The organism is Micromonospora sp. WMMA1923 (genome assembly GCF_049179195.1).
Classification (GTDB): domain Bacteria; phylum Actinomycetota; class Actinomycetes; order Mycobacteriales; family Micromonosporaceae; genus Micromonospora; species Micromonospora yangpuensis.
Window position 1 is genome coordinate 4174126 of sequence record NZ_JBMHLZ010000001.1, and the last position, 115343, is coordinate 4289468.

Sequence of the window (115343 nt, forward strand, 5' to 3'; positions counted from 1 at the left end):
GTCGGTGAAGAGCTGGCTCTGGCCGAGCGCGGTCGCGCCGAGCTGGGTGAGTCCGATGGCGAGCAGGGCCAGCACCACGGTGGTGACCAGCCAGACCGGCCGGGCGCTGCGGGCCACGAAGCCGGCGACGCGCTGCCAGAACGGGTGTTCGGCCTGCGGTTCGGCCCGGTCGACGCGGGGGCGGCGGGGCCAGAACACCCAGCGTCCGCCGAGCACCAGCAGGGCGGGCAGGAAGGTGAGCATCACCAGCAGGGTGGCGGCGATGCCGATGGCGGCGACCGGGCCGAGCGACCGGTTGGAGTTGAGGCTGGACAGCAGCAGGCAGAGCAGGCTGGCGATGGTGGTGCCGCCGGAGGCGACGATCGCGGGGGCGGCGCCCCGCCAGGCGGTACGCATCGCGTCGGCGGGGCGCGCGTGCCGGTGCAGCTCCTCCCGGTACCGGGCGATGATCAGCAGCGCGTAGTCGGTGCCCGCGCCGAAGACCAGCACGGTGAGGATGCCCTGGGCCTGCCCGTTGAGTTTGACCACGTCGGCGTCGGCGAGCAGGTAGACGAAGACGGCGGCGAGGGCGAAGGACATCCCGGCGGCCAGCAGCGGGGCGATCCAGAGCACCGGGCTGCGGTAGACCACCAGCAGGATGACCAGGACCACGCAGAGGGTGACCACCAGCAGGGTGCCGTCGATGGCGGAGAAGACCTCGATCAGGTCGGCCAGCAGACCGGCCGGGCCGGCCACGTGCACGGCGAGCCCGTCGGTGCCGGTGCCGGTGATGGTGCGCAGCTCGTCGACGACGGTGCCGATCCGCTCCCCCTCGGCCTCGTCGATCGGCACGACCACCTGCAACGCCTGGCCGTCCTGGCTGGGGATCGGTGGCGGCAGCGGGGTGACCACCCCGGGTACCCGGGCGAACCGGGCGGCGTCGGCGGCGGCCCGTTGCCGGTCGGCCTCGGTGATCCCGGCGGCGCGTTCGTAGACCACCAGGGCGGGGGTGGTCCGCCGGTCGACGAACTGCGCGCTGAGGTCCTCGGCCCGGGTGGCCTCGGCGGCGGCGGGCAGGAAGGAGGCGTTGTCGTTGGTCGCCACGTCGCCGAGGCGGCCCGCGTACGGCCCGGCGACAGCGCCGACGATCAGCCAGCCGAGCACGACGACCACCGCGATCAGGGTGGTCGGGCTGCGGCCCCGGGCACCGGCCATGCCATCTGCTCCCACGGGTCCGACGCGGTGGGCGTCCCAGTAGACGCCGCTCATCCTGCCGGGCGACCGGGCGCTACGGGGGCGAAACCAGGCAGAGCGGGCCCGATCGGGGACGGGAAACGACGATGCCCGTCGGCATGGCCGACGGGCATCGGGTGCGGTGGCTCCCCCGTTTGGACTCGAACCAAAAACCTGCCGGTTAACAGCCGGCTGCTCTGCCAATTGAGCTACGGGGGACCGTAGTGCGTCCGGCCCCGGATGTCTCCGGCACCGTGCGACGGCACAAGAGTACAGGACTTCGCCCGGTCGTGGTGGTGGGGGTTGGCGCGCGGCGGGCACCGCCGGAGCACCCGGGAAAGCAGACAAATCACCGTCCCCGCCTCCGGATGCTTGAGTCCGGTGGAGGATGGGTAGTTAGCTGCCAACAGAGGACGTAGGCGCGAAAGGGTCGCCACCGGGGCGGGGTCGTAGCACCGGGGTGACGGCGTCAGGTACGAAAGGAGCCGCCATGCGCGGAAAGATCATGTTCCTTGGCGGGCTGGCTGCGGGATTCGTCCTGGGCGCCCGTGCAGGCCGGGAGAAGTACGAGGAGCTGGTCGTGCAGGGCCGCAAGGTGCTCGACCACCCGACCGTGCAGGAGGCGGCGGGCGTCGCGCAGGCCCAGGCGAACCGGCTCTACGCTGAGGGCAAGGACAAGCTCGGCCACTCGAAGCTGGGTGAGAAGCTCTCCACCAACGGCAGCAAGCAGGAGCTGACCGCCGCGGACGACGCGTTCGCCGGGAAGCCGGCCACGCCGGCCACCGTCGGCGCCAAGACCGGCACCGGGGCGTCGTCGGCCTCGACCAGCAGCACCACCACCGCCCGGAGCAAGACCCCGGGTACGCCTACCAACGGCAGCACCATCTGACGTACGCGTGACAACGGGCCGGTCGCCGCGAGGCGACCGGCCCGTCTCGTCGTACCCGGCTAGGTTCTAGCTGTTCAGTCCTTGCTGCTGAACGCGGCGTCGAAGGCCGCCGACGGGGCGTCGAAGGCCAGCCGACGGACGAACTGCAGCGCCTCGGGGGCACCGACCAGGCGGTCCATCCCGGCGTCCTCCCACTCCACCGAGATCGGGCCGGTGTAGCCGATCGCGTTCAGCGCCCGGAAGCAGTCCTCCCACGGCACGTCACCGTGTCCGGTGGAGACGAAGTCCCAACCGCGCCGCAGGTCCGCCCAGGGCAGGTGGGAGGCGAGCCGGCCGCGCCGCCCGTCGCCGGTGCGCACCTTGGCGTCCTTGCAGTCGACGTGGTAGATCCGGTCGGCGAAGTCGAAGATGAAGTTCACCGGGTCCAGCTCCTGCCACACGAAGTGCGACGGGTCCCAGTTCAGCCCGAACGCCGGCCGGTGGTCGATCGCCTCCAGGGTGCGCTTGGTGGTGTAGTAGTCGTACGCGATCTCGCTCGGGTGCACCTCGTGGGCGAAGCGGACGCCCACGGAGTCGAAGACGTCGAGGATCGGGTTCCACCGGTCGGCGAAGTCCTGGTAGCCGCGCTCGATCATGGCCGGCGGCACCGGCGGGAACATCGCCAGGGTGTGCCAGATCGACGAGCCGGTGAAGCCGACGACGGTCTGCACACCCAGCTTCGCCGCCGCCCGCGCGGTGTCCTTGATCTCCTCGGCGGCCCGCTGCCGGACCCCCTCGGCCTCGCCGTCGCCCCAGATCCGCGCCGGCAGGATGTCCTGGTGGCGCTCGTCGATCGGGTGGTCGCAGACGGCCTGCCCGACCAGGTGGTTGGAGATCGTGAAGACCTGGAGGTTGTACTTGGCCAGGGTCTCCTTCTTGCGCTCGACGTACGAGTCGTCGGCGAGGGCCTTGTCGACCTCGAAGTGGTCGCCCCAGCAGGCGATCTCCAGGCCGTCGTAGCCCCACTCGGAGGCGAGCCGGCAGACCTCCTCGAAGGGCAGGTCGGCCCACTGGCCGGTGAAGAGCGTGATGGGTCGCGCCATGTGTCCTTCTCCCCTGTCTGGTGATGGGGGATTCCCTGGGCGGACCGGGGCGAGGGTGGAACGGGCCGGGCCGTACCGCCGGCGACCCGCACGGAGCCGCCGGTGGGTGCCACACGCACCTGGGCCCGACGGGTTGCGCCTCCCGCCGGGTCACCGGCCACCTGCACGGTCGCCGCCCTCACTCTAGGGCCCCGCGCGCGGGTTACGGAAGGCCGCTTCGCGTTCCCCGACACCGCCGGCCGGGTCCGGGTGGCTCAGCGACACCGCCGGCGCGGACGGCTCAGTGCTGGCGGTCCACCGCGTGCTCGGCCAGGGCGGCCAGCGCCGCGCGGGCCTCCGGCCGGACCGGGGCGGCGGCCAGGGCGGTCAGCGCCGCGTCGGTGCGTACCCGGATCATCTGTTCGATCTTCTCGCGGGCGCCGGTGGCCTCGATGATCTCGCGCAGCTCGGTGGCGCCCGCGGTGTCCAGGTCCGGGTTGCCGAAGAGTTCCCGCAGCCGGGCGCTCTGCGCCCGGTCGGCGACGCTGCGGGCCAACGCCATCATCACGGTGGGCTTGCCCTCGCGCAGGTCGTCCAGGATCGACTTGCCGGTCACCGACGGGTCACCGAACACCCCGAGCACGTCGTCGCGCAGCTGGAACGCGTCACCCAACGGGTCGCCGAAGTCGGCGAGCGCGGCCACCAGGTCCGGCCCGGCGGCAGCCAGGGTCGCACCGATCTGCAACGGCCGGGTCACCGTGTACCGGGCGGCCTTCATCCGGATCACCGTCAGGGCGCTGGCCACCGAACCGTCGCCGACCCCGGAGACCAGGTCGAGGTACTCCCCCGCGATCACCTCGGTCCGCATCAGGGCGAACATCGTGTACCCCCGGTGCACCTGCTCGACGCCCAGCCCGCACTCGTGGAACATCTGGTCCGACCAGGCCGCGCAGAGGTCACCGCAGAGCAGGGCGGTGTTGCGGCCGTACGCCTCCGGGTCGCCGCGCCACGACGACCGGGCGTGTAGGTCGGCGAAGAGCCGGTGCACCGACGGCTCACCGCGCCGCCGGTCGCTGCCGTCCAGGATGTCGTCGTGGATCAGGGCGAAGGCGTGGAACAGCTCCAGCGCCGCCGCCGCCACCACGATCTCGTCGCCGTCGTCACCGCCGGCCGCCCGCCAACCCCAGTAGCAGAACAGCGGCCGGACCCGTTTGCCGCCGGCCAGCACGAACCGCTGCAACGCGGTGAACACGCCCCGGGGCGCGCCGTCGGGCCACTCGGGGCCCTGGCGTTCCAGGAAGGCGGCCAGCTCGGCGTCGACCCGGGCCCGTAACTGCCCCGCGTCGGTGGCCGGCACGGTCACCGTCACGACGCCCCGCCGCCCTCCGTCAGCCCGGCCAGCTCCAGCAGCAGCCCCTTGACCTCGGTGGCGGCCAGCGACTCCCGGGCCGCGGCGGCGTCGGAGCAGAGCAGCACCGGACCGTCGGCCGGGTCGGCGGGCAGCCGCCCGTGCGAGCCGCGTACCGCCTGCGCGCCCGCGTCCAGGCCGACCACGCTCATCAGGTACCGCATGCCCGCCTTCTTGCGGGCCAGGGCGATGCCGGCGCGACGCTTCGCGGCCCCCGGCGCGGCCGGATCGAAGAGCAGCTCCGCCGGGTCGTACCCCGGCTTACGGTGGATCTCCACCAGCCGGGCGTAGTCCGGGGCGCGGGCGTCGTCCAGCCAGTAGTAGTAGGTGAACCAGGCCTGCTCCTCGGCGACCAGCACCAGCTCACCGGCGCGCTCGTGGTCCAGCCCGTACGCGGCCTTGCCCTCGGCGTCCAGCACCTCGGCCACCCCGGGCAGCCCGGCGCAGAGCTTCGCCACCGCCGGCAGGTCCGCCGGATCCTTGACGTAGACGTGCGCGATCTGGTGGTCGGCCACCGCGAAGGCCCGCGACGTCCACGGGTCGAGGTGCTCCATGCCGTCCTGGGTGTAGACCCGCAGCAGCCCCTCGGCGCGCAGCAGCCGGTTGATGTCGACCGGCTGGGAGACGTCGGTGATGCCGTACTCCGACAGGGCCACCACCGTCGCGTCCCGTTGCCGGGCCGCCGCCAGCAGCGGGGCGAGCACCTCGTCCAGTTCCTTGGCCGCGACGGCGGCCTGCAACGACGAGGCCCCGAACCGCTGCAGGTCGTAGTCGAGGTGCGGGACGTAGACCAGGGTCAGGTCCGGCGAGTGGTCGGCGAGGATCTGCTCGGCGGCCTGGCAGATCCACCGGGACGACGGAATGCCGGCGCCCGGCCCCCAGTAGGTGAACAGCGGGAAGGTGCCCAGCTTGTCGGTGAGCGCGTCGTGCAGCTCCGGCGGGTCGGTGTAGCAGTCCGGCTCCTTGCGCCCGTCGGCCCGGTACACCGGCCGCGGGGTGACCGTCCAGTTGACGTCCGCGCCCATCGCGTACCACCAGCAGACGTTGGCCACCGTGTAGTCGGGGCGCAGCCTACGCGCGGTGTGCCAGAGCTTCTCGCCCTGCACCAGCGCGTTGTGCTGCCGCCACAGGAACACCTCACCCAGGTCACGGAAGTACCAGCCGTTGCCGACGACGCCGTGCGAACGGGGCAGCTCGCCGGTGAGGAAGGTCGACTGCACCGAACAGGTCACCGCCGGCAGCACCGTGCCGAGCTGCGCGGTGAACCCGCCGTCGGCGACCGCGCGCAGCTTCGGCATGTGCGCCAGCAGCCGGGGGGTCAGCCCGACCACGTCCAGAACCACCAGTTTCTTGGTCACGCGCGTACTCCAGCCGGGGTCTCGAGGCCGATCGCGGCCAGTTCGTCACGGGCGAAGGCCAGCTCGGCGGCGATCCCGGCAGCCAGCTCCGCATCGGTGCCGGGCCGCCGCGCCGCCGGCAGCACCCCCCAGGTGTACGTCTCCACGTCCAGGTGGTCGCAGCCGGCCGTCTCGCCGGCGAAGAGGCCGGTCAGCGCGGCACGCAGCACCGGCAGGGTGGCGGTCAGCGGCGGCTCCGGTGGGGCGTGCAGCGGCACGTGGTAGTGCACCCGCCACGGGCCGGGCAGTCGGGCGTCCAACGCGGCGTCCAGGTCGTCGGCGGCGTACGCCGGGTCGGCCGGGTCGTCGCCGTGCGCGCAGCCGGGCCCCCGGGTCTGGTGCAGGAAACGCGGCTCCACCCACCGCCGCAACGCCTCGCCGTCACCGCCGGACTGCCCGGCGCTGCCGGGGTCAGCGGACTCCAGGGCGGCTGTCGGGTCGGCCGCTTCCAGGGCGGCTGTCGGATCGGCCGCCTCCAGGGCGGCGGAAACCTGGACCTTGACCACCGGCAGGTCGGCGGCGCGCAGCCGGGCCAGCGCCTCGGCCGGCTCCTCCCAGGCGCAGGCCAGGTGCGCCAGGTCCAGGCAGACACCCAACCGTGTCGTGTCCATTCCGGACAGTAACATGGCGGCCTGCCGGGTCGTCTCCACCACGCACCCCGGCTCCGGCTCGAAGCCGACCCGCACCGGACGACCGGTCTCCCGCTCCACCGCGGCCAGGCCGGCGGCCAGCTCGTCCAGCCGCCGCCGGGCGGCGTCGGCCCGGTCGGTGTCCCACGGGGTACGCCAGGCCAGCGGCAGGGTGGAGACCGAGCCCCGCGCCGCGTCCTCGGGCAGCAGGTCCGCCAGCACCCGGGCCAGGTTCAGGGTGTACGTCACCCGCTGGGCGGTGGTCCAGTCCGGCTGGTACACCGCGCCCTTGACCACCGGTGCCTGGAAGGCGGCGTACGGGAACCCGTTGAGGGTGACCACCTCCAAGCCCCGGACGGTCAGCTCGGTGCGCAACCGGCGACGCGCGGTCTCGTCGGCGGCCAGCTCGGCGGCGACCGGGGCGGCCAACCACAGCCCCAGCCCCAGCAGGTCGCCACCGAGGCGCTCGCGCACCGGCACCGCGTAGCTGTCCAGCTGCCGCAGGATGCCGGCCAGGTCCTCGGCCGGGTGCACGTTCGTGCAGTAGCCGAGGTGGACCGTGCTGCCGTCGCGGTGTCGCAGCCGCATCAGCTGCCGCCGCGCAGGATCGAGTTGCCCTCGAAGGTGGCCTCGGAGTCCGCCAGGTCGCTGAGGTCCAGCCGCCCGGACTGGCCGTAGAACTCCACCGGGTTGCGCCACAGCACCCGGTCGACGTCGTCGTCGGTGAAGCCGGCCTGCAGCATCGCCTCCCCGGTGGTCCGGGTCAGCAGCGGGTCGGAACGTCCCCAGTCGGCCGCCGAGTTGACCAGCATCCGCTCGGTGCCGTACGTCTTCAGCAGCTCCACCATCCGCGGCGGCGACATCTTGGTGTCCGGGTAGATGGAGAAGCCCAGCCAGCAGCCGGTGTCCCGGACCAGCTTGACGGTCACCTCGTTGAGGTGGTCGACCACCACCCGCCCGGGGGCGATGCCGGACTCGGCGACCACCGCCAGGGTCCGTTCGACGCCCTTGACCTTGTCCCGGTGCGGGGTGTGCACCAGCGCCGGCAGGTCGTACGCCACGGCCAGGGCGAGCTGCCCGGCGAACGCGGCGTCCTCCTCCGGGGTCATCGAGTCGTACCCGATCTCGCCGACCGCGACCACGCCGTCCTTGTCCAGGTACCGGGGCAGCAGGTCGAGCACCGGTCGGCAACGCGGGTCGTTCGCCTCCTTCGGGTTCAGCGCGATGGTGGCGTGGTGGCGTACCCCGAACTGGGCGGCCCGGAACGGCTCCCAGCCGATCAGCGAGTCGAAGTAGTCGGTGAAGGAGGCCGGGCTGGTACGGGGCTGGCCCAGCCAGAAGGCCGGTTCGACGATCGCGCGGATCCCGGCGGCGGCCATCCGCTCGTAGTCGTCGGTGGTCCGTGAGGTCATGTGGATGTGCGGGTCGAAGATGCGCATCACGCCTCCCGGGCGGTGAGTTGGTCGAGCAGACCGGTGGCGTCGACGGGCATGCTCCGGCCGGCGGCCTGCCGTTCGGCGGCCAGTCCGGCGAGCATCGCGGCGAGTTCGCCGTCGGCGCGCTGGTCGAGGTCGGCGACCACGGCCAGCGGTACGTCCATGAAGACGCACTTGAGCACGGCCTGCCGCCACGAGGCCGGATCGAGGTGCCCGGCGTACGGGCCGAGGGCGGCGGCGACCAGCCGGGTGTCGTTGGTGCGGATCGCGTCGTGCAGCAGCGGTACGCCGGCCGCGCCGATCGGCAGCAGCGGCAGGGCCCGCAGCACGGCCCGCTTCTCGGCGGCGTCACCCTGCCGGTAGAGCGCCTCGGCGTGGGCGGCCTGCCCGCTGGGCAGCGCGGTCAGCAGCAGCACCCGGGCCGCGTCGTCGGCGGTCCAACCGGGCAGCTCGGGCAGTGGTCCCCGGCCGCACCGCCGGCCGACGCCCGGGAAGAGCCGTTCGATCGCCGTCGGGTCGACCGCCACCTGCCGCAGCGCCGCCTCCAGCCACTCCGGATCGGGTACCTCGCGCAACGCGGCCCGCAGCTGGTCCGGTGTCATCCGGTCTCCCCCCTCGTGCTGGTGGGCGCCGCCGCAGCGGCGCGAGTGCTGGTGGGCGCCGCCACGGCGGCGCGGGTGCTGGTGGGTGCCGGCGCGGCGGCGGCGCGGAGGAACTCGATCGACGCGGCGGCGACGTTCGGGGCGGCGTGCGAGTGCCGGGGCAGCTCCACCGCGACCAGCCCCCGGTAGCCGACGTCGGAGAGCGCCTGGAGCACCGGCGGGAAGTCGATCTCACCGGTGCCGAACTCCAGGTGCTCGTGCACACCGCGCCGCATGTCGTCGATCTGCACGTTCACCAGGTGCTCGCCCACGTCGTAGACGCAGTCCGGCACGGTCATCGACTCCAGGCAGCGGCAGTGTCCGATGTCGAGGGTGAGCCCGAAGCCGGGTGGCTCACCGAGGGCGGCCCGCAGCCGCCGCCAGCCGGCGATGTCCTCGACCAGCATCCCCGGCTCGGGTTCGAAGCCCAGCGGTACGCCGGCGGCCCCGGCGGCCTCCACCACGACCGCGCAGCCGGCGACCAGCCGGTCCCAGGCGGTCTGGGGGCTGACCTGCGGTGGGCGTACCCCGGCCCAGTAGGAGACCGCTTCGGCACCCAGGTCGGCACCGATGCGTACGGCCCGACGCAGGAACTCGATCCGGCGGGCCGGGTCGTCGTGCAGCAGGGTCGGGGCGTGCTTGTGCCAGGGGTCCAGCAGGTACCGGGCCCCGGTCTCGATCACCACCGAGAGGCCCAGTCCGGCCAGTCGCCTACCGACGGCGTCGACCCGGGCGGCCAGCCCGGGGGCGAACGGGTCGAGGTGGTCGTGGTCCAGGGTCAGGGCGACGCCCTGGTACCCCAGGTCGGCCAGGACGGCGAGCGCGTCGTCGAGCCGGTGGTTGGCGAAACCGTTGGTGCCGTACCCGAACCGCAGCCGGGCCGGGTCCGCCTCGGCGGTGCCGTCGGGCCCGGTCATGTCGGCGAGACCTTGCGGGCCAGACGGCGGGCCAGCGGGGCGGCGGCGGCCACCGCGGTCCCGAGCAGACCCGCGCCGGCGCGGGCGGTCAACGCGCCCTGCAGGGCGGGCAGGCCGGTGATGCCGGCGCCGACCGCCGCGCGGACCCGACCGGCGGTGGGTTCGGCCACCACCCGGGCCTGCGCGGTGCCGTACCGGGCGGTGTAGAGGGTGGCCAGGGCCGCCGGCAGCGCCGCGCGCACCCCCGCCACCAGGTCCGTGCGACCGTGGTCGCCGCCGGCCGTCCCGCAGCGGGTACCGGCCGCCGTCGTGGTCCGGCTCCGGGGCGGCACCGCGGCGGTGGCGGCGATCAGGGCGGTACCGGCCAGGGTGCCCAGCGGCAGCCGGGCGTCGGTGCCGCTGACCTCGCGGCGGGAGAGCGCGGTGACCGTCCAGGTGTGCGCGGCGACGGTGAGCGCCGCCGGCACCGCCCGGACGGTGGGCCCGCCGGCCGCGCCGAGCAGCACGTCCAGCCCCCGGCAGAGCGCCATGGTCGGCGGGCCGGCGGCGCTGTTCTTCGCCGCCACGTCGTAGGCCCAGACTGCGGCGGCCAGCGGCACCGCCACGGCCGCCGCGCGCCGGCCGCCGGCGGCAGCGGCCAGCCCGAGGCCGGCGGCGGTCAGCCCGGCGGCCAGGCCGAACGCGGTGTGGGGGCTGATCCGGCCGCTGGGGATCGGGCGCTCGGGGCGTTCCACCGCGTCCAGGTCCCGGTCGGCCCAGTCGTTGGCGGCCATCCCCGCCCAGTAGAGCAGGACCGACGCGCCGGCCAGGGCGGGGGTACGCCGGTCGAGCGTGCCGGCCGCCGCCGCACCGGCGATCACGTCACCGGGTACCGAGAGTGCGGCCGGGGCCCGGACCAGCTCGGCCAGGTCACTCAGCCGGGACATCGCTGCCCTCGGCGGCGGCGTGCAGACGGGTGACGTGCTGGCGCAGCAGGGCCCACTGTTCGGCCAGCGAGTGGGTGGGCGCGCCGATCGGGTCCTTGAAGAAGAAGGCCAGCTCGGGCAGGGGTCCGCTGCGTCCGGCGGCGTGCGTGGCGGCGGTGATCCGGGCCAGGTCCAGCACCAGCGGGGCGGCCAGCGCGGAGTCGCAGCCGTGCCAGGTGAACTCCAGCCGCATCCCGGTGCCCAGGAAGCCGGCGAAGGTGATCAGGTCCCAGGCGGTCTTGAAGTCACCGAGTTCCTCGACGTAGTCGATGCGGGTGTCACCCTGCGGCTGGTAGCCGAGGGTCTCACCGAGGACCCGCTGTTTGCTCTCCACCTTGGCCGCGTTGGCGGCCGGGTCGGCCAGGGTCGCCCCGTCGCCGCCGCCGAGCAGGTTGATGCCGGACCACGAGCGCACCGCCAGGTTACGCATCGCGAACATCGGCGCGAGCACCGACTTGACAAGCGTCTCGCCGGTCTTGCCGTCGTGCCCGGCGTACGGCAGGCCGCGTTCGGCGGCGAGAGCGGCCAGGGCCGGCAGTCGGGCCCCGGTCGACGGGGTGAAGTCCACGTAGGAGCAGCCGGCGGTGAAGGCCGCGTACGCGTAGAGCGAGCTGGGCGGCAGCACCTCGTCCGGGCCGGCGAGCGCCTCGGCCAGGGCGGCCGGGTCGGCGTGCGCCGGGTGCGGGGTGACGGCGGCCTCGGTGGCGGAGACGTTGACCACCACGATCCGGGCCAGCTCGTGCCGACGGCGGAACTCGGTCAGATCGGCCACCACGACCGCGATCCGGTCGGCCTGGGTCCCGCCGACCGGCGCCGGCCGCAGGTCGGACTCCACGGCGGCCAGGTCGTCGGCGAGCGCGGCGACCAGCCGGCCGGGGACCACCCCGGCGGCGGCCAGCGTCTCGGCCCGCTTGGCCAGCGGGGTGAGCACCGGATCGTGGCCGCCGAAGACCAGCTCGGCGAAGCTCGGCAGGGCCGGCCCCCGCAGCTCGGGCAGTTCGGTGACGCAGCCGGTCGGACCGGCGAGCCCGGCCCGCAGGGCGAGCGCCCCGACGATGCTGGTGGTCGCGACCGAACCTCGCGCGCCTACCAGCCAGACACCCGTACGCATGGTGCTCCTTCCCGTTCAGGTGCGGATGGGCCCCGTCCGTTCACCGCGTCCGAGGTCCCGACGACAGCGCCGGAGTCGGCGGCAACGACGCTAGCCGGAATTCCCAGGCATGGGAACGGACGGGGCTGGCAGGCAGGGATGGTTCGGCGTTCCGTCCCTGCCTCCCCCGCATCCCTCCGGTCGTCGGCGACGACCGGACGTCTCGCGCGTTCGCGGTCCTCCGGTGCGGTCGGGGAATCCCGTGTCGACCGCACCGGACGACCGTCCTGTGGGCGTACCCCGGGCCGTGCTGGCCCGGAGCCCGCCCGCCGGTCCGACCCGTACCCGCCGCGGGGCGCAACCGCGGCCGGTCCCTCGCCGGTCGGACCGGACTCTCCGATCCGGTTCCGGTGGCGGCAGGTGCCCGCCGCCACCGGAACCGGGGATCAGCCGGCCACGGCGGCCAGGCTCGGCTCCACCTCGGTCCATGAGGAACCGAGCTCCGCCGACCGGGTCACCGCGTCCAGCACCAGCTGGACCTGCAACGCGTCGGCGAAGGAGGGCGCCGGGTCGACGCCGGTGGCGACCGCCTCGACGAGGTCCCGCATCTGGTGCGTGAACGAGTGCTCGTACCCGATGATGTGTCCCGGCGGCCACCAGGCCGACATGTACGGGTGGTCGCCCTCGGTGACCAGGATCCGGGTGAAGCCCTGCTCGGCGGCGGGTAGCGTCGCGTCGTAGAACTCCAGCTCGTTGAGGCGTTCCAGATCGAACACCACGGTGCCCAGCGAGCCGTTGACCTCGACCCGCAGTCCGTTCTTGCGCCCGGTGGCGAACCGGCTCGCCTCGTAGGTGGCCAGTGCGCCACCGTCGAGTCGGGCCACGAAGACCGCCGCGTCGTCCACGGTGACCTCACCGGTGGCCGCGGTGGCCCCGTCGGCCGGACCGGTGGCCGCCAGGCCACTGGACCCGCCCGGCAACGGCCGCTGCTTGACGAAGGTCTCGGTCAACGCGCTGACGCCGGCGATCCGCTGGCCGGTGACGAACTGGGTGAGATCGATGATGTGGGCACCGATGTCACCCAGCGCGCCGGAGCCCGCCTTGTCCTTCTGCAGTCGCCAGACCAGCGGGAACTGCGGATCCACGATCCAGTCCTGCAGGTACACCGCGCGGACGTGCCGGATCTTTCCGAGCCGGCCGGCGGCGATCAGCTGCTGCATCATGGTCACCGCGGGTACCCGACGGTAGTTGAAGCCGCACATCGAGCGGATCCCGGCGGCCTGCGCGGTGGCCGCCGCAGCGGTCATCTCGCGGGCCTCGGCGACTGTGTTGGCCAGCGGCTTCTCACAGAGCACGTGCTTGCCGGCAGCCAACGCGGCGAGGGTGATCTCCGCGTGGCTGTCCCCCGGTGTGCAGACGTCGACGATGTCGATGTCGTCGCGAGCGATCAACTCCCGCCAGTCTGTGGTGTGCGACTCCCAGCCGAGCCGGTCGGCGGCGTCGGCCACCTTCTCCGGATCCCGGCCGCAGATCGCTGCCATCCGGACCCGCGCCGGCAGGTCGTAGACGCGGTTCACGGTGCGCCACGCCTGCGAGTGCGCGGCGCCCATGAACGCGTAGCCGACCATGCCGACCCGCAGTTCTCTGTCTGTCGTGGACAAGGTGGGTCTCCCCCCGGTGTGTCAGAACCCGAGCTTGAGGTAGTTGCTCGCGTTCTCCTTGGTGATCGTCTCGGAGGCGAGCACGATCGTCTTCGGCACCTGGAGCTCCACCAGGTCCGACATGCCCTTGTTCTGGCCGATCAACCGGGCCAGCGAGATGGCCGAGGAGGCCATCGACGGGCTGTAGGTCACGGTCGCCTTCAGCGGCGTGTTGTCGGCCTGGATGTCCTCCATGGCCTTCTTGGAGCCGGCACCACCGACCATGATGAACTCGGTACGGCTGGCCTGGTTGATCGCGGCCATCACGCCGATGCCCTGGTCGTCGTCGTGGTTCCAGATCGCGTCGATCTTCGGCAGGGCCTGGAACAGGCCGGTGGCGGCCTGCTGGCCGGAGTCGGCGGTGAACTCCGCCGGGCGGCGGTTGGCCACCTTGAAACCGGCCTGGGCGAGGGTCTCGCTGAAGCCCCGCGACCGCTCCTGGGTCAGCTCCAGGGCGTCGATGCCGGGGATCTCACCGATGATCGGGGCGCTGACGCCCTTGGCCTTCATCTGCTCGATGATGTAGTTGGCGGCGGAGACGCCCATGCCGTAGTTGTCGCCCAGGATCTGGGTCCGGTACGCCTTGGCGTCCGGGAAGGCCCGGTCCAGGTTGACCACCGGGATGCCGGCCTGCATGGCCTCCAGGCCGGCGGCGTTGAGCTCCTTGCCGTCGTGCGGCAGCATCACGATCACGTTGGGCTTCTGCGCGATCAGCGTGGAGAGCGCCGCCCGCTGGGCCGCCGCGTCCGCGCCGGCCTCCACCGTGTTGAAGGTGACGTCCGAGTACGCGTCGGCCTGCGCCTTGGCATTGTTGGTGATGGCGGCCAGCCAGCCGTGGTCGGCGGCCGGTGCGGAGAAGCCGATGGTCACCGCCTGGCCGGGCTCGCTGTTGCCGCCGGAGTCGGCGGCCTTGGTCTGCGCCTCGGTCGGCTGGGCCTCGTTGCTCGTGCAGCCGGCGAGCAGGACACCGGCGCCGACGGCGGCCCCGCCGAACAGCAGGCGGCGGCGACTGTGCTGGGTCATGACGACCTCCAGGATGAGGTGGTGGGGGTGAAGAAGGGTGTAGCGTGCCCGGCCACCGGCTCGGGTGACCGCCGTTGATGCGTGGGAATCGGGGGGTTCGGGGGGCGGGGGTTCGGGGGATTCGGGGTGTCGCCCGGGGTCAGGCGGTGGTGGCGCGGTTGCGGTTGAGGAACTTGCCGAGGCTGCCGTACTGGATCTGCTGGATCAGCACGGCGGCGACGATGATGCCGCCCTTGACCATGTTCTGGGCCTCGGTGGAGAGCCCGTTGATGGCGAAGAGGTTGGTGATGGTGGAGAAGATCAGCACCCCGAGCAGGGAGCCGACGATGGTGCCACGGCCACCGCTGAGCAGCGTCCCGCCGATGATGGCCGCGGCGATCGCGTCCAGCTCGTACAGGTTGGCCATCGCCGCCTGGGCCGAGTTGGCCTGGGCGGTGAGCATGATCGCCGCGATACCGGCGCAGAGCCCGGAGAGGGCGTAGAGCAGCACGGTGTGCCGCTTGACGTTGATCCCGGCCAGCCGGGCGGCCTCCGGGTTGCCGCCGACGGCCACCGTACGCCGACCGAAGGTGGTGCGGTTGAGCAGCACCCAGCCGCCGATCACCACCGCGGCCAGGATGTAGACCAGCAGCGGGATGCCGAGCAGGTTGTTGGCGGCGATGCCGTTGATGAAGTCGTTGTCGGAGACCTGGGTCTGCTTGCCGGAGATCTGCGCGGCCAGCCCACGGGCGGCCACCAGCATGGCCAGTGTCGCGATGAACGGCACCAGCCGGCCGTACGAGATCAGCACCCCGTTGACCAGGCCGACGCAGATGCCGACCACCACCGCGGTGAAGATCATGCCGCCGGTGCCGAAGCTCTGGGTGGCCACCGTGGTGGCCCAGACCCCGGCCAGGGCGATGATCGCGCCCACCGAGAGGTCGATGCCACCACCGATGATCACGAAGGTCATCCCGACGGTGACCACGCCGACCACCGAGGCGAGCTTGAGGATGGTGAGGAAGTTCCCCCACACCCAGCTGGAGTCGGAGTAGAGGTCGGGCCGGGTCACGATGCCGATGACGACCAGGGCCACCAGCACCCCGATCAGGCCGAGGTTGCGCTTGGCGCCCTCACCGCCGCTCCCGCGCCACCAGGAGAGGCCGGGCTTGGCGGCGGTCTTCTCGGCTGCCGCGTGGGTCTCGGCCGGGTCGACCGGCGGGGACTGCGCCGGCAACGTCGCCGAACGCTCCGATGTGGCGGTGGATGTGGGAGCGTCCTCACTCATGCTGGTGCGCCTTCCATCAAGGACCCCGCCATGACGAGGTCGAGCACAGTGTTCTCATCCAGTTCGCCGGCCGGTGCCTCGCGGACCATCCGGCCCTCCCGCATCACCAGCACCCGGTCGGCCAGGCCCAACACCTCGGGCACCTCGCTGGAGACCAGCAGCACGCCGACGCCCTGGGCGGCCAGCCCCCGGATGACCTGGTACAGCTCGGCCCGGGCACCGACGTCCACGCCCCGGGTGGGCTCGTCGAGCAGCAGCAGCCGGGTGTCGCCGAGCAGCCAGCGCCCGACCACCACCTTCTGCTGGTTGCCGCCGGAGAGGGTGCGTACCGCCCGGTTGACATCCAACGGACGCAGCTCCAGGTCGTCGGCGATGCGGTTGGCCTCGGCCCGTTCCTTGCCGACGTCGGTGAAGCCGAGCCGGGCGTACCGGCTGAAGGTGGCGAGCGTGACGTTGCGGTAGATCGGCTCACCCAGCAGCAGCGCCTGGCTCTTGCGCTCCTCCGGGGCCATGCCCATGCCGGCCTTCACCGCCGCGCCGACGCTGCCCGGCCGCAGCGCCCGGCTGTTCATCCGGATCGTGCCGGTGTCCGCCCGCCGGGCCCCGAAGATCGTCTCCAGCAGCTCGGAGCGGCCGGAGCCGACCAGGCCGGCGATGCCGACGATCTCCCCGGCCCGGACGGTGAGCGAGACGTCGTGGAACTCGTTGGCCCGGCTGAGCCCGGCCACGCTGAGCAGCTCCTTCGCCGCCGCGTCGGCGGCCGGGCGCTCGGGGAAGACGTACTCGATGGTGCGGCCGGTCATCCGGCCCACCAGGTCCTTGGTGGGGGTGTCCGCGGCCGGCAGGTTGGCCGCGGTGGTCCGGCCGTCCTTGAGCACGGTCACCCGGTCGCCGATCTCCCGGATCTCCTCCATCCGGTGGGAGATGTAGATGACCGCGATGCCCTGCGCGGTCAGCTCCCGGATGATCCGGAACAGGTTGCCGACCTCGTCGTGGGCCAGCACCGCGCTCGGCTCGTCCATGATGATCAGTCGGGCCTCGTGGGAGAGCGCCCGGGCCATGCTGACCACCTGCTTGCCGGCGGCCGGCAGGGCGCGCACCATCCGGCTGGGCGGGATCTCGCCGTGCCCGAGCCGGCCGAGGATCTCCCGGGTACGCCGGGCCATCTGCCCCCGGCGGACGAAGCCGGCGACCTTCGGCTCGTGGCCGAGGAAGGCGTTCTCCGCCACCGAGAGGTCCTCGACCAGGTCGAGTTCCTGGTAGATGGTGGCGATGCCGGCCTTCATGGCGGCCTGCGGGTTGGCGAAGCTCACCGGCTCGCCACGCCACTCGATGAGCCCGGAGTCCGGCTTGTGGACCCCGGCGAGCACCTTGATCAGGGTGGACTTGCCGGCGCCGTTCTGCCCGAGCAGGCAGTGCACCTCGCCGGCGCGCACCTCCAGCTGCACGCCGTCGAGCGCGCGCACGCCGGGGAAGGTCTTGACCACATCGGTCAGTCGTAGGACCACCTCGCCGGCGACGGTGCCGGCGGGGGCGTGGACCAGGGGTTCGGTCGGTTCACTCATGATGCCTCCCCGAAGGCGACGTCGCTGGCGAGCACCGCTGCTCCGGCGACACCGGCCCGTGGGCCGAGTTCGGACAGGACCACCGGTAGGTTGCCGGTGGCCAGGGGCAGCGAGCGGCGGTAGACCACGCTGCGGATCTCGGCCAGCAGGATGTGGCCGAGCTGGGCGAGGCCCCCGCCGATGACGATCATCGAAGGGTTGGTGAAGCTCACCAGGCCGGCGAGCACGCCGCCGACCCGCCGTCCGCCGTCGCGGATCAGGTTGATGCAGGTCACGTCCCCCTCGACGGCGCCCTCGGCGACGTCCAGGGCGGTGACCTCGCCCCGGGCGGTGAACCGCTCGGCAAGCGCGGGCGACGCGCCGCTGCGGGCGGCCAGCGCCGCCTCCTTGGCCAGCGCGGCCCCGCTGAACAGCGCCTCCAGGCAGCCGATGTTGCCGCAGGAGCAGGTCGGACCGTTCGGGTCGACCTGGATGTGGCCGATGTCCCCGGCACAGCCGTCGGTGCCCCGGTAGACCTCACCGCTGAGGTAGATCCCACACCCTATGCCGGTGCCGATCTTGATGAAGAGGAAGTCGTCGACGGAGTGGGCCACTCCGCCGTGCCGCTCCCCGATGGCCATGATGTTGACGTCGTTGTCGACCACCGCCGGGCAGCCGTGCTCCCGGGTCAGCAGCTCACGCAGGGGGAACCGGTCCCAGCCGGGCATGATCGGCGGGGAGACCGGGACGCCGTCGCGGAAGCTCACCGGGCCGGGCACGCCGACCCCGACCGCGTCCAGGCGCTCGTACGCCCCGTCCACCTTGGCCTTGTGCAGCAGGTCGTTGACCCGGTGCAGGGTCACCTTGGGGCCGGAGCGGATGTCGATCGGCTCGGCGTAGGCGGCGACCGGCTCCAGCCGGCCGTCGACCACCTCGACGTCGATCGAGCTGGCACCCATGTCCACCGCGGCGAAGCGCAGCTTCGGGTTCAGCTCGACCAGGGTGGAGCGTCGTCCGCCCCGGGAGGCGGCGAGCCCGGCCTCGGCGACGTAGCCGAGGGAGACCAGGCGCTCCAGCTCGGCGAGTAGCCGGGGGCGGGGCATCTGCAGCCGGTCACCCAACTCGGCCCGGGACACCGCCCCTTCGTCGCGGAGCAGCCGCAACAGCCGTACGTGTAGGGGGTCCTCCGACCGCACCGAGCCCACCTCCGGGACAGGAGCCAGTCACATCGAGGAAACCCCGACGTGTTGTGCTCGACACAGTAGGAGCGTCGCGTGTCGCCTGTCCAGAGCTTCGGCCATTTTGATTCAAACTTTTGTCCGTTCGAACAAAAGCTAAAAGTGGATCACGGAAACCCACGGTGCGGTGCGGGCTCCCGCCCGGGTCAGCGGGGAGGAGCGGAGTTGCGCTTCTTACGCAACTTGCGGTCGTCCCGTAGCTCCACGTAAGGCTCCACGTCCGGCGCGTGACCCGCCGCGATGGCCCGGCTGCGCTCCAGCTCCGCGTCGAACTCGGCACCGAGCAGGATCGCGATGTTGCTCAGCCAGAGCCAGACCAGGAAGATGATCACACCGGCCAGCGCACCGTACGTCTTGTTGTACGAGCCGAAGTTGCTGACGTACAGGGCGAAGACGCCGGAGACCGCCAGCCAGATCAGCACCGCCAGCACCCCACCCGGGCTGACCCAGCGGAACCCGCCGTGCCGGGCGTTCGGCGAGGCCCAGTAGCGGATCGCGAACATCAGGCTGACCAGCATCAACAGCACCGGCCACTTGGCGATGTTCCAGACCGTCACGGCGGTCGACCCGAACCCGATGGCGTCACCCACCTGCTCGGCGAGGCGACCGGTGAAGACCACGATCACCGCGCTGGCCAGCAGCAGCACCCCGACGACCGCGGTGACCCCGACCCGGATCGGCAGGGTCTTCCAGATCGGTCGCCCCTCCGGCACGTCGTAGATCGAGTTGGAGGCACGCATGAAGGCCGCGACGTACCCGGAGGCCGACCAGAACGCGGCCAGCAGACCGATGACCGCCGCCACCCCGGCCAGGCCGCCGTTCTCCTGGGCCTGGGTGATCGCGGTGTCGATGATCTGCCGGATGTTCGGTTCGGGCACCGCCTGGCCGACGGTGTCCCGGACCCCCTGGGTGGCGCTCGGGCCGAGCAGCCCGAGCAGGCTGACCAGCACCAGCATGCCGGGGAAGATGGAGAGCACGCCGTAGTAGGTGAGCGCCGCCGCCCAGTCGGTCAGGCTGTCCTCGGAGAACTCCCGGACCGTCCGCCGGAACGTCGCCACCCACCCGGTACCCGACAGCTGGGTGGGGCTGTCCGGGCCGTCGTCCGGCCCGACCGGCCGGTGACCTGCCGGCCGCCCGACCGCCTCCTGACCGGCCCGGGGCCGGTCGACGGTCTCGGCACCAGCGTCGGGCCGGTCGACGGTCTCGGCACCGGCGTCGGGCTGGTTCCGGTCGCCGGCCACCGACCCGGGTCCGGGCTGGTCACGGGCGTCGCGGTCGGCAGGATCGGCGGCGGCCATCGAGGCTCCCTCGCAGTCGGCGGTGTTCCCTCCGACTTGCCCCGGTGGCCACCTCGGTAACCACCTACCGGTAGAGGATGGCGTTCATCCGACGCGACGCCACCAGCAACCCCACCCCGGTCAGCACCAGCAGGTAGAGGACGTCGAGCAGCCAGGTCCAGCCGCCGGCACCGATCGAGATGTCCCGGATCAGGTGCACCGACCGGTAGAGCGGGGTCACCTCCACCAGCCAGCGCAACACCGTCGGGTACGTCTCGGCGGGCACGAACGTGCCGGAGAAGAGGAAGAGGGTGAACTGGGCCGACCCCATCAGGTCCAGGTCCTGCCAACTGCGCAGATACGTCGCGAAGGCCAGCCCGAGCGCGCCGAAGGCGAACCCGACGAGCACCGCGGCGGGCAGCGCCACCAGCGCGCGCACCGGCGAGGTCAGGCCCATCGCCACCATCACCACCAGGAAGGCCACCGAGTAGGAGCTGCCCCGCAGCATCGCCCAGCCCAGCTCGCCGAGGGCGATCTCGAAGGGCCGTACCGGGGTGGCGATCATGCCGTCGTACAGCTTCAGGTATTTGATCTTGCCGAAGAAGGTGAAGGTGGTCTCGGCAAGCGCCCCGGTCATCGCCGAGGCGGCCAGCATCGCCGGGGCGACGAAGGTGGCGTACCCGACGACCTGCCCACCGGGCAGGGTCAGATCACCGATCAGGCTGCCCACCCCGACCCCGATGGAGAAGAGGTAGAGCAGCGGCTCCAACAGCCCGGAGACCAGCAGCACCCAGTAGACCGGCCGCAGCGCCGCGACGTTGCGCCCGGCCACCGCGCCCGAGCGGCGGGCCAGATCCCGGACCCCGACCAGCCGGGGCAGCACCAGAGCGACCAAGACCGCCTCCTAGACGACGAGCCGACGGCGGAACGCGCGGCGGGCCAGCACCCAACCGACCACCGCCCAGGCCGCGAGATAGAGCAGGTGACCGACGATCGACCACTGCGGGGCCATCCCGAGGGTGGCCGCCCGGCAGAGGTCCACCGCGTGCCAGAGCGGACTGAGGTACGCCACCTGACGCAACCCGGTCGGCAGCGACTCCACCGGGAAGAACACCCCGCTGAACAGGGTCATCGGCAGCACCGCGAAGCGGAACAGGATGGTCAGATGGGTGTCGGTCGGCACCGAGGCGCTGAACGCGAAGATCGGGGTGATCATCGCCAGGGTGAACAGGACGATCACCGGCAGCACGGCCACCGCCCAGAACGACCGCAGCGCGCCGAAGGCCGCGGTCACCAGCAGGAAGGCGATCGCCGCGGTGAGCACCCGGAACACCACGAAGGCCAGGTGCCCGGCGACGATGTCGCCGACCCGCAGCGGAGCCGCGTACTGACCGAAATAGATCTTCGACCACTGGAAGCCGCTGAACACCGGGAAGGTCGACTCCAGCACCGCCACCTGCAGGATCCCGGCCAGGAGCAGGCCCGGCACGATCCAGTACAGGTAGCTCACCCCGTCGAGGCCCTGATCGACGTAGGAGCCGACCCCCAGGCCGAAGCCGACCACGGTGAGCAGGGGCAGGAAGAAGGACGAGAAGAGCCCGGCCCGCCAGGTCCGCCGGTAGTTGGTCAGGTAGTAGACCAGCACGGTCCACGCCGGCACCCGGGGTCGGGCCGGCCGCCGGCTCGTCACCGCCACCACCTCAGTCCACCAACGTACGGCCGGTGAGCAGCAGGAAGACGTCCTCCAGGCTGCTGCGGCGGACCAGCACGTTGGCCGGGGCCAGGCCCGCCCCGGACAGCTGTCCCACCACCGCGTCACCGTCGGTGACGTAGAGCAGGATCCGGTCCGGCAGCACCTCGACCCGCTCGGCCAACCCGGCCACCCGGTCGGCGTACTCCTGCTGCGAGTCGGTCGCGAAGCGCAACTCCACCACCTCGCGGGTGGAGTACTTCCCGATCAGCTCCCGGGGTGCCCCCTCGGCCACGATCCGGCCGCCGTCCATCACCACCAGGCGGTCACAGAGCTGCTCCGCCTCGTCCATGTAGTGGGTGGTCAGCACCAGCGTGACCCCCTCCCGCTTGAGCCGGAACAGCCGCTCCCAGACCAGGTGCCTGGCCTGCGGGTCCAGCCCGGTGGTGGGCTCGTCGAGCAGCACGATGTCCGGCTCGTTGACAAGCGCCCGCGCGATGGTCAACCGGCGCTTCATGCCGCCGGAGAGCGGCTCGACCACACTGTCGGCACGCTCGGTGAGCTGCACGAAGTCCAGCAACTCGGCGGCGCGGGCCCGGGCCACCCGGCGGGAGATGCCGAAGTACCCGGCGTAGACGACCAGGTTCTCCCGGACGGTCAGCTCCGGATCGAGATTGTCCAACTGGGGGCAGACCCCCAACCGGGCCCGGATCGCCGCGCCGTCGGCCACCGGATCCATGCCGAGGATGCGCAGCTGGCCGCCGCTGGGCGGGGAGATGCAACCGACCATCCGCATGGTCGAGGACTTGCCCGCCCCGTTGGGCCCGAGGAAGCCGAACGCCTCACCCGCGCGCACCTCGACGTCGATGCCGTCCACGGCGGTGAAGTCACCGAACCGCTTCACCAGCCCCCGGGCCCGGATGAGTGGTTGCGCACTGGTCACCGCCCGACCATAGTCACCGTCCGCAGCCATGACCCGTCGCGGACCACCCCCAATCCCGCGAGGTCGATCACAACCCGGGCCGGACCCGCTCCTACATCCTCACGGTCAGAGGTTGGCGGGGGCGGTGGCGGCGCGGGCGGCGGCCACCAGCGCGTCGGTCTCGGCGCGCACCGCCTCGTCCTCGGCCGGGGTGCCGGGATCATAGCGGACCGTCCAGGTCAGGCCGTCCACCCCGGGCACCCGCCGCGCGACGATCCGGCCGGCGCCGCCGGGCACCGCGTGATGCTGGGTGTACGCCACCGAGTTGGTGACCCGGGCCCGTACCTGGTGCGGCAGGTCCCCCGGGTCGAGCAGCAGGTACCGCTCCACCGGCAGGTCCGCCACCACCAGGTAGCCGTCCCGCTCGTGGGCCTGCTCGCCGGGGATGACGCCCAACTCCCGCCCGGACCAGGTGGCCTTGATGATCTCGTGCCAGCCCAACCGCTGCCCCCGGCCGGGCAGCCAGAGCCCGAGGTTGCTGGCGACCACCACGCCGTCGCCCTCGCCGTTGCCGACGGCCGCCCAGGCCAGCACCCGCTCGTCCCGCTCCAGCGGGGGCCGGTCGGTCGCCGGGAGCTTGCGCCGGCGTCGGAACAGTCCCATCACAGTCCTCCCGCGGCCTGCTCGCGCAGCGCCCTCGCGTGCTGCTCCAGCGAGAGCAGCTCCCCGAAGAGGGCGAAGTACTCGTCCTTGTTGGCCACCGGGTTGATCCGCTGGATCCGGGACTTGAGGTCGCGGATCCGACCGGTGACCGCGGCCCACTGCAACCGGGCCATGGTGACCGAGACGTACCGGGGATCCGGCTCGCCGTCGATCCGCAACGGCTCCACCGCCAACTCGCCGACCAGGGCCTGGGCGGCCAGGTCGGGGCAGGCGTCGCGGACCGAGGCGATCCAGTTGGCGCCACCGGTCGCCGCGGTCTCCCCCGCCGCTCCCCCGGCCGCCGCCACCGCGTCCCGGACCACCAGGTGTACGGGATGCCGGTACGCGTCCGCCTCGACGGTGTCGAACATCGGCCCGGCGAGCACCGGCACCTGGAGGGCGAGCTTCAGCGCCTCCCGTTCCACCATCGACTGCGGCCCGTCCGCCGCCGTGGGTGCCGGGCGGTTCGCCCCCCGGGCCGGCGGCTGCCCCGGGTCACGGCCGTCACCGGCGGCCAGCACGGCCCGCTGCACCGGCTCGATCTCCATGCCGAGGTCACCGGCGAGCTTGCGGACGTACTCGGGGCGTTTCTCCCGGTCCTTGATCTTGGCCACCAGCGGGGCGGCCCGGCGCATCGCCTCCACCCGGCCGTCGACGGTGTCCAGGTCGAAGCGGTTGATCACGTGGCGTAGCGCGAAGTCGACAAGCGGCTCGCGGCGGGCGACCAGGTCCCGCACGGCCAGGTCGCCCTTTGCCAGGCGGAGGTCGCACGGGTCCATGCTGTCCGGGCTGACCGCGATGAAGGTACGCCCGACGAAGCGCTGGTCGTCCTCGAAGGCCCGCAGCGCGGCCTTCTGGCCGGCGGCGTCCCCGTCGAAGGTGAAGATGATCTCGCCGGCCACCTCGTCGCTGTCCAGCAGGAGCCGGCGCAGCACCCCGATGTGGTCCGCGCCGAAGGCGGTGCCGCAGGTCGCCACCGCCGTCGGTACGCCGGCCAGGTGGCAGGCCATCACGTCGGTGTACCCCTCGACCACGACCACCTTGCCCTGCTTGGCGATCTCCCGTTTGGCCTGGTCGATCCCGTACAGCACGTGCGACTTCTTGTAGATCGGGGTCTCGGGGGTGTTGAGGTACTTCGGGCCGTCGTCGTCGTCGAAGAGCCGGCGGGCCCCGAAGCCGATCACGTCGCCGGTCAGGTCCCGGATCGGCCAGAGCAGCCGGCGGCGGAACCGGTCGATGAGCGAGCCGGAGCGCGCCGGCCGGGACAGCCCGGCGGTGACCAGCTCGTCGTGGCTGAAGCCCTGCTGACGCAGATGCCTGGTGAGCAGGTCCCAACCGTCGGGGGCGAAGCCGCAGCCGTACCGCAGCGCGGCGGCCCGGTCGAAGCCCCGGGTGGCCAGGAACTCCCGCGCCACCCGGGCCCCGGCCGTGCCGAGCTGCCCCTGGTAGAACTCGACGGCGGCGGCGTGCGCGGCGACCAGGCGTTGCCGCTGCCCCGGCTGGGTCCGTGGCCGGGGGGTGCCGGACTCGTTCTCGACGTACCGCAGCTGGATGCCGGCGCGGGCGGCGAGCCGCTCCACCGACTCCACGAAGCTGAGGTGCTCGGCATCCATCAGGAACTTGATCGCGTCGCCACCGGCGCCGCAGCCGAAGCAGTACCAGACGTTGCGCCCGGGTGAGACGTTGAACGACGGGCTCTTCTCGTCGTGGAACGGGCACAACCCCTTGAGGTTGCCGCCGCCGGCCGACCGCAGGGTCACCGTCTCGGAGATCACGTCGTCGATCGCGGTGCGTTCCCGGACCAGCGCGATGTCCTCGTCCCGGATCCGCCCAGCCATCGCACCACCCCCTCGGTGCTCCATCCTGCCCTGCGCCGATGATCGCCGTCGCCTCGGGTACGCCCCCGCACCGCCGACGCCGGCGGGCCCCACCCCGGTCGGGAGGGGGCCCGCCGGCCACCTGCCGGATCCGTCGCCACGGCGACGCGGGACGGTCGGGTCAGTTGCCCCGGCGGCGCAGGTAGCGCCGTACCGGAGGGGCGTTCTCCTCCTCGTACGACCGGCTTGCGCCGATCGCCTCGGGCAGACCGCGCCGACGGACCCCGGACGGCGGCGGGTTCACCGCCGGGTCACTGGACATCTCCTTGACCATGGCGGCGGCGAGGCAGAGCATCGCCAGGGTGAACGGCAGCGCCACCATGATGGTGGCCTGTTGCAGGGCGTCCAGCCCGCCGGCGAGCAGCAGCGACCCGGCGACGGCCCCGATCAGCACGCCCCAGACGACCACCACCCCGCGGTGCGGGCGCAACGCGCCGTGCGAGGTCAGCGAGCCGACCACCAGTGAGGCGGAGTCGGCGCTGGTGACGAAGTACAGCCCGATCAGCACCATGGCCAGCACGCTGGTCACCCCGGCCAGCGGCAGCGACTCCAACAGCCCGAAGAGGGCCTGCTCGGAGCCTTCCGCCGCGTCGGCGACCAGATCCCGGGAGCCGGTGGCCTGGGCCCGCAGCGCGCTGCCGCCCATCACCGCGAACCAGATCGTGCTGGCCCCGCTGGGCACCAGCAGGACGCCGATCAGGAACTGCCGCACCGTACGACCCCGGGAGATCCGGGCGATGAAGGTGCCGACGAACGGTGCCCAGGAGATCCACCACGCCCAGTAGAAGATCGTCCAGCCGCCCAGCCAGGCCTGGTCGGAGAAAGCCCCGGTCCGGGTGGACATGCTCACCAGGTTGCTCAGGTAGTCGCCGATGCTGGCCGGCAGCACCTCCAGGACGTAGATCGTCGGCCCGAGCACGAAGACGAAGAGCATCAGCCCGACGGCGAGCAGGATGTTGGTGGTCGACAGCCACTTGATCCCCCGGTGCAGCCCGGAGAAGGCCGAGAGCACGAAGGCCAGGGTGAGCGCGGCGATGATCACCAATTCGACCACGTCGCTCTCCTCGACCCCGACGACCAGGTTGAGCCCGGCGGCGATCTGCAGCGAGCCCAGCCCCAGGCTGGTGGCGGTGCCGAAGACGGTGGCGAAGACGGCCAGCAGGTCGATGCCCCGGCCGATCGGCCCGTCCGCCCGCGCGCCGATCAGCGGGTGGAAGGCCGCCGAGATCCGGTTGTCCCGCCCCTTGCGGAACATCGAGTACGCCAGGGCCAGCCCGACCACCGCGTAGATCGCCCACGGGTGCAGGGTCCAGTGGAACAGGGTCCACTGCATGGCGGCCGAGGCGGCGGGCCCGGTCTCCGGCTCCACCCCGGCGGCCGGCGCGGGGGTGGCGTAGTGCTGGATCGGTTCGGCGACGGCGAAGAAGACCAGCCCGATCCCCATCCCACCGGCGAACATCATCGCGATCCAGGCCAGATTGCTGAACTCGGGCTCGTCGCTGTCCTGGCCCAGCCGGATCCGGCCGAACCGGGAAACCGCCACCACCACGGCGAGCACCAGGAAGATGTTCGCCGCGATCACGAAGAACCACCCGAAGGTGTCGATCACCCAGTTCAGGCCGGACTCGCCGAAGCTGGCCAGCGAGTCCCGGCCGAGGAAGCCCCAGGCCACCACGGCCAGCACCCCGACGATACTCAGCGCGAGCAGGACCGGATCGGGCCGTCTGTCCACGCCCGGCTGCGCGTCCGGTGTCGCGGTCTCGGTCGACTCAGACATGTTTGCTCGTTTCACTCATGGGTACGGCCCATACCCATGGTGATCCACCGCTGAACGGGTTTGGCGGAAACGACCTCGTTTGAGCTGCTCGAATTTCGGTCAGCCCGACAAAACGGTCAGCTCACGGCGGCCAGTCGGGCTCAGCCGACGGCGGCCTCTTCCGCCTCGACCTGGCGGTTCCAGTCGGGCTTGGTGGAGCGCCAGCCCTCGTCGTCCATCCCCCGCCGCCAGTAGCCGGAGATCGACAACTGCTCGCGGGGCACCCCCCGCTCGACCCGCAGCAGCCGCCGCAGCTCCTTGACGAAGGTCGCCTCGCCGTGCACGAAGGCGTGCACCGTGCCGGGCGGGAACTCCAGCGCCCGGACCGCGTCGACAAGCGCCTCGCCCACCGGCCGGCCGGCCCGGTGCAGCCAGGTCAGCTCCACCGCCCCCGGGCTGGTCAACTCCTGCTCCTCGGCCGCGTCGGCGACCTCCACGAAGACCCGGGCGGCGGCACCGCGCGGCAGCCGCGCCAGGGCCGCGCCGATCGCCGGCAACGCGCTCTCGTCACCGACCAGCAGATGCCAGTCCGCCGTGGGACTCGGCGCATACGCCCCGCCGGGGCCGACGAAGTACACCGGGTCGCCGGGGCGCAACGCCGCCGCCCACGGGCCGGCCAACCCCTCGTCGCCGTGGTGCACCACGTCGATGGTCAACTCCGCGGCCACCGGATCGAAGGCCCGCACCGTGTACGCCCGCAGCCGTGGCCAGTGCGCCCGGGGCAGGTCCCGCTTGATCGCGGCCAGCTCCATCGGCTCCGGATAGGTCACCCCGGGCACCGGGAAGACCAGCTTGACGTAGTGGTCGGTGAACTCGCCCACCGGCAGGCCGACCAACTCCGCACCGCCGAGCACCAGCCGGACCAGGTGGGGGGTGGGCCGCTCGGTGCGTACCACCTGGGCGGTCGTGACCTTCTTCGGGCGCTCCGTCATGCCACTTAGGTTACCCTAACTGCGCAGCGGCCCGGCCCGCCCCCACCGGTCAGCGGCGGGCGGTCAACCGGCGGTGCCAGGCCACTGCGGCCGGGTCGGTAAGCGAGGCCACCTGGTCGATCACCACCCGCAGCCGGGCCGCGTCGTCGGCGGCGGCCCGCCACAGCGGCGCGAAGACCGGATCCAGAGCCTGCGGGGCGCCGGCGACCAGCGCCGCCACCAGCTCGGCGAGCACCTCCCGCTGCCGGGCGTACCGCTGCTCGGCACCGGGTCGACGCATTACGTACCGCAACGCCATCCCCTTGAGCAACGCGCACTGGGCGCGTACCCGGGTCGGCACGACCAGGTCCGCGGCGTAGCGGTGGTGCGGTCCGGGGCCGTGCCGGGCCTCGGTCGCCGCCACCGCCGCGGCCACGAACCGGCCGGTCAGCAGGCTGGTGGTGGCCTTCAGGGCGACCTGCGCGCGATGGCTGCCGTCGTAGCCGGCCAACCCGGCCACCGCCGGCTCGGCGAGCAGGTCGGCCAGCACCCCGGCCAGGTCGGCGGCGCTCTCGATGGAGTAGGTGGCGGCGACGTCCGCACAGAGCGCGGCCCGCTCGGCCGGATCGGCCAACAACGGCCCCAGGACCACATAACCGCCGTGTACGCCGTCCTCCACGTCGTGCACCGAGTACGCCACGTCGTCGGCCCAGTCCATCACCTGCGCCTCCAGGCACCGCCGAGGTTCGGGCGCCGCCTCCAGGCCCCGCCGCACCGCCTCCGGCGCCGCCTCCAGGCCCCGCCGCACCGCCTCCGGCGCCGCCTCCAGGCCGCGCCGCGCCGCCTCCGGGTCGCGGGCCGTCGGCTCCGGTGTTCCCCTGCGCAGCCAGTCGAAGACGGGGCGGTCGTCGGCGTACACCCCGAACTTGCGCTGCCCCGGGCGGCGCGGCCAGGGATACTTGCCGGTGGCGTCGAGGGTGGCCCGGGTCAGGTTGAGCCCCACGGAGCTGCCGTCGGCGGCGACGACCTTGGCCTCCAGCCGGGTCAACACCCGCAGCGTCTGTGCATTGCCCTCGAACCCGCCGCAGCCGGCGGCCAGCAGGTCCAGGGCGGCCTCCCCGTTGTGCCCGAACGGCGGGTGCCCCAGGTCGTGAGCCAGCCCGGCGGTGTCCACCACGTCCGGGTCGCAGCCCAGCCGGGCCCCCATCTCCCGGGCGATCTGCGCCACCTCCAGCGAGTGGGTCAGCCGGGTACGCAGGAAGTCGTCGCTGCCGGCGGTGTGCACCTGGGTCTTGGCGGCCAGCCGGCGGAACGCCGCCGAGTGCAGCACCCGGGCCCGGTCCCGCTGGTACGCCGACCGCCCGTACCCGCTGTCCTTGGCCGGCTCGTCGACCCGCCGCTCCTCCGGCAGCCCCGCCGGACAGCTCACGATCCCCCCTCCCACCCCCCTGGATGCAAGGAAGGGCCCCCTATTAACGCATACGGTAGAGAAGGTCACCCCTCTCACCTTGGAAGGCGTGGGAGCCGAGGCCGGGCTGCGGGGATCAGCGCCCCTTGTTAGAGGGGTGTCCCGCTATACAGAAAGCGTTAACAGGGGGCCCTTCCTTGCAGGGTGGCTAGGTGGTGGATTTGGGGGCGGGTGGAGTGGTACAGCGCCGTGTAGGCGGCGTAGAGGGGGTCGTAGGTGGTGGCCGTTGACGGGTCGGGGCGGACGATCTCGCCGGGGCGGGTCCAGTCGGTGTCCGGGGCGACCAGGCCGGCGCCGATCGCGGCCAGCAGGGCGTCGCCGTAGCTGGCCCCGATGGTCACCGCCGGCACCTCCTGTTCCCGGCCGGTGACGTCGCTGACGATCTTCGTCCAGAGCCCGCCCTGGGTGCCACCGCCCACCGCGACCAGCCGCTGGACCGGGTTGGCCGGGGTGTCGAGCAGTTCCAGGATCTGCCGGATGCCGTAGGCGATGCCCTCGTAGACGGCCCGGAACAGGTGACCCCGGCCGTGCCGCAGGGTCAGGCCGGCGATCACCCCCCGGGCGTCCGGGTCGAAGATCGGGCTGCGTTCGCCGGCGAAGTACGGCAGCAGCAGCAACCCGTCGGAGCCGGCCGGCACCCGCGCCGCCTCGGCGACCAGGGTCTCGAACGGTACGTCGCCGACGAGTTCGCGAAGCCAACCGGTGAGGCTGCCCGAGGTGGCCATCCCGGCGGCCAGGCAGTACGTGTCCGGGGCGACCCCGGCGGTGTTCCACAGCTGCGGGTGCCGGGCGACCGCGGCCAACTGCTGGACGAAGAACATGGTGGAGCCGTACATCAGCATCAGGTCGCCGGGGGCGCGGACGCCGACGCTCACCGACTCCGCCCAGGCGTCCACGGTGCCGGCGCAGACCGGGGTGCCCACCGGCAGGCCGGTCGCCTCGGCCGCCGCCGGGGTCACCGTGCCGACGACCTCGGCCGACCAGGCCAGCCTCGGCGCGGGCAGCCCCGCCATGATCTCGTCGTACCAGGGCTGGTGCCACCGCCGGGCCTCCAGGTCGTACAGCGGCACGGACTGGCTGGCGGTGTGGTGGTCCAGGACGTACTCGCCGGTCAGCTTCCGGACCACGTACGAGCTGGAGTTGTACCACCGGGTGGCGCGGTCCCAGACCTGTGGTTCCCGGCGACGTACCCAGAGCGCCTTGGGGCCGACGGCCTGGCTGGTGATCGGCGTACCGGTGCGCCGCAGCACCTCGTCGGCGCCGTACCGGTCGGTCAGCTCGGCGATCTCCTCGGTGGCCCGCATGTCGACGCCGTAGAGGATCGCCGGTCGGACCGGGTTGTCCTGCTCGTCGCAGAGCACCAGGCAGGGGCCGACGCCGCTGACGCAGACGGCGGCGACCGGGGCGTCCTGCGCGGCGGCGGTCAGCTCCGCGGCGATGGCGGTCACGTCGCCCCACCAGACCGCCTCGGCGTCGACCTCGGCCCACCCGGGGTGGGGCATGGACATCGACCGGGGGCGGTGCCGCACGGCGGTGGCCAGCACCTGGCCGGCGGCGTCGGTGAGCACCCCCTTGCTGCTGCCGGTGCCGAGGTCGATGCCGATCAGCAGCGGTGCGGTCACAGGCTCACCTCACCGCAGAGGTGCACCTGCAGGCCCAGCTCGGCGAACATGGCGGCCTTGGCGGCCAGCGCCGCGTCGGCGGTGGTGGCGTCCGGGGCGTACACCACGTTGAGGTGGTTGGCCTTGTGCCGGGCCATCAGCTGGTCGCGGCCGACGCCGTGCAGGACGGCGTGCATGATCGGCCACTGCGGGGTGGTGGCGTCCAGCCGACGCCGGGTCTCCTCGGCGGGCAGTTCGACGGCGGTGCCCCGGCCCAGGTCGACGTGGAGGACGCCGTCGGCGATGAAGACCCGGGACCAGATGATCTCCCCCGGCTTGGACACGCCGCTGAGGGTGCCGCCGCCGAGCGGGAAGTACATCGGCGGCTGGCGCATGCTCCAGCTCTTGTCGTACCCGCCGTTGTGTGCGGCCGGCACCGAGCCGGAGATCTCCATGACCCAGACGAACCGGCCGTCGTACTCCTCGCCCCAGCGGATGTCGTGCAGGGTGGTCGCCGGGTCCAGCCCCATCGCGGTCCAGATCCGGTTGGTCACCAGGGAGTCCACGGCCACCCCCTCGTCGACCTCGTTGAAGTGCGGCAGGGCGACGCCGGGGTACAGCTCCCGGGAGCCGTCGCGGCTGCGCACCGGCGGGCGGGACACGTCGTTGAGCAGCCCCTCGACCAGGTCGCTGGCCGGGACGACGTCCTTGAGGCCCTGCTGGTACTGGATGCCCACCGCGTCCAGGCCGAAGTCGTCGGAGATCCGCAGCGCGGCGACGTACATCTTGAACTGGCTGTGCAGTTGGGCGTCGGTCAGCTCGGTGGCCTCGTCGGTGCCGGTGTGGAAGGTCAGCCCGGCGGCGTCCAGCCAGTCCCGCACGGCCTGCGCCTCGGCGTCGGTCACCTTGGCCATCTCGGCGACCAGGGCGCTCTGCGACAGCCGCTCCTTGTAGATGCCGAGCGGGTTGAGCAGCTCGTCGTCGATGATGGCGTTGTACATGCCCATGCAGCCCTCGTCGAAGACGCCGATGATGGCCTTCTCCCGGATGAGCTGGGCGGCCAGCGCCCGACCGAGGCGTACCTCGTCGGTGTCCGGCAGCGCCGGCAGGTCCCGTACGTGGCTCTGGTCGTGCTCCAGCGTGCCGGTCTCCAGCCAGGTCCGCAGCCCGGCGACCGCCCAGTCGTCGGTGAACGCCTCGCTCCACAGGATGGAGTGGGCCACCCCGGCCTTGGTCAGGCTGGCGGTCAGCCCGAGCAGCCCGACCAGGCCGGGGAACTCGCCGCTGAAGTTCGCCACCACCAGGATCGGCCCGCGGTGGGTCCGCAGCCCGGCCAGGACGTGGTGGCTGTACTGCCAGACCGCCTCGGCGACGATCAGCGGCGCGTCCGGCGGGATCGACTTGAACACCTCGATGCCCTGCCGCTGGCTGGCGATGAAGCCGTGCCCGGCGGCCTCGTCGACCGGGTGGGCCCGCTGGACCCGGTGGCCCAGGGCGGTGACCGCCCGCTGGAGGTCGGCCTCGAACTGCCGCTGCACCGGCCAGCAGGTGACGTTGGCGCTGGGCCGCAGGTCACCACTGGCGACGGTCCAGACCACGCCGGGCTCGGCCCGGGGTGCGTCGGTCAACGCGGGAAAGGTGTAGCTGCTCACGAGGTGCTCCATTCAGACGGGGTTCAGAGCAGGTCGGCGATGTCGGCTTCGAGGGCGCGGCGGTCGGCCGGGGAGAGCGGGTCCAGCGGAGCGCGTAGGCCGCTGGCGGGCAGGCCGCGTACCTCGAGGACGGCCTTGAGGTGGGCGAGGTTGCCCTGCCGGGTGGCGGCCACCGCCCGCAGGGAACGGTCCCGGGCCGCCGCGACGGCCGTGGGGTCGCCGCCGCGCAGGGCGTCGCGCAGCGCCAGGAACGGCGCCGGCAGCGCCGAGCTGACCCCGGAGACCACGCCCGCGCCGCCGAGCCCGACCACCTCGACGAACTCCGAGTCGGCCCCGGAGTAGACAGGTACGTCCCGGTCGGCCAGGGCACCGAGGTAACCGGTCAGCTCGGCGCTGGCCACCCCGCTGAGCTTGACCCCGGCCAGGCCGGTGTCGACCAGCCGGGCGAGCAGGGCCGGGGAGACCACGGTGGTGGTCCGGGCGGCGAAGAGGTACCCGAACACCGGCACCCCGGCGGCGGCGGTCACCACGGTCTCGTAGTAGTCCAGCAGGGCCGACTCGGTGGCCGGGAAGTAGTGCGGGGTGAGCGCGGCGAAGCGGGCAGCGCCCCGGTCCACGGCGGCCCGGGTGAGCCGCTCGGCCTGGCGGGTGGAGGCGTGACCGACGTGCCAGTACGTCCGCTGCGGGCCGAACGCCTCGGCCGCGGTGGCGCAGACGGCCAGCCGCTCGGTGTCGCTGAGGGTGGTGAACTCCCCGGTGGTGCCGGCCACGAACACCCCGTCCAGGGGCTGCTCGGCCAGCTGCTCGTAGGCCGCCCGGGTGGCGGTCAGGTCGACCTCGCCGGCGGTGTCGAAGAGGGTCGGTACCGCGCTGATCAGGTTCACGACGGGGCGGGCGGTCATGGTGTGCACTCCGGTTCGAGGGGGTCGAGCAGGGCGAGCACGATGCCGCGCCGCTGCCAGGTGTAGGTCACAGCGAGCCGGTCCCCGGCGGCGACCAGGCAGGGGTAGGAGAACTCGTTGACCCCGGTGGTCGAGACCCCCGAGTCGGCGGGCCGGTAGCCCTCGCCGGCCGCGTCGTCGAGGGACTCCTCCAGGGTCAGCCAGGGGCGGAAGGTGTCGCCCGGGGCGGGTTCGGCGGTCGAGACGGAGACCACCAGGGGTGCCCGGCTGGCCCAGTCGCCGACGGTGGGGTTGTGGGCCAGGTAGACGGTGTCGCCGAGCCGCAGGGCGGCGATCCCGGAGTTGTTGTTGGGCACCGCGCTGAGCGTCCCCGGTGTCCAGCTCTGCCCGTCGTCGTGGCTGGTGGCGGTGACGAGCCGACCCGCGGTGCTGCGGGCCAGCAGCCGGACCGTGCCGTCCGGGGCCGGCCAGAGGGTGGGCTGGATGGCCCCCGCGCCGGGAAAGGTGTCGTGGTCGAGGGCGATGTCCGGGGTACGCCGCCAGGTCCGGCCGTCGTCGTCGCTGAGGTCGACGAAGCAGTCCCAGCGTGGGCGCTCCCCCCAGGTCTCGGTGGAGGCCCCGGCGAGCAGCCGGCCGGAGGGCAGCCGCAGCGGCGGCAGGCGCACCGGCCCCCGCCCGCCGGGCCGGCCGTCGGCCAGCACCGTCGGCACCGACCAGGTCCGTCCACCGTCGAGCGACCGGACCTGGTACGTGACCCACGCCGAGATGGTCGTACCGACCTTGAACCAGAGCACCAGTTCTCCGGTGGTACGCCGGTGCAGCACCGGGTTCCAGCAGGGGGCGAGGTCGGCGCTGACCACCACCGGCGCGGTCCACCGGTCGGCCGCGCCGACGCTGAGCCAGATCCGGGAGTTGGCCGCCCCCTCGTGGTCGCCGGCGAACCAGGCGACCACGAAGGAGTCGTCGACCGGGCAGACGGTGCTGCCGTGGCACTGCCCCGCGACGTCCCGGACGACGAAGTGCCGCGTCCTCACCGGTTCCCCCCGGCGGGCACCGGCGGGTCGGTCGGGGTGTCGCTGCCGTCGGTGCCGTCGGTGCCGTTGCGGCCGGCCCGACGCCGGCCGCGGATCCGGGGCACCACGACCGCCAGCACGCCGAGCACGAGCAGGCCCATCGCGATCGGGCTGGTGTAGATGGTCTCCAGCCCGCCCAGCTCCATCGAGCGGCGGAAGTTCCGCTCGGCCAGCGGGCCGAGGATCAGGCCGAGCACGATCGGGCCGGCCGGGAAGCCGTACCGGCGCAGCAGCAGGCCGAGCACGCCGAACAGGAGCATGACCCCGACGTCGAAGACGCTGGTGTTGACCGCGTACGTGCCGACGACGCAGAAGGCCAGGATCACCGTCCAGAGGAACCGGTCGGGCAGTTCGAGCAGCTTGGCCACGCCGCGCATCCGCAGCAGGCTCAGCCCCAGGGTAAGCACGGTGGCGACCAGCATGATGCCGGCGATCGAGTAGACCAGGTCCGGCTGCGAGGAGAAGAGCCCCGGTCCGGGCTGGATCCCCCAGATGATCATCGAGCCGAGCATGACCGCCATCACCGAGTCACCGGGTACGCCGAGGGCGAGGGTGGTCAGCACCGATCCGCCGACGCCGGCGTTGGAGGCGGCGTCGGGAGCGGCCACGCCCTCCAGGGAACCCTTACCGAACTTCTCCGACTCCTTGGAGACCCGCTTGGCCTGGTTCCAGGCGACGATGCCGCCGATGTCGCCACCGACAGCCGGCAGCACGCCGACCACGGTGCCGACGGCCGACCCCACGGCGACCGGCTTGATCAGTTGCTTGTTCTCCTGCCTGGTCGGCCACCAGCGGCCGAAACTGGTGATCGCCTTCTGCTGGCTCCGGCGGCGGGAGATCATCTGGCTGAACACCTCGGCGATACCGAACAGACCGATGATCACCGCGATGAACGGGACCCCCTCGATCAGCTGCGGGATGCCGAAGGTGAAGCGGTCCGAGCCGTCCATCGGGTCCCGGCCGATGGTGCCCAGGCCGAGGCCGAACAGGCCGGCGATCAGGCCCTTGAGCAACTGCTTGCCGGAGACCTCGACCATCATGGTCAGGCCGAAGATCACCAGGGCGAACATCTCCGGCGAGCCGAACCGCATGGCCAGGGTGCTCAGCGGGATCGCCGCCACCATCAACACGCCGATGCCGACGAAGCCACCGATCGCCGAGGCGAAGGCCGACGCGGTCAACGCCAGACCGGCCCGGCCCTGCTTGGCCATCGCGTACCCGTCGAAGGTGGTGGCGATCGAGGCGGGCGTGCCTGGCGTGTTGATCAGGATGGCCGGGACCCGGTCGCCGAACTGCGCGGCGATCAGGATGGTCAGCAGCACCGCCAGGCCCGGCAACGGGTCCATGGTCAGGGTGAAGGCGCTGGCCAGGGCGATCGCCATGGTGGCGGTGATGCCGGGGAAGGCGCCCACCAGCATGCCGATCGCCGCGCCGGCGACGATGCAGAGCAGCATCTGCAGGGAGAGCAGGGCACCGAAGCCCTCGACCAACGCGTTCACAGCGGCACCCTCAGCAGCAGGCCGAACAGGACGTAGATGACGACCGTCACCCCGGCGGGGAAGAGCAGCAGGTCCTTGATCCCCCGGCCGCCCGCGATCCCGATCAGGGCGGCGACGAAGACCAGCCCGGAGATCAGGAAGTGCACGTAGTACCAGAGCAGCCCGAAGGCGACCGTGGCCGCGAGGAAACCGGCCACCCGGACGACCCCCGACCGGGTGGCGGGGCCGTCGTCCTCGTCATCGTCGTCGGCCCTGGTCGGCGTACGGACGAAGGCGGAGACGATCTGCAGGACCGACAGGCCGATGATCCCGAAGGCGAGCGCTTCGGGCCAGATCCGCGGGCTGACCGCCAGCGCCCGGGTGGGCAGCTCGATCGAGCGGGCCAACCCGAGGAAGACGACGCCCAGCACCAGGAAGACCGCCCCCAGTGCCGCCTCACGCCAACGCGCGGCGGCGGCACCGGGGTCACCCTGGATCGGCGGGTGGTGGGTGGCCATGTCAGCCGTAGATCTGACCGAAGCGGTCGAACTCGGCCTGGGCGAACTGGCTGGCCTCGTCGGGCGAGGTCGCCAGCGGGGTGTTGCCGGCCTTGGTCATCACGTCCTTGAAGGTCTGCGAGGAGGCGGCCTTCTGCACGGCCTCGGCCAGCCGCTGCTTGACCTCGTCGGGCAGGCCGGCGGGGGCACCCATCAGGCCCCAGCCACCGATCACCACGTCGACGCCCTGCTCCTTGCCGGTGGGCACGTCCGGCAGCGCGGAGACCCGCTCCGGGGCCAGCACGGCGAGGACCCGCAGCTGGTTGTTGGCCGCCGCGGCGGCGGACTCGCTGACCCCGGCCATCACGGCCTGGACCTCACCGGAGACACCCGCGGCCACGGCCGGGGCACCGCCGTCGTACGGCACCGGCTTGAAGGTCGCCCCGGCGGCCTCGCCGAGGGCGATGGTGGCGGCCTCCCAGATCGCGCCGGCACCGGAGTTGGAGACGGTGATCGTGCCCGGCTTCTCCTTGGCCGCGGCGAGCAGGTCGTCCAGGGTCCGGTACGGGCTGCTGGCCGGCACCGACAGGGTCGCCGGGGCGTTCATGACCTGCCCGAGGACGGTGTACTGGTCGGGCTTGATGTCGGCGCCCTGGTGGCCGAGCATCGACACCTCGACCGGGATGAAGCCGATGGCGTACCCGTCGGCGGGCCGGTCCTTGAGGTAGGTCAGGCCGACCCGACCGCCGCCGCCTGTTCGGTTCTCCACCACGATCGACCGACCGAGGTCCGCCTCCAGCTCCTTGGCCAGGGTCCGGGCGGTCAGGTCGGACCCACCGCCGGCACCGGCGTGCACCACCAGGGTGAGGTCCTTCTCGGGGTAGTTCTCGGCCGAGCCGGCCTCGCTGCCGCCCCGGTCGGCGCAGCCGGTCACCACGAGGGTGCCGGCCACGGCGAGGGCGGCGAGCCGCAGCATTCGTGATTTCATGGTTGGTTCTCTCTCTGGACGGGGGTGGAGGGAATCGCGGAGCGCAGCCGCGAGCAGGTCGTCTGCAGGTGGCGGTGCAGCTCGGCGCGGACTTCGGCGACCTTGCCGGCGGTGATCAGCGCGGCGAGGTCGTGGTGCTCCCGCGCCGAGGGCGCGAGGTCGGCCAGCCGCTTGCCGGAGGCGTGCAGCAGACCCTCGATGGTCGGGCGGAACTGGTCCCACAGGACGCTGAGCCGGGTAAGCCCGGCGGCGGCGAAGAACGCGCTGTGGAACCGGATGTCCGCCGTGGTGAAGGCGGACGAGTCGCGGGCGGCCAGGGCGGCGTCCATGTCGACCAGGGCGACCCGCAGGTCACGGGCGAGGACCTCGCGCCGTACGGCGATGGCACGTTCCACCGCCAACAGCTCGAAGGCCTCCCGGAGCGCCATCAGCTCGTCGATGTCCGCCTCGCTGAGCGAGCGGGTGACCGCGCTGCGACCGGAGCCGGTGACCAACCCCTCCGACCGCAGGATCCGGATGGCGTCGCGCACCGGACCCCGGCTGACCTGGAACGAGTCGGCCAGTTCCTCCTCCACGAGGCGGGTTCCCGAGGCTACGTCGCCCACGATGATGCGACGGCGCAGCTCGGTGGCCAGCTTCTCGCCGAGGGACTCCACCCTGATCGGCCTGACGTCCAACACGTTGTCCTCCTGATGACTGTTAACAGTTAACACTCGCTTCGTCCGCCGGTCAACGGGGAGTTGCGAGCAAGTTTCACGATGTTTCACACCGACATCGCCGCAGGTGAAAGCCGGTGTCCGAGTCCGCGCCCGGATGTTGCCCTCGGGTCGGCGGCCCGACAGGCGCGTACCAGATCCTGGGAAGAAGGAGTGGTCGCCGGACGGCCAGGCCCGCCCCGGGCAGCCTTCGACGGCGGGACGAGCCGCCCCGGCGGCCATGAAGCGGCGGCGCAGACCGCCCCGGCGGCCCTGGGTGGCGGTGCAGACCCGCCCCGGCGGCCATGGCGCGGCGTGCGGACCGCCCCGGGTGGCCCTGGGAGGCGAGGCGGTGGTCGGTCGGCGGGGGCCGGTCAGTCGGCCGGCAGGACCCGGAACTCGTTGCCCTCCGGGTCGGCCAGCATGGTCTGGCCGGTCCGCTCCCCCCGCCCCACGTCCACGTGGCGGGCACCCATGTCGACCAGCCGTTCGACCTCGGCCTCCTGGTCGCTGGGGCGCAGGTCGAGGTGGAGCCGGTTCCTGGCCTGCTTGTCGTCGGCCACCGCCACGAAGACGATGCCCGGCAGCCGGTCCGCCGACTGCCGGATCTCGACGGCGTCCGGTCGCTCGTCCACGATGCGGTAACCGAGAGCCTCGGCCCACCACCGGGCCAGCCGGGCGGGGTCGCGGGCGTCGACGGTCAACTGGGCCCAGTTGCTGGTCACGCCCCCACCCTCCGGGCAACGAAGAGCACGTCCACACTGTACCGACCGCTGGCCTGGTTCATCGCGCACCCTCCGGGGGGATCCGACAGTTCGGGCCCGCTCAGGTTACGCCCGGACCGGCGGTACGGCTCGGCGGCGATCGACCCCACCCGCCGGGGACAACCACCGATCAGGCAACCTTTGTCGACCGATCGTTGCCAGTCCAGGGATCGCGCCTGCCGTCCAGCCACCGGTAGCGTTCTGGCAGCAGAACGTGACCGGCGACCGAGACATCTGAAGAGCACGACCGCGAGGAGAGACGATCGTGAACCCAGACGCGGTGATGGTGACGGAGATGCAGGCCCTGCACCGACGCTGGCCGGAGCTCACCGGCGGGGTGTTGGCCGGTACGGACGGACTGCTCATCGCCAGTGACCTGCCGGCCACCGACGCCACCCATCTGGCGGCCCTGGTCGCGGCCAGCTTCGGGCTCGGACAACGGATGGCCGACACCGTCGGTCGGGGCGAGTTCCACGACTCGGTGCTGCGCACCTCGACCGGACACGTGATCACCTGCCCCGCCGGCCTGTACGCGGTGCTCGCCCTGATCTGCCGACCCGTCGGCGACCTGGCGGGGCTACGGTCGGCGGCCCGGGAGGTGGCCCGCCGGGCCGGCGCAGCCTTCGACGCGCACCGCGTCGGCGTGGCGGCGGTCAACCTGACCCAGGGGCACGCCCCGCTGGCCGTCCGCACCCCGATGGCGACCCTCCCGGCGCAGCTGCGCCGCAGCCGCCCCACCGCCTGGCGACGCCCCCCGATCTGAGGCCGCGCCAGCCGACCTCAGCGGCTGTCCGAGCCGCTACCAGCCGGCCTCAGCGGCTGTCCGAGCCGTTATCAGCCGACCTCAGCGGCTGTCCGAGCCGTTGGTCTGCACGGCTGCCCGGCCGGCCTCCAGCCGGGCCACCGGCACCCGGAACGGTGAGCAGGAGACGTAGTCCAGGCCGACCTGGTGGAAGAAGTGCACCGAGTCGGGGTCCCCGCCGTGCTCGCCGCAGACCCCGAGCTTCAGTTCGGGGCGGGCGGCCCGGCCCTCCTCGGCGGCGATCCGTACCAGCCGCCCCACCCCGTCGGCGTCGATCGACTCGAACGGCGAGATGCCGAAGATGCCCAACTCCAGGTACCGCCAGAAGAAGGCCCCCTCGACGTCGTCGCGGGAGAAGCCCCAGCCCATCTGGGTCAGGTCGTTGGTGCCGAAGGAGAAGAACTCGGCGGCCTCGGCGATCTGACCGGCGGTCAACGCCGCCCGGGGTACCTCGATCATCGTGCCGATCAGCACCTCGACGCCGCTCTCCCCGACCACCTCAGCGATGATCTTCTCGGCTTCGGCGCGTACCGTCTCCAGTTCCTGGACCGCGCCGACCAGCGGGACCATGATCTCCGGCCGGGCCACCGACCCGGCCCGGGTGACCGCGACGGCAGCCTCGGTGATCGCGCGGACCTGCATCGCGAACAGCCCCGGGATGACCAGGCCGAGCCGGACCCCGCGCAGGCCGAGCATCGGGTTCTCCTCGTGCATCCGGCGCACGGCGGCGAGCAGCGCCTCCTCCTTGGCCACGTCCTCGCCGCGTTCCTGGGCGACCGCCACGTCCACCGCGAGCTGCTCCAGCGGCGGCAGGAACTCGTGCAGCGGCGGGTCGATCAGCCGGACCGTCACCGGCAGCCCGGCCATCTCGCGGAAGATCTCCTCGAAGTCGGCGCGCTGCAACGGCAACAGCGCGGCCAGCGCCGCCGCCCGGTCGTCGTCGACGCGGGCCAGGATGAGCCGTTCCACCAGCTCCCGGCGGTCGCCGAGGAACATGTGCTCGGTGCGGCAGAGCCCGATGCCCTCGGCGCCGAAGCGCCGGGCGCGGGCCGCGTCCGCGCCGGTGTCGGCGTTCGTCCGGACCGCCAGCCGCCGCCGACCGTCGGCGTGCGTCATGATCCGGTGTACGGCCCGCACCAGCGCGTCGTCGCTGCGCTCCGGGTCGAGGTCACCCTCGAAGTAGCGGACCACCTCGGACTCCGTCGACGGCACCTCACCCAGGTACACCTTGCCGGTGGTGCCGTCGATCGAGACGACGTCGCCCTCGACGACGGTCTGCCCGGCGACGGTGAACCGGCGGCGTGGCACGTCGACGTCGATCCCGTCGGCACCGGAGACACAGGTCTTGCCCATCCCCCGGGCCACCACGGCGGCGTGGCTGGTCTTACCGCCGCGGGAGGTCAGGATGCCCTGGGCGGCGATCATGCCGTTGAGGTCGTCCGGGTTCGTCTCCCGCCGGACCAGGATCACCGGCTTTCCCGCCCCGGCCACCTCGACGGCGCGGGCCGAGGTGAAGACCACCTGCCCGCTGGCCGCGCCGGGGGACGCGCCGATGCCGGTGGCGACCGGCTCGATACCGTGGTCGAGCTGGAAGCGGGGGAACATCAGCTGGGCGAGCTGGGCGCCGTTGACCCGGTGCAGCGCCTCGTCCAGGTCGATCAGGCCCTCGTCGACGAGCTGCCCGGCGATGACGAAGGCGGCGGCGGCCGTCCGCTTGCCCACCCGGGTCTGCAGCATCCAGAGCTTGCCGCGCTCGATGGTGAACTCGATGTCGCACAGGTCCAGGTAGTGCCGCTCCAGCCGGGCCATGATGTCCAGCAGTTCGTCGTACGACCGCTTGTCGCACCGCTCCAACTCCTGCAACGGCACGGTGTTGCGGATGCCGGCGACCACGTCCTCACCCTGGGCGTTGGCCAGGTAGTCGCCGTAGATGCCCTGGTTGCCGGTGGCCGGGTCACGGGTGAAGGCGACGCCGGTGCCGGAGTCCGGGCCGAGGTTGCCGAAGACCATCGCCACCACGTTGACCGCCGTGCCGAGGTCGGCCGGGATCCGCTCCTGCCGCCGGTAGAGCACCGCGCGTTCGGCGTTCCAGGAGGCGAAGACCGCCCGGATCGCCAGGTCGAGCTGCTCCCGGGGGTCCTGCGGGAACTCCCGGTCGGTGTGCGCCTTGAAGATCTGCTTGTACGCACCGACCAGCCCACGCAGGTCGTCGGCGGTCAGGTCCAGGTCGTTGGTCGTACCCTTGGCGCGTTTGACCTCGTCGAGGGCGTGCTCGAACTCCTCGCCCGGCACCTCGCAGACGGTCTTGCCGAACATCTGGATCAACCGGCGGTACGAGTCCCAGGCGAACCGGTCACCGCCACCGCCACCTCCGCCGTGGGCCTGCCGGCTGAGCCCGACCACGCTGGCGTCGTTGAGCCCGACGTTGAGCACCGTCTCCATCATGCCGGGCATGGAGAACTTCGCCCCGGAGCGTACCGAGACCAGCAGCGGGTCCCCGGGGTCACCGAGACGCTTGCCCCGCGCCCGCTCCAACGCGGCCAGGTGGGCGGCGATCTGCTCGGCCAGCCCGTCCGGCTCCCGACCGGTGGCCAGGTACGCCTGGCACGCCTCGGTGGTGACGGTGAAGCCGGGTGGCACCGGCAGCCCGAGGTTGGTCATCTCGGCGAGGTTGGCCCCCTTGCCGCCGAGCAGGTCCTTGAGTTCCTTGTTGCCCTCGGTGAAGTCGTAGACGTACTTCCGTCGTGCTGCCGCCGTCCCATGCGCTGTCGCCGTCCCGTGCGCTGTCGCCGTCTCGTGCGTCGTCACCGTGAGCCTCCCACGCGGTTGCCCCGAAATCCCAGGTCCGGACCGGTCAGGTAGGGACCAGTGCCGATCGGTGGGCGAAGGTTAAGCGAACTTCGCCGCCGTTGGGACCATCTGGTGACCATCCGCACAGACATCACGACTATCCGCTTTCGGGTGGGTTCCTGGGAGCGCGGCCATGCGCAGGATCACGCATCGCCGCAGCTCGCCGTACTCTTGACGGCACCCAGCGTCAAAGTTCAGGTTTGCCATATTTGCCGCGGATACCCCTCGGGAGACGTCCCATGCCCCCCAGCCTCGACCCGCCCCGGGCACCCGCCGGGCCCCGGATCCCGGCCCAGCCCACCGAGCCGGACCGGACCACCGAGCTGACCCAGCCCACTGAGCCGGACCGGACCCCGGAGCTCGGTGAGTTGGCTCGGGCCGCCGCCACGGCCGCCGGCTCCCGGCTCGTGCCGCCCGCCGGGCGGTTGACTGACGTACTGCCGGCCCCGGAACGGGTCGAGCCGGACCCGGGCGCCGACTTCGTGTTGCCGGCGACGGCCGCCGTGCGGGTCACCGCCGACCCGGCCGCCCGCGACGTCGCCGAGCAGCTCGCCGAGCTGCTCCGCCCGGCGACCGGCTACCCGCTGCCGGTGACCGACGCGACCAGCCCGCAGCCCCGGGGCGGCATCGCCCTCGTCCTCGACGACGGCAGCAACGCTGGCAGCGGCGACGACGGCAGCCATGACACCGACGGGGGTGGCTCCGACAGCGGAGGGCTCGGTGTGGAGGGTTACCGGCTCCAGGTCGGCACCGACGGGGTACGGATCACCGCCGGCACCGCCGCCGGGCTGTTCCACGGGGTGCAGACACTGCGCCAGCTCCTGCCCGCCGCGGTCGACAGCCCCACCCCGGTCGCCGCCGCCTGGGTGCTGCCCGGGGGGACCATCGTCGACCGGCCGCGGTTCGCCCACCGGGCGGTGATGCTCGACGTGGCCCGGCACTTCTTCGACGTACCGGACGTGCTGCGGGTGATCGACCACCTGGCCCGGTACAAGCTCAACCACCTGCACCTGCACCTCACCGACGACCAGGGTTGGCGGATCGCCGTCGACAGTTGGCCCCGGCTGGCGACCGTCGGCGGGGCCACCGAGGTCGGTGGCGGCCCCGGCGGCCACTACACCCGTGAGGACTACCGGCGGATCGTCGGGTACGCCGCCCGCCGGCACGTCACCGTGGTACCGGAGATCGACCTGCCCGGCCACACCAACGCCGCCCTGACCGCGTACCCGGAACTCGCGCCGGACCGGACCGCGCCGCCGCCGTACACCGGCACCGAGGTCGGCTTCAGCTACGTCGACCCGGCCAGCGAGCGGACGTACGACTTCGTCGCCGAGGTGCTCGGCGAGGTGGCGGCGCTGACCCCCGGGCGGTACCTGCACATCGGCGGGGACGAGGCGTACCGGGTGCCCGCCGAGGCGTACCGCGGATTCGTCGAGCGGACCCAGCGGATCGTCACCGACCTGGGCCGGACCGTGGTCGGCTGGCACCAGATCGCCCCGACCGGGCACGTCGACGGACGGGTCATCCAGTGGTGGGGCACCGACGGCGACGACCCGGGCACCGTCGACGCGGTCCGTCGGGGCGCCCGGTTGATCCTCTCCCCCGCCAACCGCGCCTACCTGGACATGAAGTACGCCCCGGACACCCCGATCGGGCACGACTGGGCGGGTCTGATCGACCTCCGCCGGGCGTACGACTGGGATCCCGGCACCCACCTGACCGGCGTGCCGGAGACGGCGGTGCTCGGCCTGGAGGCACCGCTGTGGACCGAGTCGGTGACCACCCGTACCGAGATCGAGTTCATGCTCTTCCCCCGACTGCCGGCCCTGGCCGAACTGGGCTGGTCACCCCGGTCCCACCACGACTGGGACGGCTTCCGGACCCGGCTGGCCGGTCACGGCCCACGCTGGACGCTTGCCGGGATCACCTTCCACCGCAGCCCCGAGGTGCCCTGGCCGGGCGTGCCCGCGCCCCGGTCGCCGCTGGCCGATCCGCCCCCACGGCACCGGACCGGAGCAGCGCCGGGCTGACCCCCGCCGTCGACCGTCCGGCCCGGCGCCCGACCTCGCCACGCCCGCGGTCACCCAGCGGGCGGTAGAGGTCGACCGTCAGGCTGGACGGCCGAATCGGGGCGGACGGCCGAATCGGGGCGGACGGCCGAATCGGGGCGGACGGCCGAATCGGGGCGGACGGATCGTTCGGTGGTCGGCCGCGATGGCGGCCGGGACGGGATCCGCTGCTCCGGTCGCCGGTGGCCGGGCGTGCCCCGTCGGACCGGGCGGATCAGGCGGTGGCGGGTGGCTCCGGGGGCCGGGCCGCGCGCCACTGCGGCGCCAGAACCGACCAGACCTCGATGTCCTGTCGTTCCCCCCGGTACCGGTAGCTCTCCCGCAGCACCCCGTCCCGGGTCATGCCGAGTCGGCGGGCCACCGCGATGCTCGGCGCGTTCTCCGCCGCGACCCGCCACTCCACCCGGTGCAGGCCCCGTGTCGTGATCGCCCAGTCGATGATCAGTCGGGCGGCCCGGGTGACCAGGCCCCGCCCCACCGCCGACGGCTCCAGCCAGCAACCCGCCTCGGCGGTGCCGTTCGGCACGTCCATCCTCGGGAAGAGCACCCCGCCGACCAGCCGATCCGCGACCCAGATGCCGTAGATCCGGCCGGTGTCGCTGGCCGCCTTCTCCGCGTACCCGCGCAGGAACGCCCGGCTCGACGCCAGGTCGGTGACGAGGTCCGGCAGTCCGACGTACCGCCCGATGAACTCCCGCCCCCGGTCGATGTGGGCCAGGAACTCCTCGGCCTGCCACGGCTCCAGCGGGCGCAGCTGCGCGTCGTCGTCCAACGGCACCGCGAACATGTCGTCCTCCCCGATCGCGTGGTCGCCCGGTCGTGCCCGTGGATCGTCGCACGCCGGCAGCATCCCCGGAGAACCTCGCCGGCCCTGCGGCCCCGCGACGAAACGATGCCGTCCGGTCGGCAGATCGAAAGGCAACCCCTCGGCAGATCGAAAGCGAACCCTTCGGCAGAAACAAGATCTTCCCCGACGGTGTGGTCCGTTTCCCCGACGAGGAAGGCCCCTCCCGTCGCCGCGTTCTGGACGACGGGAGGATGAATCCGGCGGAACGCCGGGCCTGCGGGGTAGGTGGGATGGCTCCCGGCGGAACGCCGGGGCGGGTGGGGTCAGCCGCCGGAGTCGGCCAGTTCCGCGCCCTCGGGGGCGGTGTCGATGTCGCGGTCGGCCAGCCAGCCGGCGGGCAGGAAGACCTTGCCGGGCGAGTTGGTCCGGCCACGCGGCTGGCCCAGCGTCTCGGCCGGGAAGCCCACCTCGGGGTCCAGCTTGCCGAGCAGGTCGTCCAGCTCGGCCAGGCTCTCGATCATGGCCAGCGAGCGGCGCAGTTCGCCGCCGACCGGGAAGCCCTTGAGGTACCAGGCCACGTGCTTGCGGAAGTCGGTGCAGCCGTCGCGCTCGCCCCGGGCCGGGTTGCGGGCCCCGACGGTGAACTGGTCGACCAGCAGCTCGGCGTGCCGGCGCATGGTCCGGGTCACCTCACCCAGGCTCGGCAGCCGCCGGTCGGGACGGCCGGCGAAGGCCGCCTCCAGGTCGGCGAAGAGCCACGGCCGGCCCAGGCAACCCCGGCCGACCACCACCCCGTCCGCACCGGTGTGCGCCACCATCCGCAGCGCGTCGTCGGCCTCCCAGATGTCACCGTTGCCGAGCACCGGCACGTCCAACGCCTGCTTCAGGGTGGCGATGGCATCCCAGTCGGCGGTGCCCGAGTAGCGTTGCGCCGCCGTCCGCCCGTGCAGGGCGACCCAGGCCACGCCCGCCTCCTGGGCGGCCAGCCCGGCCTCGACGTACGTCAGGTGGTCGTCGTCGATGCCCTTGCGCATCTTGACGGTGACCGGCACCCCGGCCGGTGCCGCGGCGTCCACCGCGGCCCTGACCAGCCGGGCGAAGAGCCGGCGTCGCCACGGCAGGGCCGCGCCGCCGCCACGCCGGGTGACCTTCGGCACCGGGCAGCCGAAGTTCAGATCGATGTGGTCGGCCAGATCCCGCTCGACCACGATCCGCACGGCGGCGGCGGTGGTTTCCGGGTCGGTGCCGTAGAGCTGGAGGCTACGGGGCTTCTCGGTGTCGCCGAAGGCGATCATGCGCAGCGTCTTCGGGTTCCGCTCGACCAGGGCGACCGTGGTGATCATCTCGCAGACGTAGATGCCACCGCCCTGCTCCCGACAGAGCTGCCGGAACCCGACATTGGTGATCCCCGCCATCGGGGCGAGCACCACCGGCGGCCACACCTGGTGCCGCCCCAGGGTCAGCCCCCGCTCCCCACCCCCACACTCACTCACCCCCCAAGTGTAAGGAAGGGCCCCTGCTTAACGCTTTCTGCATAGCCGGGTACCCCTCTCACCGCCCGCCACGGGCTCGCCCCGCGCCGTGGAGCCGCCAGGAGCCCTGGGGCCGCCGGGGGCCTGCACCACGGCCGTTGCCGCCCTCGTAGCACATCGGGGGTGTCCGTGGGGCGTTGTCCACATGTCGGTTGTTGTCCACAGCGGGGGCGGACCGGGCCGGACAACCGGTGGCCTCGGCGGCCATGCTGCGTGACATGTCCGACTACCCACCCGAGCTCGACGCGACGGCCCGCGCCCAACATCTGGTCGTCACCCGGGCGCAACTCCTGAGCGTCGGCTGCACCGACATGCACCTGTACCGCCAGGCTCGCCGGGGTCGCTGGCAACGCGTCCTACCGGCGACGTACGCCCTGTTCAGCGGGACCCTCACCGAGGAGCAGCGACGGGTCTCGGCAGCCCTCTACGCCGGCCCGCAGGCACAGTTGACCGGCCTGGCGGCACTGCACTGGTACGGCTTCCGGTACAGCCCGCGCAGCGACGCCGTACAGCTGGTCGTGCCGCACCACGTCCGACGGCGGTCGGCGGCGTACGCGCAGGTCTCTCGGGCGCTCACCCTCGACGGCCGGGCCCGGCACACGGCGTTCTACCCGGTCTGTTCGCCGGCCCGCGCGGTCGTCGACGCGGCCCGCGACCTGCGCCAACTACGGCCGGTCCGGGCCGTCGTGGCCGAGGCCGTGCAACGTGGGTACGCCGACCTGCCCGGCCTCGACGAGGAGATCCGACGGGCCCGGCGCAGCCGTACCGCGCTGATCCGCAAGGCGTTCGGGGAGGTCGTGGCGGGCACCCGGTCGGCGCCCGAGGCGGAGTTGCGGGAGTGTCTGGCCGGCAGCCGGGTGCTGCCGGCGATCCTGTGGAACCCCCGGCTGTCCAACGGGACGGGCGAGTCAATGCCCACGCCCGACGGATACCTGGCCGACGCGGCGCTGGCCCTGCAGGTGGACTCGCAGGAGTACCACTTCAGCCCCGACGACTGGTCGCGCACCCTCGACCGGCACAACCAACTGAGCCGGTACGGGATCCTGGTGCTGCACTTCACACCGGCCCGGATCCGCCGGGAGCCGGGGCGGGTGCGGCAGCTGGTCGAGGAGGCGTACGAGTCCCGGCGGGGGTCGGTGCCACTCACCCGGGTACGTGTCGAGCCCTTGCCGGGCCCGGCCGCCCTCGCCATCGACCCCGCGCCCGCCGGCCTTCCGCCCGCCGGTCCCGCACCCGCCGACCTCACGCCCGCCGGCCCCGCATCCACCCTTCCGCCCACCCGCCTCACGCCCGACCGTCGGCACCTGGAGGAGGTTCTGGCCGCGCGCCACCGAGTCGAGCAGGCATGACTCCTCGCGTCGTGGTCGAGGCCACGGATCTCACGTCCCGGTGACGTTCGTCGTGGCCAGTGGGTATGTGACGCCGGTCAGCTCCTCGGACCGGGTCCACAGGCGACGGGCGAGAGTGCCGTTCCGGGCGGTTCTCGACCGGCTGACCAGCTTGGGGGCGCCGCGTCCCTGGAGGAAGCCACCCGGACCGGCGTAGCTGCCGCCGGGGACGTCCGCCACCGCCGCGTAGAGCGTGGGCAACGCACCGTCGGCTTCGCTCTGCGAGAGGTGGTTGGTGAAGCGCCGGAGCACGGACCGCCGGTCGTCGAGGTGGTCGAGGAGGTTGGTGGCGGCCAGCCCGGGGTGCGCGGCCGTCGCGCGTACCGACGAATCGACGTCGGCGAGACGACGCTGCAGTTCCGCGGTGAACAGCAGGTTCGCCAACTTCGACTGCGCGTACGCGGGGAACGCCCGATAGCGCCGGCGCTCCCAGTTGAGGTCGTCGAGGTCGATCGTGCCGGCCCGGTGCCCGCTGGAGGAGACGGTGACCACCCGCTCCCGGATCCGCGGCAGCAACAGGTTGGTGAGTGCGAAGTGGCCGAGATGGTTGGTGCCGATCTGCAGTTCGAAACCGTCCTTGGTACGGCCGAGCGGCGGGACCATCAGGCCCGCGTTGTTGATCAACACGTCGATCGGGTCGGTGAAGTCCTCGGCGAACGCCCGGATCGAGGCGAGGTCGGCGAGGTCGAGCCGCCGTACCTCGACGTCACCGGCCATGGTCGCGGCGGCGGCCTGTCCCTTGGCGAGGTCGCGGACGGCGAGCACGACGCGGGCGCCCGCGGCGGCGAGCGCATGGGCGGCTGCCCGGCCGATGCCGCTGTTCGCGCCGGTCACGACGACCGTACGGCCGGTCATGGCGGGAAGCTGCGCGGCATTAAATGTTGTCATGAGCAACAATGTAGGCGCTGACGACAATGCTGTCAACGACAACACCATTTGCTAGGGTGAACCCGTGCCCGCGTACCACCACGGAAACCTTCGGACGGCGCTGCTCGACGCGGCCGAGCGCAGCCTGCGCCAGCACGGTGCCGAGCAGCTCTCCCTGCGGGAACTGGCCCGCGAGGCCGGCGTCAGCCACGCCGCCCCCCGTCGGCACTTCCCGGACCGTCAGGCGCTGCTGGACGCACTCGCCGAGGCCGGCTTCGCCCGGCTGGACACGGAGCTGCGGGCGGCGTTGGACGCCGCGGGTGAGGAGTTCGCGCCGCGCATGCACACCGTCGCGGCGGCCTACCTGAGGTTCGCCACCGAGGACGCCGCGCTGCTGGCACTGATGTTCGCCGGTAAGCACCGCGACGGCGCCGAACGGCTGGTCGAGGCCGCCGCCGCGCCGTTCGGACTGCTGGACGGTCTGATCAGGCAGGGGCAGGCGGAGGGCGTGCTGGAGCCCGGCGACTCACAGCGCACGGGCATCGTGATGTTCGCGACGCTGCAGGGCATCGCCGCACTGGTCAACGGCAACCTGGTGGCACCGGAACTACTCGACGGGATCGTGGCGACCGCCGTCGACCAGTTCATCCGCGGATCGCGGCGCCGTTGACACTCCCGGCGGGAGATTCCGTACGGACCTGACCGGGAAGCTCGACGGGCTGAGCGAACGCGAACAAGCGCGCAGTGAGAAGGGGCCCCTTCTCGACAATATGCGTTAAGAAGGGGCCCTTCCTTACACATCTAGCAGCCGGGGAGGTGCTCGATGAGGTAGCGCTCGACCTGGTCGAGGGAGATCCGTTCCTGGGTCATGGTGTCCCGGTTGCGGACGGTCACCGCGTTGTCGTCGAGGGTGTCGAAGTCGACGGTGACGCAGAACGGGGTGCCGATCTCGTCCTGCCGGCGGTAGCGGCGACCGATGGCCTGCGAGTCGTCGAACTCGACCACCCAACGCTTACGCAGGTCGGCGGCGAGCCCCTTGGCCTTCGGCGAGAGCGCCTCGTTGCGCGACAGCGGCAGCACCGCCACCTTGACCGGGGCCAGCCGGGGGTCGAAGCGCATCACGGTGCGCTTGTCCACGCCGCCCTTGGTGTTCGGCGCCTCGTCCTCGTCGTACGCCTCCAGCAGGAAGGCGAGCACCGCCCGGGTCAGGCCGGCGGCCGGCTCGATGACGTACGGGATCCAGCGCTCGTTCTTGGTCTGGTCGAAGTAGGACAGGTCGACGCCGGAGTGCTTGCTGTGCGTGGCGAGGTCGAAGTCGGTCCGGTTGGCGATCCCCTCCAGCTCGGCGAACTCGCTGCCACCGAACTGGAAGCGGTACTCGATGTCGACGGTGCGCTTGGAGTAGTGCGAGAGCTTGTCCTTGGGGTGCTCGTAGAAGCGCAGGTTGCCCTCGGACAGCCCCAGGTCGAGGTACCAGTTCCAGCGCTCGGAGAGCCAGTACTCGTGCCAGGTCTCGTCGGTGCCCGGCTCGACGAAGAACTCCATCTCCATCTGCTCGAACTCGCGGGTACGGAAGATGAAGTTGCCCGGGGTGATCTCGTTGCGAAACGACTTGCCGGTCTGCGCGATGCCGAACGGCGGCTTCTTGCGGGCGGCGGTCGCCACGTTGTTGTAGTTGACGAAGATGCCCTGGGCGGTCTCCGGCCGCAGGTAGTGCAGGCCCTCGTCGCTCTCCACCGGGCCGAGGTAGGTCTTCATCAGGCCGTTGAACATCTTCGGCTCGGTGAAGGTGCCCTTGTTGCCGCAGTTGGGGCAGTTCAGCTCCTGCAGCGAGGTCAGCGGCTTGCCGTGCTTCTCGGCGTACGCCTCCTCCAGGTGGTCGGCGCGGAACCGCTTGTGGCAGGACTGGCACTCGGTGAGCGGGTCGACGAACTCGGCGATGTGGCCGCTGGCCTCCCAGACCTTGCGGGCCAGGATGACCGCGGAGTCCAGGCCGACGACGTCGTCGCGCTGCTGGACCATGGTCTTCCACCACTGCCGGCGGACGTTCTCCTTCAGCTCCACGCCGAGCGGACCGTAGTCCCACGCCGATCGGGTCCCGCCGTAGATCTCGCTGGAGGGAAAGACGAAGCCCCGGCGCTTGGCGAGGCTGACGACGGCGTCGATACGGTCGGCTGGCATGTTTCCTCCTACGCCGACTGGCGGTCGGCGGGGACGTGGGATGGACGGTGCGGGCGGTGTTGCCCAGCACACTACCGATGGGCTGGTCAGTCGATCCCGCAGACCTCCAGGCCACCGGTCTGGTTGTCCGGGGCCAGGTTGATCGTCTGGGTGTCCTGGCCACCGCCGGTGTAGGTCACCCGCACCGGCACCCGGAGGTTCACCTCGTCGACGTCACCCACCCGGTACTCGGTGATCTCCGGCTCGGCCGCGACGCGCCGCTCGAAGTCCGGCTCGGACTCCCGGCGCCGCTCGGACTCGCAGAGCAGGTCGTAGGCCTCGCCGTACTTCTTGTCCACGATCGCCCGGTAGTAGTCGTCGGCGACCGCGCGGCCCTGCTCGTCGATCGCGCGGACGTTGGTGACCGCCAGCCCGACGATCGCCGCGCCGCCCCCGCCGCAGCAGAGCACCGCGGCCAGCGCCCCGACGCCGAGACCGAGCCAGAGCCGGGAGCGCCGGCCCTCGGTGGGGGGCGCGGCGAACGGCGGCGCCACCCCGGGTCCGGCCGGTGGCGCGGGTACCCCCGGCTCCTCCGACCTCCCCGGCCCGCCGGGCGAACCCGGAGACACGGGCCCGCCGGGCTGCGCCCGTTCCCCCGGCCCGCCGGGCGATTCCGGAGACATGGGTACGCCGGGTGGAGCGGGTACGCCGGACGACGGCGGCTGCCCACCGGGGGCCGCGTCGTCCGCGCCGGGTGACGCGGGGCCACCCGGCCCGGAGGAACCGGGGTACGGCTGCGGCTCGGGCGGTCCGGGAGCAGTCATACCGTGCAGGGTAGTGCCCGGAGATCAGCGGTACGGGTCAGCCGCTCGATCACTGCTGGCGACCACCACGTCCCCGCCCGGTGCCGCGCTGGCCAACGCCTCGTAGGCGGATGGCTCGTCCAGCGACTCGGCCAGCAGCGGCGTGGCGTGGATCTTGACGTCGAAGTTGCCGAGCGCCCGCCGGTACGTCCCGACCGACTCCCACTCGGTGAGCAGACTCCAGTGCCGTGGGTCGTCCAGCGCCCGCAGCAGGTGCCCGCGCAGGTAGCCGGGGCAGGCGGCGAGCACCGTGAGGGCGGCGTGCGCCCGCTCGGTGAAGGTGTCGGCGGCGTCGGTTTCCACCACGAACCGGTTGGTGACCAGCACCCGGGTCCTCCTCGTAGAGTCTGTGGGATGCAGCGTACGCAGCGACCTCTGCTGGCCCGACTGGCCCGGCTGAATCCGACGTCGGTCTTCCTGGCCAGCCTGGTGCTGGTCCTGGTGGCGCTCTTCGCCCCGGGTGTGGTGGGCGCGCTGCTGCTGCTGGCGATCGCCGCCGCCCTCATCGCCCTCTCGGTGACCACCTGGCCGGTGCAGACCCCGGCGAACCGGATCATCCGGCTGGTCGTGGTCACCCTGTTGATCGCCCTCGCCCTGACCAAGCTCCTCTGAGCGGTACGGCCCAGGCGCTGCTGCGCGGTGCGGCCCAGGCGCTGCTGCGCGGCCGGCTCATGCACTCATGCGGCTTTGACAATCAATTTCGTCTAGGCGGAGAGTAGTGGCATGAACAGCCGTTACGTTTCCCGTACCCTGGCCGCCGCGACCACCGCGCTGCTCGTCCTGGCCGGCGCCACGGCGTGTGGCGACGGTGGCGGCCAACCCGCCGGCGCCGACCCGGACCGGATCGACGTGGTGGCCGGGTTCTACCCGCTGCAGTTCGTCGCCGAGCGGGTCGGTGGCGACGCGGTGACAGTGACCAACCTCGCCCGTCCCGGGGCCGAGCCGCACGACCTGGAACTCAACCCGGGCCAGGTGGGGCAGCTCAGCCAGGCCGAGCTGGTGATCTTCCTGGACGGCTTCCAGCCCGCCGTGGACACCGCCGTCGAGCAGAACGCCAAGGACCGCGCGTTCGACGTGGCCACCGTCCAGCCGCTGCTGGACGCCGCAGCCGGCGGGCACGACCACGACCACTCGGGCGAGGACGACCACGGTCACGAGGACGAGAAGGGCCACGAAGACGAGAAGCACGAGGACGAGAAGAAGGCCGCCGAGGAGGGTGGCGGAGCCAAGGACCCGCACGTCTGGCTCGACCCGACCCGGCTGGCCACCATCGGCGAGAAGCTCGCCGAGCGGCTCGGACAGCTCGACTCCGGGCGGGCCGCCGACTTCACCGCCCGCGCCCAGCAGCTGCGGACCGAGCTGGAGAAGCTGGACACCGAGTTCACCGAGGGGCTGAAGACCTGCCAGCGCCGGGAGATCGTGGTCAGCCACACCGCCTTCGGTTACCTCACCCAGCGCTACCAGCTGGAGCAGATCGGCATCACCGGGCTCACCCCGGAGAACGAGCCCTCCCCGCAGCGCCTCGCCGAGGTCACCGAGGAGGCCCGCGAGCACCAGGCCACCACGATCTTCTTCGAGACGCTGGTCAGCCCGAAGGTCGCCGAGACCATCGCCCGTGAGGTCGGGGCCAAGACCGCCGTACTCGATCCGCTGGAGGGGCTGTCGGCGGAGAACGGCGGCGACTACCTTTCGGTGATGCGCACCAACCTGCAGACCCTCCGGACGGCACTGGGCTGCTCGTGAGCGAACCTGTCATCACCGTCACGCACGGGGTGGTCGGCTACGACGGCCGCCCCGTGCTGCGTGACGTCTCACTCGCCGTCACCACCGGTGAGGTGGTCGCCCTGCTCGGCGCCAACGGCTCCGGCAAGTCGACCCTGATCCGGGCCATCCTCGGCCTGGTCCCGCTCAGCCACGGCACGGTCGAGCTGTTCGGCACCCCGCTGCGCCGGTTCCGCCACTGGCACCGGGTCGGCTACGTGCCGCAGCGACTCGGGGCCGGCAGCGGCGTACCGGCCACCGTCCGGGAGGTGGTCGCCGCTGGCCGGCTGGCCCGCCGGGGGGTGCTGCGACCACCCGGCGCCGCCGACCGGGCCGCCGTCGCCGCCGCGCTCAGCGCGGTCGGGCTCGCCGACCGGGCCGGCGACCCGGTCGCCACCCTCTCCGGCGGCCAGCAGCAACGCACCCTGATCGCCCGGGCCCTCGCCGGCGAGCCGGACCTGCTGGTGCTCGACGAGCCGACCGCCGGGGTCGACGCGGTCAGCCAGGAGGCCTTCGCCGGGGCGCTCGGCGGTTTCGTCACCGGCGGCGGCACCGTCCTGCTGGTCGCCCACGAGCTGGGGCCGCTGCGTCCGCTGATCAACCGGGCGGTCGTCGTGCACCAGGGGTACGTCGCACACGACGGCGCGGTACCGGAACCGGCCGGCCACCACGCCGAGCCCGGCCACGACCACGTGCACCCGCACGGTCCCGACGAGCCCGTGGGGCTGTGGAGCCGATGAGCATCGAACTCTTCCAGTACCCGTACATGCAGCGGGCCCTGATCGGCGCGCTGGTCATCGGCCTGGCCGCCCCGGCACTCGGCATCTACCTGGTGCAGCGCCGGTTGGCGCTGATCGGCGACGGGGTCGGGCACGTGGCGCTTACCGGGGTCGGGGCGGGGCTGCTGCTCAACCGCTCCCCGGTGCTGGTGGCGGTGATCGTGGCGACCCTCGGCGCGATCACCATCGAGCTGGTCCGGGCCCGTGGGCGTACCTCCGGGGATCTTGCCCTGGCCCTGCTCTTCTACGGCGGGATCGCCGGTGGGGTGATGCTGGTCGGGCTCTCCGACAGCAGCAACGCCAACCTCAACGCGTACCTCTTCGGGTCGTTGACCACGATCTCGCCCACCGACCTGACGACCATCGCGGTGCTCGGCGCGGTGATCGGGGTGGTCATGCTGGCGCTACGCCCGGCGCTCTTCGCGGTCTGCCACGACGAGGAGTACGCCCGGGTCTCCGGCCTGCCGGTGCGTACCCTCAACCTGCTGCTCGCGGTGGCCACGGCGGTGACCGTGACGATCGCCATGCGGGCCGTGGGGGTGTTGTTGATCAGTGCCCTGATGGTGGTGCCGGTGGCGACCGCCCAGCAGGTCACCCGGGGTTTCCGCAGCACCATGACGGCGGCGATGGCGCTCGGGCTGTTCGCCGCCGGCGGCGGGGTCTACGTGGCCGCGAACGCCGACACCGCCCCCGGTGCGTCGGTGGTGCTGCTGGCGATCGCCTCGTTCCTGGTCGTCGCCGTGGCCGGGGCCGGCTGGCGGGCGGTCCGTCGACGCCGCGTCCCGAGCGGCCCGACGAACGCTCCGGAGCCCGCCGAGGTGGTGCTGCGCTGAGCCGGTTACCGGCGGGTCGTTGAGAACGGTTACCGTTGCGGGGTGACCAGTCCGACCGGCTACGACTCGTACGAGGGTGCGAGTGAGCTGCTGCGTGCGCTCTCCGCGCCGATCAGACTGGCCATCGTCAGCGAGCTGGCGCAGGGTGAACGCTGCGTGCACGAGCTGGTGGAGACCCTCGGAGCGACCCAGCCCCTGGTCTCCCAGCACCTGCGAGTGCTACGCGGCGCCGGGGTGGTACACGGTTCGCGACGCGGCCGGGAGATCGCGTACGCCCTGGTCGACGAGCATGTCGCGCACATCGTGGCGGACGCGGTCAGCCACGCCGGGGAGGGTCCGTGACCGAGGAGAGCACCACCGCCGTCCGCAACACCCGGCAGCGCAGCGCGGTCAGCGCCCTGCTCGGCGAGGTCGAGGGCTTCCACAGCGCCCAGGAGCTGCACGAGATGCTCCGCCGGCGGGGTGACCGGGTCGGCCTGACCACGGTCTACCGCACCCTGCAGGGGCTCGCCGACGCCGGTGAGATCGACGTGATGCGCCCGCCCGGCGGGGAGCACCTCTACCGGCGGTGCAGCGAGGGGCACCACCACCACCTGGTCTGCCGGGCCTGCGGCCGGACCGTCGAGGTGGCCGGCCCCGCCGTCGAGACCTGGGCCGACCGCGTCGCCGCCCAGCACGGCTACACCGACGTCAGCCACACCCTGGAGATCTTCGGCACCTGCCCCACCTGCCCTTCGTGAAAGGAAGGGCCCCCTATTAACGCTTCCGGTAGAGCGGGGCACCCTTCTCACCGGCTGCTGCGGGGCATCGACGGGTGAGCGGGAGCGTGGCACGCTGTCCGGCGTGAAGATCTACGCCGACCGTTCCCCGGTCGCCCTCCGTCAGCTCCTCACCGATCTCCTCGTCGTCGCCTGGGTGTACGGCTCGATCCGGGGCGCGCTCTGGCTGCACGACCTGGTCGAGAAGCTGGCCGTACCCGGACAGAAGCTGGAGGGCGCGGGCGGCGGCCTCGCCGACAACCTGGCCGACGCCGGCGGCAAGGTCGGGCGGGTGCCACTGGTCGGCGACGAGCTGACCGCGCCCTTCGAACGGGCCGCCGGTGCCGCCCGGTCGCTGGCCGAGGCGGGCCGGGACCAGCAGGAACTGGTCGACCAGCTCGCCCTGGCCCTCGCCGTGGCGGTGCTGATCTTCCCCCTCGGGCTGGTGCTCTTCGGCTGGCTGCCGCTGCGGCTGCGCTGGATGCGCCGGGCCGGGTCGGCGGCGGCCCTGGCCGGGGTGCCCGCCGGACGGGACCTGCTGGCCCTGCGGGCGCTGGCCAACCAACCGGTGGGCCGGCTGACCCGGATCGCGCCGGACGTGGCCGAGGCGTGGCGGCGCGGGGACGCGTCCACCGTGGACGCATTGGCCCGCCTGGAACTGCGCCGCCTGGGCCTCAAGTCTCGATAGGGCGCGCCTCGACCCCGGGGTTCGGCCAGGCGCGCCGGCCCCACGGCCGGGGCCAGAGCGGGCCGCGCCAGGCCGGCCTCGGGGCGGGCCACGCCAGGGCGGGTCACGCCAGGGCGGGCCACGCCAGGGCGGGTCAGGGCGGCCCGGACGAAGGGGCCGCCCGGGTCCGTGAGAGGGGCGCCCCGCTATACCGAAAGCGTTAAGCGGGGGCCCTTCCTTTCACTCAGGTGGGGGTGTCCTCGTCGTCGTCGAGGTCATCGTCGCCCCAGTTGCGGCGGCTGAACGGCAGCACCGCCCAGAAGGTCAGGAACCACACTCCGGTGATACCGCTGAGCAGCAGGGCGACCCACCAGGGCAGGACGAAGTCGGTGACCAGCATGACCGCGCTGACCATCGAGACCAGCATGAGCACCAGACCACCGCTGGCCATCCGGTGGGCGAAGCGGACCAGTTCCGGCTTGCGACCCTGCCGGAACAGCGCCCGGTGGAACGCGACCGGCGAGATGATCATCGCGGTGGCACCGGCAGCGGCCAGCAACGCGACGATGTAGACGTCCCGCTGGAAGTCCGTGGTCCGGTCGAACCCGGCACTGAACGGCAGGGTCAGCAGAAAGGCGAAGAGGATCTGCACGCCGGTCTGCGCGACCCGCAACTCCTGGAGCAGGTCGGCGAAGTTTCGCTGCCAACGCTGCTTCTCGGTTTCCTTCGACACGTGCTACCTCCGGTGAGACGTACCGCCCCCGGGGTCCACCCCCGGTTGGCGACAACGCCTTTGCCCTACGGCAGACAGTGCGAAACCGACTCATGAACGTCGTTACAACGTCGGCCCCACCCGGGCCAGGATCGCCTCGGTCAGGGCCTGCGGCGCCTCGTCGGGAATCCAGTGGCTCACCCCGGGCAGCACCACGAAGCGGTACTCCCCCGTCACGCGTTCGGCGCAGGTCTCGGCGGCGGTGCGGCCGATCGCGGTGTCCCCGTCACTCCACACGAAGGTGGTCGGCACCGGCACCGCCGGGGTCCGCGCCAACTCGGCCCCGGACATCGCCCGGTACCAGTTCAGCGCGGCGGTCAACGCCCCCGGCCGGCGCATCGGCTCGGCGTACCGGGCCACCCGCTCGGCGTCACCGACGCCGCCGAGCATCTTGCGCAGCGCCGCGCCGTTCCAGGCCAGCAGCACCTTCTCCGCCGTACCCGCCCGGCGGAACAACGCGATGTACGACGAGCGGGCCTTCTGCCCCGCGTCGGTGGCCAGCGCGTGGGCCATCGCCGCCGGGTGCGGCACCGAGACGGCGGTGAGCGTGTGCACCCGGTCGGGATGGTAGGCGGCCACCTGCCAGGCGACCAGCGCGCCCCAGTCGTGACCGACCAGGTGGGCAGCGGGTACGTCGAGCGCGTCGAGCAGGGCCACCGCGTCGGCGACGCACTCGGCGAGCCGGTAGTCGCGGACCTGCGGTGGCCGGGCGTCGGGCGAGTAGCCGCGCTGGTCCGGGGCGTAGGTGCGCAGCCCGGCGGCGTGCAGGGCCGGCACCACGTCGTCGAACTCCCCGGAGTGCTGCGGGAACCCGTGCAGCAACAGCACCGGCACCCCGTCGGCCGGCCCACCGGCGGCAACGTCGAAGGTGAGGCCACGCGTTTCGATCCGCATCACCGGAACCTACCCGGGCCGGGCCGGCTAGTCGTACTGTTGCCGGGGCACGGGGACCTCACGCCAGGTCTCGACGTCCAGGTAGGGGATCTCGGCGTCGTTGACCGGGTCCCGTCCGATCCGGTCGGTGTACCGCCCGATCACCTCGATCCAGGTGTCCTGGGGCAGGCCCACCGGCACCTCGCCGGTCAGGCCCAGCTTGACCGGACGCCCGTCGGCGGCACAGCAGGACAGCACCATCCGGGCCAGGATCGGTTCTCCGGCGCCGCCGGTGGCGATGAATCCGGTGAGCTGGACCCGGCGGTCGCCGATCGACTCGCCGGCGTCGAAGAGCGCCCGGGAGGCGTAGTCCAGCACGGTGATCTTGGCAGGGTCACCGGCGGGCAGGGCGGGATAGTCGGAGAGCCCACCACTGGGGACGGTGGCACCGGCCTGGCTGACCGCGTACGAGCCGAGCGCGGGCGGGGCGACCAGCAGCAGACCCAGCACCGGCAGCAGGAGCAGCCAACCGATCCGCGGCTCGTGGTGGGCGTGCCCGGCATCGGCGTGCGCCACCGGGCCGGCCGGCTCACCGTCGGGCGGCTGCACCGAGGCGGGCAGCAGCGGGCGCAACTCGTACCAGAGGGTCATCACGGCGACGGCGACCAGTGCCAGGCCGGCGGCGACGAGGAAGGGCTGCAGGCTCTCCTTGACGTAGCGCAGGTGCAGGTCGGTGAGGCTGGCCCGGACCACGGCCCCGCCGAGCAGCAGCAGCACGACCGCCTGGGCCTGCCGGTTCACAGCAGCACCGCCCCGGTGGCCACCGCCACCGTCACGGCGACCACGAACGTCGCCGGGGCGAACCGGAGGGCGAACCGGCGGCCGAAGACCCCCGACTGCATCGCGATCAGCTTCAGATCGACCATCGGACCCACCACCAGGAAGACCAGCCGGGATGTGAGGGAGAACTGGGACAGCGACGCGGCCACGAAGGCGTCCGCCTCGGAGCAGAGGGAGAGCAGCACGGCGAGCACCGCCAGGGCGAGCACCGACAGCACCGGGTTGTCGGCGAGGGTCTGCAGCCACCGCTCCGGCACCAGCACGTTGATGCTGGCCGCCGCCATCGCGCCGAGGACCAGGAAGCCACCGGCGTGCGTGACGTCGTGCCGGATCGCCGCCCAGAACGCCGCACCCCGGGAGAGGCCGTCGAGGTCGGGGCGGTGCGGCAGCCGGATCCAGTCGGCGCGGCCCAGCCGCAGCCAGAGCCAGCCCATCAGCACCGCGACCACCAGGCTGGCCAGGCCCCGGGCGAGCACCATCTCGGGGTTGCCCGGGAAGGCGACCGCCGTCGCGACCAGCACGATCGGGTTGATCGCCGGGGCGGCGAGCAGGAAGGCCAGCGCGGCGGCCGGGGTGACCCCCCGACGGATCAGCGAACCGGCGATCGGCACCGCGCCGCACTCGCAGCCGGGCAGCACGAAGCCGGCCGCGCCGGCCAACGGCACCGCCAGGCCGGGCCGGCGGGGCAGCGCGCGGGCCCAGAACGAACGCGGCACGAAGACCGCGATCACCGCCGAGAGCATCACCCCGAAGACCAGGAAGGGCATCGCCTGCACCAGGATCGAGACGAAGACGGTCGTCCAGGTCTGCCAGCGGGGTGCGGAGAGCAGGTCGGCGACCGGCTCGCGGAAGACGACCAGCAGGATCAGCAGCCCGGCGAGGACCTCCACCGAGCCGACCCGGTCGCCGAGGAACCGGCGTGGCCCGTCCGCCGGGGGCTCGGCCGCCGGAGAACCAGGACCCACCGGGGAACCAGAATCCGCCGGGGAGCCAGGATCCACCGGGGAACCAGGATCCACCGGGGAACCAGAATCCGCCGGGGAGCCAGGATCCACCGGGGAACCAGGATCCACCGGGGAACCAGGACCCACCGGGGAACCAGAATCCGCCGGGGAGCCAGGATCCACCGTCGTACCACGGTGGTTGGTCTCTGCGGTCACCTGTACGCCCCTTCACCGACGCTCCGAACCTGCCAGGGCCCGTTGCCGGTGCGCGGGAACCATCGGTCGGCCGCCTGAGGGTACTGCCCACCGACGGGCCACGTCGATGCGTACCGGACAGCCTGTGGAAAACCCGGCATACCGGCGGCTGACCAGGCAATGATCACTTTGCCGGTCGATTCACCGGGGTGTTAGCGTCGGTGAGACAACTTCACCTCCGACAGGGGAGCGCGCAGCGCTGAGAGTGCGGGTCCGCCCGCAGACCCTCGAACCTGATCTGGGTAATGCCAGCGCAGGGAGTTCGGTCGACCTTCAGCCGCGCCGTCGTCCGGTCCGCCGGGCACGGCGTGCGTCTTCTCCTGGTTCGCACTCGGGACTGGGAGCATCCACCATGAGCCACACCGACACCGATCGCTGGCGGACCATCGACATCGTGGTCGCCTCCGTGATCGCGGTCGCCTTCGGCGTCATCTTCTGGGCCTGGAACCTGGTCTGGACGGCAACCGAGGGCGCGTTCGCCTTCTTTCCACCGGCCCAGGCGGTCATCTACGGCATCTGGCTGGTCCCCGGGGTGCTGGGCGGCCTGGTGATCCGCAAGCCCGGCGCCGCCTTCTACTGCGAGTTCCTCGCCGCGTTCGTCTCGGTGCTGCTGGGCAGCCAGTGGGGCGTGGTGGCCATCCTGCAGGGCGCCTTCCAGGGGGTCGGGGCGGAGCTCGGCTTCGCCGCGTTCCGGTACCGCTCGTACCGGCTGCCGGCGGCGATGCTCTCCGCCACCCTGGCCGGGCTCGCCGCGGCGGTCTTCGACCAGATCCGGTACTACGCCGCGCTCGACCTGCTCACCGCCCGGCTGCCGATCTTCGTCCTGACCGTGCTGAGCGCCACGGTGCTGGCCGGGGTCGGCGGCCTGCTGCTCACCCGGGCGTTGGCCGGCACCGGGGTGCTCGACCGGTTCCCCGCCGGCCGCGACCGCGCCCTGGTCTGATCCCGGACCCGGGGGTACGCGGCGTGGGCACGGTGCGGTTGCGGGGCTTCGGCTGGCGGCACGCGGGGCGTCGGGCCTGGGCGGTACGCGGGCTGGACCTGGACGTCGAGCGGGGCGAGCGGGTCCTGCTGCTCGGTGCCTCCGGGGCCGGCAAGAGCACCCTGCTGGCGGCGTTGGCCGGGTTGCTGCCGACGGACTCCGGCGAGCAGGAGGGCACCGTCGAGATCGACGGGGTCGACCCCCGCAAGGACCGGGAACGCGTCGGCATCGTCTTCCAGGACCCGCAGACCCAGCTGGTGATGGCCCGCTGCGGTGACGACGTCGCGTTCGGCCTGGAGAACCGGGGGGTACCGGCCGGCGAGATCTGGCCAAGGGTCGACGCGGCGCTGCGTCGGGTCGGCTTCCCGTACCACCGGGACCGGCCCACGGCGGCGCTCTCCGGCGGTGAGCAGCAACGGCTCGCCCTGGCCGGGGCGCTCGCCCTGCACCCGGGGTTGCTGCTGCTGGACGAGCCGACGGCCAACCTCGACCCGGTCGGGGCCGAGCTGGTCCGCGACGCGGTCGCGCTCGCCGTGGACGCCGACACCACCCTGGTGCTGGTCGAGCACCGGGTGGCGGAGGCGCTACGGCTGGTCGACCGGGTGGTGGTGCTGGCACCCGGCGGCGGCGTCCGGGCCGACGGCCCGCCCGGGGAGGTCTTCGCCGCGCACGGCGACGAGCTGGCCGCCGAGGGGGTGTGGGTGCCGGGTCACCCGGTCGCGCCCCGCCGGGCCCGGACCCCGGTCGGCGACCGGTTGCTCACCGCCGACCGGCTCGGCCTGCCGCCCCGGTTGGCCACCACCGAGCTGACGGTACGCGCCGGCGAGGCGCTCGCCGTGCTCGGCCCGAACGGGGCCGGCAAGTCCACCCTGGCGCTGCTCCTGGGCGGCCTGCTCCGACCGGGCACCGGCCGACTGACGGCCACCGCCGAGCTGGCCGGCGCGGACGCCGCCACTGCCCCGCACCGGTGGCGGGCACCCGCACTGGCCGGCCGGATCGGGTCGGTGTTCCAGGATCCGGAGCACCAGTTCGTCACCGGCACCGTCAGCGAGGAGTTGGCCCTGGGGCCACGCCGTACCGGTCAGCCGGAGCACGCGGTGCGGACCACCGTGGACGGGTTGCTGCACCGGCTGCGGCTGACCCGGCTGGCCGGGGCCAACCCGTACACCCTCTCCGGCGGGGAGGCGCGGCGGCTGAGCGTGGCGACGGCCCTGGCCACCGCGCCCCGGCTGCTGGTCTGCGACGAGCCCACCTTCGGCCAGGACCGCCGGACCTGGCTGGAGCTGGTGGACCTCTTCGCCGACCTGCGCGACGCCGGGCACGGGGTGGTCACCGTCACCCACGACGCGGACTTCGTCGCCGCGCTGGCCGACCGGACCCTGGTCCTGGAACGCGCCGATGCACGCCGCTGAGGACCGGGAGCGCGCCGATGTTCGGCGGTGAGGCGGTGGCCGCGCCGGACGCCCCGTTGGCCCGGCGCAACCCGGTGGCGAAGCTGGCGGCGGCGATGGTCTTCTCGGTGGTGCTGCTCGCCACACTGGATCCGGTGGCCCCGGCGATCGCCATCGCGGTGGAGTTGGCCGTCCTGCCGCTGTTCGGGGTCCGCTACCGGGTGCTGGCCCGGCGGGCGCTGCCGCTGCTGGCCGCCGCCGCGGGCGTACTGGTGACCCTGGTGTTGTTCGCCGCGGACCGCTCCGGCCGGACGCTGCTCGCGGCGGGTCCGGTGCTGGTCACCTCGGGGGTGCTGGTGACCGCGCTCGGGATGGTGCTGCGGCTGTTCGCGGTGGCCCTGCCCGGGGTGATCGTCTTCGCCACCACCGACCCGACCGACCTGGCCGACGCGTTGATCCAGAACGTGAAGGCACCGGCCCGGTTCGCCATCGGCGCGCTGGCCGCGTTCCGGCTGGTGCCGTTGCTCGCCCAGGAGTGGCAGATGATCGGCATGGCCCGTCGGGCGCGCGGGGTGGACGCCGGGCGCAACCCGGTGGCGAAGCTGCGCCTCTTCGGCTCCACCGGGTTCGCGCTGCTGGTCGGCGCGATCCGGCGGGGCACCCGGTTGGCGGTGGCGATGGACGCCCGGGGGTTCGACGCCGGCGGGCCCCGCACGGTCGCCCGCCGGCAGCGGTTCACCGTGGCCGACGGCCTGCTGGTGGCCGGGGCGCTGGTGGTGGCCGCTGGGTCACTGGCGGTCAGCGTCGCGGTCGGCACCTTCCGTCCGCTGATCGGCTGAGGTCGTACCGGGCGATCGTTCGCGCGACCACCTGGTGACACCAGGTCGATGGCCCCGCCGGTCGGTCCGCCGGCCGCGATACCGTCAGCAGGACTGCAGGCCAAGTTGATCCCTGCAGGCCGACGTGGAAGGTGGCGGAACACAGTGACTGAGCAGGCGACGGCGCAGATCGGCGTGACCGGGCTGGCGGTGATGGGCCGCAACCTGGCCCGTAACCTGGCCCGCAACGGGTTCCCGGTGGCGGTGCACAACCGCTCGCCGGAGCGGACCCGCAAGCTGGTGGCCGAGCACGGCGACGAGGGCACCTTCGTCCCCGCCGAGTCCCTTACCGACTTCGTGGCCGCACTGGAGCGGCCGCGCGCGGTCATCATCATGGTCAAGGCCGGGGGCCCCACCGACGCCGTGATCGACGAGCTGGTGCCGCTGCTCGAAGCCGGTGACATCGTCATCGACTGCGGCAACGCGCACTTCGCCGACACCCGCCGCCGCGAGGAGGCGCTGCGCGCCCACGGGCTGCACTTCGTCGGCACCGGGGTCTCCGGCGGCGAGGAGGGCGCGCTGCTCGGGCCGAGCATCATGCCCGGCGGTTCCGCCGAGTCGTACGCGAAGCTCGGGCCGATGTTCGAGAAGATCGCCGCCCAGGTGGACGGGACGCCGTGCTGCACGCACGTCGGACCGGACGGTGCCGGGCACTTCGTCAAGATGGTGCACAACGGCATCGAGTACGCCGACATGCAGCTCATCGCCGAGGCGTACGACCTGCTGCGGGCCGGACTGGACGCGACCCCGGCGGAGATCGCGGAGATCTTCCGCGACTGGAACACCGGTGAGCTGGAGTCCTTCCTGATCGAGATCACCGCCGACGTGCTCGCGCACACCGACGCCGCCACCGGCCGGGCGTTCGTGGACATCGTGCAGGACCGGGCCGAGCAGAAGGGCACCGGCCGCTGGACCGTGCAGAGCGCCCTGGACCTGGGCATCCCGATCACCGGTATCGCCGAGGCGACCTTCGCCCGCTCGCTGTCCGGGCACGCCGACCAGCGCGCCGCCGCCCACCGGGCCTTCCCGGACGCCGGTGAGAAGTGGCAGGTGAGCGACCGGGAGACGTTCATCGAGGACGTTCGTCGGGCGCTGCTGGCTTCCAAGATCGTGGCGTACGCGCAGGGCTTCGACCACATCCGGGCCGGCAGCCGCGAGTACGACTGGAACATCGACCTGGGCAGCACGGCCACCATCTGGCGGGGCGGCTGCATCATCCGGGCCCGCTTCCTGGACCGGATCAAGCAGGCCTACGACGAGCAGGCGGACCTGCCCAGCCTGCTGGTGGCGCCGTACTTCGCCGAGGCGGTCAGCGCGGGCGTGCCGAGCTGGCGGCGGGTGGTGGCCGACGCGACCCGCGCCGGTGTGCCGGTGCCCGCGTTCGGTTCGTCGCTGTCCTACTTCGACGCGCTGCGCGCCGAGCGGCTGCCGGCCGCGCTGATCCAGGGCCTGCGGGACAACTTCGGGGCGCACACCTACCAGCGGGTGGACCGGGAGGGCTCGTTCCACACCCTCTGGGCCACCGCCGACCGCTCCGAGGTCGAGGGCTGAGCCTCCGCCCGTCGCACGTGGTGACGGCCCCGGTCAACCTCGACCGGGGCCGTACCCGTTCGCCGGGTCAGGTCGGTCAGAAGAAGCGACGGCGGCGCTTGGCCTGCTGCGGGCGGAGCACGTCGGCGCCCTTGCTGAGCAGGCGGCTCACCCCGGTCGGGCCGCGCCGGGCCTCCAGCGTGTGGCTGAGTCGACGGGCACCGGCCGCAGCCAGCGGCACCGCGACGGCCATCACCGCCCACTGCGCGATACGCTTCTGGATCATTGTGGGTTCACCTCCGTCAGTGGCTGCTGACGACAGTGGTACCCAGCCGGGCCGCCCGGTAAGCCTGCCGGCCGGGCCGCCCCACAACGGCCGGCCCGCTGCGGGCCCGCAGACGGGCGGTGCCGGTCAGAGCGGGAAGCGGCCGCGCCGCCAGTGCCAGTGCCGGCCGGCGGCCAGGTGGTCGACGACCGCGCGCTGCAACGCGGTACGACGGGGCAGCCGGTCCAGCGGCGTGCTCAGGGTACGGAAGACGAACCGCAGCACCTCGACGTCGGGGTCCAGCCCCTCGGGCGGCTGGTAGGGCTCCAGCTCGAACCGGCGCTGGAACCGCACGATGTTGGACTCCGCCGGCAGGTACTCGGCCAACTGCGGGTCGAGCAGCCACGAGCCGCAGACGAACTCCCGGTAGCTCTCGTCGGGAAAGTGCCGGGGGAAGAACGCGCGGCCCTGGTCGAGCGAGTCCGCGACCGCCTCCGGGGTCAACGGGCCCGCGTCGGGGATGTGCAGCTCGACGGCGCCGTCGCCGCGATGGTGCTGCAGCCGGCCCAGCTGGTAGAGGCCGCCGCGCACGTGCAGGGTGAGCCAGCTCTGCATGACCGGCCAGCCCTCGCCGCGCATCCGCCGGTCGATCGCCAGGTTGCGGCCGAGGTCGGCCAGGGTCGCCCAGGACACGGCCTCGGCCACCTCGTGGTCGCGGTGGTAGCCGAGCACCACGTCGACCAGGGCCAGGTACGCGTAGGCGTAGAGGTGTCGCCAGGCCGGGCCCCGCTCCCGCGGCAACACCGGGCCGGGTGGCAGCCAGCCGTGGCCGCCGAGGTCGGCGCGGACCAGGGCGATCGACCGGTCGAGCAGCCAGCGCAGCTCCGGTGTCCACCCGCTGGCTTCCGGTGCGGGCCGGCCCGCGATGGCCTCCGGTCCGGGCCGGCCCGCTGTGATCTCCGGCGTGGGCCAGCCCGCGATGATCTCGGCGGCGTCGTCCGGTGGTACCCCGAGGCGGTCGAGGAGCGCGGGCGCGTCGGTGACGGCGGGCAGCGGCGCCGACGGTCGGTCGGCGGCGAGCCGGTGCACCCGCTCGACCTCCTCGACGGGCACTGCGAGCCGGGCGGCGATGTCGTCCAAGTCCACCCGCACGACGGTACCGACCGACCGGGACACCGCGACAGGCCCGCACGAGGGAGACCAAGGCGGCACGACAGGCCCGCACGGAGACCAGGACGACCGGCCCGGCCGGCGGTCAGGTCTGCGGGGCGACCGGGTTGGGCAGCGCGCCGCCGAAGCGGCGGTCCCGCTGGGCGTACAGCTCGCAGGCGTACCAGAGGTGCCGGCGGTCGAAGTCCGGCCAGAGCGTGTCCAGGAAGACCAGCTCGGCGTAGGCGGTCTGCCAGAGCATGAAGTTGGAGATCCGCTGCTCGCCGGAGGGACGCAGGAAGAGGTCCACCTCCGGGACCTCCGGGTGGTACAGGTACTTCGCCAGGGTCTTCTCGGTGACCTTGGCCGGGTCGAGCCGGCCGGCGGCGGCCTCGGCGGCGATCCGGGCGGCGGCGTCGGCGATCTCGGCCTGGCCACCGTAGTTGACGCAGAACTGCAGGGTGAGCGTGGAGTTGTCCTTCGACATCTCCTCGGCGGTCTGCAGCTCGGAGATGACGCTCTTCCACAGCCGCCCGGCCCGCCCGGACCAGACCACCCGGACGCCCAGGTCGACCAGCTGGTCCCGGCGGCGGCGGATGACGTCCCGGTTGAAGCCCATCAGGAACCGCACCTCGTCCGGCGAGCGCCGCCAGTTCTCGGTGGAGAACGCGTACGCCGACAGGTACGGGATGCCCAGCTCGATCGCGCCCTCGACGGTGTCGAAGAGGCTGTGCTCGCCCTGCTCGTGGCCCCGGGTGCGGGGCAGGCCACGCTCCTTGGCCCACCGTCCGTTGCCGTCCATGACGATCGCCACGTGCTTGGGCAACGCATCGGCCGGCAGTGCCGGTGGCCGGGCACCCGACGGGTGCGCAGTCGGTGGCGTCGGCTCACGACGGCCGGCCCTCGTCGATCGAATCACTCGGTCATCTCCCTGGTCACACCCTCCGCGCCGGCTCCGACACCGGGGGTACCGCCCCGGTCGACCAGCGGCAGCGAGCGTAGCGCGCGTTCCAGGTGCCACTGCAGGTGCGCCGCGACCAGGCCGCTGCACTCCCGACGGGTCCCCGCCTCGGTGGCGTCGGCGATCCGCCAGTCGCCGGTGGTCAGCGCGGACATCAGGTCGACGGTGGCCGGTGCCGGATGGGCCGCGCCGGGCGGTCGGCAGTCCGGGCAGACCGCACCCCCGGCCGGTACGGAGAACGCCCGGTGCCGCCCCGGCGTGCCGCAGACCGCGCACGCGGTCAACGCCGGTGCCCAGCCGGCCAGCGACATCGCCCGCAGCAGGTACGCGTCGAGCACCAGGGTGGTGGCGTGCTCGGCCACCGACAGCGCGCGCAGCGCGCCCAGGGTGAGCTGGAACAGCCGCAGCGACGGCTCCCGCTCCACCGGGGTGAGCCGCTCGGCGGTCTCGGCGATCGCGCTGGCCGCGGTGTACCTCGGGTAGTCGCCGAGGAACCGCTTGCCGTACAGGTCGATCCCCTCGACCTGGCTGACGCTGTGCAGTGAGCTGCCGACGTTGCCCTTGGGGTCGCCGGCCAGTTGCAGGTCGACGTGCCCGAACGGCTCCAGCCGGGCACCGAACTTGCTGGTGGTGCGCCGGACCCCCCGGGCGACCGCCCGCATCCGGCCGTGCCGGCGGGTCAGCAGCGTGATGATCCGGTCGGACTCGCCGAGCTTCTGCACGCGCAGCACCACCGCGTCGTCGCGGTAGAGCTGTCGGCGGTACCCGGTCACCCGGTCATTCTCTCTCGGGGTCCGAAATCAGGGTCAGCTCGGGGTGCACCGGCCGGTCGTCCCCGATGCGCGCCGCCGCGCCCGGGCCGTACCGTTCCGCCATGCCTCGGTTCCAGACCGCCCGCCGACCCGCCGTGACCGCCCGGTCGAAACCCCGCCGGGTCGCTGCGTTCGGCACCATCGCCGCGCTCGTGCTCGTCACCGGCTGCGACGGCCTCGCCTCCCGACGGCTCGACTTCGACGACACCGAGTCGGCCCGGATCACCGGCATCACCGTGCTCCGGGGTGCGGGTGACGTCACCGTCCGCGCCACCGACGCCACCACCGGGGTACGGATCAAACGGATCCTGCGCTACCAGGGCGCCAACCAGCCGGACACCAGCTACCAGATCCGGGGCGGGGAGCTGGTGCTGGACACCGACTGCGGCAACCGTTGCTCGCTGTCCTACGAGGTGACCGCCCCGGTGGGCGTCACCGTGCAGGGCGAGCTGGAGGCGGGCCAACTGGACCTGAGCCGGGTGGGTCCGGTGGAGATCACCCTCGGCGCGGGGGACGTCCGGATCAGCGAGAGCAACGGTCCGGTCCGCGCCCGTACCGACGCGGGTGACATCGAGGTCGACCGGATCACCGGCCCGGTCTTCCTGCGCAGCGGGGCCGGCGACGTGACCGGCAAGGCCCTCGGCACCGGTGCGGTCGACGTCGTCACCGAGGTCGGCGACATCTCGGTCTCGCTCGACCAGGTGGCCTCGGCACGCGCGCACAGCGAGACCGGCTCGGTGACGCTCAGCGTGCCGGACGGCCGGTACCAGGTCCGGCACCAGGGTGAGCCGGACGAGGGTGACATCGAGGTGCCCCATGATCCGGGCGCCACCGCCGTGCTCGACGTACGGGTCGACAACGGCCAGTTGAAGATCACCCGCCGGTGACCTACCGGGCCTCGTCGTCGGCCCGCCGCCCCGCGCCGGCCCGGACCCCCACCTCGTCGCCGGCCCGGACCTGCGGCACGTCGCCAACCCGGGCCTGCGGCAGGTCGTCGGCGCGGGCCTGCGGCACGTCGTCGGCGTGACCTCGCCGCCCGTCCCGGGTGCCGGCCGGCGCGTTGCCGACGCGGCTCCTCGGCACCTCGGCGGTGCCGGTGGCCGGGGCCGGGCGACGGCCACCGGGCAGCAGCTCCGGTGGGCGGCGGGCCGCCACGTCCTCCACCCAGCCGACCAGCACCGTCACCACCGCGACCAGGGCGAAGACCAGCACCACCCGGATGGCCAGGCCGACCGGATCCTGATGGGACCAGCCGACCACGTCGACCAGCGGGGTCAACGCGACCACGAACGGCATGTGCCACAGGTAGACGGTGAGCGCCCGCCGGTTCAGCACCGTCACCGTACGGCCGAAGGCGGCGTTGCGGTCCACCCAGGCCGCGCCGGACGGGGCCCGGCCGAGGGCGACCAGGATGAACGCCGCCGACCAGAGGGCGTTGCCCAGCGGGATGTCGTTGAGGTCGTACCCCCGAGGGCCGTGGTTGGCCAGGATCCAGGCCAGCCCGAGACCACCCACCACGACCACGAGCGGGACGAACACCCGGTTGCCGATCCGGCGCAGCAGACCGTCGTGGTGGGCGAAGCCGAGCAGCCACGCTCCGAAGTAGAGCCCGAACTCGCGCACCGCCAGCGACGGATCGGCCAGCACCCCCACCTCGATCGCCACCAACAGCAGGTACGGGGCGAGCAAGGTCGGCAGTGGGGCCCGCCGGAACAGCCACAGCGCCACCGGTGAGGCGAGCACGAACCACAGGTAGTCGCGCAGGTACCAGATCACGCTCAGCGCGAGCGCACCCCAGCCGTTGGCCGGCGGATCGGCGATCGGGAAGAGCCACAGCACGATCCGCCAGGTCGGCGTCAGACCGGTGAGCAGCATGGCGGGTACGAACACCAGGGCGACCACCCACAGCGAGGGCAGCAGCCGACGGAGCCGTCGACCCACCGCCGGTGCCCCGGTACGGGTGAGCGAGGCGGCCATCAACGAGCCGGCGAGCGCGAACATCACCGACATGGCCGGGAAAATCAACGTCAGGCTGGCCCACCCGGTGACGTGGTAGACCACGACCCGGACGATGGCGAGGAAGCGAAGAAGATCCAGGTATCGGTTACGCATCAGCTGCATCCGGGTCGGCGGGCAGGACAGGCACAAACCTCCCTACCCTCGACGCTCCGCCGGAAAAACAGCTAGCAAAGCCGCATAGACGTGAGATATCCCATTCGCGGCGCGGGGTGGGGTCGGGTCAGAAGCCGAGCTTGCGCAGCTGCTTCGGGTCCCGCTGCCAGTCCTTGGCCACCCGGACGTGCAGGTCCAGGTAGACCCGGGTGCCGAGCAGCTCCTCGATCTGCTGGCGGGCGGTGATCCCGACCTCCTTGAGGCGGCTGGCCCGGTGACCCAGCACGATCGCCTTCTGGCTGGGCCGTTCCACGTAGACGTCGGCGAAGATCTTCATGACCTTGCCCTCGGGGATCATCTCCTCGACGACCACCGCGATGGAGTGCGGCAGCTCGTCGCGGACCCCCTCCAGGGCCGCCTCCCGGATCAGCTCGGCGACCAGCACCTGCTCCGGGTCCTCGGTGAGCATGTCGTCCGGATAGAGCTGCGGCGACGGCGGAAGGTAGCCGGTCATCACGTCGACCAGGGTGTCCACCTGGTGCCCGGAGACCGCGCTGACCGGCACCACCGCCGCGAAGTCACCCAGCTCGCTGACCGCCAGCAACTGCTCGGCCAGCCGCTTCTTGTCCACCAGGTCGGTCTTGGTGACCACGGCCAACACGGTCGCCTTCAACTCGGCCAGCTCACCGCTGATGAACCGGTCGCCCCGGCCCACCGGCTCGTCCGCCGGGATGCAGAGGCCGATCACGTCGACCTCGCTCCAGGTCGTCCGGACCAGGTCGTTGAGCCGCTCGCCGAGCAGGGTACGCGGACGGTGCAGGCCGGGGGTGTCGACCAGGACGAGCTGCGAGTCCGGCCGGTGCAGGACGGCCCGGATGACGTGCCGGGTGGTCTGCGGCTTGTTCGAGGTGATCGCGATCTTCTGCCCGACGATCGCGTTGGTGAGCGTCGACTTGCCGGCGTTCGGCCGCCCGACGAAACAGGCGAAACCGGCCCGGTACGGGCGCTCGGCGGTCAGCCCCGTGCCGGTCACTCGGCCACCGTGCCGAGCAGTGTGCCGTCCGGGGCGGCCACGTGGATCGGCGCCTCGGCGGCCAGGTCACGCACGGCGGCGTGCCCCGCGCCGTCCAGCGTCGAGGCCTCGGTCACCAACACCGCAGCCTCCAGCCGGGTCGCACCGGCGGCAACCGCCGAGGCGACCGCGAGCTGCAACGCGGTCAGGGTCAGCGACGGCAGGGCGACGTTCGCCGCCGCGTACGTCCGGCCGTCCTGATCCCGGACCGCCGCGCCCTCGACCGCGCCCACCCGGCCCCGCGCGCCCCGGGCCAGCACGACCAGCTTGGCGTCCTCGGCGCCGAGCTCGGTCACCGGCCCGGACGGGGTGGAACGGGCGGCGGGTGCCACGGGTGTGTCAGGCATCGGCGGGTTGCCTCTCCTCGGATCGGTTGTCGTTGTCCCGGGGCTCGGACTGCTCGCCCTGCCCCGCCTCGTGCCGCAGCTCGGCCCGGCTCACCAGCAGGGTGTCGATCCGGTTGCGCCGGCCGGTGGTGCCCTCGGCGACCAGCCGCAGCCCGGCCACCTCCGCCTGCGCCCCGGGGATCGGCACCCGACCCAGGGCCTGGGCGAGCAGGCCGCCGACCGTCTCCACCTCGTCGGTGGGCAGCTCGGTGTCGAACAGCTCGCCGAGATCCTCGACCGGGAGCCGGGCGGTGACCCGGACCGCACCGTCGTCGAGATGCTCGACGGGCGGGCGTTCGACATCGTACTCGTCGGTGATCTCGCCGACGATCTCCTCCAGGATGTCCTCGATGGTGACCAGCCCGCCGGTGCCGCCGTACTCGTCGACCACGATCACCAGGTGTCGGCGGGCCGCCTGCATCTCCGACAGCAGATCGTCGACCGGCTTGGACTCCGGCACGAAGGTGGCCGGGCGCATCAGCTCGGCCACGTCGCACCGGGCGTCCTCGGCCGCGCCGCCCTGGGTACGCCGGATCAGGTCCTTGAGATACAGCACCCCGAGCACGTCGTCGACACTCTCGCCGATCACCGGGATCCGGGAGAAGCCGGAGCGCAGGAAGAGCGCCAACGCCTGGGAGAGCGTCTTGCCCCGCTCGATCCAGACCATCTCGGTGCGGGGCACCATCACCTCGCGGGCGATCGTGCCGCCGAGCGCGAAGACCTTCTCGATCATCTGCCGCTCGCCGTGCTCGACCACCCCGCGCTGCTCGGCCAGGTCGACCAGCTCCCGCAGCTCCACCTGGGTGGCGAACGGCCCCTCCCGGAAGCCCCGCCCGGGGGTCACCGCGTTGCCGATCAGGATCAGCAGCGAGGCCAGCGGGTTCAGCGCCCGGCCCAACCAGCGCACCAGCGGCGCGACGGCCCGACCGACCGAGTACGCGTGCTGGCGGCCCAGCGTGCGGGGCGCGACGCCGACCGCCACGAAGCTGACCACGGTCATCGCCCCGGCGGTGATCAACGCCGCCCGCCAGCCCGCCCCGAAGGTGTCCACCGCGACCAGGGCCACCAGCGTGGTGGCGGTCAGCTCGGTGAGCAACCGGAGCAGGAGCAGCAGGTTGAGGTGGCGTACCACGTCACCGGCGACCAGCTGGAGGGTCCGCGCGCCGCGCGCCCCGTCCCGGGCCAGCTCCGCGGCGCGGGCCGGGGAGATCGCGGCCAACGCCGCCTCGGTCATCGCGATCAACCCGGCGAGCACCAGCAGGCCCGCCGCGAAGAACAACAGTTGCAGGTCGGGCAGGCCGGCCGGGCCGGCGGCAAGGACGAGGCCGGCCGGACTGGCGGCGAGGACCGGGCCGGCCGGGCCGGCCGGGCCGGCGGCAACCGTCGGGCCGGTGGCGAGCAGTGGGCCGGCGGTGTGGCCGGCCGCGAGTATCAGGGGGGTCATCACCGGGTCCGGGTCGACCGCCAGCTCGCCAGCAACCGGGCCTGGAGGGCGAACATCTCCCGCTCCTCCTCCGGCTCGGCGTGGTCGTAGCCGAGCAGGTGCAGCACCCCGTGCACGGTGAGCAGGTGCAACTCGTCGGCGGGCGCGTGCCCGGCGGTGGCCGCCTGCTTGGCCGCCACCTCCGGGCAGAGCACGATGTCACCGAGCAACGCCGGCTCACCGCCCGGACTGCTGGCCTCACCGGGCCCGTGGTCGACGCTGCCCTCGTCCATGGGGAAGGCCAGCACGTCGGTGGGGCCGTCGCCGCCCATCCAGCGATGGTTCAGCTCGGACATGTAGTCGATGTCGACCAGCAGCACGGAGAGCTCGGCGAGGGGGTTGACCCCCATCTCGTCGAGGGCGTGCCGGGCGACGGCGAGTACGGCGTCGGTGTCGACCTCGACGCCGGACTCGTTCGCGATCTCGATGGACAACTGACTCTCCTGCTCTAGCGGCGTCGGCCGGCCCGGCCGCCCTGTGGGCCCCGGCCAGGCACGGCGCGCACGTTCTGCGCCTGCTCGTTCTCCTGCTCGGCGTCCCAGCGGGCGTAGGCGTCGACGATCTCCCCGACCAGCCGGTGCCGCACCACGTCGGCGCTCGACAACTGGGCGAAGTGCACGTCCTGCACGTTCTCCAGGATCTCCCGGACCACCCGTAGCCCGCTGGTCGTGCCGCCGGGCAGGTCGACCTGGGTGACGTCACCGGTGACCACGATCTTGGAACCGAAGCCGAGCCGGGTGAGGAACATCTTCATCTGCTCGGGCGTGGTGTTCTGCGCCTCGTCCAGAATGATGAACGCGTCGTTCAGGGTGTTGTGCGTCACCAGGAAGTCGTCCGTGACGTACAGCGAGTCCTCCGCGGCGACCTGGATACACATCGTCTCCTGCACACCGGCCGGGACGATCGAGTCGATGAAACGCATCGGGCGACCGCCGCCGTGCTCGTCGTAGCGGTCACGCTTGCGGGTCAGGCGGAACGGCGCGATGCCGGCGGGAAGCCGGATCTCCACCACGTAGGCGTCGGCCCGGTACGACACCGGCCGCCCGTTGGCCAGACCGGGCTTGCGACCCTCAGCCGGGCGGACCCGCCAGGTCGCCACCCCGCCGAGCGACCGGACGAGCTGGACGACGTCGTCGCGAAGCCGGACGGAGGTCGTGGCGTACTGCACCCGACAGCTACGCCCCGGCTGAAGGACCGGCCCGCCGTCGGTGTCCAGCAGGCCCTGCAGGACGGCCAGCCGAACATCGAGGCTGTTGTGCTTGTAGAGGTCGGGCACGAACGTTGTCCCGGACTTCTTCCCGGCCAGGCCCAGCTCACGAACGGCACGGGTCACCGGGTCGGCGACGATGACACCGCCCCGATGGCCGTGCACGTGCCGCAGGACGTAGTCATAATCGCCCTTGCGGACCAGTTCGATGTCGGGCAGCGCCCGCTCGATCGCGACGGCAAGCTCGGGATCCGCCGTGCAGAAGCTCGGTGTCGCTCGGGACGAGAAGCAGCCGTCCCCCAGCAGCAGGCCGAGCGCGTACGGATCGAGCGGAACCTCCTGCGACTCCAGCTCGACGGGCGCGACGACGGGCAACTCGTACCGACGGGTGTGTCCCCGCCACTCCCGGCCGATCATCTCCTGCGTCTCGATTGTGCGCTTGCGACCGCGCCGCTTGTCGTCGGGGGTGGCGACGGTCCAGAGGTGCTCACCGCAGCAGACGGTGGATGCCCCGTCCTGGCTGGTGACCCGGTAGACCTCCTTACGCCCCTGCGGATGAATGCCGATGACCGGCGTCGGCATCCCGTTCGAGCCGATGACCAGGTCGCCCACCCGCAGTGAACCGAACGGCTTGAACCCCTCCGGGGTCAGGACCCGAGCGTCGTACGGCTGCGCACGGCCCCGCATATATGCCAGTGGGGCGACCTCGATCGTGCCGGCGGCCATCAGCTTCGGGATCGACTCGGGGTCGAGCATGTCGTGCAGCGCGTCGTAGAGCGGGCGAAGGTACGGGTCGATCTTCTCGTTGAGGGTGCCGGGCAGGAAACCCAGCCGCTCCCCCGCCTCGACCGCCGGCCGGGTCAGGATGATCCGGTTGACCTGCTTGGCCTGCAACGCCTGGACGGCCTTGGCCATCGCCAGGTAGGTCTTGCCGGTGCCGGCGGGCCCGATGCCGAAGACGATGGTGTGCACGTCGATCGCGTCGACGTAGTGCTTCTGGCCCAGGGTCTTCGGGCGGATGGTGCGGCCACGCCGGGAGAGGATGTTGAGCGTCAGGACCTCGGCGGGCCGCTCGGCGCCACCCTGCTCGAGCATGCCGACGGTACGCCGTACGGCGTCGGTGGTCAGGGTCTCGCCTTTCTCGATCAACTCGATCAGCTCGGCGAAGAGCCGCTCGGCGAGGGCGTTGTCCGTCGGCGTACCGGTGATGGTGATCTCGTTGCCGCGGACGTGCACGTCACTGGTGACCGAGCGCTCGACGAGCCGCAGGATCTCGTCGCCCGCGCCGAGCAGGTTGACCATGATCTTCGGGTCGGGGACGGTGATCCTGGTCTGCGCCTGGGGCGGGCCGGGAGGTGGGGTGCCGGTCATAGGTCGGGCCCGTCGGGCCCTGCGCCACCTGCTCTCGATCTCTGCCCCGGCCCTGCTGGCGCGCGGCGTGCTTGACGTTGCACCCATGATATCGGGTCCCACCCGGCCGCACCTCGCCCATTTCGGCCGGATCCGCCCGGTGCCCACCCCACCCGGCGCGCCCTCCGAAAGGAAGGGCCCCTTCTTAACCGTATGCGTTAAGAAGGGGCCCTTCCTTACCCGGCGAGCATGGGGCCGAGGGGGGCGCCGCCAAGCAGGTGGGCGTGGACGTGGAAGACCTCCTGGCTGCCGTACGCGCCGGTGTTGAACATCAACCGGAAGCCGTCGCCGAGCAGCCCCTCGTCCTCGGCCACAACGGCGGCCGTGGCCAGCACCTCGCCGGCCAACGCCGGGTCGCCCGCGCCGAGGGTGGCCACGTCGACGTAGTGCTCCTTCGGGATGACCAGCACGTGCACCGGCGCCTTCGGGCCGATGTCGCGGAACGCCAGGGTGCGCTCGGTCTCCCGGACGACGGTCGCAGGAATATCGCCGGCGACGATCCGGCAGAACAGGCAGTCGGTCTCCATCGGGGCATGCTAGCCGGGTACCGGGGGTGGGCTGTGCCGGCCCGGCCCGGCGGCGGCATGATGTCGGCGTGACTTCACGAGCGGTACTGGTGACCGGGGCCTCGCGCGGCATCGGCCGGGCCGTCGCCACGGCCTTCGCGGCCGGCGGTGACCGGGTGGCGGTGCACCACCGGGACTCGGCCGACCTGGCCGAGCGGCTCCGGACCGAACTGCCCGGCGACGGACACGTGGTGGTCCGGGCCGACCTGGCCGACCCGGACGCGGTACGGGCCATGGTCGACCGGGCGGCCGAGCTGCTCGGCGGCCTCGACGTGCTGGTCAACAACGCCGGGGTGTTCGGGCCGGCCGACCCACCGCACCCGGTCTTCGAGTCCAGCTACGAGCAGTGGCGGCAGCGGTGGCGGGAGGTCCTCGACACCAACCTCGTCGGGGCCGCCAACGTGGCCTGGTGCGCCGCCCAGCACATGCGCGAGCGGGGCGGTCGGATCGTCAACGTCTCGTCCCGGGGCGCCTTCCGGGGCGAGCCGACCAACCCGGCGTACGGGGCGAGCAAGGCCGGGCTGAACGCGATGGGTCAGTCCCTGGCGGTGGCGTTGGCCCCGTACGGCATCGCGGTCGCGATGGTGGCGCCCGGTTTCGTGGCCACCGACATGACCAACGAGCACCTCAAGGCTCCCCGGGGTGACGCGGTCCGGGCGCAGAGCCCGTTCGACCGGGTGGGCCGGCCGGAGGAGATCGCCGCCGCCGTGCACTGGCTGGCCTCCCCGGCCGCCGAGTGGGCCTCCGGCACCGTGCTCGACCTCAACGGCGCCTCCCACCTCCGCTGAAAGGAAGGGCCCCCTGTTATCGCTTTCGGTATAGGAGGGGACCCTTCCTAACGCCTGTGGTCCGGCGGGCGCCGGACCAGCCTGTCCGGCGGGCGCGTGCCGACCGGCCCTACGGGCGCCGAATGGGTCGCCGGGACAGGGTGGTCGAGTGCCGGCACGGGGTAAGGATTGCCGACATGGCCGACACCCCGCTGCTGGACCTCGCCGACGAATACCAGGTGGCCGATGGCCACGACGACGACCCGATCCTGCTCCGCCCGGACGGCACGCCGGTGGACACCTGGCGGGAGGACTACCCGTACGACCACCGCATGGAGCGCGAGGAGTACGACCGGCACAAGCGGCTGCTGCAGATCGAGCTGCTCAAGCTGCAGGAGTGGATCACGGAGTCCGGTGAGCGGTTGGTGATCCTCTTCGAGGGGCGGGACGCGGCCGGCAAGGGCGGCACCATCAAGCGCTTCATGGAGCATCTGAACCCACGCGGGGCGCAGGTGGTGGCGCTGACCAAGCCCAACGAGCGGGAGTCCAGCCAGTGGTACTTCCAGCGCTGGTTGCGGCACCTGCCGGCCGCCGGTGAGATCGTGCTCTTCGACCGGTCCTGGTACAACCGGGCCGGCGTGGAGCGGGTGATGGGGTTCTGCACCCGCAAGGAATACCTGGAGTTCCTGCGGCAGGCCCCCGAGCTGGAGCGGATGCTCACCCGGTCGGGGATCCGGCTGGTCAAGTTCTGGTTCTCGGTGTCGCAGAACGAGCAGCGCACCCGGTTCGCCGTCCGCCAGGTCGACCCGGTACGACAGTGGAAACTCTCCCCGATGGACATCGCCTCGCTGGACCGGTGGGACGAGTACACCGAGGCGAAGGAGGCGATGTTCTTCTACACCGACACCGCCGACGCGCCGTGGACGGTGGTGAAGAGCAACGACAAGAAGCGCGCCCGCCTGGAGGCGATGCGCCACGTGCTCAACCGATTCGAGTACGCCAACAAGGATCCCGAGGTCGTCGGAGTGCCGGACCCGCTGATCGTCGGCCCGGCCGGCCTGGACCTGCGCCCGGACGACCACCCGGTGCAGGTCTTCCCCCGGCTCTGACGGCGCGGGATCTCTCTCGTCCCGGCAGCCACCCTCCCCCGCCCCGGCAGCCTCCCCCACGTCCCGGCGGCCTCCCCCACGTGCCGGCAGCCGCCCTCTCCCGTCCCGGCAGCCTCCCCCGTCCGGGGACTCTCCCGTGCCGGGCGGCGAGAAGGCAGCTTCCGGCTCGGGCGGTGAGAGGGGAACCCTGCTATACCGAAAGCGTTAACAGGGGGCCCTTCCTTACCCGGCTACCAGCGGGTTAGGCGGGTGGAGAGCAGGGCGAGGGCGGCGACCCCGGCGGTGGAGGTACGCAGCACCGTCGGGCCCAGCCGGACCGGCCGGGCACCGGCGGCGGTGAAGGTGGCCAGTTCCGTCTCGGCCACCCCACCCTCCGGGCCCACCACCAGCACGATCTCGCCGGTCGTGGGCAACTCGGCGGTGCTCAGCCGTTCGTCGGCGCCCTCGTGCAGGACGAACGCGGCGGCGGCGCCGGCCAGCCGGCGGGCCACCGTCGGGGTGGACTCGTCGGGTGCTCCGGCCACCACCGGCAGCCAGGCCCGGCGGGCCTGTTTGGCGGCCTCCCGGGCGGTCGCCGCCCACTTCTGCCGGGCCCGTACGCCCCGTTCACCCCGCCACTGCACCACCGAGCGGGACGCCGCCCAGGGCACGATCTCGTCCACCCCGACCTCGGTCATCGCCTGCACGGCCAGTTCACCCCGGTCGCCCTTGGCGATGCCCTGCACCACCACGAGGCGGGGTACCGGCGCGTCGACGTACCCCCGGGAGGTGATATCGGCGGTGAGGCTGCCCCGGCCGACGGTGGTGACCACGGCGTCGGCGGTGCCGCCCCGGCCGTCGGCGAGCAGCAGTTCCTGGCCGGCCCGCAGGCGTTGCACGGTGGCGGCGTGGTGGCCCTCCGGCCCGTCGAGGGTCAGGGTGTCACCGGTGGGCAGGGCGTCGACCAGGAAGAGCGGCGCGGACACTCAGGCGTGCCCGTTGAAGGCGTCCCGCATCCGGGAGAAGAAGCCACCCTGCTTGGTCAGCTCGGCGACCTCCTCGCCTCGGGTCTTGGCGAAGTCGCGCAGCATCCGCTCCTGGTCGGCGTCGAGCTTGGTGGGCGTCCGCACGTCGAGGTGGACGTAGAGGTCGCCCCGGCCGGTGCCGCGCAGGTGTGGCACCCCACGGGCGCGCAGCCGCAGGGTGCTGCCCGGCTGGGTGCCGGCCTTGACGTCGACGGTCTCCTCGCTGTCCAGGGTCTTGATGGTCAGCCGGGTGCCCAGGGCGGCGGCGGTCATCGGCACCGTGACCCGGCAGTGCAGGTCGTCGCCCTTGCGGGAGTAGACGTCGTGCGGCCGCTCGTGGATCTCGACGTAGAGGTCTCCGGGGGTGCCGCCACCCGGGCCGACCTCGCCCTGCTGGGCCAGCCGGATCCGCATGCCGTCCTCGACCCCGGCCGGGATCTTGACGGTCAGCGAGCGGCGGGTGCGGACCCGTCCGTCGCCGGCGCAGGTCGGGCAGGGGTGCGGGATCGTGGTGCCGTAGCCCTGGCAGACCGTGCAGGGGCGGGCGGAGACCACCTGGCCGAGGAAGGTGCGTTGCACCGACTGCACCTCGCCCCGGCCACCGCACGTCTCGCAGGTGGCCAGGTGGGTGCCGGCGGCGGTGCCCGCGCCGGAGCAGGTGGTGCAGAGCACGGCCGTGTCGACGTTGATCGGCGCCTCGACGCCGAAGGCGGTCTCCTGCAGGTCGAGTTCCAAGCGCAGGATGGCGTCCGCGCCGGGTCGGGTCCGCGGGCGCGGACCCCGGGCGCCACCGGCGGCCCCGCCGAAGAACGCGTCCATGATGTCCTGGAAGCCGGCGAACGGGCCGGCGCCGGGCCCGCCCGGGCCACCCGCGCCGCCGCCGGGTGCCAGCGGGTCGCCGCCCAGGTCGACGATCTGCCGTTTCCGGTCGTCCGACAGGACCTCGTACGCGGCGTTGATGTCCTTGAACTTCTCCTGGGCCTCCGGGTCCGGATTCACGTCCGGGTGGAACCGCCGCGCCAACTTGCGGTAGGCGCGCTTGATCTCGTCATCGGAGGCTTCCCGGTCAACCCCGAGAATGCCGTAGTAGTCCCTGGCCACTGCGTCCCGTGTCCTCATGTTTCGTCTCGCTCTGCGCCGATCGTCGGCCCGACTGGTCAGTTCTGGGCCAGCAGCTCGCCCACGTAGCGTGCCACGGCCCGGACCGTGGCGATGGTGCCGGGGTAGTCCATCCGGGTCGGCCCCAGCACCCCCAACCCACCAACGATGGTCGTGCCCGGCCCGTAGCCGGTGCTGACCACCGAGGCGGCGCGCAGGTTGTCGACCTCGTTCTCGTCGCCGATCAGCACCCGGGTGGTGCTCGGCTCGGCCTCGCCGATCAGCTTGAGCAGGACGACCTCCTCCTCCAGCGCCTCCAGGATCGGCCGTAGCGACCCCTGGAAGTCGAGCAGGCCGCCCCGGGTCAGGTTGGCGGTGCCGGCCAGCGCCAGCCGCTCCTCGTGCCGCTCGACAAGCGTCTCCAGCAGCACGGTGGAGAGCGTGGTCATGGCCGGGCGCAGCTGCGGCGAGGCCTCCTCGACCAGCGCCTGCACCAGCGGCGGGGTCTCGGAGAGCCGGGTACCGCCGAGCTTCTCGTTGAGCAGGCGACGCAGGTCGGTGACGTCGTCGGCGGGGATCGGCGCGGGCAGCTCGACCAGCCGCTGCTCGACCCGGCCGGTGTCGGCGATCATGACCAGCATCAGCCGGGTGGTGGAGATCGGCACCAGCTCCAAATGGCGGACCGAGGAACGGGCGAGGCTCGGGTACTGCACCACGGCCACCTGGCGGGTGAGCTGGGCCAGCAGCCGCACCGTGCGGTGCACCACGTCGTCGAGGTCGACCGCGCCGAGCAGGAACCGCTCGATGGCCCGTCGTTCGGCGGGGCTGAGCGGCTTGACCCGGGACAGCCGGTCGACGAAGAGCCGGTAGCCGCGGTCGGTGGGCACCCGGCCGGCGCTGGTGTGCGGCTGCCGGATGTAGCCCTCCTCCTCCAGCACCGCCATGTCGTTGCGGACGGTCGCCGGGGAGACACCGAGCTGGTGCCGCTCGACCAGGGCCCGACTGCCGACCGGCTCCTGGGTGGCTACGTAGTCCTCGACGATCGCGCGCAGCACGGCGAGTTTGCGGTCGTCGAGACCCATGCTCCCACCTCCTGTCGCGCGTCGACCCGGCTCGCGGGCCGCGCGGCCGCGCCGTCGGGTGCGGGCCGGCCGCACCTCCTGGCACTCGACTGTAGCGAGTGCCAGTCTACGTCGGGTGCCCGCGGCGACGCGATGATCGGTACCGCGCCGGAGCCCGGTGCGCCCCGTCACCTGTGTCGCTCCGGTGCCGCCTTGCCGGCTGCGCCTACCGTGAGCTTCATGACTGAACCACCTCGCCCACCGGGATCGGGCGACCCCGACCCTCAGCGGTCCGATCCGACCACCCCGATGCATCCCCCCGCCGACCCCTTCGGCTACGAACCACCCACCGCTCCACTGTCCGGGACGTCAGGGCCGGGCGACTACCCCCCACCCGGTGGATACCCCCCGCCGGAGCAGCCCACCTCCGGTGGCTACCCGCCACCGTTCCCGGGCACCGGGGGCTACCCGCCGCCCGGCGGCAACCCTCCGCCGGGCAACTATCCCCCACCGGGTGGGAATCCCCCGCCGGGCGTCGGGTACCCGACCGGCGGCGGCTACGGTGGGCCACCGGCCGGCTACCCCAGCTCCGAGGAGAAGAACTGGGCGCTCATCGCCCACTTCGGCGGGGCGCTCGGGGTGGTCGTCGGCGGTGGGCTGCTCGGTTGGGTCGCCCCACTGATCGCGTACTCGGCCAAGGGGCAGTCGCCGGCCGTCCGGGCACACGCCGTGGCCGCGCTGAACTTCCAGCTGACCTGGGTGATCGCGCTCGCGCTCAGCTTCGTACTGGCCTTCGTCACCTGCGGGGTGCTGTTCTTCGTGCCGATGCTGGTCGCGCTGGTGCCGCTGATCTTCGGCATCGTCGCCGGGGTCAAGGCCGGCGAGGGCGTCCTCTACCGCTACCCGATGACGTCCCGCTTCATCAAGTAGGCCGGGCGGGTTCACCGCGGCCGGACCGCCGGGTGTGCTCAGGGCAGTAGGTCGCGGACCACGGCGTCGGCGAGCAGGCGGCCACGCAGGGTGAGCACCGCCCGACCGTCGGCGTACCGTGCCCCGTCGAGCAGGCCGGCCGTCCGGGCCCGCTCGGCGCCGGCCCGCCCCGGCTCGTCGAGCACCGACAGGGGCAGCCCGTCGGCCAGCCGGAGCCGGAGCATCACGTCCTCCATGTGCGCCTCGGTGGCGGTGAGCACCTCCCGGGCCTGGCCCGGTGAGTGCCCCCGGGCCAGCCGGGCCGCGTACGCGGTGGGGTGTTTGACGTTCCACCAGCGCACCCCGCCGACGTGGCTGTGCGCCCCCGGGCCCAGGCCCCACCAGTCGCCGCCGGTCCAGTACAGCAGGTTGTGCCGGCACCGGGCGGCCGGCGTCCGGGCCCAGTTGGAGACCTCGTACCAGGAGAAACCGGCCGCGTCGAGGGCGGCCTCGGCGGCCAGGTAACGGTCCGCCGCCACGTCGTCGGAGGGGTACGGCAGCTCGCCCCGCCGCATCCGGGCGGCCAGCCGGGTGCCGTCCTCGACGATCAGGGCGTACGCGCTGACGTGGTCCACCCCCGCCGCGACGACCTGGTCCAGGCTGGCGGCGAAGTCCTCGGCGCGCTCCCCCGGCGTACCGTAGATCAGGTCCAGGTTGACGTGGTCGAAACCGGCGTCGCGGGCCTCCAGTGCGGCGGCGGTGGCCCGGCCGGCGCGGTGCCCGCGCTCCAGCACGGCCAGCACCCCCGGCGCGGCCGACTGCATGCCGAGCGAGATCCGGGTGTACCCGGCCGCCCGCAGGGTCTTCAGCGACGCGGGGGTGACCGACTCCGGGTTCGCCTCGGTGCTCACCTCGGCGTCGGCGGCCAACCCCCAGGTGCGGTCGATCGCGTCCAGGATCCGGGCCAGGTCGTCGGCGGGCAGCAGGGTCGGGGTGCCACCGCCGACGAAGACCGTCTCCACCCGGGGCGGCGGGCGGTCGCCGAGCACCCGGGCGGCCAAGGCCAACTCGGCCAGCACGGTGTCGGCGTAGCTCTCCCGGCTCGCCCCGCCCCCCAGCTCGGCGGCGGTGTACGTGTTGAAGTCGCAGTAACCACACCGACTGGCGCAGAACGGCACGTGCACGTACACCCCGAACCCACGCCTGCCGACGGCAGCGGTGGCGGAGGCGGGCAGCGAACCGTCGACCGGGACGGTCTCGCCTTCTGGAAGGACGCCGGGCATGGCCACTAGTGTGCCTGGATGACCTCCTCCGACGCGCTGGTGCGGGTGGCCACGGCCCACGGGGTGACCACACTCACCCTGGACAGCCCGGCCAACCGCAACGCGCTCTCCACCGGACTGATGACCGAACTGCTGGCCGGGCTGGCCGCCGCGGTCGCCGACGACACCGTCCGGGTGGTCGTGCTCGACCACACCGGCCCGGTCTTCTGCTCCGGGGCGGACCTGAAGGAGACCGCCGCGGCGTATGCCAGCGGGACGGTGCCCGCCGGCATGCTCGGTGACGTGCTCGCGGCCGTCTGGGCGTGCCCCAAGCCGGTGGTGGCCCGGGTCGCCGGACCGGCGCGGGCCGGCGGGCTGGGGCTGATCGCCGCGGCCGACCTGGCGATCTGCGCCGAGGAGGCCACGTTCGCCTTCACCGAGGTCCGGATCGGGGTGATCCCGGCGGTGATCTCGGCGACCGTCCTGCCCCGCCTGCACCCCCGGGCCGCCGCCGAGCTGTACCTGACCGGGGACACCTTCGACGGCCGGCGGGCCGCGCAGGTCGGCCTGGTCACCACCGCCGTGCCGGCCGCCGAACTGGACGCGGCGGTCACCCGGGCCTGCGCGTCGCTGGTCCGGGGCGCCCCGGGGGCGCTGGCCGGCGCCAAGGAGCTGCTGCGCCGCCCGGCCGTCACCGACCTGACGGCCGAGATCGCCGCGTTGGCGGCGCTCTCCACCGGGTACTTCCTGTCGGCCGAGGGACGGGAGGGGGTCCGGGCGTTCCGGGAGAAACGGCCCGCCAGCTGGGTACCTGTCGACGACGGGAGCGATCCGGTCGCCTGAGGTACCCGACTCGCGACGGATCGTGACGATCCGGGCAGACAGGGGGCACTGCGCCCAGACCGACGTACGCTTGGCGAACCGTCGAACGGGAGGTGCGGGTGCGAGGTCGGGCAGTCGTCGCAGTAGGTGTCGTCCTCGCCATCGTCGCCCTCGTCGGGATCGGCATCGTCAGCCGGCAGGTCGGCCAGTTCCGCGTCCCGCTTACCGACCGGACCTGCACCGTCCAGGCCGACGGCCGGGTCGGGCTGGATCCCGACCAGATGGCCAACGCGGCGACCATCGCCGCGGTAGGCGTCCAGCGCGGCATGTCCGAACAGGCGGTGGTGGTCGCCCTGGCCACCGCGTACCAGGAGTCCAGCCTGCGCAACCTCGCCGGCGGCGACCGGGACTCGGTGGGGCTGTTCCAGCAGCGACCCAGCCAGGGCTGGGGCACGCCGGCCCAGATCCGTGACCCCCGGTACGCGGCCAACCGGTTCTACTCGGCGCTGAAGAAGGTCCGGGGCTGGGAACGGATGCGGGTCACCGACGCCGCCCAGGCCGTCCAACGCTCGGCCTTCCCCGAGGCGTACGAGAAGTGGGCGGACAACTCGCAGGTGCTCACCCGGGCCCTGCTCGGCGAGGCCACCGGCGCGGTGGCCTGCAGGTTCGGCACCGATCCGGTGCTGCGCGGCGCGGCGGCCACCACCGCGCTGACCCGGGCGCTGAACCTCGACTGGGGGCTGCCCGGCACCAGCTCGCCGGCGGATCTGACCGGGCTGCTCGTGCCCGCCGCCGACCAGCGCGACGGCTGGCGGTACGCGCACTGGCTGGTCTCCCACGCCCACGACCACGGGGTGAAGCGGGTCCGCTTCGCCGGGCTGGAGTGGACGGCGAAACAGGGCACCTGGAGCGAGGTGGACACCGGGGACGAACCGCAGGTCCTCGCCGAGGTCTTCGCCGATCTCTGACCGTCCGCTCCGCTCTCCGCGCTCCCGGCTCCCGGCTCTTCGCCTGCCGGCTTTCGGCCTCGGTGGAATCTGACATTCGCCCGATCGATCCCCATACCTCCCCGGTTTCGTCACCGCGCGCAGCCGACCCGCTGCCCCCGGTGGATCACCGGCCGTACCGGGACCAATGGCCCGTGGCCCGCTCTCGCCGGTGCGCGTTACGATCGGCGGCCTGTGCCAGAAATGGTTTCACCTCATGGGGAGGGGTACGACGAGGTGTTCGATTACGAGGGCCGGACCGGCTACGAGCCGATCAGCGACACCGACCGCAAGGAGTTTCACGAGCAGGGCTTCCTCCTGCTGCGGAACGTGCTGACCGAGGACCACCGGGCCGCCCTGGAAGCAGCCGTCGACCGCGTGTACGCGGAGGAGCAGGCCAAGGGCAAGACCACCAAGGACGGCACGCTGCACCTGCTGGGCTTCCTGGAGCGCGACGAGCTCTTCGGCGAGTTGCTCACCCACCCGATCGCCTTCCCGTACATGTGGGGGCTGGCCGGCTGGAACATCTACACCCACCACAACCACCTGGACGTCACCCCGCCGGCCGCCGAGCCGGAGAAGCCGTACTGGGGTTGGCACCAGGACGGGTACCGGCAGAACTCCGACCCGGAGACGATGGACCCGAACCTGCCCCGGCCGATGTTCTCGCTGAAGGTCGCGTACGTCCTCTCCGACCTGTCGGAGACCGGCCGTGGCGCCACCAAGGTCATCCCGGGCAGCCACCTGTGGAACTCGCTGGACCGGCCCAAGGACCTCAGCGTGCACAACCCGGACCCGGAGGGCACGGTGGAGATCACCGCGAACCCGGGTGACGCGTTCATCTTCGACCGCCGGCAGTGGCACTCGCGGTCGACGAACCTGTCGACCATCACCCGCAAGATGCTCTTCGTCGGGTACACCTACCGGTGGATCCGTCCGCTGGACGAGCTGCACCCGGACGTCAACGGCGAGTGGTACCGCAACCGCACGCCGGTCCAGCGTCAGCTGATCGGTGAGGGCACCCACACCGCCAACTACTGGGGCATCAACTGGGACGGATACGTCGACGACGAGATCCCGCTGCGCAAGGAGCTCAAGGAGCGCGGTCTGCTCGACCGCAGCATCCCCTGGCTCCGCTGACCTCGCGGTAAGGAAGGGCCCCCTGTTAACGCTTTCGGTATAGCAGGGGGCCCTTCTTAACGCCACGGACGATCTCGCCCGGACGATCACGCTCGGGCGGGATCGCTCGGGCGGGATCACGGCAGGGCGAGGTCAGGGCAGGGCGAGCCGGCGACGGACCTTGTCCCGGATCGCCTCCGGCAGCTCCGGCGCGTCGAGCAGCCGGGGCAACAGATCCGGTTCGAGGCTGGTGGCCCGGAACACCTCACCGATGGTGACGCCGTGCGCCGGTCTCGCCACCACCTCCACCGGATCCCCCGCGCCGACCTCGCCGGCCCGCAACACCCGCAGGTACGCCCCGGGCGCGGCCCGGGCGGTGAACCGTTTGATCAGGTCCGGCACCTGCCAGAACCCCGCGAACGTACGACAGGGGGTACGCGGCTTGGTCACCTGCAGCAGTGCCGAGCCGATCTGCCACTGCTCCCCGATCACGGCCCCGGTGACGTCCACGCCGGACGTCGTCAGGTTCTCGCCGAAGGCACCCGGCCGGATCTCCCGCCCCAGCTCGGTCGCCCACCAGGCCGCGTCCTGTTCGGCGTAGGCGTACACCGCCTGGTCGGGGCCGCCGTGGTGGGCCCGCTCGCCGATGAAGTCCCCGACCACACCGTCGGCGCGCAGCCACACCGGCCCCTCCGCCGGCCGCTTGTCGATCCCGCTCCGGCCGCTCGCGTCGCCGGCCCACTGCGCCTCGGTCACCACACCGAGGTTCACTGCCACCACCCTGCCAGTCATGCCGCCAGCGTACGGCGACCGACCCGGCCCGCGACGCCCCACGCAACACCCCCTGGCCGGGGTGTGAGAGGGGTACCCCTGTCGACCGAATGCGTTAACAGGGGGCCCTTCCTTTCAACAGGGGGGAGTGCGGAGGGGCGCCCGACCTAGTAGGTCGGGCGCCCCTCCGCATTGCCAGGTGGTGCTTACCGGTGGCTGACGCCCCGGCGACGTCCGCCGACACCGGCGACCACGGCCACCGCGATCGCGGCCACGACAACCTGGACCAGCAGCTCACCGAAGTTGATGAAGGAGCTGCCGGTGGCGAGTCCCGCCGCGCGGGCGATCACGGTGCCGAGCAGGGCGGCACCCACACCGATGAGCATGTGCAGCCAGATCGGCATGTTCTGGCGGCCCGGCACGACCAGGCGACCCAGCGCACCGACGATCAGACCAACGATGAGCGCGGTGAGGATTCCGGCGACGGTCACGGTGGTTCTCCTTATATCTGCAGGTCAATTACGTTCGTGACCACATCAGTTCCCGGGTCGTCGAAAAATCAAACCGCCCCTGTGACACCATCCACACGGCACCGGGTCTCGCCTTGGTCCTGCCCGTGCCCCGGGCACCGCGCCGAGCCTCGCCCAGCCGCCAGTTGTGACGCCTCCCGTAGCGCCACCGGGAACCCCCGTCACAGCTGTTCCGCAACTACCAGGATGTTCTCCGCACGCACCCGCCCGAGACCACCACGACAGGGAACGTGTCGCCTGACTGTCGATCGGGCGTCGGGGTCGGAGGGGTGCGTCCCCGCGTCGGGCTGACCTCGTCGGGGCGCCGACGCACACGGAAGACGGCACACGGAAGGACGCCCGGCCAATTGGCCGGGCGTCCTTCCGTGGAGTGGTTTCGGTTACCGGTGGGTGACTCCCCGGCGACGGCCACCGACCCCGGCGACCAGGGCCACGGCCACGGCGGCCAGCAGGACCTGCAGCATGAGCTCCCGCCAGTCGATGCCGGCGGTCTCGGCGAAGCCGCTGGCCCGCGCGATGACCGTGCCGAGCAGGGCGGCACCGACACCGATCAGCATGTGCAGCCAGATCGGCATGTTCTGCCGGCCCGGCACGACCAGGCGACCCAGAGCGCCAATGATCAGACCAACAACGAGCGCAGTGATGATGCCCCAAACAGTGAGCTCCACGGTCGCCCTCCTTCTTCACGTCGTATCAAAGTTCGTGGTTGTGGGTGGTGCTGACCGGTGAATGCCCGGGGGCCGCCGACCTCAAACCGACTCAACCTGAGCGATGGCGACGAGCATCGATCGAAAACCCCTGCGTCGGTCCGCCGCAAAGTCGGGCTGACCAGGCCGTTCGGGCCTCAGTCGACAGTCGCCACAGGCCCGAAAAAAATCTGGTACGGCAACGTCCGCATCGGACGCGAACGGCCCGGGAGCCCCCGGTGGACGGGTGCTGCCGGGCCGTCGTCGTCGCGGGACGCGACCGCCGGGGTTACTTCTTGCCGGCGGACTTTCCGTCGGCGGAGTCGGAGGAGAGGGCGGCGATGAAGGCCTCCTGGGGAACCTCCACCCGGCCCACCATCTTCATCCGCTTCTTGCCCTCCTTCTGCTTCTCCAGCAGCTTGCGCTTACGGCTGATGTCGCCGCCGTAGCACTTGGCCAGCACGTCCTTGCGGATGGCCCGGATGGTCTCCCGGGCGATCACCCGGCTGCCGATGGCGGCCTGGATCGGCACCTCGAACTGCTGACGCGGGATGAGGTTGCGCAGCTTCGCGGCGATCGACGTGCCGTAGCTGTACGCCTTCTCCTTGTGCACGATCGCGCTGAACGCGTCCACCGGCTCGCCGTGCAGCAGGATGTCCACCTTGACCAGGTCGGAGGACTGCTCGCCGGAGGGCTCGTAGTCCAGCGAGGCGTACCCCTTGGTCCGGCTCTTGAGCTGGTCGAAGAAGTCGAAGATGATCTCCGCGAGGGGCAGCGTGTAGCGCAGCTCCACCCGGTCGGCGGAGAGGTAGTCCATCCCGAGCAGGCTGCCCCGGCGGCCCTGGCACAGCTCCATCACCGCGCCGACGTAGTCGTTCGGGGTGAGCACCGTGGCCCGTACCACCGGCTCGTACACCTCGGCGATCTTGCCGGTCGGGTACTCGCTGGGGTTGGTGACCACGATCTCCTCACCGTCCTCGGTGATGGCCCGGTAGACCACGTTCGGCGCGGTGGAGATCAGGTCGAGGTTGTACTCCCGCTCCAGCCGCTCCCGGATGATCTCCAGGTGCAGCAGGCCGAGGAAGCCGCAGCGGAACCCGAAGCCGAGCGCCCCCGAGGTCTCCGGCTCGTAGTCGAGCGCGGCGTCGTTGAGCTTGAGCTTGTCCAGGGCCTCGCGCAGGTTCGGGTAGTCCGAGCCGTCGATCGGGTAGAGCCCGGAGTACACCATCGGCTTCGGGTCCTTGTAGCCGCCGAGGGCCTCGGTGGCCGGCCGGGAGTTGATGGTGACGGTGTCACCGACCCGGGACTGCCGGACGTCCTTCACACCGGTGATCAGGTAACCCACCTCGCCGACGCCGAGCGCGTCGGCCTTGACCATCTCCGGCGAGATGACCCCGATCTCCAGCAGCTCGTGCACGGCGGCGGTGGACATCATCTTGATCCGGTCCCGGGCGCCGATCCGCCCGTCGATGACCCGGACGTAGGTGACCACCCCCCGGTAGACGTCGTACACCGAGTCGAAGATCATCGCGCGGGCCGGGGCCGCGGCCTCACCGACCGGCGGGACGAACTGCCGGACGATCTCGTCGAGCAGGTACGGCACACCGTCGCCGGTCTTGCCGGAGACCCGGATGCAGTCGGCCGGATCGCCGCCGATCAGATGGGCCAGTTCCTCGGCGTACTTCTCCGGCTGGGCCGCCGGCAGGTCGATCTTGTTGAGCACCGGAATGATCCGGAGATCGTTCTCCAGGGCCAGGTAGAGGTTGGCCAGGGTCTGCGCCTCGATGCCCTGGGCCGCGTCGACGAGCAGCAGCGCCCCCTCGCAGGCGGCCAGCGAACGGGACACCTCGTAGGTGAAGTCGACGTGCCCGGGGGTGTCGATCATGTTGAGTACGGCCTGCTCGCCGACCCGGTCACCCTCCCGGATCGTCCACGGCATCCGTACGGCCTGGCTCTTGATGGTGATGCCGCGTTCGCGCTCGATGTCCATCCGGTCGAGGTACTGCGCGCGCATCTGTCGGGGGTCGACCACGCCGGTGAGCTGCAGCATCCGGTCGGCCAGGGTCGACTTCCCGTGGTCGATGTGGGCGATGATGCAGAAGTTCCGGATGCGCGCCGGGTCGGTGGCACCGGGAGCGTTCGCGCCGGAATCGAGCTTCGGTGGCACAGCGGTCCGTTCTGGTCGGCTGACGTGAACAGGCCGGCGCGACGCCGGCCGCCTCCATGTTCCCACGTCCGCACGGCGCGCCCGTGGCGCGGGCGATCTCCGCTCAGCCAGCAGGACGTCCGGCGGTCACTCGACGGGCGGCTCGGCGAAGAGCGCGGCCAGCCGGGGCAGTCGCCGCCGCGCCTCGTCCTCGTCGTCGAAGTCCCAGAGATCGTTGAGGTCCGGCACCGGCGGCGGCTCCCGGTCCGCCGGCAGTTCGGTCGCGGTCGCCTTCCGGTACGCCTCCCACGGCACCGCCAGCAGCTCCCCGCCGGACAGCTCCGCGCCGCTCACCGCAACCGCCCGGACCTGCGGCAACTCGGCCAACGAGTCGGGGTCGGCGACCGCCCGGGCGAAGACCTGCCGCCCCTGGGTCATCAGCCAACCCCGGAACCGGTGGAAGTCGTCGGCGGAGATCCCGCCGTAGATCAGGTACGCCGCTCCCCAGAGGTCCACCCGGTGCGAGGCGGCCAGCACCCGGGCCTGGTGGTGGGCGTACCCGACGATCTCCTGCGGGTCGCGCTCGGCGAGCAGGGCGACGGCCCGGGCGGCGACCGCACCCGGTTCTCCCCCGCCCCCGGCGCGGGCCCGGTCGATCAACTGCCAGAAGTCGTCGGTCCTCATGACGGCGAGTCTGGCAGACCGGGGCCGCGGCCACGTCGACGCGCGTCGGACCCGGCCGACCCGGCAGCATGGTGGGGTGATTCCGCCGTCGCCGTACCCGGTGCCCCACCACTCGACCGCCCGGCGCCCGGCGTGGACGTCGCTGCCGCCCGCGCTGCGGGCCGCCGTCGCCGACCGCCTCGGTGCCCCGGTGGTCGCCGCCCGGACCGCCGGCGCCGGCTTCACCAGCGGCTTCGCCGCACTGCTGAGCACCGCCGACGGCGGCCAGGTCTTCGTGAAGGCCGCCAGCACCGCCGAGCAACCGCACCTGGTCGACTGGTACGCCCGGGAGGCCGCGATCCTGGCCCGGCTCCCCGGTGGCCTACCGGTCCCCCGACCGCGCTGGACGCTGTCCGAGGCCGGTTGGTTCGCCCTCGGCCTGGACGCTTTACCCGGCCGGATACCCCGGCTGCCCTGGGAGTCCACCGAGCTGACCGCCACCCTCACCGGCTACGCGCGGGTCGCCGCCGCACTGGCCGAGCCGCCGGCCGAGCTGACCGGGTTGGGCCTGCCGCACCTGGCCGACCTGGCCCGTCAGGACATCCTGTGGTGGGAGGAGGTGGCCGCCGGGCGGGAGCCGCCGCCGGTGTCCCCCGCGGGCACCCTCGACCGGCTCGACGAGCTGGTCGCCCTGGAGTCCCGGCTACCCGGCTACGCCGCCGGTGCGACCGGTCTGATCCACGGTGACCTGCGGGCCGACAACGTGCTCGTCGACCCGGCCGGCCGGGCCTGGTTCTGTGACTGGCCCTGGCTCTGCCACGGGCCACCCTGGTTCGACCTGGTGACCCTGCTGCTCAGCGCGTACGCCGACGGGCTGGACGCCGACGCGCTCTTCGCCGACCATCCGGCGTCCGCGGGCGCGCCCGCAGACGCGCTGGACGCCAGTCTCGCCGCTCTGGCCGGCTACCACCTCGTCAACGCCGCCACCCCGGCGCCGCTCTCGGCGCATCAACGGTGGAGCGGCACCCAGGCACTCGGCTGGTTGGCCCGCCGGCAGGGCTGGTGCTGAGATCGGGCGGCCGGGCGGACTGGTGCCGAGATCGGGTGGCCGGGCGGCTGTGGGGCCGTTTTGGCTCGTCCGGGCGAACCTGGTAGCCTGGCTTTTCGCGCAGCGATGACGCATGCTCGTCGCGCGCACAAGCTGACCAACCCGAGCGATCAAGACGAGGCTGTCGCGTGGCGAACATCAAGTCCCAGATCAAGCGCAACCGGCAGAACGAGAAGCGCCGGCTGCGTAACAAGTCGGTCAAGTCGTCGCTGAAGACCGCCATCCGGAAGTTCCACGAGGCTGCCGAGGCCGGTGACGTCGAGAAGGCCACCACCCTCATGCAGGCCGCCTCGCGGCAACTGGACAAGGCGGCCAGCAAGGGCGTGATCCACTCCAACCAGGCTGCGAACCGCAAGTCCGCGATCGCCAAGCGAGTGGGCTCCCTCGCCGCCTGACGAGGCGACCAACACCGAGCCGATCGAAACCCCCGGGCCACCACCCGGGGGTTTCGGCTGTCCTGGGCCCGGCCACCGCTGGGGCTAAGGTGCGGCGGCGGTGTGACTGCGGCCCGGCGGCACTGGGGCTGCGGCCCGGTGGCGCGTGGCCCGGCGGCCCGGTGGGGGTGGGACTACGGTCCGGCTACGCTGGGGCCCTGCCCGGTGGTGTCGGGGTGGTCGGAGCCGGGCGCGCGATCCCGTCGGGGTGGCCGGAGGATCGGCTCCGAGGCGACCACCACGCCGGTCACCGTACGATGGGTCCAGTCGACCCGGACCCGCCCCACCACCGGTTCCATCTGGCGGCGGAACCGATCCCGTTCCTGCTCGGGCACGAGGGCCGCCGTCCGGACCACCGCCTCGGCCACCATGTCGTTGAGTTTGACCATCAGCGCCACCGCCGCCGGCAGGATCAGCACCGCCGACCAGTCGACCAACTCGGCGAGAGCGAGCAGGGCGGCGAGCGCCACGGCGCCTTCGAAGAAGAGAAAGCAGAGCACCCCGCCCGGGTTGACGAACCGCAGCCCGAGCAGCCGAGCGTAGAGCGGCCGGAACCGCTCCTCGTCGGTGGGCTCCCGGGCCCACTCGGTGCGGGACGCCCCGGTCATCTGCCCGTGCCCTGCCGGGCGGCGATCACCGAGAAGACCGCCCGCTCCAGCGCGTACGCCCGGTCGTCGGCGCCGCCCTTGACCGCGGCGTTGCAGTCGGCGGCCGCCCGCATCGCCTGCACCAGGCCCTCCGGCGTCCAGCCCCGGCCCTGCCGTTGCGCCCGCTCGATCTTCCACGGCGGCATGCCCAGACTGCTGGCCAACTGGTACGCGCTGCCCCGGCCGGCGGAGGCCACCCGGGCGACGGTACGCACCCCGTCGGCGAGCGCATCGGCGATCGGCACCGGGTCGACCCCGACGTGCAACGCCCAGCGGAGCGCCTCCAACGCGGCGGGTACGTCACCTACCATCGTCGCGTCCGCGACGGTGAATCCACTGACCTCGGCCCGGCCCCGGTAGTACCGGGCCACCGTGTCGGCGTCGATCCGCCCGTCGGTGTCCGCGATGAGCTGCGCGCAGGCAGCGGCCAGCTCACGCAGGTCGTTGCCGACGGCGGCGATCAGCGCCCCGGCCGCGTCGTCGGTGCACCGGCCGCCGGCCTGACGGATCTCGTTGCGGACGAACGCCACCCGCTCCCGGTCCCCCTTGAGCTTGGCCACGGGGACCACGGTCGCGCCCGCTGCCTTCAACCCGTCGGCGAACGCCTTGCCCTTGGCCGCACCGGGATGCAGCACCACCAGGTGCACGTCGGGATCGGGATTCTTCGCGTACGCCAGCAGCGCCGTGACCAGGTCCTTGCGCGCGTCTTGGCCGGAGCGCAGCACCAGCACCCGTCGCCCTCCGAACAGCGACGGGCTGAGCATCTCGGCGATCTCCCCGACGGTGAGCGCGCCGGCCTGGTACTCCCGGACGTCGACGTCGGGATCCATGCTGCGGGCCTGGCCGACGGCTTCGGACACCGCGCGCGTGGCGAGCAGCTCCTCGTCGCCGAGAACGAGCAGAATGGGAGCGAGGCTGGCGGTCACGTCGCCCATATTCGCACGGCCGGTGATCGCGTCGACCCTGCTCGTACCCGGTACGACGGTGGGCCCCGCACTAAGTGCAAATGTAGACATTAACCGCGATAGCTCATCAATATCCGCAAGCCGCAGCTACTACCCGAATCCCTTTCGTCGTCGACGCCCACCCAGGGGGTGGCCGGTCGCCGTCAACGTCCCTCGGATCGACCACTGGACTACCCGCCGGGGCCGGTGCCACGGGCCACCACCGCCAGGCCACCCGGCCCCCGGACCACCGCCACGTCCCCGTCGGTGTCGGTACGCAGCACCCGGGCACCGCCCCGCCCCAACCGGGCCAGCACGCCCGGGTCGGGATGCCCGTAGTCGTTGCCCACCCCGACCGGCACCAGCGCGACCGTCGGCCGGACCGCGTCCAGAAACGCCGGATCCTGGTACGCCGAACCGTGGTGGGCGACCTTGAGCACCTCGGCCCGCAGCCCCGCCGCCGGTGGATGCTCCAACAGGGCACGCTGCTCCTCGGTCTCGGCGTCCCCGGCGAGCAGGACCCGCACCCCGGCCACGGTGGCCCGCAGCATCAGCGAGTTGTTGTTCGGATCCGACCGGGTGCCCCGCAGCGGGTACGGCGGCCCGATCACCACCACCTCCACGGCACCGGCCCGCCACACCCACCCCGCCGTCGCCGCCTCGATCGGCGTCCCGGCGGCAGCCGTCTCGGTCGCTGTCCCGGCGGCAGCCGTCTCGGTCGCTGTCCCGGCTGCCGCCGCCTCGACCAGTTGCCGTCCGGCCGCCGGATCCGGCCAGTCGGGCACCCGCACGGCGGCCACCCGGCGGCCCCGGAACACCCCGTCGACCCCGCCGGTGTGGTCGACGTGGAAGTGGCTGAACACCAGCAGCGACACCTCCCGTACGCCGAGCCGGCGCAGGCAGGTGTCCGCCGCCGCCGGGTCGGGTCCGGCGTCGACCACCACGGCCCGGCCGGCGGCCACCGGCAGCACCACGACGTCCCCCTGACCGACCGCGCAGGCGATCACCACCCAATCCGGCGGTGGCCAACCGCCGGCCACCAGCCGGACCGGCAGGGCACCCAGCACCACCGCGACGGTGACCACCGCCACCAACCGACGGATCGCCGGCCGACGGGTGGCCACCAGCAGCACCACGGTCAGCCCGGCCAGCAGCAGGGCACCGGGCACCCCGCCCGGCCAGGGCAGGTTGCCGGCGGGCAACCGGGCCCCGTACCGCGCCACGGTCACCAGCCACCAGGCCGGCCAACTACCGAGCCAGGCCGCGAACTCGGCACCCGCCGGCCAGACCGGTGAGACGACGGCCGCCACCACCCCGAACACGGTGGCCGGGGCGATGGCCGGCACCACCAGCAGGTTCGCCGGCACCGCGACCAGGCTGACCGTGCCGGAGATCCCGGCCACCACCGGCGCACAGGCCACCTGGGCTGCCGCCGGCACCGCCAGCGCCTCGGCCAACCCCGCCGGCACACCCCGCCGCCGCAACCCGTCCCGCCACCGCGGGGCGAGCAGCAACAGGCCGGCGGTGGCCAGCACCGACAACGCGAACCCGGCGTCACCTGCCAACTCCGGGTCGATCACCACCAGGACCGTCACACCGGTGGCGAGCGCGGGCAGCGCCGCCCGGGGCCGGCCGGTCGCCAGGGCGGCCAGCCCGATCGCGCCCATCGTGGCCGCCCGGACCACGCTCGGCGAGGGTCGGACCAGCACGACGAAGCCGACCAGCGCCACCACGCAGAGGCCGGCGGCCAGGACCGGCCCCGCCCGACCCCAGCGGGCCAGCAACAGCACGGCACCCACCACGATCGCCACGTTGGAGCCGGAGACGGCGTTCAGGTGGGTCATGCCGGTGGCCCGGAAGTCCTCCTCGACGGCGGGCAACAGCCGACTGGTGTCGCCGACGACCAGCCCCGGCAGCAGGCCGCCCTGCTCGTCGGGGAGCGGTGCGCAGGCCCGTTGCAGCCCGGCCCGCAGCACCCCGGCAGCCCGTTGCAACCAGGATGACGACCCGTGCGTCGTGGGCGGACCGGTCACCATAAGCACCGCGCCGGTGAGGTCACCACCCCGGGGCTCGGCCAACCGCCCGTCGGCACCTACCCGTTGCCCCGGCAGCAGGCCGCGCCAGCCCGGGTCGCTGGCGAGCAGCAGCATCCGTACCGGTGCGGTCACCCGCCGGCCGTCCGGGCCGGTCACGGTGACGAGTTCCGCGCCGACCAGCAGGGTGGCGGGGCGGCCGGGCACCCCACGGACCGGACGGGGGTCGTCGCGGACGACCACCTCGGCGGTGACCCGGGCCCGCTGGTCGACAAGCGACCGCAGCGCCTCGGCGTCGCGTACCCCGAGTCGGGCGGCGATCGCGGTCGCGCCGCAGACCACCCCGATCAGCACGGCGACCGTGATCCAGCCGTACCGCCGTACCGGGGACGACGGCCGGCCGAGGAGCCCGGACAGGTGGCCGGTCAACGCCAGGGCGAGCCCGGTGGCAGCGCCGGCGACCGCCAGCATTGTCGGCGCGGTCAGGTAGAGCCCGGCCAGGGCGGTCAACCAGGCGCCCACCGCCAGCCCGGCCAGCCGTAGATCCGGTGGTGCCGGGTCGGCCAGCAGCGCCTCCGGGTCGCTCGCCCACGCGGTGCTGCGGGCCGACGTGGCGGGCGGGGCCGGTCCGGTTGGCCCGGGCAGCCGGACCGACGTGGCGGGCGGAGCGGGGCCGGGCCGCCCGGGCAGCCGGGCCGTCGGGTCCGGGCCGGCCGGTCGGGCCCACCTCCCCAACCGGCGGGTGGGCTGGCGGCCGGTCACACCGTCACCAGCTCTTTGAGCTGCTCGAAGCGGGCGTCACCGATGCCGTCGACCTGGCGCAGGTCGCCGACCGTGCGGAACGGGCCGTGCTCCTCCCGGTGGGCGAGGATCCGCTGGGCGAGCACCGGGCCGACCCCGGGCAGGCTGTCGAGTTGGGCCAGGGTGGCGGTGTTCAGGTTGACCGGCGCCCCCGGCGCGGCGTCGCCCGGCGCGGCACCACCGGGCTGGCCGGCGGCACCGGCCGGGGCCGGCTGACCGGGTGGCGGGGTGACGCCGACCAGGACCAACTCACCGTCGGCCACCTTGCGGGCGGGGTTGAGCAGGGCCAGGTCCACCCCGGGCAGCACGCCACCGGCTGCCTCGACGGCGTCGGCGACCCGGGCTCCGGCCGGCACCCGGACCAGCCCGGGACGGCGTACCCTGCCGGCGACCGCGACCACCAACTCACCGGCGGGCGGGCCGTCCGGCTCGGCCACCGGGGCGGCCTCGGCGCTGGCGGCGGTCGTCACCACCGGCACTGGCTCGGCCTGCGGCCGGGACCGCCACGCCCAGAAGCCGGCCCCGAGCACCACCAGCACGCCGACCACGGCGAGCACCCGGACGCCCCGCCGTCCCGGATCGAACGCGTCCGGACCCGGTAGCCGGGACGGTGCCGGTAGTTCTGCCGTCTCGTCGTCATCGCCGGCAGGGTCGTCGTCGGCCACGCCCGTCGGATGGACCACCGGATACGCCGCCGGACGGGGCGACGGCCCGACCGGATCGTCGTCGGCCACCGGGTGGGCCACCGACCGGCCCGACGGTCCGAGCGGGGGCGGCTCACCGAGCGATAGCCCGGGGACCGGCCTGCCGGACGGCGTCGCACCGACCGCGCCGGGCGGCGGGTGCTCGGGCCAGCCGGGCGGGGTCAGGCCGGCGGCGGGCTCGGCGTCGACCGCGCCGAACAGCCACCACAGGCGCCGCCGCGCCATCGTCTCCTCGTCGTCGGACACGCCGCGACGCTACGGCCGGCGGCCTCCCCGATGCGGTCCACCGGGGTCCGCTGTGGACAACGCGGCCACCTGTGGATAACCGCCTGATCATGCACTGATCTGCTATGGAGACACCACGACCGGCAGCGGTGCCCGCACCGCGGGACTCGACCGGTCAGCCGGCCTCGGGGTCGAGTCCGAGTGCCGCCCGGCCGCCGTCGACCGGCAGCACCGCGCCGTTGACGAAACCGGCCCGCGCCGACAAGAGGAACGCCACCACCTCGGCCACCTCCTCGGCCCGACCCATCCGGCCGAGCGGGTGCAGCCGCCGCAACTCGTCATCGACCCGGCGCGCCTCGGCCGGCCCCTGCGCGGCGACGAACGCGGCATGCCGTTCGGTGTGGATGGAGCCGAGGGCGACCGCGTTCGTCCGGATCCCCTGCGGACCGTGGTCGACGGCGAGCGCCCGGGTCAGCCCCTCGACCGCCGCCTTGGCGGTGCTGTACGGCAGCGCGCCACGGACCGGGCGGGTGGCCTGGTGGGAGGAGACGTTCACGATCGCTCCGGTACCGCCGGCGGCGAGGAACCGACGTACCGCCGTCGCGGCGCCGACCAGCGCGGGCCGTAGGTTGGCCGCGATCAGGTCGAGGACCTCGGTGGCCGGTGCGGTGTGCACGGCGGCGTCGCGGAACACCGCCGCGTTGTTTACCCACCCAGACAGCGGTGCCGCCTGCTCGGCCAGGTCGGCGGCCCGCCCGGTGACCTCCTCGTCCCCCGCGTCGCCCACCACCGCGGCGACCCGGGGATGCGCGGCGACCCAGGCCAACGCCGCCGGATCGGAGTCGATCACCACGACCGTCCCGTCGACCGCCAACCGTTCCACGATCGCCCGGCCGACGCCCCGACCGCCGCCGGTCACCACGTACGACATGACTTCTCCCCGTCGGTCGGTTCGGCTAGCCCGCTGCGGTGAGCCGGTGCACGACCACGCAGGCCAGCCCCGGTCCGGCGTGCGCGGCGACCACCGCGCCGGCCTCCGAGACGTACGCGTGGCGCAGCCGGTCACCGAACCGGACGGTCAACGCGTCGAGCAGCGCCTCGGCCCGTTGCGGCGCGGCCAGGTGGTGCACCGCCATGTCCACCTCGGCGTCACCGGCCGCCTCGACGGCCAGGTCGACCAGTTTGGCCACCCCCCGGCTGGCGGTACGCACCTTGTCCCGCACCTCGATGGTGCCGTCCGGCATGTACATGATCGGCTTGACCGACAGGGCGGTGCCCAGCAGCGCCTCGGCCGCGTTGATCCGGCCACCCCGTCGGAGGAACTCCAGCGTGTCGACGTAGAAGAAGATCGTCGTACGCGCGACGGCGTCCACCGCGGCCTGGCGCACCTCGGCCAGGTCACCGCCGTGGGCGGCGGCGGTGGCGGCCGCCACCGCCGGGAAGCCGAGCCCCATCCCGGTGTAGCGGCTGTCGACCACGGCGATCCGCTCGTCGTCGACCTCGGCGGCGGCGAGTCGGGCCGCCTCGACCGTGCCGGAGAGCTCGGCCGACAGGTGCACCGACAGCACCGCGTCCGCGCCGCCGTCGAGCAGCCGCCGGTACGTCCGGACGAACTGCTCGGGGGCCGGTCGGGAGGTGCTCACCGAGACGCGTCGGCCGCCCAGCGCCCGGGTGGCGTCGGCCGGGAACGTCTCGACCCCTTCCAGCCCCTCCGCGCCGTTGAGCACGACGGTCAGCGGTACCACCGTGATCGGGTGGGCCTGCTCCAGTTCGGCCGGCAGGTAGGCGGTGGAGTCGGTGACGACCGCGACGGGCATGCCCGGCACGCTAGCCGATGTCGGCCCGGCCCGCCGGAACGGGCGGCCTCAGACCGCCTCGACGGCGACCGTCGCGGTGATCGGGCCGACGTTGTGCGCGTACAGGTGCCAGCCCCGGGCGTCGTTGTGACGCAGCTCGGTCCAGTGGCAGTTCTGCAACGAGCCGACGGTGCGCAGCACGGCATGGTCCCATCCGAGCAGGTGACCGCAGCCCTGCCGGGCTCCGGCGCCGTGGGTGGCGACCACCACGGTGCCGCCGGGCACCAGGTCGGCTGCCTCCTGAAACGCCGTACCCAGCCGTTTGCCGAGGTCGTCGAGGCTCTCGATCCCCGCACCGGGGTCCGGGTCACCGGCACGCCACCGGGCGTGCTCGGCGGCGAACCGCTGCTTGACCTCGGTGAGCAGCAGACCCTGCCACTGCCCGAAGTGCCGCTCACGCAGCCGGGCGTCGGTGCGGACCGGCAGCCCGGTGACCGCGGCGAGGGCGGCGGCGGTGTCGGCGGCGCGGCTCAGGTCGCTGGCCACGATCGCGTCCGGACGCAGCGCGGCGAGCAGCGGCGCGGCGGTCCGGGCCTGCTCCCGGCCCAGGTCGTTGAGGGCCACGTCGGTCTGCCCCTGGACCCGGCTGGCGGCGTTCCAGTCGGTGTTGCCGTGCCGCCAGACGATCAGCCGGGTCATTCCGCCGAGGCGGTGGTCGAACCGGTGGCGTCGGCGTCGACCAGGTCCCGGTCCACGAACGGGATGGTCGGGCAGTCCTTCCAGAGCCGGTCGAGGGCGTAGAACTCCCGCTCCTCGGTGTGCTGCACGTGCACCACGATGTCCACGTAGTCGAGCAGCACCCAACGCCCACCGCGCTCACCCTCGCGCCGCACCGGCTTGGCCTTCTCCGGGAGGTCGAGCAGCCGCTCCTCGATCGCGTCGACGATGGCGAGCACCTGACGCTCGTTGGGGGCGGCGGCGAGCAGGAACGCGTCGGTGATGGCGAGCTGGTCGCCAACATCGATGATGACGATGTCCTGCGCCTTCTTGTCGGCGGCGGCCTGGGCGGCGGCGATGGCCAGCTCGTGAGCGCGTTCGGAAACTGTCACCGTTCTCCTTCGATCAGCTGTGCGAGGCTTCAAGCGTCTCACACGGTGCGCGGTACCGGCCGGGCAGTTCTGGCCGCAAACCGGCATAAAAGCCTCTACTTTCCCTGGTAGAGGCCCCGTTTGGCGATGTACTGCACCACACCGTCGGGCACCAGGTACCACACCGGCTCGCCCCGGCCGACCCGCTCCCGGCAGTTGGTGGACGAGATCGCCATGGCGGGGACCTGCACCAGGCTGACCGTGTCGGCGGGCAGGTGCGCGTCGGTCAGCTCGAAGCCGGGCCGGGTCACCCCGATGAAATGGGACAACTCGAAGATCTCCGCCAGGTCCTTCCAGGACAGGATCCGCTCCAGCGCGTCCGCCCCGGTGATGAAGTACAGCTGGGTCCGGGGGCCGTACAGGGCGTGCAGGTCACGCAGGGTGTCGACGGTGTAGGTGGGCCCGTCCCGGTCGATGTCGACCCGGCTGACCTGGAAACGCGGATTGGACGCGGTGGCGATCACCGTCATCAGGTAGCGGTCCTCGGCCGGGCTGACCGGAGTGTCCGCTTTCTGCCACGGTTGTCCGGTCGGCACGAAGACCACCTCGTCCAACCCGAACCGGTCCGCCACCTCGCTGGCCGCGACCAGGTGCCCGTGGTGGATCGGGTCGAACGTGCCACCCATGATCCCCACCCGCCGAATGTCATCCCCCACCCCATGATCGTATGCCCCTGAAGGAAGGGCCCCTTGTTAACGCCTCCGGTAGAGAAGGGCACCCTTCTCACACCCCGCCACCGCCGGGACAGGGGCAACGGGGGTCAGGGGGCCACGACGGACCGCCGGGGCAGGGGCGCGACGAGGGGCCAGGTGGCCACGACGGACCGCCGGGGCAGGGGCGCGACGAGGGGCCAGGGGGCCACGACGGACCGCCGGGGGCAGGGCGCGACGAGGGGCCAGGGGGCCACGACGGACCGTCGAGGCAGGGGTGGCGGGAGAGGTCAGGTGGCCACCACCGCCGCGGCGACCGTCCGGGCCAGCAGCGCCCGGCGCAGGTCGTCGTCGGCGTCGGTCACCACCCTGCGCAGCCCGGGGCTCACGTCGTCGCGGGCCAGCAGGGCCGCGGCCAACTCCCGGGTGCTCTGCGCCACGGCGTAGCGGGGATAGGCCAGCGACGCGACCTCGTCGGCCACCCACGGGGTACGCCGGAGCGCCGCCGCCGGCATCTCGGCGAAGTACCTGTCGACGTACACCGCGGTCAACTCGGCCTGCTCGGGCTGCCAGAAGGCGCCCGCGGTCGCCTCGACCAGCCGGTTGGACAGGTCGGTGTTGCGGGTGACGATCTCCCAGGCGGCCTCCTTGGCGGCCACCTCCGGCAGCGCGGCGCGGCAGCCGGCCGCCCGTTCCGCCCCGGCCGCGCTGGGGTCGGCCGCCGCCGCCGTGTCGATCTCCGCCGCGCCCGCCGCGCCGAGCACCACCAGCCGCCGCAGCAGCGCCCACCGCAGTTCCGCGTCAACGAGCAACCCGTCCGGTACGTCCCGGCCGGCCAGCCAGCCGGTCAGCAGGTCACCGTCGGATCCGGCGGCGATCAACCCCCGGGCCGCGGCCAGCTGCGCCGAGCTGCCGGCCGGTGCGGTCGCCAGCAGCTGCGCGCAGGTCCGCGCCACCATGGCCAGCGCGGCGTCCCGGTCGCCCGGTTCCAGGTACCTGTCGACCAACGGGCGGCTCAGCTTGAGCACGTCCTCGACGATGATCACCTCCGGCTCCGCGGGCAGCGCCACCGCGAGCAGCCGGACCAGGTCGGCCACCGGCCACTGCCCGTCGGTGGCCGCGTCCAACACCGCACCCCAGAGCACCGCGCGGGCCAGCGGGTCGGCCAGGTCCGGCAGGACCAGTGGTACGGCCTCAGCTGAGGCCGGGTCGAGGCGTACCTTCGCGAAAGTCAGGTCGCCCTCGTTGGGCAGCAGCAGCCGGGCCGCCGGCTGACCGGACAGCCCGGACAGCACGGTCCGGCCCCGGTCGGTCTCCGGGTCGAGGTCCACCTCGTCGCGCAGCACCGTGCCGTCGGCGAGATACCGGCCGACGCCGATCCGGTGGGGCCGCAGCACCGGATGCGACGCGGGTGCGGTCTGCACCACCGCGACCTCGGCGTACCGCCCGTCGGCAGCCACGCTCGCCGCCACACGTAGCGTGTTGACCTGTGCCTGGCGCAGCCACCTGGCGGACCAGTCGCGCAGATCGCGCCCGCTGGCGGCAGCGAGGCTGTCGAGCAGGTCGGCCAGGGTGGCGTTGCCGAACCGGTGCGCGGCGAAGTGCGCGTTGAGCCCGGTCAGGAAGGCCTCGTCGCCGAGCCAGGCGACCAGTTGCCGCAGCACGCTCGCGCCCTTGGCGTACGAGATGCCGTCGAAGTTGAGCAGGCCCTCGGCGGCGTCGCGCACCTCGTGCGGTGCCACCGGGTGGGTGGAGGGGCGCTGGTCGGCGGCGTACCCCCAGGCCTTGCGGCGCAGCGCGAAGGTGACCCAGGCCCGGTCGAAGCGGGTCGCTTCGGCGGCGACCCGGGTGCCGAGGTACTCGGCGAACGACTCGTTCAGCCACAGGTCGTCCCACCAGCGCATGGTGACCAGGTCACCGAACCACATGTGGGCCATCTCGTGGGCGATCACGGTGGCGCGCAGCTCGCGCTGGCTGTCGGTGACCGCCGACCGGAAGAGGTAGTCGTCACGGATGGTGACCAGGCCCGGGTTCTCCATCGCGCCGGCGTTGAACTCCGGCACGAACGCCTGGTCGTACTTGCCGAACGGGTAGCGCTCGTCGAACATCTCGTGGAACCGGTCGAGGCACTGCTTCGTCACCGTCATGATCTCCGCCAGGTCGGCGTCGAGGTGCTCGGCCAGCGACCGTCGGCAGTAGACGGCGAGCGGGATCCCGTCGTGCGAGTCCGAGCGCACGTGCCACGGGCCGGCGACGAAGCTGACCAGGTACGTCGCCAGCGGCGCCGTCGGGGCGAACTCCCACCGTCCCGGGCTCGGCTGGTCGGCGAGTTGCCCGTTGGCGGCGACCGTCCACTCCGGTGGGGCGGTCACCGAAAGTGTCACCGGCGCCTTGAGGTCGGGCTGGTCGAAGGCGGCGAAGATGCGCTGCACGTCGTCGAGGAACGACATCGCGTACAGGTAGGTCGCGCCGTCGGCCGGGTCGACGAAGCGGTGCACCCCCTCACCGGTGTTCGAGTACGCCATCTCGGCCTCGACGAATAGCGTGTTCTCCTCGTCGAGCCCGGTCAGCGGCAACCGGTTCTCGGTCAGGGCGCCAGGATCGAGGTCCCGGTCGTTGAGGCGTACCGCCAGCAGTCGGGCGGGTTTGACCTCGACGAAGGTCTCGGCTGACGCGGCGGCGCGGAACCGGACGGTGACCTGGGAACGGAACCGCTCCCCGCCGGTCAGGTCCAGGTCCACCTGATAGGACAGCACGGTAATCATCGCGCCACGCGCGGTCGCCTCTACACGGGTCAGGCTCGGCATCCGCTTATCCTGCCCGATGGGAACCGGACGTGTTCCCCATGACGCTTCGCGATGGAGGAAACAACAATGGGTCAGCACCCCAAGGGCGACTTCGACCTGTCCCGGGCGGTCTGGCAGCGGGCCGAGGGAGACACCTCCGAGAGCGCGGTCGAGGTGGCCTTCGTCGACGACCTGATCGGCATGCGCAACTCGGCGGAGCCGGACGGGCCGGTCCTGGTCTTCACCCAGGCAGAGTGGGACGCCTTCGTGGCCGGCGCCCAGGACGGCGAGTTCGACCTGGACTGACTGGAGGCTGGCTTGGTCCGGATCGGCCGCTGTCTGGCCGGCCGCCGTCGAGCCGGCCAGCCGCCGTCGACCGGGGCGCGGCGGCATCGACCGCTTCTGCCGATGCCGCCGCGCCGACGATCAGTCGCCGCCATCCCGGCCGATACCGCCACACCGACGATCAGTCGCCGTCATCCCGGCCGGTGTGGTCAGCCGGTGGCCGGTCGCCGTCACCCCAGCCCAGGCCGCCGGGGCCGGGCGCGTGGTGGAACCCCGGATGTCCCGCCACGTCGACGCAGTGCTCGTCGTCCGGCCCGACGGACCCGCAGAACAACCGTTCGGCCCGGTGCCAGGCATCCGCCGGCGAGAGCGCCGACGCGCCCAGCGCCAGCTCCGGACGGAGCAGACTGAGCGCTTCGGCGTACCCGACCGCCAGTTCGAGGGCCTCGCCCGGGTCGGCCGCCTCGAACCCGAGATGCACGGTGAAGCGCCGGGGTGATCTGCCTGCCCGCAGCAGCATGGTGGCCGGTGGCGCGCCGCGCTGCCCGGCCCCCTCGTCCCGACCGGCCGGGGCCTTTCCAGCCGGGGCCCGACCGGCCGGGGCCGGACCAGCCGGAGCCCGACCAGCCGGGCCCCGACCAGCCGGAGCCGGACCAGCCGGAGCCGTGTCGGCCGCCGCCCGCTGCCGCCAGTACGGCGATCTGTTGTCCCGCATCTGTGCCCCCCGTCGTCCACGGCGCCTCCCCGTCGTTCACCGTTGCATCGAGCCAACCAGGTTTCCGCCTCCAGGGGAGGGGCCAGACCGGTCTTCGCCTGGCCCCTCCCCCGGGACCGGACAGCAGGCGGGCATTGGGTCCCTCCTCAGGGCGACTGTGCGCTCCGCTCGGATTCAGTGGCGCTCCCCGGGGTAGGCCGCACCGAACTACCGCGCCCGACGACAGCCCAGAGCAGCCACAGGAGGGGCCGGATGGCCACGATCCCGGCAGACCGCAGTCCGGACAGCACGCTGGCGCTGCGGCGCGACGGTTACCGGTTCATCAGCAACGGCTGCGCCCGCCACGACAGCGACATCTTCGAGGCCCGGCTGCTGCTGGAACGGACCATCTGCCTACGCGGCCGGGCCGGTGCACAGCTGTTCTACGACACCGACCGGTTCGAACGCCACGGTGCCAGCCCCAAGCGCGTCCAGCGCACCCTGGTCGGGGTGGGCGGGGTGCAGGGGTTGGACGGCCCGGCGCACCGCGACCGCAAGGCCATGTTCATGTCGATCATGACCCCGTCGGCACTCCGGCAGCTCGGTCAGCTGGTCGACGACGAGTGGCGGGCCCGGATCCCGGTCTGGGAACGCGCCGACCGGGTTGTCCTCTACGACGAGGTCGGCCAGATCCTGACCCGGGCGGTCTGCGCCTGGGCGGGTGTGCCGCTGGCCGAGTCCGCCGTGGCCCGGCGCAACGCCGACCTGCACGCGATGATCGCCGCACCGGCGGCGCTCGGCCCCCGGCACTGGCGGGGGCGCCTCGCCCGCCGGCGCTCCGAACGGTGGATCACCGACGTCGTCGAACGGGCCCGTAGCGGTGCGCTGCCCGCGCCGCCGGGCAGCGCGCTCGCCGTGATCGCCGGACACCTCGACCCCGGTGGCCGTCCACTGCCGCCGCGGATCGCCGCCGTGGAGCTGCTCAACGTCCTGCGCCCCACCGTCGCGGTGGACCGGTACGTCGTCTTCGCCGCGCTGGCCCTGCACGACCACCCGCAGTGGCGCGAACGGGTCCGGGCCGGCGAGGAGACCGCCGAGTGCTTCGTCCAGGAGGTCCGGCGCCACTACCCGTTCTTCCCGGTCGCCGGGGCCCGGGTCCGGCGTGCCTTCGACTGGCAGGGCTACCACTTTCCCCAGGGCCGGCGGGTGCTGCTCGACCTGTACGGCACCAACCACCATCCGGACCTCTGGCCGGAGCCGGACCGCTTCGACCCGGACCGGTTCGCCAACTGGCGGGGCGACCCGTTCGCGCTGGTCCCCCAGGGTGGAGGCGAGCACCTCGCCGGGCACCGCTGCGCCGGCGAGTGGATCACCATCGAGTTGATGAAGCGGGCGGTGCACACCCTGACCGGCGCCATGCGCTACGACGTGCCGCCGCAGAACCTCGCCTTGAACCTGCGCCGGATGCCGGCGCTGCCGCCGAGCCGTTTCGTGATCCGCAACGTCCGGCGTACCCGGTGAGCCGACCTGAAGGGCCTGATCGCGTACGCCCCCGCGTATCGCGATTTCTCTGCGCCGCCCGCTAGCCGCGGTACAGGATGGAGGATCGAAGCGGGACCGTCACTCTCGGTACGGTCCTCCGGTGGTCCGAGGAGGTGCCCCGATGGCGCGTGAGGCTCGCCCCCGGCCACGCCCCCCGGTCAGGTTGGCCGCCACCGTCGTGGCCGGGGTCTTCGTGCTCGTCGGCGTGCTCGGCTTCGTGCCGGGGATCACCACCGGCTACGCAGAGTTGACCTTCTCCGGGCACACCTCCGGCGCGAGGCTGCTCGGGATCTTCCAGGTGTCGGTCCTGCACAACCTGGTGCACCTGGTCTTCGGGCTGGTCGGGCTGTTCCTCGCCCGCAGTGTCGCCGGCGCCCGCGGCTACCTGGCCGTCGGCGGCGCGGTCTACCTGGCGCTCTGGATCTACGGGCTGGTCGTCGAGCACGGCAACGCCGACCGGACGGTGAACGTCCTGCCGGTCAACGGGGCCGACAACTGGCTGCACCTGCTGCTCGGCTTCGGCATGCTCGTGCTGGGGCTGCTGCTCTCCCCGCGCGCCGGTGCCTCCGCCGGCCGGCTGGACCAGCCGATCGACCGTCCCTGACCGGGGATCACCAAGCTGCCGGGTCTACCAGCACCGGATGGTCGCCCTTCGACGGTGGTTCCGGAGAGCCGCCGCGTGCCGTCAGGCCGCGACCGGGAGGCGCTTGCCGAAACAGACGCTGTACGGGTTGTCGACGTACTCGCCGTAGACGGGGATCGGCTCGTACCCGCAGGAGGTGTAGAGCGTGATCGCGGCCGGCAGGTACGTCCCGGTCTCCAGGCAGAGCGTCTCGTACCCCCGTTGGAAGGCGAGTTCCTCCAGGGCGGCCAGGAGTTGCCGGCCGATGCCCCGACCACGGTGCGCCGGTCGGACGTACATCCGTTTGAGTTCACCGGTCGCCCGGTCCAGCTCCTGGAGGCCGCCGCAGGCGACCGCCCGGCCCGCGACCACCACCACGAGGTAGCAGATGTCGTCGCGGGTCGACGTCGTCTGCCCGTCCAGCCCGCCGTCGGCCTCGCGCAGCTCCCGCTGCTGGGCCGTGACCAGCGCGAGGATCTCGGCATCGGCGACGGGACGGAACTCGATAAGCATGCCGACACGCTAGGGGTACCGCATGTCGGACAGGTTTCCGGTACCCGGCCCGCAGCCGGAGCGCAGCGGTCCATCCGGCCACCACGACCGGGTCGCCACCGACCGCGACAGCATCCGCGGTCAGGTCACCGACCGCGCAGGCGGCCGACCGGGTGGATCACCGCTCGCCGGCGGTCGCGTCCGGCGCGCTCGGGGTGGCGTCGAGGTCGGCCGGGATGGCGTCGGCGTCGGCCGACTCGCCGTCCTGGGCACTGGCCGGCCCGAGGGTGCCGGTGTCCGGATCGGCCCACAGCTGCTCGTCGGCGGGGCGCTGACGGCGCGCCTTGCGGGCGGCCAGCCGGTCCGCGGCGGGTACCCGGGTGGACTTCTCCTCCAGCCGTACGTCGGTGCCCCGGTTGCCGGGGACGAAGTCGGCGCCGGCGTAGAGGGTCGGCTGCCAGTCGAACTCCCGCTCGCCGATCCGGACCAGGTCGCCGGGGTTCGCGCCGGCCTTGGCGAGCTTCTCCTCGACCCCGAGGCGGGCCAGCCGGTCGGCCAGGTAGCCGACGGCCTCGTCGTTGTCGAAGTTGGTCTGGCGCACCCACCGCTCCGGTCGGGTACCCCGGACGGTGTACGAGCCGTCGGACTCCGTCTCGATGGTGAAGCCGGCGTCGTCCACCGCCTTCGGGCGGAGCACGATCCGGGCCGGCTCGGTCGGCACGGCGGTGACGCGGGCCTGCTCGACCAGCTCCGCCATCGCGTACATGAGCTCCTTGAGCCCCTCGCGGGTGGCCGCGGAGACCTCGAACACCCGCAGGCCACGCGCGGCCAGGTCCGGGCGGACGATCTCGGCCAGGTCCCGGCCGTCCGGCACGTCGACCTTGTTCAGCGCGACCAGCCGGGGCCGGTCGGTCAGGCCGCCGTACTCGGCCAGTTCCGCCTCGATGGTGTCGATGTCGGCGAGCGGATCGCGGCCCGCTTCCAACGTCGCGGTGTCGATCACGTGCACCAGTACGGCACACCGCTCGACGTGCCGCAGGAACTCCAGCCCGAGGCCCTTTCCGGTGGCCGCACCCGGGATCAGACCCGGCACGTCGGCGACGGTGAAGGTGTGGTTGTCCACCCGGACCACGCCCAGGTTCGGCACCAGCGTGGTGAACGGGTAGTCGGCGATCTTCGGCTTGGCCGCGGAGATCACCGAGATCAGCGACGACTTGCCGGCCGACGGGAAACCGACCAGACCCACGTCGGCGACGCTCTTCAACTCCAGCACGACGTCCAGCTGGTCGCCGGGCTCCCCCAGCTCGGCGAAGCCGGGCGCCTTACGCCGGGCGTTGGCAAGTGAGGCGTTACCCCGGCCGCCCCGGCCGCCCCGGGCCACCTCGAATGTGGTGCCGGCACCGACCATGTCGGCCAGCACCGTACCGTCCAGGGTCTGCACGACGGTGCCGTTCGGTACCTTGATCACCAGGTCACGCCCGTTGGCGCCGTCCCGGTTGGAACCCGCCCCGCCCTTGCCGTTGTCGGCCTTGACGTGCGGGCGGAAGTGGAAGTCGAGCAGCGTGTGCACCTGCGGGTCGACCACCAGGGAGACGCTGCCGCCGTGCCCGCCGTTGCCACCGTCCGGGCCGCCGAAGGGCTTGAACTTCTCCCGGTGGATCGAGACACAGCCGTGCCCGCCGTCGCCGGCCTGCAGGTGCAGGACGACCCGGTCAACGAACGTCGTCACGCCGACAATCCTTCCAGCGGGGCAGACCCCGCGCGAGAAAAAGACGAAGCGGGCCGGGACACCAGGTCCGCGGCCCGCTTCGCTGAGAGATCTACTGCCCCGCCGGTACGATGTTGACGGTCTTGCGACCGCGCTTGGTACCGAACAGGACCGAACCGGCGGCCAGCGCGAAGAGCGTGTCGTCGGAACCGCGGCCGACCAGGTCGCCGGGGTGGAACTTGGTGCCCCGCTGACGGATGAGGATCTCACCCGCGCTGACCACCTGACCACCGAAACGCTTCACGCCGAGCCGCTGAGCCGCGGAGTCGCGACCGTTACGCGAGCTGGACGCACCCTTTTTGTGAGCCATGTTCCGACGACCTACTTCCCGCTGGAGATGCCGGTCACCTTCACCTGGGTCAACGGCTGGCGGTGACCCTGGCGCTTGTGGTAGCCGGTCTTGTTCTTGAACTTGTGGATCCGGATCTTCGGGCCCTTGGTGTGCGCGGCGATCTCGCCGGACACCGCGACCTCGGCAAGCTTCGCCGCGTCGGTCACCAGGTCGTCACCGTCGACGAGGAGCACCGCGGTGAGCTTCACCGCGTCACCGGGGGCACCGGTGAGCTTCTCGACCTCGATCACGTCGCCCTCGGCGACCTTGTACTGCTTGCCGCCGGTCTTGACGATCGCGTACATCGGAGGCGCACTCCCTGTCGTTGAGGCTGCTAACGTCTTTTCCCGACCGTTGCCGGCCCGGTTCGTTCCTGCTGCGGCGGCGGCACGTCAGATGGCGTGGACACGTCAGAGGGTGTCCACCCGATGACGTGCCCGCCAGGTGACGTCGACGCGCCGGACGACGCGCCCGCCAGGTGCCCTGAGCACGGCGGCCCGGGCAGCGAGAACTCGGCGCACAAAAGTACGCCGCAAGGTAGCGTACGCCATCGCCTAGCCGAGTCCCAAACCGGGACCCCGGCCGCCCGGCCCCACCCACCGGTACGAGACCAGCCGGTCCCCGCCCACCGGTACGAGGCCAGCCGGCCCCCGCCCACCGGTGTGAGAAGGGTGACCCTCTCTACCGTAGGCGTTAAGCGGGGGCCCTTCCTTACTTCGTGCAGAGCTGGTCGAGGCGTTGCTGGAGCCGGTCCAGCTCGGTCTCGTCCAGCTCGTCGAGGTCGGCGCCCTTCGCCTCCACCTCGTCGGCCATGTCGGTAAGCAGGGTACGCAGCGGCGGGTCGGTCGCCCTGGTCGACAGCTCCCGGAGCGTCGTCCGCCAGCCGGTCAGCGCCCCCTCGGCCCGCTGTCGGGCGGCCTCGGCGCCCTGGGTGTCGCTCGCCCCGGTGGCGACCATCATCCGGCCGAGTTCGTCGACGTAGGTCTGCACCGCCACCGAGCCGGCCTGCTGGGCCGCGGCGCAGACCTGGGCGGCGCTCGCGCCGACGGACGGGACGGCACCGACGGGGGCACCGGAGGCTGCTGGCCGCCCCTGGTCGGAGTCGGCGGAGCAGCCCGCCTGGGCCAGCAGGGCCAGGGGAACGAGGGCGGTGGCGAGCAGGCGACGCATGTTGGCTCTCCTAGCCGGGGTGACCGGTCAGGCCGGCGGGACGGGCTCTGGACGATACGACAGGGCTCCTCCCACCGGCGGTACCGGGGAAGGAGCCCTGTCAGGATGCCTGAACCGTCAACCTCTCACGGGCGGGTACGCCGACGGGCGCCGCCCCGGCGGGACCGGCGACGGCCGTTGCCGTCGGAGTCGCCGTCGGTCTCGCCGTCACCGAGCGCGTCCGGGTCGTCCGGTGCGGCCAGCCGGGCCGACTCGCCGACCGGCTGAGCGTCGGCGACGTCCGCGGCAGCCGGCGTCTCCGCCTCGTACCGGGACAGGTCGTAGCCCATCGTGTCGTGGTACTCGGTGCTGGGGCTGGGGCTGGAGCTGGCGTCTCCGGTGACCTCGGTGACCTCGACCACGGTCCGCTCCGGCTGGCCACCCTTGCGCCCCCGCCGCCGTGCCGAGCTGCCGGCGGCCGGCTCGGGCGGTGCGGTGACCGCGGAGGCGACCGCCTTGACCCGGTCCCCGGCCCCACCGGAGCGCGGCTTCTCCGGCACCGGCTCGGTGTGGATGATCAGACCTCGGCCCTTGCAGCACTCGCAGTTCTCGCTGAACGCCTCCAGCAGCCCCGCCCCGATGCGCTTGCGGGTCATCTGCACCAGGCCGAGCGAGGTGATCTCGGTGACCTGGTGCTTGGTCCGGTCCCGGCCCAGGCACTCGGTGAGCCGGCGCAACACCAGCTCACGGTTGGACTCCAGCACCATGTCGATGAAGTCGATCACCACGATGCCGCCGATGTCCCGCAACCGGAGCTGCCGGACGATCTCCTCGGCGGCCTCCAGGTTGTTCCGGGTGACCGTCTCCTCCAGGTTGCCACCGGCACCGGTGTACTTGCCGGTGTTGACGTCCACCACGGTCATCGCCTCGGTACGGTCGATCACCAGGTGCCCGCCGGAGGGCAGGAAGACCTTGCGGTCCAGCCCCTTGAGGATCTGCTCGTCGATGCGGTACTCGGCGAAGACGTCGGAGGTGCCGACGTGCCGGCGTACCCGGTCGACCAGATCCGGCGAGACGTGCGACAGGTACGACTCGACCATGCCGAACGACTCGTCGCCCTCGATGACCAGCTCGCGGAAGTCCTCGTTGAACAGGTCCCGGACCACCCGGATGACCAGGTCGGGCTCCTCGTACAGCAGCACCGGGGCGCCGCCGGAGGTCGACTTGGCCTGGATGTCCTCCCACTGCGCCTGCAACCGCTTGACGTCGCGGGCCAACTCGTCCTCGCTGGCCCCCTCGGCGGCGGTCCGGACGATCACGCCGGCACCGTCGGGGACCAGCTTCTTCAGCGCGTCACGCAACCGCTTGCGCTCGGTGTCCGGCAGCTTGCGGCTGATCCCCGAGGCGTTGCCGTTGGGTACGTAGACCAGGTGCCGACCGGAGAGCGCGATGTGGCTGGTCAGCCGGGCGCCCTTGTGCCCGATCGGATCCTTGGTGACCTGCACCAGCACCGAGTCGCCGGAGCGCAGCGCCTGCTCGATGGAACGGGCCCGCCCCTCCAGGCCGGTGCTGTCCCAGTTCACCTCGCCGGCGTACAGCACGGCGTTGCGTCCCCGCCCGATGTCGACGAAGGCCGCCTCCATGCTCGGCAGGACGTTCTGCACCTTGCCCAGGTAGACGTTGCCGGCCATGGTGCCGGAGGTGTTACGGGTCACGTAGTGCTCGACCAGCACCCCGTCCTCCAGGACGGCGATCTGGGTCCGGTCACCGCGCTGGCGTACCGCCATCACCCGGTCGACCGCCTCCCGGCGGGCCAGGAACTCCGACTCGCTCAGGATCGGCGGACGGGTCCGGCGCTGCTCACGGCCATCCCGGCGGCGCTGGCGCTTGGCCTCCAGCCGGGTCGAGCCGGACACGCCCTGGACCTCGTCGACGGCCTTGCGCGGCTCGCGGATCTTGACGACCGTGGGTACGCCGTCGTCGGTCCCGCTCTCGGCCTCACCGGCTCCCCGGCGACGCCGACGACGCCGGCGGCGGGTCAGGCCGTCGCCCTCGTCCTCCTCCTCGGCCTCGTCGGTCTCCGCCTCGGTGCTCTCGTCCTCGGCCGACTCCTCGGCGTCGGCGTCGTCGTCCGCGCCACCCTTGCCCCGGCCACGGCCCCGGCGACCCCGCCGGCGACGGCGCCGACCGGCGGCACTCTCGTCGTCGTCGTCCTCGTCGGCCTCGGCGACCTCCTCGGCCTCGGTGACCGGCTCCTCCTCGGCCACCTCGACCGGCTCCACCGGTTCGGCGTCCCGACGGCCGCGACGGCGGCGGCGGGGCGACTCGGTCGGCTCCTCGGCGACCACGACCGGCTCGACGGGCACGACCGGCTCCACCGGCCGGGCCGTCGCCTCCACCGGCCGGGCCACCGGCACCTCGTCGGGCTGCGGTGCCATGAAGAGCACGGTCGGCGCGGAGAGCACCGCCCGGCGGCGCCGGGTACGCGGCTCGACGGGCTCGACCACGGGGGCCTCCTCCGCCGGCTCGGCGACGGCTGCGGACTCGGGCTCCGGTCCGGCGACACCGGGCAACTCGGCGGAACCGGCGATCATCCCGGTCGCGGGCTGTTCCGTCGACTCGGGAAGCGCGGGCGTTCCGGCCGGTGCCACGGCGGGGTTCGGTTCGGTCGCCGGCGGCTCGGGCGCCTCGGCGGGAACGGAGACGCTGACGGACGGGGGTACCTCGCCGGAGCCGGCCTCGGCCCCACTGGTGCGCGTTCCCCGCCGCGTCGTACCGCGACTCGTGCGCGCTGCCCGGGTCGCCTTACCGGTCCCGGCCTGCTCCGCCGGCACCGTGGTCCCTCCGGGCTCAGCGGGCTCAGCGGGCTCAGCGACCCCAGCGGCCCCAGCCGGCTCAGCGGTCCCGTCCGGCGCGGTGCTGGTCTCCCCCGGCTCCGCTGGCGCGGCAGTCTCGGCCGGGGCGGCGGTGGCCTTCTTCCGGCGGGTCCGGGTCACCTTGACCGGCGGTACGACCTCCGCACCGGCCTCCTCCACCTCGGTGGCGACCAGCGGCTCCTCGGCCGCCTTCTGGCTGGTGGTGGCCTTACGTCGACGGCGCGGGGTCTTCGGGGCGGCGTCCAGGTCGCCGGCCACCGGGGCGAGGACCTCCGCCTGCGGGGCCTCCGAGCTGACCGCCGCGGCACCGGTCGACGCCTCGACCGGGACGTCGGTCTGTTCCGGCGGGTCGAGGGGAGCGGTCCGGCGGCGGGTGGCCCGGGTACGCCGGGTCGGTGCCGGCCCCGCGGGGGCCTCGCCGGTGGCCACCTCGCCGCTGGGCGCGCCGGCGGTCTGCACGTCGGCGTCCGGGGCGGTGGCCTCCGGGGTGCCGGGTCCGCCCTCGGCAGCGGTGTCGACGGTGTTGGCAGCGGTGTCGCCGGCCGGCTGCGAACCGGTCCGCTCGCCGCCCTCGGGCTCGTTCTCGAGCATGGACGTTCTCCAGTTCTGGCTGCCCCGGGCGCGGGTGAGCGCTGCCACGC

107 protein-coding genes, 1 tRNA gene, 4 pseudogenes and 1 riboswitch (1 of these 113 running past the window's edge) are annotated in these 115343 nt (G+C 72.6%); of the genes and pseudogenes, 28 read left to right on the plus strand and 84 right to left on the minus strand.

Annotated features, from left to right (window positions below; translation table 11 throughout):
• Together ACN28G_RS18740 and ACN28G_RS18745 are read right to left on the minus strand one after the other, a co-directional pair.
• Positions 1–1194 carry the 5' portion of an MMPL family transporter gene (locus tag ACN28G_RS18740; RefSeq protein ID WP_421479966.1) on the minus strand. The gene continues 924 nt to the left of window position 1, outside the view, so only the first 1194 of its 2118 coding nucleotides appear in the window; the start codon lies at positions 1192–1194; the stop codon falls past the left edge of the window.
• Positions 1195–1355: 161 nt separating this feature from the next.
• Positions 1356–1431: transfer RNA gene (locus ACN28G_RS18745), tRNA-Asn, on the minus strand.
• A 271-nt stretch (positions 1432–1702) separates the two neighbouring features.
• Between ACN28G_RS18745 and ACN28G_RS18750 the strand changes: the two genes are divergently transcribed.
• Positions 1703–2101, plus strand: coding sequence for a hypothetical protein (locus ACN28G_RS18750; protein WP_091442172.1), 399 nt, complete (start codon positions 1703–1705; stop codon positions 2099–2101).
• A gap of 74 nt (positions 2102–2175) precedes the next feature.
• Here the strand turns inward: ACN28G_RS18750 and ACN28G_RS18755 are convergent, their stop codons facing one another.
• The 32 genes and pseudogenes from ACN28G_RS18755 to ACN28G_RS18910 form a co-directional block, all read right to left on the minus strand.
• The gene (locus ACN28G_RS18755; protein WP_091442175.1) at positions 2176–3183 is read right to left on the minus strand and encodes a sugar phosphate isomerase/epimerase family protein; all 1008 of its coding nucleotides are present in this window, start codon (positions 3181–3183) and stop codon (positions 2176–2178) included.
• A 280-nt stretch (positions 3184–3463) separates the two neighbouring features.
• Positions 3464–4531, minus strand: a complete 1068-nt coding sequence (locus tag ACN28G_RS18760) for a polyprenyl synthetase family protein (protein ID WP_091442179.1) — start codon at positions 4529–4531, stop codon at positions 3464–3466.
• Positions 4528–5928, minus strand: a complete 1401-nt coding sequence (locus ACN28G_RS18765) for an alkaline phosphatase family protein (protein WP_091442182.1) — start codon at positions 5926–5928, stop codon at positions 4528–4530. The genes ACN28G_RS18760 and ACN28G_RS18765 overlap by 4 nt, the downstream gene beginning before the upstream one ends.
• Positions 5925–7184 (minus strand): metabolite traffic protein EboE, encoded by a 1260-nt coding sequence (gene eboE, locus ACN28G_RS18770; protein ID WP_421479969.1) that lies wholly within the window; start codon positions 7182–7184, stop codon positions 5925–5927. The genes ACN28G_RS18765 and eboE overlap by 4 nt, the downstream gene beginning before the upstream one ends.
• Positions 7184–8035 carry a TatD family hydrolase gene (locus ACN28G_RS18775; RefSeq protein ID WP_091442190.1) on the minus strand — a complete coding sequence of 284 codons (852 nt, stop codon included), beginning with the start codon at positions 8033–8035 and terminating at the stop codon, positions 7184–7186. The genes eboE and ACN28G_RS18775 overlap by 1 nt, the downstream gene beginning before the upstream one ends.
• On the minus strand, positions 8035–8634 hold the full coding sequence (locus ACN28G_RS18780; protein WP_421479971.1) for an EboA domain-containing protein: 600 nt from the start codon (positions 8632–8634) through the stop codon (positions 8035–8037). The genes ACN28G_RS18775 and ACN28G_RS18780 overlap by 1 nt, the downstream gene beginning before the upstream one ends.
• On the minus strand, positions 8631–9590 hold the full coding sequence (locus ACN28G_RS18785) for a sugar phosphate isomerase/epimerase family protein (protein ID WP_421479972.1): 960 nt from the start codon (positions 9588–9590) through the stop codon (positions 8631–8633). The genes ACN28G_RS18780 and ACN28G_RS18785 overlap by 4 nt, the downstream gene beginning before the upstream one ends.
• On the minus strand, positions 9587–10516 hold the full coding sequence (locus tag ACN28G_RS18790) for an SCO3242 family prenyltransferase (protein ID WP_421479974.1): 930 nt from the start codon (positions 10514–10516) through the stop codon (positions 9587–9589). The genes ACN28G_RS18785 and ACN28G_RS18790 overlap by 4 nt, the downstream gene beginning before the upstream one ends.
• Entirely contained in the window at positions 10500–11666 is a 1167-nt protein-coding gene (locus ACN28G_RS18795) for an inositol-3-phosphate synthase (RefSeq protein ID WP_421479976.1), read from the minus strand. Before ACN28G_RS18795 ends, ACN28G_RS18790 begins: the two co-directional genes overlap by 17 nt.
• Before the next feature lie 425 nt (positions 11667–12091).
• Complete coding sequence (locus tag ACN28G_RS18800) at positions 12092–13273, minus strand: Gfo/Idh/MocA family protein (protein ID WP_421480937.1); 1182 nt, start codon at positions 13271–13273, stop codon at positions 12092–12094.
• Between the two features lie 54 nt (positions 13274–13327).
• Positions 13328–14368 (minus strand): substrate-binding domain-containing protein, encoded by a 1041-nt coding sequence (locus tag ACN28G_RS18805; protein WP_091442207.1) that lies wholly within the window; start codon positions 14366–14368, stop codon positions 13328–13330.
• Positions 14369–14507: 139 nt separating this feature from the next.
• Positions 14508–15635, minus strand: a complete 1128-nt coding sequence (locus ACN28G_RS18810) for an ABC transporter permease (protein ID WP_091442210.1) — start codon at positions 15633–15635, stop codon at positions 14508–14510.
• Positions 15632–17200 (minus strand): sugar ABC transporter ATP-binding protein, encoded by a 1569-nt coding sequence (locus tag ACN28G_RS18815; protein WP_421479978.1) that lies wholly within the window; start codon positions 17198–17200, stop codon positions 15632–15634. The genes ACN28G_RS18810 and ACN28G_RS18815 overlap by 4 nt, the downstream gene beginning before the upstream one ends.
• Entirely contained in the window at positions 17197–18375 is a 1179-nt protein-coding gene (locus tag ACN28G_RS18820; RefSeq protein WP_091447045.1) for an ROK family protein, read from the minus strand. Before ACN28G_RS18820 ends, ACN28G_RS18815 begins: the two co-directional genes overlap by 4 nt.
• A gap of 188 nt (positions 18376–18563) precedes the next feature.
• Entirely contained in the window at positions 18564–19715 is a 1152-nt protein-coding gene (locus ACN28G_RS18825) for a YihY/virulence factor BrkB family protein (protein ID WP_421479980.1), read from the minus strand.
• A gap of 64 nt (positions 19716–19779) precedes the next feature.
• The gene (locus tag ACN28G_RS18830) at positions 19780–20589 is read right to left on the minus strand and encodes an ABC transporter permease (protein WP_091442218.1); all 810 of its coding nucleotides are present in this window, start codon (positions 20587–20589) and stop codon (positions 19780–19782) included.
• A gap of 9 nt (positions 20590–20598) precedes the next feature.
• Positions 20599–21393 (minus strand): ABC transporter permease, encoded by a 795-nt coding sequence (locus ACN28G_RS18835; RefSeq protein ID WP_421479982.1) that lies wholly within the window; start codon positions 21391–21393, stop codon positions 20599–20601.
• 1 nt (position 21394) lies between these two features.
• The gene (locus ACN28G_RS18840) at positions 21395–22327 is read right to left on the minus strand and encodes an ABC transporter ATP-binding protein (protein WP_091447056.1); all 933 of its coding nucleotides are present in this window, start codon (positions 22325–22327) and stop codon (positions 21395–21397) included.
• Between the two features lie 105 nt (positions 22328–22432).
• Positions 22433–22969: a hypothetical protein gene (locus ACN28G_RS18845; protein ID WP_091442222.1), complete on the minus strand. Its 537-nt coding sequence runs from the start codon at positions 22967–22969 to the stop codon at positions 22433–22435.
• The gene (dnaG, locus tag ACN28G_RS18850) at positions 22969–24870 is read right to left on the minus strand and encodes a DNA primase (RefSeq protein ID WP_421479984.1); all 1902 of its coding nucleotides are present in this window, start codon (positions 24868–24870) and stop codon (positions 22969–22971) included. The genes ACN28G_RS18845 and dnaG overlap by 1 nt, the downstream gene beginning before the upstream one ends.
• Positions 24871–25006: 136 nt before the next feature.
• A complete protein-coding gene (locus ACN28G_RS18855; protein WP_091442231.1) occupies positions 25007–26662 on the minus strand; it encodes a BCCT family transporter in 1656 nt (551 codons plus the stop codon).
• Between the two features lie 140 nt (positions 26663–26802).
• Positions 26803–27633, minus strand: coding sequence for a siderophore-interacting protein (locus tag ACN28G_RS18860; RefSeq protein WP_091442234.1), 831 nt, complete (start codon positions 27631–27633; stop codon positions 26803–26805).
• A 64-nt stretch (positions 27634–27697) separates the two neighbouring features.
• Positions 27698–29023 (minus strand): annotated as a pseudogene (locus tag ACN28G_RS18865) (deoxyguanosinetriphosphate triphosphohydrolase family protein); the annotation flags it as partial.
• A gap of 176 nt (positions 29024–29199) precedes the next feature.
• The gene (locus tag ACN28G_RS18870) at positions 29200–30702 is read right to left on the minus strand and encodes an FGGY-family carbohydrate kinase (RefSeq protein WP_091442239.1); all 1503 of its coding nucleotides are present in this window, start codon (positions 30700–30702) and stop codon (positions 29200–29202) included.
• Positions 30699–32333, minus strand: coding sequence for a fucose isomerase (locus tag ACN28G_RS18875; protein WP_421479987.1), 1635 nt, complete (start codon positions 32331–32333; stop codon positions 30699–30701). The genes ACN28G_RS18870 and ACN28G_RS18875 overlap by 4 nt, the downstream gene beginning before the upstream one ends.
• A 23-nt stretch (positions 32334–32356) precedes the next feature.
• Entirely contained in the window at positions 32357–33235 is an 879-nt protein-coding gene (locus ACN28G_RS18880) for a dihydrodipicolinate synthase family protein (RefSeq protein ID WP_421479989.1), read from the minus strand.
• Complete coding sequence (locus ACN28G_RS18885) at positions 33232–34269, minus strand: exo-alpha-sialidase (RefSeq protein WP_421479991.1); 1038 nt, start codon at positions 34267–34269, stop codon at positions 33232–33234. Before ACN28G_RS18885 ends, ACN28G_RS18880 begins: the two co-directional genes overlap by 4 nt.
• Entirely contained in the window at positions 34266–35807 is a 1542-nt protein-coding gene (locus tag ACN28G_RS18890; protein ID WP_421479993.1) for a tripartite tricarboxylate transporter permease, read from the minus strand. The genes ACN28G_RS18885 and ACN28G_RS18890 overlap by 4 nt, the downstream gene beginning before the upstream one ends.
• Positions 35804–36304 (minus strand): tripartite tricarboxylate transporter TctB family protein, encoded by a 501-nt coding sequence (locus ACN28G_RS18895; protein ID WP_091442254.1) that lies wholly within the window; start codon positions 36302–36304, stop codon positions 35804–35806. Before ACN28G_RS18895 ends, ACN28G_RS18890 begins: the two co-directional genes overlap by 4 nt.
• Position 36305: 1 nt before the next feature.
• A complete protein-coding gene (locus ACN28G_RS18900) occupies positions 36306–37271 on the minus strand; it encodes a tripartite tricarboxylate transporter substrate binding protein (RefSeq protein WP_421479995.1) in 966 nt (321 codons plus the stop codon).
• Positions 37268–37951 carry a GntR family transcriptional regulator gene (locus ACN28G_RS18905; RefSeq protein ID WP_421479997.1) on the minus strand — a complete coding sequence of 228 codons (684 nt, stop codon included), beginning with the start codon at positions 37949–37951 and terminating at the stop codon, positions 37268–37270. Before ACN28G_RS18905 ends, ACN28G_RS18900 begins: the two co-directional genes overlap by 4 nt.
• 389 nt (positions 37952–38340) lie before the next feature.
• Positions 38341–38691 carry a VOC family protein gene (locus ACN28G_RS18910; protein ID WP_091442261.1) on the minus strand — a complete coding sequence of 117 codons (351 nt, stop codon included), beginning with the start codon at positions 38689–38691 and terminating at the stop codon, positions 38341–38343.
• Between the two features lie 304 nt (positions 38692–38995).
• On the opposite strand from ACN28G_RS18910, the gene ACN28G_RS18915 reads away from it, so the two are divergent.
• Positions 38996–39493 (plus strand): roadblock/LC7 domain-containing protein, encoded by a 498-nt coding sequence (locus ACN28G_RS18915; protein WP_421480000.1) that lies wholly within the window; start codon positions 38996–38998, stop codon positions 39491–39493.
• A gap of 81 nt (positions 39494–39574) precedes the next feature.
• Here ACN28G_RS18915 and ppdK read toward each other — a convergent pair whose 3' ends face one another.
• Positions 39575–42340: a pyruvate, phosphate dikinase gene (gene ppdK, locus ACN28G_RS18920; protein WP_421480002.1), complete on the minus strand. Its 2766-nt coding sequence runs from the start codon at positions 42338–42340 to the stop codon at positions 39575–39577.
• A gap of 281 nt (positions 42341–42621) precedes the next feature.
• On the opposite strand from ppdK, the gene ACN28G_RS18925 reads away from it, so the two are divergent.
• Positions 42622–44412: a beta-N-acetylhexosaminidase gene (locus tag ACN28G_RS18925; RefSeq protein WP_421480003.1), complete on the plus strand. Its 1791-nt coding sequence runs from the start codon at positions 42622–42624 to the stop codon at positions 44410–44412.
• Positions 44413–44665: 253 nt separating this feature from the next.
• Here the strand turns inward: ACN28G_RS18925 and ACN28G_RS18930 are convergent, their stop codons facing one another.
• Both ACN28G_RS18930 and dusB read right to left on the minus strand, forming a co-directional pair.
• Positions 44666–45238 carry a GNAT family N-acetyltransferase gene (locus tag ACN28G_RS18930; RefSeq protein WP_091447073.1) on the minus strand — a complete coding sequence of 191 codons (573 nt, stop codon included), beginning with the start codon at positions 45236–45238 and terminating at the stop codon, positions 44666–44668.
• Between the two features lie 323 nt (positions 45239–45561).
• Entirely contained in the window at positions 45562–46731 is a 1170-nt protein-coding gene (dusB, locus tag ACN28G_RS18935; RefSeq protein WP_091442271.1) for a tRNA dihydrouridine synthase DusB, read from the minus strand.
• Between the two features lie 257 nt (positions 46732–46988).
• Between dusB and ACN28G_RS18940 the strand changes: the two genes are divergently transcribed.
• On the plus strand, positions 46989–48119 hold the full coding sequence (locus ACN28G_RS18940; RefSeq protein ID WP_421480004.1) for a hypothetical protein: 1131 nt from the start codon (positions 46989–46991) through the stop codon (positions 48117–48119).
• A 30-nt stretch (positions 48120–48149) separates the two neighbouring features.
• On the opposite strand, the gene ACN28G_RS18945 is transcribed toward ACN28G_RS18940, so the two are convergent.
• Positions 48150–49013 carry an oxidoreductase gene (locus ACN28G_RS18945; protein WP_421480005.1) on the minus strand — a complete coding sequence of 288 codons (864 nt, stop codon included), beginning with the start codon at positions 49011–49013 and terminating at the stop codon, positions 48150–48152.
• Between the two features lie 97 nt (positions 49014–49110).
• On the opposite strand from ACN28G_RS18945, the gene ACN28G_RS18950 reads away from it, so the two are divergent.
• A complete protein-coding gene (locus ACN28G_RS18950; protein WP_421480006.1) occupies positions 49111–49695 on the plus strand; it encodes a TetR/AcrR family transcriptional regulator in 585 nt (194 codons plus the stop codon).
• Positions 49696–49826: 131 nt separating this feature from the next.
• Here ACN28G_RS18950 and ACN28G_RS18955 read toward each other — a convergent pair whose 3' ends face one another.
• From ACN28G_RS18955 to ACN28G_RS18965, 3 genes are all read right to left on the minus strand, one after another.
• Positions 49827–51206 carry a glycine--tRNA ligase gene (locus ACN28G_RS18955; RefSeq protein ID WP_091442280.1) on the minus strand — a complete coding sequence of 460 codons (1380 nt, stop codon included), beginning with the start codon at positions 51204–51206 and terminating at the stop codon, positions 49827–49829.
• A gap of 86 nt (positions 51207–51292) precedes the next feature.
• Positions 51293–51739 carry a hypothetical protein gene (locus ACN28G_RS18960; RefSeq protein ID WP_229688465.1) on the minus strand — a complete coding sequence of 149 codons (447 nt, stop codon included), beginning with the start codon at positions 51737–51739 and terminating at the stop codon, positions 51293–51295.
• A gap of 294 nt (positions 51740–52033) precedes the next feature.
• Positions 52034–52375: an antibiotic biosynthesis monooxygenase family protein gene (locus ACN28G_RS18965; protein WP_091442288.1), complete on the minus strand. Its 342-nt coding sequence runs from the start codon at positions 52373–52375 to the stop codon at positions 52034–52036.
• 27 nt (positions 52376–52402) lie between these two features.
• Between ACN28G_RS18965 and ACN28G_RS18970 the strand changes: the two genes are divergently transcribed.
• The 7 genes from ACN28G_RS18970 (at position 52403) to ACN28G_RS19000 (ending at position 56867) form a co-directional block, all read left to right on the plus strand.
• Positions 52403–52660: a DUF6703 family protein gene (locus ACN28G_RS18970; protein ID WP_091442291.1), complete on the plus strand. Its 258-nt coding sequence runs from the start codon at positions 52403–52405 to the stop codon at positions 52658–52660.
• Positions 52661–52771: 111 nt separating this feature from the next.
• A complete protein-coding gene (locus tag ACN28G_RS18975; RefSeq protein ID WP_091442295.1) occupies positions 52772–53791 on the plus strand; it encodes a metal ABC transporter substrate-binding protein in 1020 nt (339 codons plus the stop codon).
• Entirely contained in the window at positions 53788–54549 is a 762-nt protein-coding gene (locus ACN28G_RS18980) for a metal ABC transporter ATP-binding protein (RefSeq protein ID WP_091442300.1), read from the plus strand. Before ACN28G_RS18975 ends, ACN28G_RS18980 begins: the two co-directional genes overlap by 4 nt.
• 2 nt (positions 54550–54551) lie before the next feature.
• Complete coding sequence (locus tag ACN28G_RS18985) at positions 54552–55421, plus strand: metal ABC transporter permease (RefSeq protein ID WP_421480938.1); 870 nt, start codon at positions 54552–54554, stop codon at positions 55419–55421.
• 42 nt (positions 55422–55463) lie between these two features.
• Positions 55464–55763, plus strand: coding sequence for an ArsR/SmtB family transcription factor (locus tag ACN28G_RS18990; RefSeq protein ID WP_421480007.1), 300 nt, complete (start codon positions 55464–55466; stop codon positions 55761–55763).
• Complete coding sequence (locus ACN28G_RS18995) at positions 55760–56161, plus strand: Fur family transcriptional regulator (RefSeq protein ID WP_091442308.1); 402 nt, start codon at positions 55760–55762, stop codon at positions 56159–56161. The genes ACN28G_RS18990 and ACN28G_RS18995 overlap by 4 nt, the downstream gene beginning before the upstream one ends.
• Positions 56162–56264: 103 nt before the next feature.
• Entirely contained in the window at positions 56265–56867 is a 603-nt protein-coding gene (locus tag ACN28G_RS19000; RefSeq protein WP_091442311.1) for a hypothetical protein, read from the plus strand.
• 223 nt (positions 56868–57090) lie between these two features.
• Here ACN28G_RS19000 and ACN28G_RS19005 read toward each other — a convergent pair whose 3' ends face one another.
• The 4 genes from ACN28G_RS19005 to ACN28G_RS19020 form a co-directional block, all read right to left on the minus strand.
• Positions 57091–57579, minus strand: coding sequence for a DUF6328 family protein (locus ACN28G_RS19005; RefSeq protein ID WP_421480008.1), 489 nt, complete (start codon positions 57577–57579; stop codon positions 57091–57093).
• A gap of 102 nt (positions 57580–57681) precedes the next feature.
• Positions 57682–58512, minus strand: a complete 831-nt coding sequence (locus ACN28G_RS19010; RefSeq protein ID WP_421480009.1) for an alpha/beta fold hydrolase — start codon at positions 58510–58512, stop codon at positions 57682–57684.
• Positions 58513–58539: 27 nt separating this feature from the next.
• Positions 58540–59292 (minus strand): TIGR03943 family putative permease subunit, encoded by a 753-nt coding sequence (locus ACN28G_RS19015; protein ID WP_421480010.1) that lies wholly within the window; start codon positions 59290–59292, stop codon positions 58540–58542.
• The gene (locus tag ACN28G_RS19020) at positions 59289–60296 is read right to left on the minus strand and encodes a permease (protein ID WP_421480011.1); all 1008 of its coding nucleotides are present in this window, start codon (positions 60294–60296) and stop codon (positions 59289–59291) included. Before ACN28G_RS19020 ends, ACN28G_RS19015 begins: the two co-directional genes overlap by 4 nt.
• Positions 60297–60703: 407 nt before the next feature.
• Positions 60704–60808, plus strand: a riboswitch (TPP riboswitch).
• 74 nt (positions 60809–60882) lie between these two features.
• On the opposite strand from ACN28G_RS19020, the gene ACN28G_RS19025 reads away from it, so the two are divergent.
• The 4 genes from ACN28G_RS19025 (at position 60883) to gndA (ending at position 65332) form a co-directional block, all read left to right on the plus strand.
• Positions 60883–61473, plus strand: coding sequence for an ECF transporter S component (locus ACN28G_RS19025; protein ID WP_091442328.1), 591 nt, complete (start codon positions 60883–60885; stop codon positions 61471–61473).
• Positions 61474–61496: 23 nt separating this feature from the next.
• Complete coding sequence (locus ACN28G_RS19030; protein ID WP_421480012.1) at positions 61497–62924, plus strand: ABC transporter ATP-binding protein; 1428 nt, start codon at positions 61497–61499, stop codon at positions 62922–62924.
• 17 nt (positions 62925–62941) lie between these two features.
• The gene (locus tag ACN28G_RS19035; RefSeq protein ID WP_421480013.1) at positions 62942–63742 is read left to right on the plus strand and encodes an energy-coupling factor transporter transmembrane component T family protein; all 801 of its coding nucleotides are present in this window, start codon (positions 62942–62944) and stop codon (positions 63740–63742) included.
• Positions 63743–63886: 144 nt separating this feature from the next.
• Positions 63887–65332, plus strand: a complete 1446-nt coding sequence (gene gndA, locus ACN28G_RS19040) for an NADP-dependent phosphogluconate dehydrogenase (RefSeq protein ID WP_091442340.1) — start codon at positions 63887–63889, stop codon at positions 65330–65332.
• Positions 65333–65408: 76 nt separating this feature from the next.
• Here the strand turns inward: gndA and ACN28G_RS19045 are convergent, their stop codons facing one another.
• The 4 genes from ACN28G_RS19045 to recO form a co-directional block, all read right to left on the minus strand.
• Positions 65409–65597, minus strand: coding sequence for a hypothetical protein (locus ACN28G_RS19045; protein ID WP_091442344.1), 189 nt, complete (start codon positions 65595–65597; stop codon positions 65409–65411).
• Between the two features lie 126 nt (positions 65598–65723).
• Entirely contained in the window at positions 65724–66722 is a 999-nt protein-coding gene (locus ACN28G_RS19050; protein ID WP_421480014.1) for an acyltransferase domain-containing protein, read from the minus strand.
• Between the two features lie 109 nt (positions 66723–66831).
• Positions 66832–67644, minus strand: a complete 813-nt coding sequence (locus tag ACN28G_RS19055; protein WP_421480015.1) for an isoprenyl transferase — start codon at positions 67642–67644, stop codon at positions 66832–66834.
• Positions 67641–68459 carry a DNA repair protein RecO gene (gene recO / locus ACN28G_RS19060; protein WP_091442352.1) on the minus strand — a complete coding sequence of 273 codons (819 nt, stop codon included), beginning with the start codon at positions 68457–68459 and terminating at the stop codon, positions 67641–67643. Before recO ends, ACN28G_RS19055 begins: the two co-directional genes overlap by 4 nt.
• Positions 68460–68560: 101 nt before the next feature.
• Here recO and ACN28G_RS19065 point away from each other — a divergent pair, with 101 nt between their 5' ends.
• On the plus strand, positions 68561–69385 hold the full coding sequence (locus tag ACN28G_RS19065; protein WP_091447080.1) for a DUF4097 family beta strand repeat-containing protein: 825 nt from the start codon (positions 68561–68563) through the stop codon (positions 69383–69385).
• Position 69386: 1 nt separating this feature from the next.
• Here the strand turns inward: ACN28G_RS19065 and ACN28G_RS19070 are convergent, their stop codons facing one another.
• The 9 genes and pseudogenes from ACN28G_RS19070 to ACN28G_RS19110 form a co-directional block, all read right to left on the minus strand.
• On the minus strand, positions 69387–70610 hold the full coding sequence (locus tag ACN28G_RS19070) for an acyltransferase family protein (protein ID WP_421480016.1): 1224 nt from the start codon (positions 70608–70610) through the stop codon (positions 69387–69389).
• 127 nt (positions 70611–70737) lie between these two features.
• Positions 70738–71643 (minus strand): GTPase Era, encoded by a 906-nt coding sequence (era, locus tag ACN28G_RS19075; protein WP_373868374.1) that lies wholly within the window; start codon positions 71641–71643, stop codon positions 70738–70740.
• Positions 71640–72029 carry a cytidine deaminase gene (locus ACN28G_RS19080; protein ID WP_091442355.1) on the minus strand — a complete coding sequence of 130 codons (390 nt, stop codon included), beginning with the start codon at positions 72027–72029 and terminating at the stop codon, positions 71640–71642. The genes era and ACN28G_RS19080 overlap by 4 nt, the downstream gene beginning before the upstream one ends.
• The gene (locus ACN28G_RS19085; protein ID WP_421480017.1) at positions 72022–73512 is read right to left on the minus strand and encodes a hemolysin family protein; all 1491 of its coding nucleotides are present in this window, start codon (positions 73510–73512) and stop codon (positions 72022–72024) included. The genes ACN28G_RS19080 and ACN28G_RS19085 overlap by 8 nt, the downstream gene beginning before the upstream one ends.
• On the minus strand, positions 73512–73985 hold the full coding sequence (gene ybeY / locus ACN28G_RS19090) for an rRNA maturation RNase YbeY (RefSeq protein WP_091442364.1): 474 nt from the start codon (positions 73983–73985) through the stop codon (positions 73512–73514). The genes ACN28G_RS19085 and ybeY overlap by 1 nt, the downstream gene beginning before the upstream one ends.
• A 14-nt stretch (positions 73986–73999) precedes the next feature.
• Positions 74000–74362: pseudogene (locus ACN28G_RS19095) on the minus strand (PhoH family protein); the annotation flags it as partial.
• 309 nt (positions 74363–74671) lie between these two features.
• A pseudogene (locus ACN28G_RS19100) lies at positions 74672–75340 on the minus strand (phosphate starvation-inducible protein PhoH); the annotation flags it as partial.
• Positions 75341–75382: 42 nt separating this feature from the next.
• Positions 75383–76129 (minus strand): annotated as a pseudogene (locus ACN28G_RS19105) (PhoH family protein); the annotation flags it as partial.
• Positions 76130–76344: 215 nt separating this feature from the next.
• Positions 76345–76695: a histidine triad nucleotide-binding protein gene (locus ACN28G_RS19110; RefSeq protein ID WP_421480018.1), complete on the minus strand. Its 351-nt coding sequence runs from the start codon at positions 76693–76695 to the stop codon at positions 76345–76347.
• 68 nt (positions 76696–76763) lie between these two features.
• Here ACN28G_RS19110 and ACN28G_RS19115 point away from each other — a divergent pair, with 68 nt between their 5' ends.
• A complete protein-coding gene (locus ACN28G_RS19115) occupies positions 76764–77522 on the plus strand; it encodes an SDR family NAD(P)-dependent oxidoreductase (RefSeq protein WP_091442376.1) in 759 nt (252 codons plus the stop codon).
• A 176-nt stretch (positions 77523–77698) separates the two neighbouring features.
• Entirely contained in the window at positions 77699–78610 is a 912-nt protein-coding gene (gene ppk2 / locus ACN28G_RS19120; protein WP_421480019.1) for a polyphosphate kinase 2, read from the plus strand.
• 230 nt (positions 78611–78840) lie between these two features.
• Here the strand turns inward: ppk2 and ACN28G_RS19125 are convergent, their stop codons facing one another.
• Genes ACN28G_RS19125 through hrcA form a run of 3 tightly spaced genes read right to left on the minus strand, consistent with a single transcriptional unit; the run spans position 78841 to position 81794 of the window.
• Positions 78841–79575: a 16S rRNA (uracil(1498)-N(3))-methyltransferase gene (locus ACN28G_RS19125; protein ID WP_421480020.1), complete on the minus strand. Its 735-nt coding sequence runs from the start codon at positions 79573–79575 to the stop codon at positions 78841–78843.
• The gene (dnaJ, locus tag ACN28G_RS19130) at positions 79576–80715 is read right to left on the minus strand and encodes a molecular chaperone DnaJ (RefSeq protein ID WP_175440808.1); all 1140 of its coding nucleotides are present in this window, start codon (positions 80713–80715) and stop codon (positions 79576–79578) included.
• Between the two features lie 56 nt (positions 80716–80771).
• Entirely contained in the window at positions 80772–81794 is a 1023-nt protein-coding gene (gene hrcA / locus ACN28G_RS19135; protein WP_091442392.1) for a heat-inducible transcriptional repressor HrcA, read from the minus strand.
• A gap of 219 nt (positions 81795–82013) precedes the next feature.
• On the opposite strand from hrcA, the gene ACN28G_RS19140 reads away from it, so the two are divergent.
• Positions 82014–82703: a DUF4870 domain-containing protein gene (locus ACN28G_RS19140; RefSeq protein WP_421480021.1), complete on the plus strand. Its 690-nt coding sequence runs from the start codon at positions 82014–82016 to the stop codon at positions 82701–82703.
• Between the two features lie 38 nt (positions 82704–82741).
• Here the strand turns inward: ACN28G_RS19140 and hemW are convergent, their stop codons facing one another.
• Positions 82742–83965: a radical SAM family heme chaperone HemW gene (hemW, locus tag ACN28G_RS19145; RefSeq protein ID WP_421480022.1), complete on the minus strand. Its 1224-nt coding sequence runs from the start codon at positions 83963–83965 to the stop codon at positions 82742–82744.
• Between the two features lie 18 nt (positions 83966–83983).
• Here hemW and ACN28G_RS19150 point away from each other — a divergent pair, with 18 nt between their 5' ends.
• From ACN28G_RS19150 to ACN28G_RS19160, 3 genes are all read left to right on the plus strand, one after another.
• Positions 83984–84787, plus strand: a complete 804-nt coding sequence (locus ACN28G_RS19150; RefSeq protein WP_421480023.1) for an enoyl-CoA hydratase-related protein — start codon at positions 83984–83986, stop codon at positions 84785–84787.
• A 92-nt stretch (positions 84788–84879) separates the two neighbouring features.
• Complete coding sequence (locus ACN28G_RS19155) at positions 84880–85734, plus strand: hypothetical protein (RefSeq protein WP_091442404.1); 855 nt, start codon at positions 84880–84882, stop codon at positions 85732–85734.
• Positions 85735–85989: 255 nt separating this feature from the next.
• A complete protein-coding gene (locus tag ACN28G_RS19160; protein ID WP_229688466.1) occupies positions 85990–86892 on the plus strand; it encodes a phytanoyl-CoA dioxygenase family protein in 903 nt (300 codons plus the stop codon).
• Between the two features lie 132 nt (positions 86893–87024).
• Here the strand turns inward: ACN28G_RS19160 and ACN28G_RS19165 are convergent, their stop codons facing one another.
• The 5 genes from ACN28G_RS19165 to ACN28G_RS19185 all read right to left on the minus strand — a co-directional run bounded on the left by ACN28G_RS19165 (position 87025) and on the right by ACN28G_RS19185 (position 91688).
• Positions 87025–87663 carry an MOSC domain-containing protein gene (locus tag ACN28G_RS19165; RefSeq protein ID WP_091442412.1) on the minus strand — a complete coding sequence of 213 codons (639 nt, stop codon included), beginning with the start codon at positions 87661–87663 and terminating at the stop codon, positions 87025–87027.
• Between the two features lie 185 nt (positions 87664–87848).
• On the minus strand, positions 87849–88133 hold the full coding sequence (locus tag ACN28G_RS19170) for a GlsB/YeaQ/YmgE family stress response membrane protein (protein WP_091442417.1): 285 nt from the start codon (positions 88131–88133) through the stop codon (positions 87849–87851).
• A gap of 419 nt (positions 88134–88552) precedes the next feature.
• Positions 88553–88840, minus strand: a complete 288-nt coding sequence (locus ACN28G_RS19175) for a GlsB/YeaQ/YmgE family stress response membrane protein (RefSeq protein ID WP_091442420.1) — start codon at positions 88838–88840, stop codon at positions 88553–88555.
• A 307-nt stretch (positions 88841–89147) separates the two neighbouring features.
• Positions 89148–91025, minus strand: a complete 1878-nt coding sequence (gene lepA / locus ACN28G_RS19180; protein ID WP_091442423.1) for a translation elongation factor 4 — start codon at positions 91023–91025, stop codon at positions 89148–89150.
• A gap of 126 nt (positions 91026–91151) precedes the next feature.
• Complete coding sequence (locus tag ACN28G_RS19185) at positions 91152–91688, minus strand: DUF4240 domain-containing protein (protein ID WP_091442425.1); 537 nt, start codon at positions 91686–91688, stop codon at positions 91152–91154.
• Between ACN28G_RS19185 and ACN28G_RS19190 the strand changes: the two genes are divergently transcribed.
• The gene (locus ACN28G_RS19190) at positions 91687–92736 is read left to right on the plus strand and encodes a phosphotransferase family protein (protein ID WP_091442428.1); all 1050 of its coding nucleotides are present in this window, start codon (positions 91687–91689) and stop codon (positions 92734–92736) included. The two genes, ACN28G_RS19185 and ACN28G_RS19190, sit on opposite strands and share 2 nt — an antisense overlap.
• Positions 92737–92903: 167 nt before the next feature.
• Positions 92904–93170 carry a 30S ribosomal protein S20 gene (gene rpsT, locus ACN28G_RS19195; RefSeq protein WP_091442431.1) on the plus strand — a complete coding sequence of 89 codons (267 nt, stop codon included), beginning with the start codon at positions 92904–92906 and terminating at the stop codon, positions 93168–93170.
• Positions 93171–93343: 173 nt separating this feature from the next.
• Here rpsT and ACN28G_RS19200 read toward each other — a convergent pair whose 3' ends face one another.
• From ACN28G_RS19200 to pepN, 10 genes are all read right to left on the minus strand, one after another.
• On the minus strand, positions 93344–93817 hold the full coding sequence (locus ACN28G_RS19200) for a hypothetical protein (protein ID WP_091442435.1): 474 nt from the start codon (positions 93815–93817) through the stop codon (positions 93344–93346).
• A complete protein-coding gene (gene holA, locus ACN28G_RS19205) occupies positions 93814–94791 on the minus strand; it encodes a DNA polymerase III subunit delta (protein ID WP_091442440.1) in 978 nt (325 codons plus the stop codon). Before holA ends, ACN28G_RS19200 begins: the two co-directional genes overlap by 4 nt.
• A 200-nt stretch (positions 94792–94991) precedes the next feature.
• Positions 94992–97403, minus strand: coding sequence for a ComEC/Rec2 family competence protein (locus ACN28G_RS19210; protein ID WP_229688477.1), 2412 nt, complete (start codon positions 97401–97403; stop codon positions 94992–94994).
• Between the two features lie 188 nt (positions 97404–97591).
• Positions 97592–98584 carry a helix-hairpin-helix domain-containing protein gene (locus tag ACN28G_RS19215; RefSeq protein ID WP_421480024.1) on the minus strand — a complete coding sequence of 331 codons (993 nt, stop codon included), beginning with the start codon at positions 98582–98584 and terminating at the stop codon, positions 97592–97594.
• A gap of 154 nt (positions 98585–98738) precedes the next feature.
• On the minus strand, positions 98739–99494 hold the full coding sequence (locus ACN28G_RS19220; RefSeq protein WP_421480025.1) for an SDR family NAD(P)-dependent oxidoreductase: 756 nt from the start codon (positions 99492–99494) through the stop codon (positions 98739–98741).
• Positions 99495–99519: 25 nt separating this feature from the next.
• Entirely contained in the window at positions 99520–100380 is an 861-nt protein-coding gene (locus tag ACN28G_RS19225) for a DegV family protein (RefSeq protein WP_421480026.1), read from the minus strand.
• Positions 100381–100428: 48 nt separating this feature from the next.
• Complete coding sequence (locus tag ACN28G_RS19230) at positions 100429–101058, minus strand: histidine phosphatase family protein (RefSeq protein WP_421480027.1); 630 nt, start codon at positions 101056–101058, stop codon at positions 100429–100431.
• Positions 101055–101468: a ribosome silencing factor gene (gene rsfS, locus ACN28G_RS19235; protein ID WP_091442454.1), complete on the minus strand. Its 414-nt coding sequence runs from the start codon at positions 101466–101468 to the stop codon at positions 101055–101057. The genes ACN28G_RS19230 and rsfS overlap by 4 nt, the downstream gene beginning before the upstream one ends.
• A 95-nt stretch (positions 101469–101563) precedes the next feature.
• Positions 101564–102163: a nicotinate-nucleotide adenylyltransferase gene (nadD, locus tag ACN28G_RS19240; RefSeq protein ID WP_091442457.1), complete on the minus strand. Its 600-nt coding sequence runs from the start codon at positions 102161–102163 to the stop codon at positions 101564–101566.
• A gap of 284 nt (positions 102164–102447) precedes the next feature.
• Positions 102448–104964: an aminopeptidase N gene (gene pepN, locus ACN28G_RS19245; RefSeq protein ID WP_421480028.1), complete on the minus strand. Its 2517-nt coding sequence runs from the start codon at positions 104962–104964 to the stop codon at positions 102448–102450.
• Positions 104965–105030: 66 nt separating this feature from the next.
• On the opposite strand from pepN, the gene ACN28G_RS19250 reads away from it, so the two are divergent.
• A complete protein-coding gene (locus tag ACN28G_RS19250; RefSeq protein ID WP_091442482.1) occupies positions 105031–105249 on the plus strand; it encodes a DUF397 domain-containing protein in 219 nt (72 codons plus the stop codon).
• A gap of 160 nt (positions 105250–105409) precedes the next feature.
• Here ACN28G_RS19250 and ACN28G_RS19255 read toward each other — a convergent pair whose 3' ends face one another.
• Entirely contained in the window at positions 105410–105943 is a 534-nt protein-coding gene (locus ACN28G_RS19255; RefSeq protein WP_421480029.1) for a hypothetical protein, read from the minus strand.
• A gap of 252 nt (positions 105944–106195) precedes the next feature.
• Between ACN28G_RS19255 and ACN28G_RS19260 the strand changes: the two genes are divergently transcribed.
• Both ACN28G_RS19260 and ACN28G_RS19265 read left to right on the plus strand, forming a co-directional pair.
• Positions 106196–107443, plus strand: a complete 1248-nt coding sequence (locus tag ACN28G_RS19260; protein ID WP_091442484.1) for a cytochrome P450 — start codon at positions 106196–106198, stop codon at positions 107441–107443.
• A 142-nt stretch (positions 107444–107585) separates the two neighbouring features.
• Entirely contained in the window at positions 107586–108068 is a 483-nt protein-coding gene (locus ACN28G_RS19265; RefSeq protein WP_421480030.1) for a DUF4383 domain-containing protein, read from the plus strand.
• Positions 108069–108149: 81 nt separating this feature from the next.
• Here ACN28G_RS19265 and ACN28G_RS19270 read toward each other — a convergent pair whose 3' ends face one another.
• The 6 genes from ACN28G_RS19270 to ACN28G_RS19295 all read right to left on the minus strand — a co-directional run bounded on the left by ACN28G_RS19270 (position 108150) and on the right by ACN28G_RS19295 (position 115293).
• Positions 108150–108599, minus strand: coding sequence for a GNAT family N-acetyltransferase (locus ACN28G_RS19270; RefSeq protein ID WP_091442499.1), 450 nt, complete (start codon positions 108597–108599; stop codon positions 108150–108152).
• Between the two features lie 157 nt (positions 108600–108756).
• Entirely contained in the window at positions 108757–110307 is a 1551-nt protein-coding gene (obgE, locus tag ACN28G_RS19275) for a GTPase ObgE (RefSeq protein WP_421480031.1), read from the minus strand.
• A gap of 91 nt (positions 110308–110398) precedes the next feature.
• Positions 110399–110656: a 50S ribosomal protein L27 gene (rpmA, locus tag ACN28G_RS19280; RefSeq protein WP_091442502.1), complete on the minus strand. Its 258-nt coding sequence runs from the start codon at positions 110654–110656 to the stop codon at positions 110399–110401.
• Positions 110657–110667: 11 nt separating this feature from the next.
• Positions 110668–110982, minus strand: a complete 315-nt coding sequence (gene rplU / locus ACN28G_RS19285) for a 50S ribosomal protein L21 (RefSeq protein ID WP_007464063.1) — start codon at positions 110980–110982, stop codon at positions 110668–110670.
• A 406-nt stretch (positions 110983–111388) separates the two neighbouring features.
• Positions 111389–111847, minus strand: a complete 459-nt coding sequence (locus ACN28G_RS19290; RefSeq protein ID WP_091442506.1) for a hypothetical protein — start codon at positions 111845–111847, stop codon at positions 111389–111391.
• Positions 111848–111972: 125 nt separating this feature from the next.
• On the minus strand, positions 111973–115293 hold the full coding sequence (locus ACN28G_RS19295) for an Rne/Rng family ribonuclease (RefSeq protein ID WP_421480032.1): 3321 nt from the start codon (positions 115291–115293) through the stop codon (positions 111973–111975).
• Between the last annotated feature and the right edge of the window lie 50 nt (positions 115294–115343).

Coding starts and splice junctions, on each gene's coding strand:
- ACN28G_RS19295 (WP_421480032.1), bottom strand. CDS start 115,293: ATGCTCGAGAACGAGCCCGAGGGCGGCGAGCGGACCGGTTCGCAGCCG.
- ACN28G_RS19165 (WP_091442412.1), bottom strand. CDS start 87,663: ATGACTGGCAGGGTGGTGGCAGTGAACCTCGGTGTGGTGACCGAGGCG.
- ACN28G_RS18805 (WP_091442207.1), bottom strand. CDS start 14,368: ATGACCCAGCACAGTCGCCGCCGCCTGCTGTTCGGCGGGGCCGCCGTC.
- ACN28G_RS18925 (WP_421480003.1), top strand. CDS start 42,622: ATGCCCCCCAGCCTCGACCCGCCCCGGGCACCCGCCGGGCCCCGGATC.
- holA (WP_091442440.1), bottom strand. CDS start 94,791: ATGGGCGACGTGACCGCCAGCCTCGCTCCCATTCTGCTCGTTCTCGGC.
- ACN28G_RS18970 (WP_091442291.1), top strand. CDS start 52,403: ATGCAGCGTACGCAGCGACCTCTGCTGGCCCGACTGGCCCGGCTGAAT.
- ACN28G_RS19070 (WP_421480016.1), bottom strand. CDS start 70,610: ATGCGTAACCGATACCTGGATCTTCTTCGCTTCCTCGCCATCGTCCGG.
- ACN28G_RS18800 (WP_421480937.1), bottom strand. CDS start 13,273: ATGGTCGGCTACGCGTTCATGGGCGCCGCGCACTCGCAGGCGTGGCGC.
- ACN28G_RS18895 (WP_091442254.1), bottom strand. CDS start 36,304: ATGGCCACCCACCACCCGCCGATCCAGGGTGACCCCGGTGCCGCCGCC.
- ACN28G_RS19140 (WP_421480021.1), top strand. CDS start 82,014: ATGACTGAACCACCTCGCCCACCGGGATCGGGCGACCCCGACCCTCAG.
- ACN28G_RS19035 (WP_421480013.1), top strand. CDS start 62,942: ATGTTCGGCGGTGAGGCGGTGGCCGCGCCGGACGCCCCGTTGGCCCGG.
- ACN28G_RS18815 (WP_421479978.1), bottom strand. CDS start 17,200: ATGAGTGAACCGACCGAACCCCTGGTCCACGCCCCCGCCGGCACCGTC.
- ACN28G_RS18855 (WP_091442231.1), bottom strand. CDS start 26,662: ATGTCTGAGTCGACCGAGACCGCGACACCGGACGCGCAGCCGGGCGTG.
- ACN28G_RS18750 (WP_091442172.1), top strand. CDS start 1,703: ATGCGCGGAAAGATCATGTTCCTTGGCGGGCTGGCTGCGGGATTCGTC.
- ACN28G_RS19250 (WP_091442482.1), top strand. CDS start 105,031: ATGGGTCAGCACCCCAAGGGCGACTTCGACCTGTCCCGGGCGGTCTGG.
- rplU (WP_007464063.1), bottom strand. CDS start 110,982: ATGTACGCGATCGTCAAGACCGGCGGCAAGCAGTACAAGGTCGCCGAG.
- ACN28G_RS19150 (WP_421480023.1), top strand. CDS start 83,984: ATGACCTCCTCCGACGCGCTGGTGCGGGTGGCCACGGCCCACGGGGTG.
- ACN28G_RS19255 (WP_421480029.1), bottom strand. CDS start 105,943: ATGCGGGACAACAGATCGCCGTACTGGCGGCAGCGGGCGGCGGCCGAC.
- eboE (WP_421479969.1), bottom strand. CDS start 7,184: ATGCGGCTGCGACACCGCGACGGCAGCACGGTCCACCTCGGCTACTGC.
- ACN28G_RS18755 (WP_091442175.1), bottom strand. CDS start 3,183: ATGGCGCGACCCATCACGCTCTTCACCGGCCAGTGGGCCGACCTGCCC.
- ACN28G_RS18880 (WP_421479989.1), bottom strand. CDS start 33,235: ATGACCGCCCGCCCCGTCGTGAACCTGATCAGCGCGGTACCGACCCTC.
- ACN28G_RS18790 (WP_421479974.1), bottom strand. CDS start 10,516: ATGTCCCGGCTGAGTGACCTGGCCGAGCTGGTCCGGGCCCCGGCCGCA.
- ACN28G_RS18975 (WP_091442295.1), top strand. CDS start 52,772: ATGAACAGCCGTTACGTTTCCCGTACCCTGGCCGCCGCGACCACCGCG.
- ACN28G_RS19225 (WP_421480026.1), bottom strand. CDS start 100,380: ATGCCCGTCGCGGTCGTCACCGACTCCACCGCCTACCTGCCGGCCGAA.
- ACN28G_RS19045 (WP_091442344.1), bottom strand. CDS start 65,597: ATGATCCAGAAGCGTATCGCGCAGTGGGCGGTGATGGCCGTCGCGGTG.
- ACN28G_RS19010 (WP_421480009.1), bottom strand. CDS start 58,512: ATGCGGATCGAAACGCGTGGCCTCACCTTCGACGTTGCCGCCGGTGGG.
- ACN28G_RS19065 (WP_091447080.1), top strand. CDS start 68,561: ATGCCTCGGTTCCAGACCGCCCGCCGACCCGCCGTGACCGCCCGGTCG.
- ACN28G_RS19190 (WP_091442428.1), top strand. CDS start 91,687: ATGACGGCGAGTCTGGCAGACCGGGGCCGCGGCCACGTCGACGCGCGT.
- ACN28G_RS18785 (WP_421479972.1), bottom strand. CDS start 9,590: ATGACCGGGCCCGACGGCACCGCCGAGGCGGACCCGGCCCGGCTGCGG.
- ACN28G_RS18945 (WP_421480005.1), bottom strand. CDS start 49,013: ATGACCGGCCGTACGGTCGTCGTGACCGGCGCGAACAGCGGCATCGGC.
- ACN28G_RS19200 (WP_091442435.1), bottom strand. CDS start 93,817: ATGACCGGGGCGTCCCGCACCGAGTGGGCCCGGGAGCCCACCGACGAG.
- ACN28G_RS18825 (WP_421479980.1), bottom strand. CDS start 19,715: ATGGCCGCCGCCGATCCTGCCGACCGCGACGCCCGTGACCAGCCCGGA.
- ACN28G_RS18860 (WP_091442234.1), bottom strand. CDS start 27,633: ATGACGGAGCGCCCGAAGAAGGTCACGACCGCCCAGGTGGTACGCACC.
- ACN28G_RS19080 (WP_091442355.1), bottom strand. CDS start 72,029: ATGCCTGACACACCCGTGGCACCCGCCGCCCGTTCCACCCCGTCCGGG.
- ACN28G_RS19260 (WP_091442484.1), top strand. CDS start 106,196: ATGGCCACGATCCCGGCAGACCGCAGTCCGGACAGCACGCTGGCGCTG.
- ACN28G_RS18810 (WP_091442210.1), bottom strand. CDS start 15,635: ATGAGTGAGGACGCTCCCACATCCACCGCCACATCGGAGCGTTCGGCG.
- hemW (WP_421480022.1), bottom strand. CDS start 83,965: ATGCCCGGCGTCCTTCCAGAAGGCGAGACCGTCCCGGTCGACGGTTCG.
- ACN28G_RS18775 (WP_091442190.1), bottom strand. CDS start 8,035: ATGCGCATCTTCGACCCGCACATCCACATGACCTCACGGACCACCGAC.
- ACN28G_RS18930 (WP_091447073.1), bottom strand. CDS start 45,238: ATGTTCGCGGTGCCGTTGGACGACGACGCGCAGCTGCGCCCGCTGGAG.
- ACN28G_RS19265 (WP_421480030.1), top strand. CDS start 107,586: ATGGCGCGTGAGGCTCGCCCCCGGCCACGCCCCCCGGTCAGGTTGGCC.
- ACN28G_RS18780 (WP_421479971.1), bottom strand. CDS start 8,634: ATGACACCGGACCAGCTGCGGGCCGCGTTGCGCGAGGTACCCGATCCG.
- ppk2 (WP_421480019.1), top strand. CDS start 77,699: ATGGCCGACACCCCGCTGCTGGACCTCGCCGACGAATACCAGGTGGCC.
- ACN28G_RS18940 (WP_421480004.1), top strand. CDS start 46,989: ATGTCCGACTACCCACCCGAGCTCGACGCGACGGCCCGCGCCCAACAT.
- ACN28G_RS18845 (WP_091442222.1), bottom strand. CDS start 22,969: ATGGGACTGTTCCGACGCCGGCGCAAGCTCCCGGCGACCGACCGGCCC.
- ACN28G_RS19185 (WP_091442425.1), bottom strand. CDS start 91,688: ATGAGGACCGACGACTTCTGGCAGTTGATCGACCGGGCCCGCGCCGGG.
- ACN28G_RS19025 (WP_091442328.1), top strand. CDS start 60,883: ATGAGCCACACCGACACCGATCGCTGGCGGACCATCGACATCGTGGTC.
- ACN28G_RS19085 (WP_421480017.1), bottom strand. CDS start 73,512: ATGACCCCCCTGATACTCGCGGCCGGCCACACCGCCGGCCCACTGCTC.
- ACN28G_RS19290 (WP_091442506.1), bottom strand. CDS start 111,847: ATGCGTCGCCTGCTCGCCACCGCCCTCGTTCCCCTGGCCCTGCTGGCC.
- hrcA (WP_091442392.1), bottom strand. CDS start 81,794: ATGGGTCTCGACGACCGCAAACTCGCCGTGCTGCGCGCGATCGTCGAG.
- ACN28G_RS19220 (WP_421480025.1), bottom strand. CDS start 99,494: ATGTCGTACGTGGTGACCGGCGGCGGTCGGGGCGTCGGCCGGGCGATC.
- ACN28G_RS19270 (WP_091442499.1), bottom strand. CDS start 108,599: ATGCTTATCGAGTTCCGTCCCGTCGCCGATGCCGAGATCCTCGCGCTG.
- ACN28G_RS19230 (WP_421480027.1), bottom strand. CDS start 101,058: ATGACCCGGCTGATCGTCTGGCGGCACGGCAACACCGACTGGAACGCC.
- ACN28G_RS18955 (WP_091442280.1), bottom strand. CDS start 51,206: ATGCCAGCCGACCGTATCGACGCCGTCGTCAGCCTCGCCAAGCGCCGG.
- pepN (WP_421480028.1), bottom strand. CDS start 104,964: ATGCCGAGCCTGACCCGTGTAGAGGCGACCGCGCGTGGCGCGATGATT.
- dnaG (WP_421479984.1), bottom strand. CDS start 24,870: ATGGAGCACCGAGGGGGTGGTGCGATGGCTGGGCGGATCCGGGACGAG.
- rpmA (WP_091442502.1), bottom strand. CDS start 110,656: ATGGCTCACAAAAAGGGTGCGTCCAGCTCGCGTAACGGTCGCGACTCC.
- ACN28G_RS18900 (WP_421479995.1), bottom strand. CDS start 37,271: ATGAAATCACGAATGCTGCGGCTCGCCGCCCTCGCCGTGGCCGGCACC.
- ACN28G_RS18795 (WP_421479976.1), bottom strand. CDS start 11,666: ATGCGTACGGGTGTCTGGCTGGTAGGCGCGCGAGGTTCGGTCGCGACC.
- ACN28G_RS19110 (WP_421480018.1), bottom strand. CDS start 76,695: ATGGAGACCGACTGCCTGTTCTGCCGGATCGTCGCCGGCGATATTCCT.